The following is a 115,343-nucleotide window of genomic DNA, read 5'->3' on the forward strand; positions in this document are numbered from 1 at the left end:
TCTGACATTGGCCATAGCCGATGCCGGTGATAGCGTTTTGGATTCCGGCGTTTTCTTACAGGCAAAAAGTTTTTCTCAAAATCCTGTGAATCCAGATGTCCCGGAGCCCGCGACCATGGTGTTGCTTGGTTCCGGTCTGGTTAGTCTGGCCGGGTTTGGACGGAAGAAGCTTTTCAAGAAAGGCTAAAAAAGAGATAATCAAAAACCATAAAAAGCCACCTCGGGGGAATCCCCAAGGTGGCTTTTATATTCTATGATGCTTTTCTTAGATTTCTTTAGTTTCAGAGTCAAGCGTTTCATTATACCAACTATCTCCGTAATGTCTCATCGGTTAACTTAATTCCATCTATCTCCATAAGCTTCTCAGATACCGGCATTAGTCCAAATCCTTGGGCTTCGCATTTCCTCCCTTTGGCAGATGGAGGGTAGGAGGGATTTTAAATAATGTTTTTTGCGCAAAATTGCTATCTTAAAGATCACATCGAGTCATGGTTATCAGGGGTGATTCATTCGCCTCTGGGCAGGGAGAACGCGGGGCATCAGGATAGAAAAAATATACGCAAGTGCAAAAAAAGAATTGAAAAGGTAGTTTACAAAAATTGGAACTATTTTTCACAAAAGTGGAAATACTTTTCCACTCAAGAGAAAATTTTGTGTATCTGGCATAAAGATTGCTTATTGTTGAGTCACAATTCATTTTGATTAGATATGGTCTCATAAATTTTAGATAGAAGAAGATGAAAAAGATAATATTATTAATCGGTTTTGCAGTAATGTTGGTATTTGTAAGTGTCGCCCATGCGGCTCCTGTCGTAGATATTATCCAGGCTCCTACTGGATATTTTGTGCCTACAGATGCGCAAAAGTATGATTATCCGTATTATCGCTGGTATGGCGAAGATTGGGGTTGGACACACAACGCCATTAGCGGGTCCATTACATCTGCGACTTTGAACATTAGTGCATTTGATGTGGATTATTCATCGGGTGAGCTGGATGAGATTTTCGCTTGGGACAGTGGTGCGTGGAGTTCACTCGGGTTTTTGACTGGTGTAGATGATGATTGGTCTTATGCGACATTTACATTGGGGTCGAGTTTCTTCGATGATATTGGTGCTGGTCTTCAAGTTTTTATGAAAATAGATACCGCTGATGAGGGATGGGCTGTTACGCTTGCCAAATCAGTTCTTTCAGTCGATGGAGGTACGTTACCCAATCCCGATCCCAATCCTGTCCCCGAACCCTGTACCATGATTCTCTTCGGTACTGGTATAGCGGGAGCTGCGGGCTTACTGAGAAAGAGGAGTAAGAAAAGTTAACCGGTACATTTGCACAATTATGTTAATTAAAAAAGGGCACGACCAAGACGGAGTGCCCTTTTTTGTGTATGCTAAAAGGTAATCAGGTCAGGCTCCGTCCCCGTTTTATGATCCCCGGCCCCAGTTTTTCCCGAATCCGGTCAATTGCATAATCGACTCGTTCCAGTTTCTCCATCTCTTTTTCCAGGCCGGGGAGGAGAGAATATTGCTGCCCTCCGCCAAAATTGGAGACGGCCAGCCCAATCAACCGCACGGGCGTCTTCAAATTATACCGTTCGAGAAGCATTACGGCGGTGTCATAGAGGATTTTAGTCGCACACGTGGCCTCTTTAAGGCTGTGGCTTCTGGTCACCAGGGTAAAGTCGCTGTGTTTCAGCTTTAAGGTTATGGTACTTCCTTTTAGACCATGCCTGCGCAGCCGTTCCCCCACCTCTTCTGCCTGGGACAGGAGCTGCTTCTTAAGGATATTAATATCGGTTGTGTCCTCGGGGAGGGTATCTTCGCTGCCCATGGATTTGGCCGGCCAGGGCCGACCTATGGCCGGGATGCAAGGGATAACCGGTGAATCGTCGATTCCCTGGGCCAATTCCACCAGGCGCAGGCCATATTTGCCGAATTTTCTTTCCAATACCCCGGGCGGGAAGCTCAGAATATCAGAAACAATGCGGATTCCCAGCCCTCGGAGCGCCTCTTCAGATTTAGGGCCGATGCCGGGCAGTTTGCCGACCGACAGGTCTTTCAAAAAACTCTGCACCTCTTCCGGTACGATCGTCAGCCCGTCAGGCTTTTGCAGGTCAGAGGCTATCTTGGCCAGAAACTTATTGGGGGCAATACCAGTAGAGCAGGTCAGGCATGCCTCGGCGTATATTCTCTCTTTAATTTTACGAGCGGCCTGCGTAGCGTCCCCATGCAGCCTTTCCGTGCCGGTGAGATCGACAAAGGCCTCGTCTATGGATACCTGCTCGACCAGCGGCGATACGGCCTCCAGTACAGCCATCACTTTTTGTGATATCTCCTGGTATCTTTCCATCCTGACCGGTAAGAAGATACCCTGCGGGCACCGCCTTTTGGCCTCGAAGATAGGCATGGCCGACCGCACACCGTATTTCCGGGCCTCGTAAGAGGCGGTAGAGACGACGCCTCGTTTTGCGCCGCCCACGATAACCGGTTTGCCCTTAAGCGCGGGATTATCGGCCTGCTCCACTGCGGCAAAAAAGGCATCCATATCCATGTGCAGGATAGTGCGGGGCATTTTTTATTTATTTGCTCCTAACGCGGATACGTCATAGGCGGAGAACCAAATTTGCCACGAAGACACAAAGGCACGCATGTCTTCCGCGCATCTGCAAAAGGAAGCTGTTTGAAAAAGTATTTTAGAATCCCTCCCAACCTCCCTTTTCCAAAGGGAGGAGAAACACTTCCCCCTTTGAAAAGGGGGATCAAGGGGGATTTTGAGGCACCGTTTTCTGGACGACCAGCTATTTTCAAACAGCCAAGGTGTTACTAATTTTTGATCTCTCCGTGCCTTGGCGCCTTTGTGGCTAAATTTTCCTTCTCATTCTGATAGGCCTTCTTTGCCTGCGGGTGCGGCGCTTTTTCTGCTCTTCCTGCGGTCGAGCACCTCGGCCAGAATCGGTAAAAGCACCAGCCCCCCGGGCAGGAGCAAGATGGATAAGGCGGGTATCCTTTTGGCGAGACGGGTAAAGTGTTTCTTCATGGCGGCCAGATCTTCCCCTGTCCACTTGGCGTGCGTACCTTTCATAAGGATACCCATAAGATCCTGAGCCTGGAGGACTTCATTCAGTATCTCATTCCGGTACCTTAAAAAAGTGGCCTTAGTTTCCGCCTTGAGATCTTTTAGATGCATAATAAGACTATGTCTTCTTTTTGCCCCCGGGACGTTCGCTTTTTTCGCGGCGCCGTAAGATAAGCCGGAGCGGACACCGGTCAAAGGCGAACTTCTCGCGTAGTTGATTGATAAGGTAGCGTTCATAAGAAAAATGGATGGACTCCGGGTAATTGCTGAAGACCACAAAGGTAGGCGGCTTTATCCCGGTCTGGGTCATATAGTATAACTTGACGCGGCGCCCGTTTCGGAGAGGCGGTTCGTGATGAGCGAGGATTTCCTTGAGGGCCTGGTTAACCTTACCGGTGGAGATGCGGGCCGTGTATTGTTCATATACCTTGTCCACAGACTTTAATATACTGTTAACCCGATAACCGCTCACGGCAGAGATTTTCAACACCGGGGCATAGGCCATAAAAGGCACGGCCACGGTAATATCCTCCATGAGCTTTTTCTTGCGCTTCTCATCATCCTTCACCAAATCCCACTTATTAATTGCTATAATACAGCCCTTGTGGTTATCCGAGACATAGCCGAGGATGTGGGTATCCTGCTCGGTAATCCCTTCTGCGGCGTCAACAAGTACAATGGCCACGTCGCACTCCGCCAGGCTCTTTAATGCCTTTAGGATGCTGTACTTTTCCAGACGATGGCTGATGCGCCCCTTCTTCCTTATTCCGGCGGTATCGATCAGGCGGTATTTTGTCCCGCTCCTTTCCAGGATAGTGTCCACGGAATCACGTGTGGTGCCGGCTATCTCGGTCACCAGCATTCTCTCTTCGCCCAGTAACCTGTTAACTAGCGAAGATTTGCCGACGTTCGGCCGTCCCAGTATGGCCATCCGTATAACTTCCGGCCCGGCCTCCGCAGCGTCCTCCGCGGGAATGTGAGCAACAAGCTCATCCAAAAAATCCCTGATGCCATAACCATGCTCAGCCGAAACCCCATAAATATGATTCACTCCGAGCTGGTAAAAATCTAAGAGGAGGTCTTCCTTTTCCAGGCTATCTATCTTATTTGCCACGTAGAATACCGGTTTTTCTATCTTCCGCAGGCGATCGATGGCTTCATAATCGGTAGCCGTAAGCTCCTCTCGTCCGTCCATGAGAAAGATGACAGCGTCCGCCTCTTCCATGGCCAGAGTGGTCTGCTCCTGCATCCTTGAGACCAGTTTGTCGCCGCCGGCCGGTTCGAATCCGCCCGTGTCAACCAGGACAAACCGTTTTCCTTCCCAGGTAACGTCGCCATAGTTTCGATCCCGCGTCACGCCGGGTGTGGAGTCAACGATAGCCCTCCGGCTGTGCGTCAGGCGGTTAAAAAAGGTTGATTTACCGGTGTTTGGCCGTCCTACAATAGCTACTAGAAAAGGCATGAATACCTCATCAGATATGACTCACTACCCGGCGTAGTTTCTGGAAAGAAACAAATATCTCCCGGTCCAGGATATTTTTCAAGTTCTTTACAGCCACCGGGATATACGGCTCGAAAAAAGGCTTTTCCTTTACCCGGGTCAGAAAACCAAAGGCCCCCAGCACCTGTAGGGCTCGTTGCAGGGCTATATACCAGAAATGATGCCGGAAGTCTTCTTCATTAATCCGGCGCTGCCTCCGCAGCCTGCGAAGATAGGTCTCGAACAATGCCTCTTTCATATCATCCGGCGGGTCAACGTAGGGATCGAAGAGAAGAGAGGCCAGGTCATAGGCCGGGGGGCCGAGGCGTCCGCCCTGGAAGTCTATTAACCGCAGCCTCCCCTTACAGACCATGAGATTCCTTGACTGGAAATCACGATGCAGAAAGAGGGTAGGGGATTGTTCACCGGCCAGGTCAGCCAGCCTTTCAAAATCCGGGGCCAGTTCATCCCGTGTGATCTCCAGCCCCAGGTAGCCTTGTAAGAAGGCCTGCAGGAAATAGCCGGACTCCCGTTCCAACATAAGCCTCCGGTCATAAACAGGCGTATCAAAACAATACCGGGTATCAAACCCCTCGGCCCCTCTTATCTGCATGTTCACCAGGATATCCACGGCCTCCAGATACCACCTTTCCGTCGCCCCGGTATTATTTTCTTCCCTGACGGCTCGCTCAAGATGCCTATCCCCCAGGTCTTCCATGATGATGGCCCCGGTGGCCCGGTCATAACCGTAGATAACCGGTGTGGGGATACCCTTTGCGGCCAGATGCCGGCCTATGTAATGATATGCCTCACTTTCCTTAAGGTGCAGGGGGTCTTTACTCTCAGGCAGGACAACTATGAGCGATCCTTTAGACCCGGAGATACGATAAAAAGGGCGGCTCGAACCGTCGCCGGTGAGCATTATAAGGTCCGGCGTTACCCCTCCATCCGTAATCAGAGAAAAATAAGGTTTTATAATATCCTGTAACACCGCTTAATCCCGTGGAAAGACGCCGTGTACCACGGCATTGACAATCCGGCTGTCGGCCTTTACTTTGGCCCCCTCCCAGACTACGGACTGTTTCAGGTGTGTATGAGGCTCCACAGAGACCCGGTCGCCCAGGGAGACCCAATCTGTAAACTCTACGCCTTCGCCTATGGAGACATCCTCCCCCAGACAAAAGGGGGAGTCACATGGCAGAAGGTCATCTATCCCTTTCACCCGGCCTTTTAATAAATCGCCATGGAGCGATAGATAGGCCTCTGTCGTTCCGATGTCCGTCCAATAGTGGCCGCTAACCCTGAAGGCGCCCAGCTTTGCGCCTTTTGAGATAAGGGCGCGATAGGCATCCAGTATATCATAATAGACGCCTTTGGGGATAAGAGAAAGGACATCCGGATTTATCACATGGATACCGGTAAAGGCCATCCGGCCATCCGGATGAGAGCTAAAGCCCTTTATATAATCCCGGTCGTCAACCAGGACATTGTTGTATTTCGGATAGTGGTGGAGCGCCATGGTCGCCGTATTGCCTGAAGCGATATGGAAACTATAGGCCGCCTTTAAGTCTATGGTGGTAAATATATCCCCATTGATTACCAGGAAGGGCGCGTCATCCAGGAAACGCCCGGCATTTCTAAGGCCGCCGCCCGTACCCAGGATTACCTCCTCGTGAAGGACGTGGGCAGTAATTCCTGAGAGATTATGTTTTTCAAGGAATGCCGCAATCTGATCGCCCAGGTGATGGGTATTGACCTCTATCTCAGTCACCCCGGCACGCCGGAGCTGCTCAATTATTACTGCCAGAAGGGGTTTATTGAGGACCGGGAAAAGGGGCTTGGGCTTAAGGAGAGTGAGCGGCCTTAAGCGTGTACCAAACCCGGCTGCCAGAATCATGGCCTTCATATTATCTCTTAAGCTATCGGCTTTCAGCTATCAGCAGTCAGCCTTTAACGCTCGACGTTCGAGTTATTTTATTAGAAAAACCAGGATGGCGGGGATAAAGCGGGGGTTGGAATCCATTAACCGGAAGTTAAGCCTTTAATTTGTCAATACTCTCCTTTACCTCACGGGCTTCCTTCACTCCAGGGAGATCGTCCACGGCCTTTTCCAGGGGATTCTGGTCCCTCACCGCAGTTGTATCTTGTTTTGTCTTATTATCTGTTTGTTCAGAAAGAAGCCCTTTGCTGTCTTCTTCGATATCATTCAGGCCTTTTTTAAAGGAACGAATCCCTTTCCCCAGATCCCGGCCAATTTCCGGGAGCTTTTTGGCGCCGAAGATAAAAAAGGCCACTACTAAGATAATGACCAGTTCCTGAGTTCCCAACCCGAACATCTCTATCCTCCTGGCTTGCCCCCGGAATCACCTAATCATCGGAAGGGGGGTTATTTTTCCCCTCTATTTTAGACCGGTCGGACGGGGTCTCTTCCTCTCCCCGGATGCTCTTGCGAAAGTTTCGTATGCCCTTACCGATGCCAGCCCCTATCTGCGGCAATTTACCCGCGCCAAAGATAACCAGAATAATGACCAGAATAATCAAAAGCTCCGGCATTCCTAATCCGAACATGAAAGAAAATCCTCCGAGAGGCCTGAATAATAGAGTACTGGATCATTATTAACACCCTTTTATTGTGGCTGTCAATTAAAAAGGCTCCGGGCTTATGCCCGCTGACTAATTGGTACTACCCGATCGTCCTATACATTAAACCGGAAGTTTATTATGTCGCCGTCCTGGACGATGTAGTCACGGCCCTCCAGCCGAGCCAGTCCCTTTTTTTGGGCCTGGGCATAGGAACCGTGCTCCACAAGATCACCATACGCCAGTACCTCGGCCCGGATAAACCCCTTCTCTATATCGGAATGTATCACGCCCGCCGCCTTCCGGGCAGGCGTGCCTTTCGTAATTGTCCAGGCACGCACCTCGTCCTTTCCTACGGTAAAGAAAGAAATAAGTCCCAAAAGGGCATAGGAATAACGTATAATTCTTTGCAATGCCGGTTCGGCATCCACCTCCAGACCGCCGCGGAAAACTTCAGACTCCTCCGGGCTTAACTGCGCAAGCTCCATTTCGATCTGGCCGCAGACCTCGGCGACCATGGTGTTGGGCGGCGCCCCGGAAATCTCCACCTTTGGATATTTCTCTCCATTATTGATAACCCACAAGATTGGTTTTGCCGAAAGGAGGGAAAATCCTCTGAGGAGGGGTGAAGACACTGCCTCACTGAGGGAGCGCAGAGGTTTTTCCTCTTCCAGTGCAGTAAGACACATGGAAAGTAGATTATGCTCTTCTTCGTCTATCTTCCGTCCCCTTTTTTTGTCTTCTTCTATCCTGGCAAGCCTCTTTTCTACCACGATAAGGTCAGCCAGTATAAGTTCAGATTCTACCTTCCCTATATCAGACCGGGCCGCAGGCGCGATACCGCCTGTCTCAAAGTTACGGGCTACAAGCACGATGGCATCTGCCGGCCGCACAAGAGTCCATAGTTTTTCGTCAAGAGGTTTGTCCTTTTCGCCGGAGCTGTCAAGGCCGCCTACATCCGCATACTCAACGTGGGCATAGATAGTCTTTTGAGGCTCATACATAGTGGAAAGCAGGTCCACACGGCCATCCGGCACCTTTACCACACCGATATTGGCTTCCCTGGATCGTCCTCCCGCAGATATCGCCGCGTGTCCCCTGGTCAGGGCATTAAAGAGTGTGGTTTTACCGGAACCGGGCAGGCCAATTATAGCCAGTTTCATTTAGCGCCCTTTCTTGATTCGTTTTTGCAAATATAACGCCTTCTATAGTGAATGTCATTAGTCAATAGTCATTAGTCACTGGTAAAAGCTGTCAGCATTCAGCTATCGGCATGAAGCCGGTCCACCGTTCACTGTTGACCGTTTACCGAAAAAAATGTCGGAAAACGGCTAACGGTTAACGGATAACAATCATGCTGATGGCTGAATGCTGACAGCCTGATAAATAACATCTGCTTATGAATAATGCAATGACGTGACGGGAAAAGGTATACGAGACATGGAATCTACGAAGAAGAGACACAATGATGTCATTATATATAGTGTTAAAAGGTTAGCTGTTATGGGGGTGGGAGGAGCTTGAAAATAGCATAAAAGGTGGACCCACGACCCGGTTCACTATCTACAAAAATTTCACCGTCGTGGAGCTGGATGATTTCCCTGACTACTGCGAGTCCGATGCCCATACCCGGGGCCTTAGTTGAATGCGAAGATTTGGCCCGGTAATATCGCTCAAAGACCTTTCCCTGTTCTTCAGACGGGATGCCAATACCCGTATCTTTAACTGAAATACACACCTTTTCCAGACCATAGGCCCTGGCCTCAATTTTAACGCTGCCTCCAGGCTGGTTGTATTTCACGGCATTGGAAAAAAGGTTATTAAACACCCTGCTCAACTGATGTGCGTCGCCCTGTATAATCATGGGGCCGTGTTCTATCTCTGTTTCCATAATTATATTTTTGAGTTCGGCGAGGGGTTCCAGCCAGGCCAAGCTTTTCCTTAAAACATCGCTGATATCTACCTCTCCTTTGTTTATAACCGGCTTTCCAGTCTTGGCCCGGGAATAATTCTCAAGGCATTCTACCAGCTCAGCCTCACGACTAATGGCCATGGAACAACTCCGCAGGAATTTGTCCTGCTTGGCCGTAAGCGGACCTGCTTTCTCACTCAACATCATATCGACAAAGCCTTTGACCGCCGTCAAGGGTGTCTTCAAATCATGAACGATGCCGGCCAGGTATTGACTCCTCATTTGATCGAGAGTTTGAATTTCTGCATAGGCCTTTTCAACCCCGGTCTCTCTTTTCTGTTGCTCTGTAATGCCCCTGGCAACTGTCAGGAAGAATTTCTTTGAATGGCAGTATATGGCACGGCAACTTACCTCTACAGGTTTTGCTTTGCCATTTTTACAGACATAAGCTGTTTTAAAGGTAACCGGCTGGTCATTTATATCCTTCGTAAAAAGGCGGGCAGGTATTTTTGCTACTCCTGAAGCAGCGATATCACGATACCGCATACCTAATATCTCATCCTGTGAGTAGCCAAGCTCTATGCACACAGAAGGGCTGACTTCGACGATATTACCTTTGCGATCTAACACGACGACCTGCTCGGGGATATGTGCGAATAAGACCTCGTATGTATCAGCCCCCAGAGCAGATGCAGGTCTGAAGTTATTAAAATCGATTTCTGGATTGATCTCTGGTGGATAAAGATCATCTATGAACTCTTTATTATTAATCCAGGATTTTTTTCTTATTTCGGCAAGCGATCCGTTTAGCATGTCCTTTGGTCTTTCTCACTTTCTTTTAACGAGGTTTTATGTAATTATCCATCGACCTTATTAATTGAATTCATAAGAATATTTGGGCAATGTGCATTTTTTCTCTTATTATGGCCCTTGATACGGTGAATAAAGAGATTCAAAAGATAACGTGTTAATCATGCAAAGCGGGCAATCTCGGATAGCGGCGGTCGAATACTGGAGGAAGGCCTTTCATCTTTGCGGCCTGTGCATCCCCTTGGCCTACATGTATCTGCCGGAAAATATTTTTTTGCGTCTCTTTTTTCCGATGGCAGCCGCCTTCATAATCATTGACTTGGCCAAGCTCAAAATAAAATGGCTGGGAAGGATATACCTGCGGGTCGCCAAAAATCTATTACGCGACAGGGAATATAGCGGGCCTGCGGCCAGTCTTTACTATCTCATTGGTTCCGGCCTGACTATCATCCTCTTTCCAAAACAGATCGCTATTGCGGCGCTGGCAGTACAAACCATATCCGATACCGTGGCTGCTTTAGCCGGTCAGCGCTTAGGGAGACACAAAATAGGGAATAAGACTGTAGAGGGAAGTGTGGCCTTCTTCGTTTCGGCCTGGATAATTCTGGCCGTATATTTCGGCCGTGAGCCCTTAAAACATTTTATACCCGCCCTGGCTGGAACTCTGGCCGAGCTTTTCCCTATCCCTATCGATGACAATCTGACTGTCCCGCTGGTCATAGGCCTGTCCTACGTGATCTTTTAGAGTCTCCCTATATCTTAAGAACCTCCAGTCTCTTCGCTTCACGGCTTGCACAGCGACCCCTTCAAGGCTCGCAGGTGGAGAATGTTTGCCCCTTCCAGCCACTAAAGGGCTGGCTTTCCCCTTCCTGCTCTCTCTCGATGGGTACCCCGCTACTCCAGCAAGTTTCGCTCAGAAACATAGGGGTTCCGTAACAATTTAGCGTTTTGAAAATGCATGACAAAAAGTGCAAAGAACATATCAAATCTGGAAATCAGGAAATCAGGAATGCGTTTTTCTTCATGAGTTCCTGAGTTCCAGATTAAAACGTCTTTCTGAATGTAGGACGATTTCAAACACCTAAAGTGTTACGGGGTTCCTAAAAAGCAGGGGAACTTCAGACGTAATCTTAGGTTGACGGCACCTATATCGGCTGGTATGTTACTTTTTAAGCTATGACTGATCTCAAAACCGTAACTATCATCGGCGGCGGGCTGGCCGGAAGCGAAGCCGCCTACCAGATTGCTAAAAGAGGCATCCGGGTCAGTCTTCATGAGATGAAACCGGTCAGGTTCTCGCCCGCCCACCAATCTCAAAATCTGGCTGAACTGGTTTGCAGCAACTCACTCCGGTCCGATGCCCTGGATTCTGCCGTGGGCCTGCTCAAGGAAGAGATGCGCCGCATGGGTTCTCTCGTTATGGAGGCGGCGGATAATACCAAAGTCCCGGCTGGAAAAGCGCTGGCTGTTGACCGGGAGCGCTTTTCTTCTTACATAACACAAAAAATAGCTGTCCATCCCTTGATAACCATAGTGCGCGAAGAGGTCACGGAAATTCCGGAAGAGGGCATAACCATTATTGCTACCGGCCCCTTGACCTCGGAGGGGCTATCTAAAAGATTGGGAGAACTGATCGGCGAAAATTACCTGTATTTCTACGATGCCATAGCCCCCATTATCTTCAAGGACTCCATCGACTTCAATGTGGCCTTCAAGGCCTCACGTTATGCAGAGGGCGAGGGAGATTATCTGAACTGCCCTATGGATGAGAAACAATACGAGGATTTTATCCGGGCATTAAAGGAGGCCGAGAAAGTGCCTCTGAAACCGTTTGAAAAGCCCGTCTATTTTGAGGGGTGCCTGCCCATCGAGGTCATGGCCGAACGGGGGGATGAGACTCTTCGGTTCGGTCCCATGAAGCCGGTAGGATTAAGAGACCCGCGTGCAGGAAAAGAGGCCTACGCCGTGGTGCAGTTAAGACAGGAAAATGTGGCCGGGACGCTTTACAACATGGTTGGGTTCCAGACCAAACTCAAATGGCCGGAACAGGAACGCATCTTCCGTATGATACCCGGCCTGGAAAAGGCAGAGTTTGCCCGTCTGGGCAGCATCCACCGCAACACCTTTGTCAAGGCGCCTGTGGTTATTACCAAGACTCTCCAATTACAAAAAAATAAAAATATTTTTCTGGCCGGTCAGATATCCGGGGTGGAAGGCTATGTGGAATCTACTGCCATGGGATTGATAACCGGGATAAACGCTGCCCTTCTGGCCGGTGGTAAGGAAATGATTGCGCCGCCGGATGCTACAGCCCACGGGGCGCTGATAAACCACATAACGGAAAGCAAACCCGAATCATTCCAGCCTATGAATGTCAACTTCGGCCTCTTCCTCCCACTCTCCGGGAAAATCCCCAAGAAAAAGCGTGGAGAGGGTTACGCAGAAAGGGCGCTGGCGGCACTAGAGATATGGATAAAAGAAAAAGATGTGCTTGTCCACGATGTATAGACATGCCTCTATTGCCAAACCGTTGAAGCCGAACCTTGACGGCTTCGTAAAAAGTCCATTTGCTGCGTTGTCCGCCTCCGGCGGATCACTGCGGCGTAGCTATGGAAATAGTTCACCGTTCACTGTTTACCGTTCACCGTAAGTGCATGGTTTGTTGACGGACAACGGATAACGGTCAACGGATAATAGGATTTGCGCGCCTTACAACCGGAGTTTTTTACTGTGCCGTCCATGCTTTGATTTTTTACGAGCTCATCAACTTTATCCTTTAACCCTTCAGTGACTTGATAAATTCATCAATCGGGATTGCCGCTAAGGTCATGCCTTGCATGGTGCCCCGGGCCCCAAGCTCCACGGAAACCCTGGTGACCGTGGTATTATCCGGCGCCTCCAGGATATTGACAAAGTCATAGGGGCCGAGCACGGCATACTGGGCCAATATTTTTACGCCCATGGCCTCCACTTCCTTGTTCACCTCTTTGATTCGTTCCGGATGTTTTTTGAGGGTCTCTCTGCCTTCACCGGTTAAACTGCTAAGCATCACATAAATACCCATGGCAAGCCTCCGTCGGAAATAGGTTTTTATCTTAATTTTATGATTGCAAATCTGCGTGGTCCTTGTCAACAGAAATTCTATTTTCAGCATCCCACAGCGACCGTTGCAGTATAGATCGCTATCAGTCGCCTGATAAAGGTTAGCATGACCTGTGCGAAAAATAACTTTTATTTTTCTTGACAAACTGAATGCAAATTCATAGTCTTTAATTAAAGGATACGCAACTAAATCTATTTTTTAACAAACGAGGATTTCCATGGATGGAAGCCCGCAGCCCTCTAAAAAATCAAATCTCACATATATACTCCCTGTTGAGCTTGGGTCGGCGACTGAGAGAAGGGTCGGCCCGTTCCTTCCGGATAAACTGTTTTTCTCCGAAACTGCGTGAGGCTTAAAAACATAAAAAGGGCTTAGGCCCGAGGAGGTAAAAATGTCAAACGGAACGAGTGCAGCAGTAACCGAGGCCGCCCGCCTCAATGAAATTGGATTTCCGGAGTTTACGGCTAAACTGATTACAGATACCTTCGATGCCCTGGTAAGCGCCAATATACGTCAAACAGAGGCATATATTGAACTGGTTACCCAGGTATCAAAAACCATCACCCAATTCATCAACGACACCAAAGATGATATAAGCGGGGAGATGATCCTGCAGTTTCTGGCCAAAGTCCTTCCGGCCGCCGAGGAGGAATCCGGGACAAAGGTGAAAGAGGGGGGCACACTTACCGAACAGGAAGCCACCACTATCACCAGTGCTGTGGCTGTAGCAGGAGATGAGGCCAATAATCCTGCCATTAGCCAGGGCGACATCGATAAGAGCAAGTATCAGTCAATCCTGGACGCCGTAGCCCGTCGTATTTCTGCCGACAAATACACCATGCTCAAAGAAATGGTCAAGATGGGCATCCTCCGGCTGGTAGTCGAGAACGGGGTAATCGAAACCCGGCTCACCTTTACCACGTACGGCTCGACCTTCTATCAAAAGCAAACGAGTAAATACCACCGCGATGCCTTCAGCTTCCGCGCCAAGGCCAAGACCGGATCTCTTGTCAGTCTGTGGGCCAAGGCCTCGGCATCTACGTCGTACAACAGCGTCAATATAAGCACGTCTAAAGAGACCAACCGCGATATATCCGGCAGCCGGGTACAGATTTACGGCCGGGTGGAGATTAATTTCAAAACCGATTATCAGCCTCTGACGGCGTAAGGGTATCCCGATGCCAAGCCCCATCACTAAACCGGCGGAGGTGGGTTTTGCCGAGTTTACCGGCCAGCTCATCTCTGAAACCTTCCAGGCTGTGGTTCGTTCCCTGGTTCAACAGGAGAAAGAGGTCAGGGACATGGAGCAAATCGCAGCCCTGGAACCGGCGGATTTCGCCAGGCTCTATATTACCGAAGATATGCTGAGAGCCGAGATTGTTCGCTTGTTTCCATCTAAGGAGGGCAAAGAGACCGAAAGCTCTATATATCCAGGCTCCCCTTATACCCTACAGGATGAGAAACAGGCCGAGGACCCGCCTGTATTCATACTTACCGGCTACCGTATAACCGGGAAAGACTTGGAAAAGGATCGCGAAACCGGAAATCTTAAAATAAGTAAAGTTGGTTATGCGCATATTAAAGAGATTATCCAATCCATGCTGGCCGCCGGCTATAGGGACACCCTTCTCCTCATGTTTCAAAAGGGCATACCCAGGGTTATGATTGATCATGGAAAAATCAATACCAAACTTTCATTTTATCTGACTAACGTTATGGAAAAGGGAGAGGAGACCAAATCCAAACTGCCTGCGGCCTTTATATCTAAGCTATCCCTGCCCAGACTGACGGTCAAGCCGGTGAGTAATCGTACCCCGGAATTTCTAACTCTCAAGATCGATGTTATTGGAGAGGTCGAGATAACATTTAAAACCATAAGCGCTTAATCTGATCGCTTACAGCTCCTTATAAGATTATGCCATACAAAGATACGAAAATAACTGCAAAGACCAGAGACATTTTTCTGACGGAGACGATATTATCTATCCACCATGACGTCCAGAGCGCCATCGATTACATAAGCGAGGTGTCCGGCCGCGAGTCCACAGAATTGGGAAAGAGCCCGGCGGTTATGGGAATTGAAAAAGTAAGGATCAGGCTCCCCATCATTTTCGAGACAGAGCAGAAAGAGCATAAGGTAGATGAAAAACCGGCTGTCTTTGACATCAAGACCATTGTAGGTAATCTGGCGCGGCGGAAGGGTTTTCTCATAGACAAGGGGGCGCCGGGTAAACGCGGCCTATATACCAAGGTAAAGTTAATACACCCAAAAGCGGCGGAGACAGCAGGAGCCGGAGAAGAAGGACCACCGAAGCAGCAGCTCGTAGGTGAGATAGAGATTATTTTTGCCCCCTTGGGCCGGGAAGAGTCCGAATAGGTGTTTCACGGCTCGATCTGACCTCTGACGAATCTTACGGAGGGGATTATGCATCTAATAACATCCTTCCGGCACCTGGAAATCAGAAAAATATCTTGTGTTGCTGTTTTGTTTCTCGCCTTGGTATTTTTTCTCCCATCCACAGTGCTGGCCGGTAAGTTACAAGGGACAGTCATCGGCCGGAAGGGAGACCTTAAAAAATACGTGAGAATCAGCTTAGTTGGCCGCGAATCCAGGACCACATTTACCAACGGCAGGGGAATTTTTGCCTTAGACGCACCCAATGGAAGATATGGAATGACTATATTTGAGAAAGGCAACGAACAGACATTTGCAGTTGAAATACCCGGCAGGTGGAAATTTCAGGTTGATTGGTAGGCGAAGGCAAGGCTATGTCACAGGAACAAAATAATAAGACAAACGACAAAAGAAAAGATGCCTGGGACAAGGCAGATATCGTTATAAAGGGAATCGGCATAGCCGTCATTTCCGGGGCCATTACCCTCTACGGCATCTGGGCAAACAATAGCCGGGAAAGAGAGGCCGAGATCAACCGGAAATCCCAGCTTTTTGTACAGACTATGAGCAACCGGGAGGCCTCGGAGTCCAACCTGAGGGCCAAGATGTTTGAACAGCTCATGAATCATTATTTTGAAAAAAAAGACGAAGAGGCCCAACTCCTATTTTTAAAACTTATTGCCCTCAATTTTCAGGAATACCTGAACGTCAAGCCCCTCTTTGAACACCTGGCCAGAAAACTGACCTCAAGCCTGCACAGGATGGAACTCCGGAGAGTAGCCAAGGATACGATCGGCCGCCAGATTGCGGAACTGGAAGGAAGCGGGGGCGAGGTATGGGAGGAGCCGGGTTGGCTTGAGAAAGGTAAGGTTACTCCCGCCGGACCGCTGCAATTGGAATTATTAGGGGTAAGCGAAGACCGTATTCGCATAAAAACATTGCCGGAAGATGAAGACGGATTCGAGGTGACATACTTCGATATGCCTTATGTGGACAATAGTACTATAAATGCCATGAGATATTCTGTAGTGCTCGCAGGAATAGACTTAAAAGGGGAAAGGGCTAAGATAAAGATAGTCATTTTCCCGGAGAATTACCTGAGTCCGAGAGACAGGCCGCGCATGGACTGCCTGATTACCGATCTTCTTAAAAACCAGGAGGCGCCTGCCCCTGTAAAGAAGTAATGGAGACTGTTAAGCAGTTCAAGCAGTTCAAGCAGCTCAAACAGATCAAACAGTTTAAACAGCTTAAACGGTTTAAGCTGCTGTATTAAATTCCGTCAAAAGGTGGCTATATGTTTCTCAAAAGAGGGAGCCAGGGCCGCCTGGTAAAAAACCTACAGGAAAGACTTAATGAACTGGGTTATGAAGCCGGGGAGGTTGACGGCTTTTTCGGGCCGAATACGGAAAAGGCGGTTTTAAGATTCCAGCAGGATAAGAAGATAGATGCCGATGGTATCGTAGGCAATCAGACCTGGCAGGCCCTGTTTGCAGAGGCCATACCCGAAACAGCCACTTCTCTGGATACACCGCCTTCTGAGGCATTATGCTTCGATATCTTCGGAGACTTCAGATTGGCCGGCTGGTCTGAACATAACCTGGTGCGCTGCGACCTGTCGGAATGGAAAGATGCCTTCCGCCACGTCTATTACAAGACCGCGACAGAGACCATAAGGATATTTGAACATACAGACTGGTTCGGGTTCCGGACCCACCGCCTTATAGTTCCGCAATTGCGGCTGGCCTTTAAAAACCTGGCCGGGCGCGGCTTATCAAATGATCTCAAGACCTTTGACGGGTGTTTTAACCCCAGACTGAAACGGGGCGGGTCCACCTGGTCCGTCCACTCCTGGGCCATAGCCATAGATGTAAATGCCGCCTGGAATGCCTTTGGGCAAAGAGACTTCGAAATGTCGAAAGAGTTCGCCGCCTGCTTTGAGGACGTTGGCTTCATTTGGGGCGGAAGATGGTCAAAACCGGACGCCATGCACTTCCAGTACTGTATGGACAGGTAGGGTGATTACGGCAGGTATAAAGAACGGCCAGGCGCAGGTGTAAAATGACGGGGGAAAGCGGAGCGCAGATTTTGAAAGGCCCAAGAATGAATACTCTCCAGGAGGTGAAAACATGACAGAATTTGTCGTTAATCCACACCGGTGTGATCCTTATAAGCAATTCAAATTCCGTATCAAGTGGGATGGGAAATATATTGCCGGAGTCTCAAAGGTAAGCGCCCTTAAGCGGATAACCGAGGTCGTGACCCACCGCGAGGGTGGGAGTCCTAATACCGTCCATAAATCGCCGGCACAAACCGTATACGAGCCCATTATTCTCGGCAGAGGCCGGACACACGACCCGGAATTCGAGAAGTGGGCCAATAAAGTCTGGAACCCCGGGGCAGGATCAGGGGCGGAAGTCTCTCTAAAGGACTTCCGGAAGGATATAATTATAGAGCTTTACAATGAGGCCGGGCAGCTTGCTATGGCCTTCACGGTATATCGTTGCTGGCCTTCTGAATACGTGGCCTTGAGTGAGCTCAATGCCAACGACAGCTCCGTGGCGTTTGAGTCCATAACGCTTCAGCACGAAGGCTGGGAGCGTGATTACGAAGTTACCGAGCCTATGGAACCGTCATTCACCGAACCATGAAGGGGGTAAAAAAATGAATGAAAAAGGTAAAAAAAAGAATGAGTTGACGCTGACCGTCAAGGTGCGTCTGGAACAGGCTAAAGGCAAGGAGCTTCCGGAGGTCGTGGTTTACGCCTTTGACCAGACCGGCCAGTTTCTTACCGCTGCCAAACTACCAAAGGGCGAGCAGGCCGAGGTCAGGCTGGATCTACCCATAGGGTTGCGAGGTACAACCGTACGAGCCATTCTCGGTCCACCCCTGGCTGCGGAAGACGAAGATGTGCCATCCTGGATGGCCATACTGATGCGCAGGGGCAAGGAACAAAAGGAAGTACCATCGTCAGCCGTCCTCGTACAGAGGGGGGCATACGAGAAGCGCGCCCGTATGCATACGGAGCACGAGGTGCTCAGTGTAGCGGTTTTTCCCCATGACTGGACAAAGTGGCTTCGATGTTTATGTACGGTGCAGGGTAGAGTAGTCAAACGCATGGCCCTGCCGGACGGCACAACCAAAGACCTGGGTGTCTGTCACGCCTGCGTCAAGATCTATGAGGTGGACAAGTTTCCTAAATTGATTGCGCGTCTGCCGGAGCGTGACCTTTTCCGGCTGAGGGATGATCTGTGGCGCCGCTTCAGGCAGTGGCCTCCCGAAGAATTGCCGTTTGAATACAAACCCAGGGTTTGGCCGTCTCCGCCGCCCCCGCCACCCGAACGTACCCAAATGTCCGGCATCTCCTCTCTCGAAGCTGTCTCAGCCGTGGCCATTAACCCCCAACCTGAACCTCCGATTGAGGCCCTTGGAAAGGGAACAGTAATTACCCCCATAAATAGTCAGATACAGACGGAGCTTGAACCAATCCTCCTCGCCGTATCCGCCACTGAACTGCGGTCGGCCCTGGTTGCCAAGGCAGACATACTGGTCCGTTTCGCCTGTCTCTGGGAATGGCTTTACTCCTATTTCCACACGGACCTGATCAAGTGTGCCTGCACGGATGAACAGGGTCGCTTTCAGACGACCGTCTCGTATCCCTGTGGCGGTGATAAGCCCGATCTCTACTTCAAGGTGATGCAGTGTATCGATGGCGCTTTGCACACCTTATACGACCCGGGGGTGGCATGTCACACCTACTGGAACTACGAATGCGGGAGTGAGGTAACCCTTGAGGTCACCGATCCGGCGGCCAGGGTCTGCGTGCCGACGGATCCTGTAGAAGTGCCGGCCGGCGTCTCTCTCTGGGTGATGCCTTATGCCGTGGGCGGCATCAGTCTGGATCGGATCAAGCCTAACTGGCAAAAGAACCTAACATGGCATGTGGCTGATCCGGATCCCACTAAGCGTGGTCTCACCGATTACGGAAGCATCGTAGATGCCCCGTTCGGCGGCTGGCTCGGTTTCCGTCATGGTTACGCCAGCAGCATTCCCACCCCTGCCCTGTATTACTACCGCTGGCGCTACAAAAAAGAAGGCGAAGCCGAGTGGCACGATTTCAGCGAACCTGTGGTGCGTCACTACGTCAAGGAAATGCCGGGAAAGCTGCCTACCTTCCCGGTCTGCACCCTGGGGCCAAAGGGGGTGGACGGCAAGAACCTGTACCGTTTCAAACCGCATGATCCATCCGAGTGTGGCGATTTTATCCCAGGTGGCACCAATTACTGGCCCACCGATGACTGGTTCGGCGACATCTACACCGGCTTTCTGAATTCACCCGGCCTGCCCGGGGGCGTGGACACCTCGGCCGGTAAGTACAAGATAAAGCTGGAGGTCTATGACCAGGCAGGCAACCGTGTCACTTCCGGGCCGGGGACCTTTCAGTTTATTGTGCCTACGGGCGTGGCAGATGATGGCGTGACCATCGAGACCCGGCTGGCTGATGCCGCCGAAATCGAGAGCGATGGTTTTGTCTTTTATCTGCACATAGACAACCGGAAGTGCACGGCTATCATTGACGCGCCGACTATTGGCGGCGTTTCGGCAGGTGACGTGTGCGGATTCCTCCGCTACACGCCGGGCGATTCCACCCCGGTGCACATCGCCTTCCACGCCGTGCATACGGCCAATTTTGCCACATTCTCTTTTTCGGTCACACGCGGCGCCACTCCGGTGAGCAACGTCGGTGGCGAGGTGGCGGCCGGCTCTGTAGCGGATAAGACCACGGCTCCGTCGGACCACAGTTACACGGGCGACGGCAACGGCAACTTCCAGCATGATTTTCCAACCGGCCGCCTGCTGGGGCCGTGTGCGGAGGCCGCCTTTGCCGAGGTTCTGAACGTGGATGCCAAGGCCACCAATGGCTGGCGGCGGCTTGACGAATATGATGCGGACGCGGTCCGCGCCTTCGCCCTAGCCCCGGAGACAGGCGATGAGACATAATAACCGGAGGATTTCAAATAAGAAGGAGGTAAAAAGCTATGCATAAGCCGAGGTTTTTAAGAAGTCTGGTGTTCATTGGATTAATGGTACTGGCAATGGCAGGCAGTGTTTTTGCCCAGCACGACGTATACCTGGAAACCCCAAATACTGTCCCTTCATATTGTCAGGAAACAAATATCTGGTGTGGTGCGGCCACTACACAGATGATCCTGGAAGGATATCCGGGCGGAACCGAACATCCATTTACGCAAACGCATATCTGGAACAGGATTCAGGCCCACAGGGATGACCTGGCGGTAAACTGGGCCACAGACCCTGATGGGCTGAGGGATACACTTATGGAGCTTGGCGGGGACCCCGGGGTGAGTTGGAATATCTATGCCAACTCCAATGCCCAGTCGTTGATGTACTCTGTCAGCTATTGGATGACCAGACGACAGTTCCCGACGGCCGTATTGGTCTATGGCTTTCAGCATTGGGTCATGATTGACGGCTTCACAACAGATGTGAATCCTACTACAAATGCTACAATAAATCTCCAGTCGATCGAGATTGTTGATCCTGGAAACTTTCCCTGTCCGACGGCCTCTTCCGGCGGCGTGCGATCCTTAATGACCGGAGCCAACTGGTACGCCAATTACTGGTACACGCCGGGCAATATCGCGGCCAGTAAGTGGAACGGCAACTATGTCGCCGTAATTGAACCGCCCGCCAAAGAGGGTGTAGCCAAGGCGCCCAGGCAGGTGGAAGAAGGACGTATAATCTCTGAGGGCGCCGCCAAAGAGCATGCCATGAGATGGTTTAAGGAACTTCGCCTGGAAAAACGGGCGCCCTATGCCGTACTGCGGCAGACCAAGGGACTTCAGCCGCTCCTGGTGAATCCAAAACGCAAGGGGTATTTCCTGGTCCCCCTGGGCTATAGTGAAGGGGAACTAAGCCAGGGAGCGATCCTTGTAAATGCGTACGATGGGAGTTTTCAGGAGGTGGGTGTCTTTCAAAGACCTCTCAAGTACCTCTCCAGGGATCAGGCCATACGGATTGCCCGCAACTACCTGTGCGCCTGCAAGGATAAGCGGCTAAGAGTTCAGGCCCAGCTCATGTTTCAACCTTCGGAGCAGACCCAAAGCCGGTTTATGCCCTTATGGGAGGTTATGGTGGACAGAGTCACTCTCTATATCACCCAGGAGGGCAAGGTATTTGAGAAGCTGACTCCGCTTCCACTGGGAGATTAAAAAAACTATGATTATGGGGTTGCCGGAAGCGCTTGAAGATATTGTTATGCAGTGCCGCGAGACCGGCAACCCCTGCAATGGCCTGGATATGGTGAATAAAAATGTCCGACAAGCCTAAAAAGCTTTCCGAAATAAGGTTTAAACCGGCGAGCCGGGTCTTCCCCTCTCCTTTAGATTGGCGGGACCAGTTCGTTTATTTTCTCCTGGTGGACCGGTTTAACAGCGGGAAAGGTGATATCCCTCCATTCGTACCTGGCTCAACGTCCACCGGCAGAAATGATGAAGAAGGCGAAAAATGGCAGGGCGGGACACTGAAAGGTATTACTGAGAGACTCGACTATATAAAAGGCCTGGGCTGTACGGCCGTATGGCTCAGCCCTATATTCAAAAACCGCACAGAGCTTAACACCTACCATGGCTACGGCATCCAGAATTTTCTCGATATTGACCCGCGCCTTGGGTCGGTTAAAGACTTACAGACCCTGGTAAAAAAAGCCCACAAGATGGGGATGTATGTAATTCTCGATATAGTCTTGAACCATACCGGCGACAACTGGGCCTATCCGGGAGGCTACCGCTACGAATACTGTGGGGGGCAGAGATTTCCCTTTGGTTTCTGGCGGGAAGTTACCCCTGGTTCAGGGATCGAGTGGCCGGATGATGCGGTCTGGCCGGTAGAATTCCAGAATCCCGAGTGGTACAGGCGAAAGGGCGAGATCCGAAACTGGGACACATTCCCGGAGGCGAGGGACGGCGACTTTTGTACTCTGAAAGAGCTTGATACCTCAAGCCGTGAAGTACTGCGAGCCCTCATCGACATACATAAGCACTGGATTGCCGTCACCGATGTGGATGGCTACCGACTCGATGCGGTAAAGCACCTGGAAGAGTCAAGCACTGCTCTATTTTGCGCGGCCATAAGGGAATATGCCCAGTACATCGGCAAAAAGAATTTCCTATTCTTTGGAGAGATCATCGGAGACGACCGTTTTATCGACCAGTATATCGGCAGAAATGCCCGCATCCCGGGCACTAACGAACGTTTTCCTTCCCTGGACGCCGCCCTTGACTTTCCCTTGTGGGGGATACTGGAAGGGGTAATAAAGGGATTTACAAATCCGGCCGAACTCAGGAAAAGATATGAAGGATTCCGGGAATTATATAGCGACCACGGTCGGGCCGGCGAATATTTTGTGACTTTTATTGATAACCACGACCAGATTGGCCGCTCGCCAAGGGCCAGATTTCTCCATAACGATCCCCTCCAGAGACAGGCTGTTCTGGCCATAGGTTACCTGCTTACAAGCATCGGTATCCCCTGCCTCTATTATGGGACAGAGCAGGGGTTCGACGGCGGAGGTGACCATGATAAGTACATACGTGAATGTATGTTCGGCGGCCGCTGGGGGGCCTTCAATACTACAGGGCATCATTTCTTTAACCCGGATAACCCCATCTATAAAGATATATCCCGTATCGCAGGGATAAGAGGGGAAGAGCCTGCTCTGCGTTATGGAAGACAATACTTCCGGGAGATATCAGGAAACGGCATCGATTTTGGCTATCCTATCGACGGCCGTTCTACCCTGGCCTATTCCCGTATTCTCGACAGCACCGAGATACTCGTGACCATGAATCTGGATATGAAGCCAAGGAGTGACTTTGTAACCGTAGATAGCAGCCTTTCTCCCATTGGTAAAGAAATGGTTAACCTTCTGGACGCGCGGTCAAGAGTAAAGATAAGCGAGGTAAGCGGACGGCATATAGTCCGCACCGACTTGCAGCCTCATGAAATAGCAATATTTAAAATCATTGTTCCATAAGGAGGGAACGGTATGAGTAAATTTGACAAATCAGCTCTGGGGTGGCTACCTGACTATCCTGATTTCAGGGACTATACACAGGAGCAGGAAAAGATCAGCAAAGTGCTGGCGCCCACCGGCGTTCTGAAGGCCAGGGTGAAGCAGCCTACCGCCGTCGATTTAAGGCCGTGGTGTTCAGCCATTGAGGATCAGGGGGCCCTCGGGTCATGCACGGCCCATGCGGGTGTGGGGATTGTAGAATATTACGAGAGGCGCGCCCTTGGAAGGCATATCGATGCCTCCCGGCTATTTCTTTACAAAGCCACCCGCAATCTTCTCCACTGGACCGGGGATACCGGGGCGTTTTTGCGGAGCACTATGGGCGCATTGGTCCTTTTTGGCGTACCGCCTGAAGAGTACTGGCCTTACGCCATCGCCGATTTTGACAAAGAGCCGCCGGCCTTCTGTTATGCCTTTGCCCAAAACTATCAGGCTATTCAATATTACCGCCACGACCCGCCCGGGACGCCGGGAGATGCCCTGCTTGATCGAATAAAAACTTACCTGGCCGTAGGTCATCCCTCTATGTTCGGGTTCACAGTCTATAGCTCCATTGAGCAGGCGGACAAGACAGGTAAAATCCCATTTCCCTGCCGGGGAGAAAGGATAGAAGGCGGCCACGCTATTGTAGCCGTTGGTTACGATGATAAGGTGAAGATTAAAAATACGGGTAAATGCGGGGTCGAAACTGCCGGCGCCCTTCTCATTCGGAACTCGTGGGGCACAGGCTGGGGAGATGCAGGCTATGGCTGGCTGCCGTATGAATACGTACTTAGAGGACTGGCCGAGGACTTTTGGTCTATTCTTAAGAAGGAATGGGTGGATACCGGAGAATTCAAGGCCTGAGAATTGTGGAGATATAACATGGAGTTGGAAGAACTGGGGCGACTGCTCCTGCGCTATGCTGACTTGTGCCTTAGGGCCGGATGTACCGAAGACGCCCGAATCATGGCCCATACCGCCGTTGAAGTGCTGAAGAATACCGGATCGGGACAAGGGATTACGGCCGCATACAGATTTTTCTACCAGATAGATGAGATTGAAAAAAAGGAAAAAGGTAAGGCCGCTACGCCCCGGCGCATCTCCGACCGGGCTGATAGTTTAGGGCTGGCCCCGGCAAATCCAAGGTTACAGGGATTGGAGTATGATTTACTCTCTGCCCTTGATCATATTACACTGGCCAGAGCTTTCCTGGATCTCTACGGGTACTTTAAATCAGGCCCAAATAATTTAGACTTTTCGCACGCCTCGGCGCATCTACGGCCGGACACCCTTATATCCAGGGCTGAAGAGCACCTTAAGGCAGCAGATAAGACCGGCACTAATTATGAAGATATACTCTCCTGTCAAGCCGAGTTATGGCGTTTAAAGGGAAACCTCCGGGAGGCCAAAAAGCATTGGCTGGAGATTATAAGAAGATTTAAAGATGAGGCTCAGGTGGCCTTACTTACCCCTGCCCCGCTCCCGGATAGAGCCCGGGACGGCCTCAGATTATTTTGCGCTGCGGCCGTCAACTTCGGGCAGTCATGTTTTTCTTTTGAGACTGGAGAATTGCAGGACGCCACATTTCTGGGAGACAGAGACTATATTGATGCCGTAGCCCTGGCTACGAGACTGAGCCACAAGTACCCCCAGATATTACCTGACGTGAGGAGCCGTGTTATCTTGCATGGGATAATGGGGAGGCTGTTTGCCTTTCAAAGTAAGTGGCCGGAGGCCTTTTTTGCCTTTCTGAAAATAACCGGTGATATTCCTGTCCCGGGGACGTCATGTATTATGTTATCTGAATAACGTGGGCAAGGGGACCGCTATTTTCTCGCCATTGGCCAAGACGCTTACTGTCATAGCAAAGGAGAATTCGGTACAGAGAGAGGCGTTATGGTGCAGGTGGATTTGCCGGGGGCATTTGCAGCGAGCCAGATTTTCGCCTTTTTGAGCAGGGGATATCTCAAAAGGGAGAAACGCCTTTTCATGCACAGGCTGATGGGGCCTATGGCCGCATATTTCGCCCTCCTGTTTGCTCCCACGGGAATTTTTCTCCTCATCTGCTGGCCGGCCTGGGAATGTATGTACCGGTGGGAATGGGTGGAAAAACCTGCCGGAAATCAATCTGTTACGCTCTTTTATGTAGGCTTTTACATGGCCATGGTAGTGATAGGGTGCGCCAGTTATATGCTTGCCCACTGGCTTTACAGGCAGGGTAAAGACCGGACGGTAAAAAGACTGTGTGTCGCCAGCGTGATTGCAACTCTGCTGCCCTTTTTTCTGTGGCCGTTTACCTGGTATTACATAGGCACTTACGCTCAGTACCACGCCTTTCCAAGGCAGTCTGCAACGTTCGGCACGCCTTTTTTCTTCTTTTCATGGCTTGGCGCCATGGGCTACTTCATTACAGCCTCGGTCTTTTTCGGTCTGTGGTTAAAAAGGAAGTCAAAGATTATGGAGTTGTAGCGTGAGGAACCATGGATGTGTTGTTTAGCCCCGGCAGGATAGGATCGCTTGAATTAAAAAACAGAATGATACGTTCTGCCTCTCATGAGGGACTTGCGGACAGGAGAGGCGCCCCGACAGAGAGACAATTTCAATTTTATAAGCGGGTTATAGAAGGCGGCATCGGGCTAATTATTACCGGTTACGCAGGTATGATGCAGAATGGCAAGAGCGCTCTCTACCACATGACAATGATCGACTCAGACGACCTGATACCTGCGCACAGGACTATGGTCAATAATATACACAACATCGAAGGGAAGATAGTGCTTCAGATCGCCCATTGCGGAAGGCAGACACTATCCTCGGAAACAGGCGAAGCCACACTGGTGTCGCCCTCGTCTGTTCCGAACCGTTTTTATAAAGAGGTGCCCCGGGAACTGTCTGAACCTGAAATCGCTGAGATCATCGAAAATTTTGCCGCGGCCGCCCGAAGGGCGAAGACTGCCGGATATGACGGTGTGCAGATACACGCCGCGCACGGCTATCTCCTGTCCACTTTTCTGTCAAGGCATTCCAATAAAAGGACCGACCGGTGGGGAGGACACATGGAGAACAGGTTTAGAATAGTGGGCGAGACCCTTCGGGCCGTGCGGGATACCGTGAGCCGGGACTACCCGGTCTTTATTAAACTGAACTCATTCGAAAAAGCCCGGGACGGGATAAGACCCGATGAATGTGTTCGTTTTTCAAGAATGGTGGAAGACACGGGTTGTTGCGACGCCATCGAGCTCAGCGCCGGAAGCAACGAGGACAGTTTCTACATGGCGCGGGGTAAATTTCCAACCGAAGGTATCCTCAAATATCTGAGACCGTACTGTAAGATGGGGAGGGTGGCCAAATTTCTCATAAGACACGCGGTCGCCCCGGTGCTTTCCAAAGTCCAGCCGCCCTTCAGGGAAGGCTATAATCTGGAGACCGCGGCCAGGGTAAAGAAGGCGGTCTCGTTACCTGTTATTACGGTAGGGGGTATGAGGTCAAAGGCCTTTATGGAGGCGGCTATCAGGGAGGGCAAGACGGATTTCGTCTCTATGGCGAGGCCGCTTCTGCTTGAGCCGGATCTGGCAAATAAGTTCAAGACAGGGGAGAGCTCAGTTGCCAGATGCGACAACTGCAATATCTGTTTTGTCGCCACAGACACCATGCCCATCCGTTGTCATAGAGACGAATTCAAGGGGCGCTGAGAGGATGAAAAAACTAGCGGAGTTTCTCAACTCACCTTTCGGGCTTCTTATCGCAGGGGCCATAATCAGCGGGCTTCTCGTCCAGTATATAGCCTCTAAGTGGCAGCAGAAGAACTGGCTCTTTCAACAACGGTTCACGGCAGAGAGCGCCAAATTTGATAAGGAGCTGGAACAGAAATACAAAATCCTGGAGGAGATTAATAGGTCTGTTGCAGAGATTCTGACACACTCTCAGGATGTGACAGTAGGGTATATGAAACAGGTACCGGCAAAGCAAAGGGAGGAAGAAATCCTCAACTACAACGAAGCGCAGATGAAATGGGAAAATAATTTCCGGATACATACGATCCGCATCAAGACTTTTTTTACGGACAAGAAGCTCCAGACAATGTGGGACGATATCAAGAAAGAACGGGACCACTTGGATGTTGCGTTTTACATGCTGACGGCACGAGGTCAAGGAACGCCTGAAGAATGTCTGGATATGATCAATAAGATTTCTGATATGACCGTTAACTTATCGCAGCGTATGCTGGCAGAGATTAATCAGATGAAACAACGTGGTTCCAAGTTGTAAGACACACTTCCGGATGACGCAGGACTAATCTTTCCCGTAACCGGGAAACAACAGGCCTACGGCTTGCCGTAGGCAGGAGGAGAGGAGATGATCGGTATCAAGGGACTCGCTGATTTTCAGGATCGTTTTTTCAACAGCGTCAAGGAGAAAAGTGCGGAACTAATAAAAGGGAATCTGGACGAGGAATTAAGGTCAGGTAAAGATTTTCCCGTATCAATCAGAGCTGACTTCTGCCTGCTTATAAACGAAATAAATGCCCTGAAGGGGGCGGAGAGCCTTCTCGCTGGCGTTACCAAAGAGTTACAAAATGATTTTAAGGAGCTTATCAACAGTACGAGTTTCGATAACTTTGTTGACAACTTCAGGGAGCTGGTCACGGTCGAACAGTTTAAAAAGGCACCCGACGTCTTGCGTGGTATCATCCACATGGAAATAGGTCTGGTTTTATCGTTTGTCACCGTCCTAAAGAACTTCGAAAGGCTTCAGATGGAAGATTATGCAGAGAGCCTTAATCAGTATTTCTTTGCACGGGACGGATACAAAACCGTATCCGGGGATCTGATTATGCGGCCTCAGTTCCCTAATGTCCGCAATTTGGAGGACGCAAGGGGAATCGGTGACCAGATCAATGCCGAACGTTATATCCGGGATATAACCAGGATCGTCGGAGAAACTACCGGCGACGCACTGTATGATCTCAGGCCCCGCTACGTCAGGCTTGTTCAGCAGTATCAGTCGGATTCCATTAAGAAGCTCATAGGCTGGTTTAATTCATTTGGAGACCTGGCGGAGGCCTCGTTGCTCCCGGCCGTTGAAGGTATAATCAACGGGGCCTTTAACCTCAGCTTAAATCCCCTGATAGCCGCAGCCATAGGGACGTTTTGCTCGGTTACCGCACGAAAGGCCACGGAGCATTCGTATCTTGCTCTTTTGAGGATAATGCCGTAGGATTTGAAATTTCAAATTTGAGATCAGGACAAAAGAAGGAAGCAGCCATGTTAGCGAAACCCTTTGCAGAATCCCCGCGGCTTGCCGCGGGGTGCCATATTTTATTTATTGACACACAGTCTTGAGTCTGGTAAACGTAACCTAATATGAAAATTTATGACGGCATAATTTTACGCTGGTGGTGGAGTGGGTTGATATAGGGTGAGGTGTACCCACTTCCCGGTTATTAACATACGTGCCGTTCAATAAACCGTGGGTCATCTCAAAATGACCTGCGGTTTTTTTATTGTAACTGCTCAATTAGCCACCAAGGCACCAAGACACAAAAGAAAGAAATCCCTAATGTTGACGCCTTGGCGTCTTAGTGGCTGAATAGTTGTTTTTTAAAAGGTAAAATGTATTCACCAACCTTTGAACAATTTAATAAGCTTGCTCAGCAAGGAAATCTCATTCCGGTCTATCGGGACATCCTTGCGGATATGGAGACCCCTCTTTCCATTTACCGTAAGCTGGAAGAGGGAAAATATTCCTTTCTCCTGGAGAGCATGGAGGGCGGGGAAAAATGGGGGCGTTATAGTTTCATCGGCCTGAACCCCTCGGTCATAATCCGGGCCAAAGGCGACAGATTGGAACGCCTCAATGCCGCCGGTGAGGTCCATACTGAAACCGGGGATCCTATCCTGTTCCTGCGCAAGGTCTTGTCGGCTTACAAACCCGTGGTATTTGACGGCCTGCCCCGTTTTTTTGGCGGCGCCGTGGGTTACCTGGGTTATGACACCGTACGCTTTATAGAGGCTATTCCGGAGATCAATCCGGACGTGCTTGGCTTCCACGATATGGTCTTTGTAATATGTGACCAGATCCTCATCTACGACACCTTCAACCAGTCTCTTAGGGTCATAACGAATGTGCGCATCAAGGAAGGCGATGATCTGCAATCGCTTTATGATCAGGCCATAGCCGGGATAGACGGCATTGTTGACAGACTGCGCAGGGCACCGGTTTCGCAGCCGGAGGATATTCCCCAGGATGATCTTCCGGTATCGGCCAACATGCCGCCTGAGGACTTTAAGTGTATGGTCGGAAAGGCCAAGGAGTATATCCGGGCGGGAGACATCATTCAGGTGGTGTTGGCCCAGCGCTTTCAGACGACGTGGCAAGGAGATCCCTTTTCGGTTTATCGGGCGTTGCGTAAGATAAATCCCTCGCCGTACCTCTTTTACCTCCGTTTTGATGACGAATATCTGATCGGTTCTTCACCGGAGGTCCTGGTACGGCTGGAGAACCGGAAAATAGAAGTCCGGCCCATTGCCGGGACGCGGCCCCGCGGAACAAACGAGGAAGAAGATCGCAGGCTGGAACAAGAACTCCTGAACGATCCCAAGGAACGGGCCGAGCATATAATGCTGGTTGACCTGGGGCGAAATGATGTGGGCCGGGTAGCCGGATACGGCAGCGTAGAAGTAAACGAACTGATGGCTATTGAACGGTATTCACACGTCATGCATATAGTTTCCAATGTGCGCGGCCTGTTAAAAGAAGGCAAGGATGCCTTTGACGTTTTCTCCGCTACGTTTCCGGCCGGCACGGTAAGCGGCGCCCCAAAGGTGCGGGCCATGGAGATCATTGAAGAACTGGAGCCCGACCGCCGCGGGCCGTACGCCGGTGCGGTTGGTTATTTCAGCTTTTCCGGCAACATGGACCTGTGTATCGCCATCCGCACGCTGCTCATTAAAAATGGACGGATAAGTGTCCAGGCCGGGGCGGGGATCGTAGCTGATTCCGATCCGGATAAGGAATATCAGGAGACGGTAAACAAGGCGCGCGGTATGCTGAGGGCTATCGAATGGGCAAAAAAGGGATTGGAATAGGCGATGATATTCATCCTCGATAATTATGATTCCTTTACTTATAATCTCGTCCAGGCCTTTGGCGAGATGGGTGAAGACCTGATCGTGGAGCGCAACGATAAGATCGGCCTCAAGGGGATTGAAAGACTTTCTCCCTCACACCTGGTCATTTCTCCCGGGCCGTGTTCTCCGGAAGAGGCTGGCATTTCCGTGACAGCTATCCGGTATTTTGCCGGCCGGCTGCCCATACTCGGGGTCTGCCTGGGGCATCAGTCCATAGGCGCGGCCTTTGGCGGCCGCATAGCGCGCGCCGAAAGGCTCATGCACGGCAAGACCTCTTTGATCTATCACGACGGGCAAACGATTTTTGAGGGGCTGCCGCTGCCCTTTGAGGCCACGCGCTATCACTCGCTTATTGTAGAGAAAGAGTCCCTGCCCGATTGTCTGGAGATAACCGCCTGGACCGAAGAGGGAGAAATCATGGGCCTTCGGCACAAAGAGCTTATCATAGAGGGGGTACAATTCCACCCCGAATCAATCCTGACCAGAGAGGGACCGGGGCTCCTGAAGAATTTTACAAGACTGTCCGGGGGGAGGAGATGACTGTGATCAAGGAAACGCTGGCTCGGGTAGTTAACCGCCAGGACTTAAGCGAAGAGGAAATGACGGCGGTTATGGAAGAGATTATGAGCGGCGCCTGTACGCCGGCCCAGATAGGGGCCTTTATCACGGCGCTCCGCATGAAGGGTGAATCTGTAGCGGAGATAACCGGAGCAGCCCGCGTAATGCGGGAAAAAGCCACTCAGATTAAGGTTGAGGCAGAGATAGTGGTGGATATCGTCGGCACCGGCGGTGACGCCTCTAATACCTTCAATGTTTCTACAACCGCTGCCTTTGTAATAGCCGCATCGGGAGTGAAAGTGGCGAAACATGGAAATCGTGCGGTCTCATCCCGTTGTGGGAGCGCCGATGTCCTGGAGGCGCTGGGGGCCAACTTAGATATTTCACCTTCACTCGTGGCCGCCTGCATAGGTAAGGTTGGTTTTGGCTTTCTTTTCGCTCCCAAATTACACCTGGCCATGAAACACGCCATCGGTCCCCGAAGGGAGATAGGACTGCGTACCATATTCAACATTCTTGGGCCTCTGACCAATCCGGCCGGGGCCAATGTTCAGGTCCTCGGGGTCTATGATGGCAGTCTGGCGAATACCTTGGCCTCGGTGCTGAAAAATCTGGGGTGCAAGGCGGCTATGGTGGTCTTTGGTGAAGGCGGGTATGACGAGCTGAGTATAGTTGGGCCTACCCGGGTAAGCGAACTCAAAGGAGGCGCTGTCCGCGATTATGTCGTGCAGCCGGATGATTTTGGCCTCAAAAGGGCTACTCCGGCGGAGATTATTGGTGGCGATGCGGCAAAAAACGCACAGATTGTGCGGTCTATTTTTGCCGGTGAAAAAGGGGCCTGCCGGGATATGGTGGTTCTTAATGCGGCTGCCGCCTTGGCTATCAGCGGCAAGGCGAGAGACATGTCCGAAGGTGTAAGGATGGCCGAGGAACTCATAGATAGCGGTGCAGCAGGCAAAAAGCTTGAGGAATACATCACGTTTTCCCGGAAAGCGGCATGAGATGAGAGATAGAAAAGATCATGGCTGATAGCTGACCGCTGAAAGCTGAAGGCTTGATTACTATGATTTTAGATAAAATCGTTGCCCATAAGAGACTTGAGGTGGCCCGGCGTAGGGAGGAAGAACCCATTCCTGTCTTGATGCAGGAGATAGGTCGCTTGGCAGCACCGCGTTCATTGAGCAGCGCTCTTACTGCGGGTGGCGGAATAAATATAATTGCCGAGATAAAGCGGGCTTCACCCTCTGCCGGCATGATAGCCGGTAACATAGACCCGTCGTCTGTTGCTATGGAATATGAGATGGGTGGGGCAGCGGCCATTTCGGTATTGACGGACAGGGAATTTTTTGCCGGTGACATTGCCTTTCTGCCCCAGGTCAGGCGGACGGTCTCGCTTCCCGTGCTTCGTAAAGATTTCCTCATAGACCCCTACCAGGTCTATGAGGCCAGGGCCTACGGGGCGGATGCCATCCTGCTCATTGCCGCCATCCTGGGAAACAGAGAGCTGAAGTCGTTTCTTGATTTGACACATGGGCTGGGGATGGAGGCCCTGGTTGAGGTGCATGATGAGCATGAACTCCATCGGGTACTGGAGACCGGAGCCGGCGTGATCGGGATCAATAACCGGAACCTCAAGGACTTTACAGTATCGCTGGAAGCCACCTTTAACCTTTGCCGCAAGATACCGGCGGGGAAGATAATAGTCAGTGAAAGCGGGATTAAAACCCGTTCCGACATTGTCCGGCTGGAAGAGGCCGGGATACAGGCGGTCTTGATCGGAGAGACCTTGATGCGAGCCCCGGACAGGACAAAAGCGATTATGGAGCTGTTAGGAAAAAGTGATCAGGATAAAGGTGTGTGGTATCACTAATATTGAGGATGCGTTGGCGGCCCAGGCCCTTGGGGCAGACGCCATAGGGCTGGTATTTGCCGAAAGCCCCCGCCGGGTGGAGAAAGAACGGGCCCGGAAGATCGTCCATGCCCTGCCTCCCTTTGTGCATTTGGTCGGGGTTTTCGTGGATGAAGAAAAGAGCGTGGTAGAGGAGATAGCTGATTTTTGCCGGTTGACGGTCTTGCAGTTCCACGGGTCGGAATCTCCTGAGTATTGTGCGGGATTTACCCGTCCTGTAATTAAGGCATTTCGCATAAGTCAGAGAGAAGATATCGAACGTATGGAACCGTACCAGGGTAAGGTAAGCGCATTTCTTTTAGACACCTATCACCCCGCGCTTGCCGGCGGTACCGGGCAGGCCTTTGATTGGACTATGGCTAAAGAGGCCGGAAAGATCGGGCCGGTTATCCTGGCCGGCGGCCTTAACCCGGATAATGTCGAGGCTGCCATCCGGGCTGTTAGGCCCTATGCGGTTGATGTGAGCAGCGGCGTGGAGATGTCGCCGGGCAAGAAGGATCATGATAAGATACAGCTGTTTATAGAACGGGCGCAGCAGGCGTAAATCATATAATCAGCCCGTCTTCTGAATTCTGTCTTCTGTATTCTTTCTAAAGGAGGTAAGCATAATGCTTCCAGACAAAAGAGGGCATTTTGGCATGTTTGGGGGACGTTTTGTCCCGGAAACATTGATGCCGGCCCTTATGGAACTCGGGAAAAAATATCACTACTACCGGAAAGACAGGTCCTTTAAGGAAGAGCTCCGCTTCTACCTTACGGAATACACGGGCAGGCCAACCCCGCTTTACTTCTGCAAGCGTCTTACGGAGAAACTAAAAAGGGCCAGGGTCTATTTAAAGCGGGAAGACTTGACCCACACCGGGGCACACAAGATAAATAATACCTTGGGCCAGGTCTTGCTGGCCAGGAAAATGGGCAAAAAGCGGGTTATTGCCGAGACCGGAGCCGGACAGCACGGCGTGGCCACGGCCACCGCTGCGGCCCTTTTGGGCCTGGAGTGCGATGTCTATATGGGCGCGGTGGACATCAAGAGACAGGCCATGAATGTCTTTCGTATGCAGCTACTCGGTGCCAAGGTCATACCTGTGGAACAGGGCAGCAAGACCCTGAAGGACGCTATTAACGAGGCTATCCGGGACTGGGTAACCAACGTTCAAAATACCCATTATGTGATCGGCTCGGTGGTGGGGCCGCATCCTTATCCCATGATAGTCCGTGACTTCCAATCGGTAATCGGTCAGGAGACGCGGCGGCAAATCCTAAAAAAAGAGGGACGCCTTCCCGATGTTATTATAGCCTGCGTGGGCGGCGGGAGTAATGCTATGGGCATCTTTTATCCCTTCCGAAGTGACCCGGTCCGCTTGATCGGCGTGGAGGCGGGTGGGGAGGGCATCCCCTCCGGGCAGCACTCGGCTACCCTCGGTGCCGGAAGCATCGGCGTTCTGCATGGGGCTATGAGCTACCTGCTTCAGACCGCTGACGGCCAGATCAGAGATACCCATTCCGTAGCTGCGGGTCTTGACTATCCCGGTGTGGGGCCGGAACACGCCCATTATCAGGATAGCAAGCGCGCGGAATACGTCTCGGTAACGGATGCCGAGGCATTGGAAGGTTTTAAGCTCCTTTCCGAGACCGAGGGGATTATCCCTGCCTTGGAGAGTGCGCATGCCATCGCCTACGCCGCCAAGATTGTGCCCAGGTTGTCCCGTAAGGATATAGTAGTAATCAACCTCTCCGGCCGGGGAGATAAAGATGTAGAGACCGTAGCCGGTCTTTTAGCAGGAGGTGCTGCATGAGCCGTATAGCAGAGGTTTTTGCCGGCAAGAAAAAAAACAAGAAAGCTGCTCTCATCCCGTTTCTTACCGCCGGTGATCCATCTCTTGACCATACCGCAGAACTGGTGTTGGAGATGGAACGGCAGGGGGCGGATCTAATTGAATTGGGTGTGCCTTTTTCCGATCCCTTAGCCGACGGGCCGACCATCCAGGCCGCCAGCCAGCGTGCCTTGACCCAGGGTGTACGCCTGGAGGACGTCATCGGCCTGGTTCGGAATCTTCGCAGCAAAACCCGTATCCCGCTCGTCCTGATGACTTATTATAATCCGGTCTTGCAGTATGGGTTGAAACGCACGGCCCGGAAAGCAGCTCAAGCCGGCGTGGATGGCTTTATCATCCCTGATCTTCCTCCCGAAGAAGCAGAAGAGTGGAAAAAAGAGGCAGACAAAGCCGGTCTGGACACCATTTTTCTCCTGGCTCCGACCAGTGACCTCGACCGGATTAAGAAGGTTACCCGCTTGAGCAGCGGTTTTATCTACTATGTCTCGGTTACCGGCATAACCGGCGTCAGGAAAGATCTGCCGGGCGATCTTCTGGCTAAGTTAAAATTGGTCAAGAAACACGCTACCGTTCCTGTGTCTGTGGGATTTGGCATCTCCACACCGGAACAGGTGGCCATGCTGGCCCCGCATGCGGACGGCATCATCGTGGGCAGCGCCATTGTAAATCTTATAGCCAGACATGCTGAAGATCCGCAGCTCGTGCCCATCGTGGGCCGATTTGTGGCCCATCTCAAGACCGGGATATAGTAGCTTAATTATATTTGTCCTCTGAGTTTGGTCCAGGCTATCCCTAAATATTCGTAAACAGCCGTTTCCGACTTATGGAGGTTATCCGCATGGGGAAAGAACGAACCAGGGCCTAACGCCTGGTTACTCTTGACCCGATGTCTGGTAGGGGCAGGAATCGGATTCATCCCTAGCTTTTTAAACAGGGACATGGCCCGCGGCATGTGGGAGGCTGAGGTCACCAGGACAAAAGGGGCGCTGCCGACTATAGACTTCATGATGCAGGCCTCATCGTGCGTATCTTTGGGCCTGCTTTCGACAATTATATCGTTCCTATCAACACCAAGTTCCCTGGCAATACCGGCCATAACCTCGGCATTAGGAACCGGGTCAAACACCCTTCCGCCGGACAAAACAAGCTTACTACCCGGTTGCTTCCGGTAAATTCGAATTCCCTCTGCCAGACGAACCATGGAAGAATCATCTATCTGACTGGTCATGGGAAGTTTTGGGTCAGAGGTATGCCCTCCGCCCAGGACGACAACAAACCTTGGCGGATATTTAGGCCCATCCGCCGCACCTTCAGTAACATAAGTCTTGTATCTGTTTTCGAGGGGATGCAGGAGCCGGTCAGATATAAACCCATAGCTTAAAAGCGTCAGGGTAATTAAGCCGATAGATATAAGCGCCTTGCCCAGCCTTTGTCTTCGCGTGAAGTACAGCAGGAATAATCCTGTAAGGGAAATTTCAAGGCACAAGGGTAGCGGGAGCAAAAGTTGAGAGATTATTTTTTTTAGCAGAAACATAAGCATATCCCTATCGATGATAATCGTATTGTCAAAAGATTAACCACAGAGCACACCGAGAAGAGACGGTTTCAACCGTTTGAGCGGTTTAAGCTGCTTGAACTGTTATAAGCGGTTTAACAAATGATGATGGCCACGTAACTTCAAAACAGTATGGCGGCCTACTGTAAAATTCCAACCTGCGGTGGGCACGCCTCGTCGTGCTCCCTCTCTCTAATCGCACATTTTTTTTCAAAGCCGGCGTATAGAGATTTCAGCCGGGCTTTCTGCCGCTCCACAGTCGGCGGGATGGATGCCAGGTTTTCTCCCGGATAGGGCTGCTTTCGCCCAATATCAAGGCAAAAATCCATACTTTTTTCGAGATGGTCCTTGAATTCCCGCAGGTTTTTGATTTCTTTGGGCGTGTGTTGACTGCGAGCCACCTGTTTTTCGAAGTAATCCACGTACAGCACGATTTCGTTGGCAAACATGTGCGGCCGCTGAGATGAAACCAGGGACGGGCTCCGCCCGTAGATGTGATCCACCATCTCTTGCAAGGTGTAAATTCCGTTGAACCAGGCGAGGTTAGGGCCGGGGCATATACACTGGGGCGCATCTTTGGCCTCGGCGATTCCCAGGGCGATGAGGGCTCCATTTCCCAGATGATCGCAGATACAGGCCCTTTCCATGATCTCCTCACGCAGCCTTTCTTTCTCAGCCTCCGGAAGCCCCATCTGGTTTATCTCTTTCAGCTTATTTTTCTGGAATTGTCTGGAGGCAAGACATATAGGTTTTTTAGTAAATTCGGTGTTGGATATCAGATAACCCTTGGCACAGGGAGAGCCCGGCCTGCCCTCCGCCGCCATCTTGCGCAGCCACAGTTCTGACCCGGTGTTGCGCACATTGTTGAAAGGAATTCCGAGAGGGGAGGCGCCGCTAATGTAGAGATCAGTTTCTCCGGCCTGCCTTAATAACTCACGGGTAGGGGCATCCACACAGGTGGCTTCAGGGACCAGGAGAAACGGGGTGCCCCATCCGGTCAGGTCCATACCGAAGTCTTCCTGCAGCCTGCGCACCTCTCCGTGGTTGCCGATACCACCCTGAACAGTGATGAGTGGGCCGGTTTCCAGACCCGGTTCCGGATAGGTCCAGCCCATATCCCGGTAGTGCCTGAGTATCAGCGGTTTAAATTCTGCGGCCAGTTGCCCGCGTTTTTCCTTGAATTCCTGGAGAATGCCGGGGAGTAAAATTCCGTTGGTGGGAAAGGCATGCCCTCCGCAATTAAGTCCTGATTCAACGCGGAATTCATGCACCTCCAATCCCTTTTTCGCCAGGAACTTCCCCTGGATGAGTGCGGAGCGGAAGTCGCTCACCTTGAGGATTATCTTCTTTTTGACCTCACCCCGTTCATCCCGGTAAAAATCCCGGAACCGGGTCATGTAGGTGTAAAGGCTCTGGTTAATCCCGGCGGAAAATACGATGCCGGACCTGAGGCTGCTATCGGCATAGCCTTTAAGGGCTGTTTTGGCGTCGCTGAATTCATCATCGCGGGGGTGGCCGTTTCTGTCAAAGGTGTTGTCCAGTTTGACCATAATATTGACGTCAATAGAGCCGGCGTGCATTCTACGGGTCAGATCCCTTTCCAGCGCATCTCGTTCCGGCCCGGCGTGCATATCCAACAGCCTGCTGTAATCCTTTTTCAGGGGGCTTTCATCCGGTAACAGCTCAAAATACTTCCTCTTGTCGTTGTCTGCGAAGAAGGGTTGTTGCCGGATGTCCTCCATTCTAAGCCGAACGATTTCCCGAACGACTTCGAGGTAAGCAGTGATCCTTTTTGCCCTGCCATGCTCTTCGTGCCTTGGGATTTCGACGTATGGTAAATTGTATTTTTCGCTGTAGTATTTGCGGATTTGTTCGAGCAAAATATCATCTACCAATGAAATAACGGAAGAGATACCCAGCGGAGCCACACGGATGGGCGTGTCAACAGAGTGCCCGGTACCCATGACCGGGATGTGAAAGGTGTGGTAATAGTCTATCATGTACGCCCCTTTTTGTTCGGTCGAACCGATACAATGCCTTCGAAAAGGCGCAATACGCAATATGTTACAGCAACCTGCGGTAAGATTCCATAAATCTGTTAAAAAGTCAATGGAGTTCAGGAAGATGTCCCGGGCAGGCCTCCGATAATTTATCTTCTTACCAGGCTGATTATAAAGGTGAGTAAAAAGCAGAGCGATGCCGTGAGGATGATAGAGGCGCCGGTGGCCATATCGGTGTAGAAGGAGATTACCAGCCCGGAGATACCGGATACCCAGGCAAAAACCAGAGCGTACCAGAACATCTGGCGGACGTTCCGGCTGACATTTCGGGCGCTGGCCGGGGGGACAATAAGGAGCGCGGTGATAAGCAGCATGCCGATAGTTCTTATACCCACGGTTACCACCACGGCCAGGATTATGGCAAAAATGTAGTTATAGATCTTGACCGGGATGTCTTGTGAGCGCGCCAATGGTTCGTTGATCCCGGTGAGTAGGAGGCGGTTATAGCTAAGGGCTATGAAGATAAGAACGACTGCGAACAGGGCGAAAGTGACGGCTATCTCCATTTCTGCTATGGTGAGGACGTCACCAAAGAGGAAAGGGGAAAGGGTCTGGGAGAGACCTTTGCGAGTGCTGATTATGGCGATACCCAGGGCGATGGTGGCGGCAAAAAAGACGCCGATTATGGTGTCCATAGGGAGATCGGAACGGGTTTTAAACTTGGCGATGCCCAAGGCTACCAGGACCCCGAATACGACCATGGTCAGGAGCGGATTTATGTTTAAAAGCAGGCCGAGGGCGATACCGGCAAAGGCCGAATGAGAGATGGCATCACTGAAAAAGGCCATACGGTAATTTACCACCTGTATGCCGACGATGGCGCAGAGCGGGGTTATGAGCATGATTTCCAGAAAGGCCCTTTTCATAAAGAGAGAAGCGGCCCAGGCGAATGGGAGGGCGGTGTCCAGAAGGCTGTAGATTGTGGCGAAGAGAGATTCCATAGTCATAGGTTATTTATGGTGCAAGGGATGGATACAGGTCGTAGATGCGCCGGGGCGTATATCCTGGCCGTGCCGGTACAGACCGGCGTGGGGGCCATAGACGGCCATGATATTTTCCGGTGTCAATACTTCCGGCGCTCCACCCTGGCACTGGACGGTTCGGTTAAGGCAGATGACGTGTTCGGCATGGCCGGTCACTATGGAAAGATCATGCGAGACAATCACCATGGTTAAGTGGCCTTCCCTCTGCACCCGGGTCATAAATTCACAGAACAGGACTTCTCCGGAGACGTCGACCCCCGTGGCCGGTTCGTCCAGAAGCAGGATTTCCGGATCCCGCGAGATAGCCATGGCCAGCATAACCCGCTGCAGTTCTCCGCCGGATAGCCGTCCGATCTGACGCTCGCGCAAGTGTTCCACACCGATCTCACGGAGGGCTTCCAGGGCCTTGTCTCTTTTTGCCTGTTGGTAGCCCAGCCAGAGGGGGCGCCGTTGGGAAGAAAGGGTGAGAAAATCGAGGACGGTGAGCGGCAACCCGCGATCAAAATCCAGGCGCTGCGGAACGTAACCGATGCGGGGTCTGGCTGTTTCCCGCCGGCCGTCCCGGAGAAAGAATATCTCCCCTTCATGCGGGATGACACCGAGGATGGCCAGTATCAGCGTAGTCTTCCCGGCACCGTTGGGGCCGATCAGGGCCGTAATTTTGCCCTTAGGGATGCCGGCGCTGACATTCTTTAGAAGAGACACACGATTTACAGTTACGCTTACATTTACAAGTTCGATAGCTGTGTTGGCCATCAGTTAATTCTCCTGCCAGGGCTTTTTGTATAATAGCAAGGTTTGCGTGCATGACCTTTTCATAGTAATCAAGCCCGATAGTTCCTTGAGCAGTGGTTACCGGGTCTAAGACATAAAACGGGACCCCGGTTTCATGGCTCAAGACCTGGGCCAGGCGGGGCGGATACTGGGGTTCGGCAAAAATGGCGGCGACCTTCTCTTTTTGTATGGTCTGGATTAATTTGTTCAATTTCCCGGCAGATGGCGGTTGGCCGGGATCTTCTTCGATATAAGCGACTACCGTAAGGCCAAGGTCGCGAGCCAGGTAATCAAAAACGTTATGGAAGGCAACCACCTTTCGTTTTTTAATCCTACAGGCGGCGTCTTTGACCCCGGAGATGAGTTTTTCCAGCCGTGCCGTAAAATTTGCGGCGTTTTTGCGGTAGAGTACAGAATGTTTCAGGTCTATGGCGGAAAGAGACTCGGCAATATTTCTAACTTGAACCGCGGCCAGAGCCGGGCTGGTCCATACGTGGGCATTGATCCGGCCGGGATGATGTTCATGGCCATGGTGGCTGTGGCCTTCTTTCGCTTCCAGAGGTGTAATCCCTCTTGAAGCATCTATGATCTTAATATCAGGGTTTGCTGCCTGAACAGGGCGGCCGGCAAATTCTTCCATGCCGAGACCATTGATGACCAGAACGGAGGATGCAGCGATCTTCTTCAAGTCGCCCGGTGTCAAGGTATAGTCATGCGGACAACCCGTGCCCGGAGGGAGCATGAGTTCGACAGATACCCCCGGAATTCCCCGGACTACATTATTTGTAAAGATATAGATGGGCAGGAAAGATGCGAGGATGCGAAGGTTTTCCCCCCCTTGCGATGAAGAGGCATGGGCCGGCATCGGACATACAAACAGGGCTAACGAGATAATGAAGCAAACAGCGAGCGAAATTAGTTTACGCATAAAATTACTCCCCAGCGCTTTGGTAGTCAGTTGTCCGTAGTCCGTCAAATTCTTAAATCAAGAACTCAGGAACTTATAAAAATACTATTCTGTTCCTGTTTTTCCGCCCCGGCGGATCTGACTGTGGCACGACTTAATTTCCAGATTCATCCATATTAGTTACATCCATTGTAACCGGCAACTGACAGCGGGCTTAGATCCCCTGACAATCCGGGCAAATTCCGAAGCATTCCAGATAGTGGTCTTCCAGGGTAAAACCTGATTCTTTTTGAATGGCATCAGCCATATCCTGCACCACACAATGGCGCACTTTTTCTATCCGGCCGCAGACCTGGCACTTGATATGGTGCACATGCCGGCCGGGTAGTATAGCTTCGTAGCGTTTGAAAGCCTCTCTTAAATCGATTTCCCTAACCAGGCCAACGCCCTTCAGGGCGCGCAGATTGCGATAGACAGTAGCCAGATCGACCTTATGGCCTGCAAGTCGCCGGTGGATCTCATCCGGGCTTAAGGGCTTTTCGCTTTGGGTCAGTATACGCCATATTTCTGCCCGGGCCCGGGTGAGAGATTTTCTGTGCCTGCGCAGATGGTTCGCTATGTCCACAAATAATACAATAACAAAAATGCAAATCATTTGCAAGTTTTGTTACGACAACGAGGAGTCGCATATTAAATATCAGGTGAATAGAGTCGATAAGACAAAAAACGATCCTGGCTTCCTGGTGGGGGAACGTCTGCTTTTTGTTCCAAAAACTCTCAAGGTATTGGTACAAGTTAGTTTGCGGTCGATAAAAAATTAAGGGGGTATGTATCCTTTTTGTTGTATAATTGCATCATTCAATAAATAGTATATAAGGTCATTTTGATTTTAAGGAAGACGAGGAGGTAAGGTGGAGAACGTAAGATATGATGTAAGCCTTATTACAGAACATGATACCTATCTTTTTAAAGAAGGAAATCACTTTCGACTCTATGACAAACTGGGGTCGCATGCGACGACCGTAGGTGATATGCGGGGTATTTACTTTGCCGTCTGGGCGCCGAATGCGCATAAGGTGTCCGTAGTCGGAGATTTCAACGGATGGGTTCCGGAGGCCCATCCCTTAAGGTCAAGGGACGATAGCTCCGGTATATGGGAAGGCTTTATCCCCGGTATCGGCCGGGGTGCGCTCTATAAGTACCATATTGTTTCGAATTACAATAACTATATGGTAGATAAGGGAGATCCCTATGCCTTTCTATGGGAGGCTCCTCCGCGAACTGCCAGCGTGGTGTGGGGCCTGGGATATGAATGGAACGACGGGGAATGGATGAAAAACCGACGCCATCATAACAGGCTTGACGCCCCTTTTTCCATCTACGAGGTTCATCTGGGATCATGGCGCCGGGTGCCGGAAGAGGGCAACCGGTTTCTCACCTACCGGGAGATGGCACATTACCTGGCGGATTATACAAAAGAGATGGGTTTTACCCATGTTGAATTATTGCCGGTAATGGAACATCCCTTCTACGGCTCCTGGGGGTATCAGACCCTGGGATATTTTGCCCCTACCAGCCGGTATGGGACTCCCCAGGATTTTATGTACTTCGTTGACCATCTCCATCAGAATGGAATCGGCGTTATCCTGGATTGGGTGCCTTCGCATTTTCCGAATGACGAGTACGGACTTATCTATTTTGACGGCACGCACCTTTATGAACATGAAGACCCCAGGAAGGGATTTCACCCCGATTGGAACAGCGCCATTTTTAATTATGGCCGTAACGAGGTGAGAAATTTCCTTATCAGCAGCGCCCTCTTCTGGCTTGACAAATATCATATTGACGGGTTGAGGGTGGATGCCGTGGCCTCCATGCTCTACCTGGACTATGCGAGAACTGGTGGAGATTGGATACCGAATGAATACGGGGGGAACGAGAATATAGAAGCGATAAGCCTTATAAGAAGGTTTAACGAGGCGGTTTACGAAAATTATCCAGATGTTCAGACCATGGCGGAAGAGTCCACCGCCTGGCCTATGGTTTCACGGCCGACATACGTGGGGGGCCTCGGATTCGGCATGAAGTGGAACATGGGCTGGATGCACGATACGTTGGATTATTTTTCTATCGACCCTGTTTTCAGGAAGTATCATCATGACCAGCTTACCTTCAGTCTCTGGTATGCCTTTACAGAAAATTTTGTTCTCCCTCTTTCCCACGATGAGGTGGTTCATGGAAAAGGCTCGCTGTCCGGAAAGATGCCCGGGGATGAGTGGCAGAGGTCTGCCAACCTCAGGCTTTTGTTTGGATATATGTACGGTCACCCCGGAAAGAAGCTGCTCTTTATGGGCGATGAATTCGGGCAGTGCAGGGAGTGGGTCCACGAAGAGAGTCTGGAATGGCATGTCCTTGAGTATCCCGCTCATCATGGGGTGCACAGGTGGCTCAGGGACCTGAACCACTTTTACCGGAACGAGCCGGCCATGCATGAGCTGGATTTTGAGGCAGAGGGTTTTGAGTGGATAGACTTCTATGATTGGGAGCAAGGCAGTATAAGCTTTATAAGAAAAGGCAAAACCACGGACGATATGATCCTGGTGGTCTGTAACTTTACGCCGGTTCCCAGAGAGAACTACAGGCTCGGGGTCCCGCGGGGAGGCTTCTGGCGAGAGGTCTTAAACAGCGATGCCCGGATATATTGGGGGAGCAATTGGGGGAATTCCGGGGGCGTTGAAGCAGCCCCGGTTCCGGCGCATGGGAGACCCTATTCTCTGTCCCTGCGGCTGCCTCCACTGGGTGTTCTCTTTTTTAAAAGTGAGGGGCATAGAAGATAACAGTGAACAATGCCGAAAAGGTAATGTCAAAAGTTATATGAAAAACAAGCCACAGAGGACACAGAGCGCACAGAGCAACGTAAAGAAATCAAAAGAAAAAGACAGAGCAGCTAAGAAAAAAGCAGATTTATGGGCACTTCCGTGACCTGTGTACCCTCAAGGGCTGTGATTGAGCCATTGTCTGGGGGACAACAAGAGCATTGGAGAAACTGGGGAGGGGAGGAACCAAATTGTGCTTTAACCTACTGATACCTCTGTGTTCTCTGTGCTCTCTGTGGCAAAAGTTTTGACAGTACGGCCGAAAATTTGAGGAGAAATAAATGAAGAGGCGAGGAAGCGGCATATTGCTCCACATCACATCCCTGCCTTCATCTTACGGTATAGGGGATTTGGGTCCATCGGCGTACCAGTTTGTGGATTTTCTTTCTGAAGCCAGACAGGGCTTCTGGCAGATACTCCCCTTAAAGCCTACCAGTACGGCGCACGGGAATTCTCCCTACAGCAGTTTTTCCGCCTTTGCGGGGAATACGCTCCTTATCAGTCCTGAGCGCCTGGTAGAGGAAGGCCTTCTCTCAAAAAGGGATGTCGAAGACTGCCCTCCGTTCTCTAATGAAATGGTTATCTACGAGGCCGTGACCGGGTACAAGACAGAACTTTTTCGCGCCGCCTATGGCAACTTTAAAAAAAGAAGGCAAAAAGATTGCGACTTTGAAGAGTTCTGTAATGAGAATCGCTACTGGCTGGATGATTATGCCCTGTTTGTGACTCTAAAGGAAAGTTTCAGCGGGGCCATCTGGGGCGAATGGCCGGAGGATATCAGAGATAGAAAAGGGGATATAAGTAAAAGGTTAAAGGGCAGGCTTAAAGACAAAATTGAGATGGAGAAGTTCCTTCAGTATGTATTTTACAAACAGTGGCATTCATTAAGGGCTTACTGTAATAGCAGAGACATCCAGATAATAGGAGACATTCCTATCTATGTGAATTACGACAGCGCAGACGTATGGGCCAATCCCCGGATATTCAAATTGGGCGAAAACAGAAGACCGACCTTTGTGGCCGGGGTTCCCCCCGATTACTTTAGCAGCACAGGCCAGTTGTGGGGTAATCCGGTTTATAATTGGGAAGCCCTGAAGAAAACCGGCTACGCTTGGTGGATAAGGCTTATAGAACACAACCTGAAACTCTTTAATATAATCAGGCTTGACCATTTCAGGGGGCTTGTGGCCTATTGGGAGGTCCCGGCCGGTGAAGAGACGGCTATAAATGGGAAATGGGTAGAAGTCCCGGTCCGGGACTTTTTCGATAAGCTTTTGAAACATTTTCTCTCCCTTCCCATTATTGCTGAAGACCTGGGGATTATAACCCCGGATGTACGGGAAATCGTTGACCTATACGGATTTCCGGGGATGAAGCTGCTCCTCTTTGCCTTTGGTGACGACCTGGCGACGAATCCTTACGTGCCGCACAATCACGTAAAAAACTGTGTGATATATACAGGAACGCATGACAATAATACGGCTAAGGGATGGTTCGGGAAAGAGGCCAGACCTGAAGATAAGCGGAGGCTTTTTCAATACCTGGGGCGGGAGGTCTCAGAGGAGACGGTTCACCAGGAACTCACAAGGATGGCCATGATGTCCGTGGCCGATCTGGCTATCATCCCCATGCAGGACATCCTTGGCCTGGGGGAAGAGGCCCGGATGAACGTCCCGGCCACGGCCGACGGCAATTGGGGCTGGCGGCTCTTACCGGAACAATTAACGCCTTCCCTGGCTGCCAGCCTTTCAGAACTTACCCATATTTATGGAAGGGCGTAACTGTCCCCTGGACTTAGTCTTTAATGGGGTGATTGAGGGAAATCAGGATGGATTGCCACCGCCAAACCCCATGATTCTTTCCGTGAAAGCAACAAGATTATCAAGATCGCTTTTTATGACGGATTTAACAATCTCTATATCCATCCTTTGATACTGATGAATGACGACATTTCGAAAGTGGACCATTTTCTTTAATTTTTCTGTAAGAGCGCTGTCGATGACGGATTTCTTCCGCAGGAGGTCAAAACTCTCGGCGCTGGAAGTTGGGATTCCCATTTTGTGTGCTTTAATAATATGATTTGCCAGGTCGAGCGCCTGTTCGCATGCCCGAAGGATATTTAAGACAGCGGCATCCTGCCGGGAGTAATCCTCATCAAATCCCTCCGGATTTTTCATATACTCCTCTCTTGCGCGTTCTATGCAGCGTTGAATGCTTTGTATTTTATTAATCACAATGTCATTCATACATTAAAAGCCCTCCTGGTCTCAAAGAATGACTGTAAAATATCCCTGCGTTCCTCGCTTAATTTCTGGTAATAAGAAAGGACGAGCATTTCGAATTCATCGGTGGCATATTCATCGGCACAATAAATTCGGCGACCGGCAACGATAACTTCCTTCTGGAGGATAGTGGAAACCTCTCGTAAATTGATCAAATCCACATCCTTATTCAACAAAGATTCCAGTTCAAAACGTAAGTCGCTTATCATTAGAGAGCCTGCCTCTTTTGCCTTTTTCCATGGCAAAAGCAGCGCAATATCGACATCACTGTCCGGCCATTCCTCATCCGTGCCGTATGTGCCGAAAATATAAATGGCCTGTAAATCGGGATAATACTTAAGAGAGGCCTTAATAATGACATCCCTTGCGTTCATACCCTCACCTCGATAATCTTTATAGTGTCGTTGCCGAAGATGTTCAACACTTCCACGGTGATCTTACGCCACCCCCGGCGCGCATTCGTGATATATACTTTTCAACTCCAAGGGGCGGTTTTTCTTGGTGCGGAAGGACCGCCATTCCATACCAATTCAACTTCCCGTTTCTCTTCAAACAGCAAAAAACTGTACTTCTCCGGCAACGGCTTGCCCGCTTCGAGATGCCGGGTGATATCCCTGATTTCATTATCAGTCAGTTTCATCTGCCTATCTGTTCAGTTCCTTCTCTTCTTTTCCCGCCAGCGGTTTTTTCCTCTGTCCCCTTGTACTAACCTCTCTCGACGCTAAGTAAATGCTGCTAGTCCGTCTTCCAAACCATCCTAAGTCAGCGGGATGATCATTAAATCCTTGAACATCATAGGCCACAATTGTTTTTAACTCGATATGAGAGCCTATGTGGTTTCTTATTTCATCAGATGCCTTGATTAGAGATGCTTTCGTAGCCGATACATTTTCTTCTGGTTCACAATATCGCTCAAACGATAGCATGGCAATGTCTGGTTGAATTAAATTTATCTTTTTGATGAACTTATCTACTTCCCCAGGTTTGTTTATAAAAAGAGAAACGCTGAGTTTTACTTCAACTGCATAAAACTTACCGTCAAGAACGCAAAAAATATCCATTTCATTTTTTGTCTCAGCATCATCGGACTTCTCAAATAGATCGACCTCTGGTAGATACCAAAAACTTCCTCTAATAAACCGATCATGCAAGAATCCCAGAGTCCACAGTACGGGTAAGCCAGTCTGTTTAATTAGTGAGCGATAAACAAAATCATTAAGTTGATATGTCCATCCAAGATCAATAGGCGCTAAGTATTCCCTGCTACAAATTTCACAGCTATTCTTAATTTTCATGCCATCGAAGCTGCGAGAGTTCGTATGCCCACAATATTGACATCTCCACTGGTGCACTTGATAGAAGACATTAGTTCTTATTAGGTATTCGAGTGTATCGGTAAGATTGTTCATCATAAAATTTGAAACCTTACCGATATTACTTACATTCAGCTTTTTCATTAATTTTTCTCTAGTTGGCCGATCATTTGGGAGAAACCCGTTTAGTTTTTCACGGTCATATACGAGATATTTTACCGAATCTTCTTTTCCTGCTCTTAATACTGCTCTCCAATACTTATTGGTCAGAATTTCATAGGCGCTGGAGAGACTGCCAACCATTGAGATAACACCTCGTAGATTTTGTCCCTTATCAGATATCGATAGATCTTGGTAAGAATTCTTCACTATCGAAGCTCGTAAATCATCCGGTGGATACTTGAAGAAATCTAGTACTAGGTGTTGGAAAAATATCTCATCATCAGGTAAAGACAAGTTATACAAATACTCTTTATTAATAGATTGGTCACCGATGGGAAAGTCTTCTGTTGTTGGTAGAAGTGCGAGTCGGTGACCGATGGTAACTTTTCCTAAGTTTTTAGTAAAAGCTCTTACGATTTTACGTCTTCGCGGCAACACCCAGTTGTCAACAACGTTAGAATATCTGGACAAGTTATTGTGTCTCTGGATATCAAGTTCAACGACCCATTGACCCTTGGCGATGCCCTTGTAACGAGGAGGTATATAGGTGAAATGCGCGGGCTCTTCAGCTGGTAACGTATTAGTATCTTCATTTAGTTTGAATGTGGATGTGTCGGTTGATCTTCTAAAGTAACCTGCCTTTAATTTCTTTTTCTCCGGTAATGCAGGTACGTTGAAATTTTTTCCAACAAATATCGAGTTGTAGGTGTGCTTACTCAGCTTATCTTGGATTGAGCGCAGCTCTTCTTCGCTATGGCTGTAGCTTCGAATGGAAACCTTAGCGGGACCGTTTTCTTGTCCCAGGAAATTGTTCTGGTTCAGATATTGACCCAACTGACTTATCAAGTTTTCATCATTGAAAAATGTAGCTTCTATGATAAATGCGCCCGGTGTTGTGGCGTAACTAGGAGTGAAATGGCGAGCGTTCCAGAAATGAACTCGATCAAGAAGTGTTTTTCCTATGAAAAGGTTAAAGCTATGCGCCCATTCATATGGTTCAACCCGAGGTATAGCTTCGCTATGTGCCGACGCAAGTCTAGCAATTGGCAATGCCTTTCGGTTGCTAAGCGCAGAAAGTATATCTGCAATCGAACCGCATCTCTCGGTACCTGCGATGATACGGTCGGATAGATCAGGAGGAACTAGGCAAAGCGTTCGAAAGAGATCAGGGATGGCATGAGTGACTATGTGAACCTTAAATGCCGTACCAAAGTTATCACTTAACAGGCGATGTGTGGATTCGTTACCGTATTGGGTGATGACGGTAATTTCACTCTCTGGTTTTTGCCTCATAAAGGACGGATACTGCGCATGGGGGCTTTGGATCGTTGTCATCGATGATATAGGTCTAAAGTAGTGTTGCCAGTCATGAATAAACGCGCGCCAGTGAAGATCGTCTAAATCATGTTTCCTAATCTCATGCCGTAGAAACGCGATCGGAGAGCACACCCTATCGATTTTTTCGACCAGGTCTTTTTCCAGTTCAACGTATGTACAAACGAAATCCGGATCGAAAAATTCCAACCACGATTCATAAGCTGGATCGAGGAACTCCATTGAACCAGAAGGAACGATTAGCGTGTAAGCGCCGGCCCAGCGTGTGTAGGACTCATAGAATAACGCGTCCAATAACATATGATTAACAGATAATTCGTCGTAGGGGACTAGATACGCGATCTTTATGGGCCGGTTGCTGGTCTTGACCTCAATCGTTTTCCCAAGACTTTGGGGGCGGTCTAAATTCATATTCATTTAGCAAAGAAACCTATTTTGTGCAGATAAAGCCGCTAAGCAGCCACGCAGCGTTTTTGCGTCGGTTGAATTAGCCTTGTGTACGCCCGGCATGGGCCTGAACCCTGCTTAATGTGTTGATACCTTAGCAGAAGTCCTGGCCGAAGGCAAGGGCGGAATCGTGATCCGCCTGCGGCGGACAGGGAGACCGTCTGAAGGAAGCTGAATATTGAAGCTCCCCGCTGCAAGCAGCGGGGGATGCGCTCGCTATGCATGTTCACTATTCCGCCTCAGGCGGATGCCAGGTGGGGAGGGGCCAGGGGTGAGAAGCTACCGCTTCCTGAATTAGATGGCTATTGTTTTTTAATCCCAAAAATCTTTCGGGTCTATATTGAAACGACGTAATATTGCCAAGATGGTTTGAAAGTATATTTCAGTGGATGGGCCATGATTTTTTATTGGTATTTGTGGGCCTTGTTTTGACCCTGGCTTGTTAGGCTTAAGGAGAACAAGCTCAGAACCCTTTCCGCGTTTTCTTGCCATGGCCACAACACCATAAGGTTTGAGCTTCTTGAGAAGCTCCCTTACGGTATAGGGACGTTTAGGCATGACACTGCTTGCCTTGCTGGCATGTTTTGGCGATAAGCCAAGGTGGTAAAATTTTGTGCTCTTTTACTTCTTTCTGGAAGCCAGACTCAAGTTTGTATTTGCGCTCTCTTTGCTCCTTGCAAGCGAAGAACTCTGCCCATACCTCTGGGGGGGCCGGATGGAAAAGATTGTCAAGGTTATTGTTGCTGAAGGCGTAATCGACCTGTGCACAAACGACTGATATTACTTCCCGTTGAGCGTCTTCTGCGCTCTTGGCAACAGCTACAACATCTAATTCAAGGCAATGAGCAACGAACATGTCCTCATCTTCTTTGATCAGTATATTGACAGATATGGAAATATCTTTTGATTTCTTGCCCAAACTTGCCATGATTCGTCCTCCTTAACATACGAATCGGTACATAATACTAAAACTAAAATGAATAAACATTCATTTTAAAACATTAGAACATTACCTACCTAATTTTCCTCATTTTGTCAACAATGAGGTCAAGATATCAATAATTATTATTGAATGAAGTCATGGCATGGCGATTGACGCTGAACGAATAAGAATTTTTACGGCGCGGGGCCAACTGTAAAAATCCTGTTAAACTGAACTGCGCAATCTGGGCTATGGCTTGGAATTCTACCGGCTCGGTATATTAGTATTGTTTGATTTTATATCAGAAATCGATTAGTATCCCAAAACTTTTGACAATACGTCCAAACGAATAAGGAGAAATTATGCGAAAAGTAGTCTTATTAGTTATTGTTGCCATTATGTTAGGTGTCCCCGGTGTCGGCTTTTCATATTCGTTCTCGGATGATTTTAATGATGGAAATTTGGAGGGCTGGACAATCAAACAAGGAGATTGGTTTAATCCTGGAGACCATCTCCTAAGTTCATATGATAATTATGGGATTATCTGGAAAGATGACAGCTTCGGGGTTGACCAATTTTTGCAGGTTGATGCGTATTTTGATGATGGTACAACCAGCAAAACCGCACAATTAAGATTAAGAAGCGGCGATGCCGGATGGGGGCCAAATCCATATTTCGATCATGGCTATTTTGCTGGGGTTAGTGATAGCTCGGTTTACATTTATAACGCCGTGGCGCCGTATGATCAAAGATTTCTTGGCAGCGCCACTATAAACCTGCAGGACAATAGTTGGCATACACTCGCATTTTCCGTTGTTGGCCTGGGGAACGATACAAATCTTAAGTTGTGGGTCAACGATGTGCTATATCTTGATGTTTATGACACCACCGGGGCGCAACATGATGACGGAGGCTATGTAGCGCTCGGTTCCAGCAATCATTTAAATCCGCAGATACAATACGACAATGTTTCCGGTTCTGTCGATGTAACTCCCGTCCCCGAACCGGCTACCATGCTGCTGCTAAGTTCCGGCCTAATCAGTATGGCGGGGATTAAGAGGAAGTTTAGAAAAAGGTAACACTTGTCCAAATTATTCTCGATGCAGGGTCAGCGGTGGCCCTGCCTTTTTTATGGACCACCGGAGCGCCACTTCGCCCCCCATCCACCCATGTGTCTGTTGGCATCTTGCTTCCGGGCATCAAAAACTAAAAAAGTTCCAGATAACTGGCTATAACCCCTCCGCCGCAGGCGGATGCCAGGTGGTATGGGGACTGGGGGAGAAAAGCCCCTGGTTACCCGATTAGATTTTATTCTCTAAAATGGTAAATAAAATAAGGTCGGTATCAATTTTGTATTTTCTTCAAAATATTCAAGAAATTCTAATAAAATGAATAACCACATAAAAAAACTGGCATGAACCATTGAGCGAAAGAAAACCTTTGGGTAAATTTCGAATTTGTTTTTTGACCAATAGTTATTGAAGTTTGGGATAATTCGTTTGACTTTTTTGCAGTATTCAGCGTATTCATTTCCAAATAATTCAAGGAGTCTTGCCTCTTCTCCTTTGATAACAAAGTAGTAGTTATAAATAAAAAAAGGCATGATTATAAAAAGAAGTATTAATTTCCCCGAGCTAAGAATGATTCCAACTGCACCGAGAAAAGAGAACACATACAGAGGATTTCGCCATATAGAATATGGCCCGTCCTGACATAATTCTTCATCTTTTCTTCCTCCGATATAAACGGTAGCCCAGATTCGTCCGAGGGTTGCAATAACTATCAATGCATATCCGGATAATTCCAGAATTTCATATGAAAGTGACCCTTCATGACCTGATTTTGAAAATAGAATTATTGAGATGAAAATTAATCCAATTAACCAACTAAATCCAAGTCGGTATCTTTCAGCTGTTGTATGCACGGTGTTCCTTTACTTCTTGTCCTTCAGGTTCTTGTCCTTCAGCAAGGCAGCGAGATTAGCGAACGACTTGTAAGTCGAAGGTGGTTCCGGCTCGCCTCCCGGCGTTGGACCGTCATACCATTCTGCATCCAAATATCGTGAGTGCTCATTGTCATGACAATAGAGACACAGCAGCTCCCAGTTGCTGCCATCAGGCGGATTGTTATCGTGGTTGTGGTCCTTATGATGGACCGTCAACTCACGAAGTCTTTTGCCCGTGAATTCACGCCCGCACCGCGCGCAAATCCACGGAAAAATCTTGAGGGCTCGCTCCCGATAGGTCTTCTGCCGACGCTCTCGGTCGCGGCGAGCTTCAGCAATGATCTGATCCTGCTTGTCGCCCTCTGTTTGTGTCTTCTTCAATGACATATGCACACTCTCCAGTCGCCCGGATTGGAACACGCCTGACTTATATATTAAACAGATTCTACTTTTTTCATCGGCTTCTACCTTTGAGGTTAATCATATTAGAATTTACTGAATAACACAATAAGATAAAATGTATTTAAATATCAGGCGGATAGAGTCGGTAAAATAAAAGATGATGTCTTTTCTTTTTTATTGACATAATGTACAAATTAAGCCATTATTTCGATTAACTTGTACAAATAAGGGGGGACTGTTCATGGGAAAACCACTTAAAAAAATCAAATTAAGTGAAGCGCGTTCGAAGCTGACTCAGTTAAACAAGATATTGAAACCAGGGGAGAGCTTGCAGCTTACCAAAAGAGGGAAGCCATATGCCCGGATCGAATTGATCGAAGGAATGGATCTCTATGAAAAAGCTCTCAAGTCTATCGAAGCCCTGCCTGAGCCGAAAGGAAAGTTACAGCGGGTAGCCCAGGGCTATAAATCCATTCTTTATGGGAAGCGTAAATGAAAAGTCTCAAGGGCCTTACTGCGGTTTTCTGTGACGCCAGTTTTTTTGTTGCGCTATTTTCCAAAAAAGACGCAAAACACAGACGGGCCATAGAACTCTTTAAGGAGATCAAGGACAACCGAATTCTGATTTATACTTCCTGGTTTATAATCTCAGAGTCTATGACTGTCCTGCTCTATCAATATGGCTACACTGAGGCATTAACCTTTAATCAATCGATCGATCTCTACAAAATTGTCTATCCTACGGAAAGCCACTGCCACCAGGCCATCGCCTTGTTCAATCTTTTGGGAAAAGACAGGAAGATTTCGTATGTGGATGCCCTTTCATATATTATCATTTCAGGAGAACTAAAGAACCTGCCGGCCCTCTCTTTTGATAGCGACTTTAAATCAATGGGATTGACCGCGATTTCTTAAGTAACTTATCTCAGTGATGCCCTTCATCTTTTAGGAAATACTGGTGGTATTCTTCCTCCGCCAGGTGTTTTTTAAGTGTTCCAGTTATAAAGTCAACCATCTCTGAGACCTCGGTATCGCTTAAGCGTTTTACTAAAAGATTCATAAGCTCGTCATCGGTAAATTTTTGCAGGTACGCGATGAGGGACTTTTCATCCAGTTCCCGACTTAAGCCAAAGGCTATCTGGCCTTCATCAAATGTATTCACAAATTCATGTCTGTGTCTGCCCATATAAGTAAAGAGCCTCCGTTGTCGTATTATCGTTACCTTACCGGTAGAGGTTTTCTATCTCTTCTTGAAATGTTGCGGCGATGGCCGCCCTTTTCTTTTTTAAGGTAAAGGTCAAAAGGCCGCTCTGTGCAGTCCATTCTTCAGGAATCAGTTTAAACCTGATAATCCTCGCCCATGGCCTGGTGCCTTCTTTTTTGTTATGGAGTCGATCTGTCTCATTTTTGATAAGTTGGACAATCTCAGGATACTCTATCAATTCTTCTTTATCACTGCAACGTATGTTATGTGTGCGGCAATAGTCCTCGATAGCCTGCCTATACGGCACTATGAGCGCGCCCAGATGTTTCCGGTCCTGTCCGACAATGATGACCTGAGATATGAAAGGACTCAGAGACAGGGCGGTTTCTATAGGTTCCGGTTCGATATTCTCACCGCTTAAAAGGACGATGGTATCCTTGGCCCGGCCGGTGATGATTAGATCCCCTTGCGGGGTCAGCATGCCGAGATCGCCGGTATTCAGCCAGCCATTTTTGAGTACCTTATCCGTGGCCTCCTTGTCCTTAAAGTATCCCCGCATCACCTGAGGCCCCTTCACCCAGATAATCCCGGCCTTGCCGGGCGGGACGGGTTCCTCAGTTTCGGTCAGTATTTTTATCTCTGTTTCGGGTATCGGTCTTCCCGCGCTGCCCTTAATGTTGGCTTCCGGCCGCCTTATGGTAAGAACAGGCGAGGTTTCCGTCAGCCCGTAGCCATTGAGAAGGGTTACTCCTATCATTTCGAAAAAATCATCGAGATGGGGTGGCAGGGTTCCTCCCCCGCTCACCGCTACCCTGAGTTTGCCGCCCAGGTTATATCGCACGGTTTTATATATCAGCCGGTCAGCGAGGAGATGGAGTGGAAGGTACATGAATCGCCCGGATTTTATGAAGTTTTTGCTGGCCGTAAGCAATAAGCTGATCAGCTTATAATATTTTTCCTTTTTAAATCTGTCCATTACCCCCTGATAAAATATCTCCCACAGCCTGGGCACACCTGCTATGAAATTTGGCTGTTGCGCAGACAGATCCTTACGAAAGTGGTGAGGGTCGCTGAAAATAAGCGTGGCTCCACTCGAAAGAGCGATATATTCGACTGTTCTTTCGAACATGTGATAAGGCGGGAGGAGGGATAAAAAACGTTCTTCTGGTTGAACGGGTATGCACTTGAGGACGGAACCAACATTTTTAGCTATGTTCCCATGGGTGAGCATAACCCCTTTGGGCCGCCCGGTCGTGCCTGAGGTATAGACAATAGTGGCCAGATCGTTTCCCCTGGCCGTTTTAGCCCGGTCAAAGAATGTCTTGTCGCCGTGGGATAACAGTTCTTTTCCCTTAAGCCTTACCTCTTCCCAGGTGATGAGACCTTTTACTTCGGGGGGCGTTTTATCTCCTGAGTAGATGATATATCCAATGGTTGGGGCTTCCTTTTTCAGGATTGGGATTGCGTCCGGGGACATATCCGTGATGGCGATCTTGACCTCTGCGTGGTTGGCTATATAGGTAAGCTCGTCCAGGGCCAGGTCGTTACCGCGCGGGACATCTATCCCGCCGCTGCCCAGGATGGCAAGGTCGCCGATGAGCCAGTTGCAGCCTTTATTTATGAAAAGGCCTATATTTTCTTCCGGTCTTACACCCAGGGAGATAAGGCCGGTTCCTAACTCGGCAATGGTTTTTCCCATCGCGCTGTAGGACAGGGTTGTCCACCCGGCATTATGCCTTTCCTGCAGCGCAACACTGCCGGGGAATTTGGATATGGCCTGTTCAAGTAAATGGTTAACCGTGTCTCGCATCTTAATAGCTTTCAGCTATCAGCGATCAGTTTTCAGCTTTTTTGACTGCCGACTGCTGGCAACTCTCCACTTATTAATTTTTCGATTTCATCTATTTTTTGAAGGCAGGCCTCTTCCCCCCTGCGTATTAATTCCTTCCCCAGGTGAAAATCTCCCCATTTGTAGCCTTCGACATCGGGATAAATAACGATGTCGGCCTTATTAATGCTTTCCCGTGCGGCATGGGAAAACATTATGGAGAAGGAACGAGTGAGTACGCCTAAGATGGAAGGCTCCCTATTTTCAGGCCAGCGCTCGCCGGTGCGCCTTTCTACTACCGAGGCTAATAGAAAATCGGCGCCTTTATTGACGAGTACATCCACGGGCAACGGATTGAGAAGCGCCCCATCGCTAAGCCACTGTCCGTTCATATTAAATGGATTGAACATACCCGGGCTGGATATACTGGCCCGCACGGCCTTGCTCACCGACCCCCGCTCCATAATAACCTCCTGACCGGTGGCCATGTCAACGGCAATAATACTCACCGGGATCGCCAGGTCAAGAAAATCTGCGCCCTCCAACATCTCTTCGAGTACGGAGAGGATGCGATTTCCCTTTAAGACTCCACCGCCCAGCAGTGTGTAGTCGTATATATTTTTTCTTACCTGACGAGTAGTGGAGAAATAGGACAAGGCCAGTTCTATGGCCGCATTTGCCGAACCGGTCTTGCCGTATAATGCGGCTACAAATGCCCCGATGCTGCATCCGGCTATCATATCTATGGGGATGCCCTTTTCCTCCAGCGCCTTTAGAACGCCCAGATGTGTCCATCCCCGTGCGCCTCCGGCCCCGAGCGCTACTCCGACTCGTCTTTTGCAAATTTCGCGCGCCAGTCTTCGCAGCGCAGTCCTATTTTTTTCTTCCTCCTTATATTGCCATATCTCCGGGACCTCGGCCAGATTCAGACGGGCCTTTATTTCAGTGCGGTGAAGACCTGTATCTCCTCTTGTATGGCTTGTGCCGATCTTGATGCGCGCTGACGTAGAATCAATGATATCCTGAATCGGACGAAGCTTTTTGGGGACGTCGGCCATATCTTCCGCAAGGGTCGGGATAAGAAAGAGAATGCAGTCAGAGAGCCTTAAGGCCCGTTTGCTTACCGTATTGATCTCATGGTGGAGATCGAAAAAGACATAGGCAAAATTAGTTTTAAATACTTCCATGATAGAGGATAGATGAGACCTGGTTTCCGTAACAAATTGGCGATCACTCGTTTGCGGCAATTGGAAGATAGTGACACCGGCGGGGCTTTTGTACCAGGATCGCCTTAGGTTAGCCCTGGTTTCCGGAGAAAAGTCTTCAATTAATCGGTTGTCCGGGCAGTCGATCTGTTCCCCGCCCAGGATATGTAAGACCTGTCCACGGGGTTCGTCCAGGTCTATAGCCAGGACTTTTCCTCCTGCTTCGCGGGCGACGGATACCGCCAGCATAGCGGTAAAAGTGGAGCAACCAAGGCCGGCGTGAGAACCGATGACACTATAAAAGCAAGGGGCGACCAGCGGGGTAATCAGCCCTCCAGCCTTACTGAACCTGGAAGATATAATGCGGCTGATGTGCAGGGCAACCTGTGGATGTTTGTACAATAGCGCCTCAAAATCCGCCTTCTTAAGCCCAAAGAGTTCGACGTCTAGGGCTGCTTTGACTGTGGCCATCCTTGGTTCCCCGGTGAGAATGGCCCGTTCACCAAAGAAATCTCCCCGGTGTAACTGGGCAATAAGGTCCTCCCGCCCCTCCTTTCTTACATAAACATCAACTATGCCGGACTTGATTATGAAAAGTGAATCCCCCGGGTCCCCTTCCCGGCAGATTACCTCACCTTTTCTGGCCCGCAGCCTTTTGAACCGTTTTGCCAGATGGAAGAGTTCCTCTTCCGGGAGAAAAGCCAGAAAATCCACCCCGGGAAGCGCATAAAAGACTTCTATGTTATTAGAGGTCAGTTCTTCCATGTTGCCTGATTTCCTTTCGGGAACAATCGTTGTATCCGTTCAGCGTTATCAGTTCACCGTTGACCGTGAAAAACACGAAAATGTCTTTTTCGGTGAACAGCAATGTAGGGTGGGCTTTGCCCACCAAGAGAATGATGGTGGGTAAAACCCACCCTACGTGGCTTTCAGCCTCGAGCTGATTTTGCGCGTAGCTGACTGCTAACAATATTATCGGCTAAAAGGGGAGTCTTATCAAACCAATGTGACCAGGCGACATAAGCCGGTCGTAGATGCGCCCGGGCGTGTTCAAGGATTTGCCCGGGGATGCCGATCAGGATATAAATTAGGTGGATACGTATGTCAACCCGTCTCGGCGAATTATTAGTTAGAGAAAAGCTGATAACCGTGGAACAACTGAAAGGGGCCTTGAACGAGCAAAGGCTCCACGGGGGAACTCTTGGTTATCATCTTGTTAAAATGGGCGTTATTGCTGAAAATGTCCTGCTCAGTTTTTTGAGCAGACAATTTGGGGTTTCCGTGGTGGATCCTTCCGCTATGGATATCCCCGAGGAGGTTATCAGGCTTGTCCCCCCCCGTATTGTCCAGAAATATCATGTTATCCCGCTAAAGAAAGCCGGCTCGGTTTTGACCGTGGCCATAGCCGATCCCTCCAATATTTCGGCCATAGATGACATAAAGTTTTTTACCGGTACAAACGTAGTGGTTCAGTTGGCCACCGACCTGGCGATCAAAAAGGCCATCGATCGTTTTTATGACATGTCTGCCTCCCTGAGCGATGTGATGGATGGATTCAAAGACGAAGGGATGGACTACGCCGGTGATGAGGAGGAACTCGATGCCTCAGTCCTGGCTACAGCGGCCACGGAGGCGCCGGTTGTCAAGCTGGTTAATTTTATTCTGGCCGACGCCATTAAAAAGCAGGCCAGCGATATCCATGTAGAACCGTATGAAAAGGTCTTTCGGGTCAGGTTCAGAATCGATGGCGTCTTATATGAGATAATGAACCCCCCTTCCCGGCTGAAGAATGCGATAATCTCGCGAATTAAGATTATGTCCAAACTGGATATTGCGGAGAGGAGGCTGCCTCAGGACGGGCGCATAAAGCTGATCGTAGGGAAGGGCAAAGAGATGGATTTCCGGGTATCGGTGCTGCCCACCCTATTCGGTGAAAAGGTAGTTTTACGGCTCCTCGACAAGTCTAATCTCCAACTGGATATGACCAGGCTGGGTTTTGAGGAAAAGGCCCTGACTGATTTTATGGAGGCTATCCACAAGCCCTATGGGATGGTACTGGTTACCGGACCGACCGGGAGCGGGAAGACCACCACCCTTTATTCGGCGCTGGCCGAGTTAAATAAGGTGACCGAGAATATTTCGACTGCGGAAGATCCTGTGGAATTCAACCTCATGGGCATAAACCAGGTTCAGATTCATGATGAAATAGGTTTGAGCTTCGCGGCTGCTTTACGGTCATTCTTGAGGCAGGACCCGGACATAATTATGGTCGGCGAGATCAGAGACTTTGAGACGGCAGAGATCGGAGTCAAGGCAGCCCTGACCGGGCATCTGGTCCTTTCCACACTTCATACCAATGACGCCCCTTCTACGATTAATCGGCTGCTCAATATGGGCGTAGAGCCATTTCTGGTGTCATCTTCCGTCAATCTTATCCTGGCTCAGCGTTTAGTACGAAAGATCTGTCCGAATTGTAAGGAGGAAGTCTCTATTCCTGTAGAGGTCTTACGGAATATGGGGTTACAAGAGGAGTCTGACGAAGAGATTATCTGTTACAAGGGCAAGGGCTGCCTTAATTGCAATCAGAGCGGTTATCGGGGACGGATTGCCCTCTATGAGGTTATGCCTATGTATGAAGAATTGAAAGAAATGGTTCTGGTCGGGGCCTCGGCCATGGAGATCAAGAAAGAGACTATACGTTTGGGCACGAAAACGCTCCGTCAGAGCGGGTTAACCAAGATACTCGAAGGAGTTACCACGATAGAAGAGGTGGTCCGGACAACGGTAGCAGATTGATAGGTACGGGGTTTCAGAGGACTTAAGGAGGGATAAAGATGGCTGTTTATATCTGGGAAGCAAAGACAGGCAAGGGGGAAAAGAGGGGCGGTGAGCTGGAAGCGCCGGATGAGACCACGGTGCGGGTTCAGTTGAGGAGGTTGCAGCTAACACCTACAAAGATAAAGAAAAAACCAAAGGACCTCCTGGAGAATGTCAAATTTTTAAAGCCCAAGGTGACACAGAAAGATTTAGTCGTTTTTACACGACAACTTTCTACCATGATAGATGCGGGCCTGCCTCTTATTCAGGGCCTGGATATCCTGGCCAAGCAGCAGGTCAATAAGACTTTCAGGGATGTGCTTACGGATATAAAGACGAATGTAGAGACCGGCTCGACATTTGCCGATTCTCTGGCAAGGCATGACAAGATTTTTGACAGCCTCTTTTCCAAGATGGTAGCCGCAGGGGAGTTGGGCGGCATACTGGATGTTATCCTCAATCGTTTGGCTATGTACATGGAAAAGGTTATGAAATTGAAGAAAAAGGTCAAAGGCGCGCTGACTTATCCCCTGGTGGTCCTTTGTATTGCTCTTTTAGTCGTGGCCATCATCCTCATCTTTGTTATCCCGGTGTTCCAGAAAATGTTTGCCGATTTTGGCCAGGCATTACCGGCTCCTACTCAACTTGTTATTAATCTGAGCGATTTCTTTAAGAAAAATATCATTTTTATGATTGCCGGGCTGATTGCGTTTGTATTTGCCTTCCGGAGATTTTACTCTACGGCCAAGGGCAGGAAATGGGTGGACAGCCTTGTTCTCAAGCTCCCGGTGTTCGGACCGCTGGTCCGCAAGGTAGCCGTAGCTAAATTTACCCGGACACTGGGAACCCTGATAAGCAGCGGCGTCCCGATACTGGATTCCTTAAATATAGTAGCCGGCACGGCTGGAAATAAGGTCATTGAAGAGGCTATCTTAAAGGTCAGGGTAAACATAAGCGAGGGCCGTCCGATAGCCGAACCGCTCATGGAGACCGGGGTGTTCCCTAACATGGTGGTTCAAATGATCACCGTGGGTGAGACGACGGGCGCCCTGGATGCCATGCTGGGGAAGATTGCCGATTTTTATGATGACGAGGTAGATGCGGCCGTAGATGCCTTAACGTCCATGATCGAACCCTTTATGATGGTCTTTCTCGGGGGGACTATCGGCGGCTTGGTCATTGCCATGTATTTGCCTATCTTTAAGATGGCGGCGGCGGTAGGTAATTAATTGAGTGACTCACATCTCGGCAGGGCGCTATGGTTGATATCTTTGAGGGTGGTGGTAGCCACCCTCCTTCTGGTCATTACTGTCCTCATCCAGTATCAGTCACGCCCGGCCGGTGTATTTGGCACCCTGTCCCCTTTATACGTATTTATATCCTCTGTATATCTTCTGACCGTTGTCTATAGTATTCTGCTCAGGGTGGTCAGAGATCCCGGCCGGGTCATTTTTGTGCAGATGATCCTGGATCCCCTCCTGGTTACGGCCTTAATTTATGTGACCGGCGGGATAAGCAGTCCCTTCACCTTTCTGTACCTGATGGTAATCATGGTGGCCAGCCGGTTGCTTTACAGGCGGGGGGGGGTAATAGCAGCCTCTTTGAGCAGCATACTCTACGCGGCCCTTCTCGATTTTCAATATCTTGGTTACATAGCACCCCTCAACTTTGACCCTATAGACTTATCCGGTATTTCAGCCGGCCACGTAGGTTACCAGGCTAGTATTCACATAACAGCCTTTTATTTTATGGCTTTTTTAAGCAGCTATTGGTCTGAACAGGCCAGGAAAGATGCTATTGAGCTGGACAGAAGACAGAGGAATATATGGGAATTAGAGGCATTCAACCGGAACATCGTACAATCGATCAATACCGGCCTTTTCACCTTAGATACGCATGGCCGCATAACTTCGTTTAACCGCGCAGCGGAGGACATTACCGCCTTTTCCCACAATGAGGTTACAGGTCAACCCTTAGCCACGGTTTTTCCACATCTTGACCTGCCTTCCGAAGGGGATAATGTCTCTGGAAACAATAACCTTTCCAGTTTTCAGTATAAAAATAGAGAGGGCAGAGAGCTGTGGCTTTCCTTTTTAATATCGCCGCTGAAGAATGCGGAGCACGAAAATATAGGACAGCTCATCTTGTTTCAGGACATGACGGAAATTAAGGCCATGGAGGCGGAGATTCAGCGTCAGCAGGTCCTGGCTTCCATCGGGAAACTGACCGCGGCTATGGCCCACGAGATAAGAAATCCCCTGGCCTCCTTAAGCGGCTCTGCCCAGATGCTGGGCCGTGATGGATCCGGAACCCCGGGGAAATTCATGAATATTATATTACGGGATGCAGAAAGACTGGACAGATTATTATCTGATTTTTTGCTCTATGCCAGACCTGAAGACAGCGAGGCCAGGGCGATTGAGGTTGGACAAGTAGTGGGGGAGGTAGTCGCTGATCTTCGTGAACGGGCCGGCCGGATTGGTATGCGGGTAGTGATTGATTTAAAATCTCCTGTCTATATAAAGATAGCCCCTGAGCACCTTTCTAAAATTATAGAAAACCTGCTTATTAAAATACTGGAGGCCGGACCGGAAGGCGGAGAGGTCAGGATAGACGGACGATTGGTTCAGCAGGTAGGTGAGGACGTCGCGGTTGGAGGCGGGAGCTTCCTTTGCCTGTTGGTGAAGTCTGGCGGAACAGGAGCGTTTCCTCATCATATAGATAGTGCGTTCAGTCCGTTTCCTATGATAGACGGTGGTGCGGATGAGCTTGGTTTGGCCGTGGTCTATCGCCTGGTTGAGTATTCCGGGGGTAAGATTTATTTCAAGAGCCCGCCGCCTGAGAAGGATCAGGGGACAACATGTTATATCTACCTGCCGGTTAACCCTGCCCGGCTTTAAGCCTTTTCACCGCAGAGCACGCAGAGCCCGCGGAGAAAAACTTTAAACTGTTCAATATGTTATCTCGGCGTTCTCAGCGACCTCTGCGGTAAATTTTGACTTCTTACGAGTTCATCAAAGTTCAAGTGAATGACAAATGGTGAGACGCCAGTCCTTTGCCCTGCCGCAGGCAAGATGACCAGGGACGAACGCCTGTCCTGCATGCAAAGAATAGCTACAAAATATGTTTGACATTCAGATGTTTTGGGGTAAAACCTTTGACTTTGATTTGTAGCCGGTTTTGCCGAACGGGATGCCCGGATAAAATCATAGCGGAGGCTGGCCATGGAAGAGCTCTATAAAGATCTACGGGAAGAAGTAGAGCCATTATTGGCTGAACGGCGGTTTGAGGCCATTAAACAGATACTTTCAGCCAGTAATGCCCAGGATATTGCCGAGCTTATCACCCACCAGCCACCGAAAGAACAGGTGCTTCTCTTCAGGTTGTTGGCCAAGGAGCTGGCAGTTGATGTCTTTGAACATCTCAGCTCTCCGGACCAGCAACACCTTTTGCAAAATTTTCAAGACAGTAAGGTCAAGGATATTCTTGAAGAGATGTCGCCGGACGACCTGGCCAGGCTTTTAGACGAAGTGCCGGCCGTAGTGGCCAAACGGTTGGTGCAGTTACTGCCGCCGCAGGAGCGTAAAGATACCAGTACATTACTCGGATATCCGGAGAACACCGCCGGGCGTATTATGACGCCTGAATACGTCGCCCTAAAGAGGGAGATGACCGTGGCTGAGGCACTGGACAAAATCAGACGCGTGGGTCTGGAAAAGGAAACCGTCTATTACTGTTATGTGGTTGACGAGAAAAGACGGCTGGTGGGTATTGTTTCTCTCAAACTCCTGGTTATCAAGCCGCCTACAGCCATCATCGGCGATATTATGGACTCCGACGCCATATCGGTAAGGACGGAGGACGACCAGGAAAAAGTGGCGCGTGACCTGCAAAAGTACGACCTCCTGGCTGTGCCGGTAGTGGATAAAGAAGATAGGCTGGTGGGGATAATAACGGTCGATGACGTCATGGACGTTATGGAAGAAGAGGTTACCGAAGATATCTACCGTATGGGTGGTGTGGAAGTCCCGGATACGGGATATTTTAAGGCCCGGGTTCTTTCTGTTGTAGGCCGGCGGGTAGGCTGGCTTCTGATACTACTCATAACCAACACACTTACCGGCAATATTATCATGGGTCAATCGGATACTCTAAAGTCTGTCGTTGCGCTGGCGGCTTTTATACCGCTTTTAATAGGGAGCGGAGGCAATATAGGAGCGCAGTCTTCCACGGTCATGGTCAGGGGTCTGGCGCTAAGGGAGGTATCGGCAAGGAATTATTGGGGCCTGCTGTCGCGGGAAGTGGGCATCGGCTGTTTACTGGGTGTTATGTTAGGAACAATAGTCACAATCTGGGCCCACTGGTTGCAAGGTAATTGGCTTGTCTCTCTCACCGTTGGGTTAAGTCTCGTGGTCATCTCGACCCTGGCCAGTCTTGCGGGTGGCATGCTGCCTTTTGTCTTCTCGCGTTTAAAGCTTGACCCGGCCATCATGTCCGCCCCCTTTATTACCACAATGGTCGATGTGTTGGGGGTATTCACCTATTTTCAGGTGGCTCGTTTTATCCTGTTTAAATAAATAAGGGCGGGGAAGGCCGCCCTTATTTATTTAGATTTACACGATTATCAATCTATTTCTTTACCTTATTCTCCTTGTTGAAGAGGTTGAGGATGTTATCCGTGACGTCGATTTCGTCCGCAGCGTAAACAACACCACTCCTTACGGGGTCTAATATCAGCGTGTACCCCTGCTCTTTACCAAATTTTTCCAGAATCGTTTGCAGGCTCTTTATTAAAGGCTCGGTTGCCTTGCGTTCAGCTTGCTGCATCTCATATTGGGCATCCTCGTAAAGCTGTTTAAATTCCCGGTATTGTTTCTGGTATTCTCTCTCTTTTTCGTCTCTGGCTTCAGCGCTGATGACGGCGGTTTTTTTCTCTAAGTCCTGCTTGAATTTTTCCAGCTCATCCTGTTTTTTATTTATTTTTTCTTGCAGGGCCTTAAATCTTAAGGATAAGTCATCTTTAGTCTTTTTACCTACTTCAGACTCTCCCAAGACTTTTTGTATATTCACAATAGCTATTTTAGTTTTTTCTTCCGCCCACGATTGCCCGGCGACCATGAGAACAATCATTATTCCTATTAGTATTAGTAATCCCTTTTTCATTTATTGTTCTTATCCTTTCTTATGTTTAATGTTTTCGTAAAATACCTAAAATATCACGCAAAGCCGCCAAGGACGCAAAAAGAATAAAATTTGGAACTCAGGAACTCATGAAGAAAAATACTGTTCTATTCCTGATTTCTTGATTTCCAGATTCTCATTTTCCCTTCGCGGTCTTTGCGCCTTTGCGTGAGAAATTGACTTTATTATTATACGGCTATTTCCCTATCGTGGCAAAATCGGCACGTCTGTTTTTAGTCCAGCATTCTTCATCATGTTCAGGGCAAAGCGGCCTTTCTTCCCCGTAGCTCAGGGTTTCTATGCGCTCAGGAGCAATGCCCATGTTTGTTAAATATTCTTGCGCGCTGTTTGCCCTCCGCTCGCCAAGGGCCAGATTATATTCGTTTGAGCCTCTTTCGTCGCAATTACCCTCGATGCGTATCCTGGCCGCAGGATTTTTCTTCAGCCAGTTGGCGTTCTGGTCCAGGCTTGGGGTCTGGTCACCACGGATATTATACTTATCAAAATCAAAGTAAACCGGTAATAGCCCCGCCGAGGTTCGGCTCTCTGCCATCGCGAGGACTTCTTCTCTTGGCGCTCCGGTAGTAGGCATGGCTTCTTCAGCCATGGGCTTGGGCGCAACTGTCTCTGCCGTTTTCGCCGTCACAGCCCCCGGCGCCTTAGCTGTTTCTTCTTCAGAGACACAGATTCTCTTGGCACAGGCAGAAACCAGAAAGGCCATTGTTATTGCTAATAAAAACGATAGTCCATAAAACAAACTCCTTTTTGTCATTTGCCCTCCCCCTTTTTACCTATGTTATTAAATTATAATTTAATAAATCGGAATTATTTTGATCGTACATAAACGATAAAAAATAATTATCATTTTTTAAAGGGCAAGGCAAGAACTCTTTATAAAAATAATTGGCTCATATAAGCAACAGATAGTCAACTTGTGCCGAAATTTTCAAGGGCAGGGCCATCTTGACCGATAATAAAAATAAGAGACTACGGAATACCCTGTGCATATCATTTAACAGGTGAGTATGACATGATGGATGCAGCTAAAGTACAACGGCTGATTAAGACGGTCGAAGGCGAATCCCCCTGTGTCGATTGCGTATTTTTCCAATGGGATAGTGTAAAACAGCGTTGCGCCAATTGGAGAAAGCGGGTCTGCTATACACATGTGCTGCAGGTCTATTATTTCCTGTCATCCGACAATGAAACCGGAGTGTATCATTAAAGGCGGCCTCGTAAAAAGTCAGGCATCCGGTAAGCAATTGAAGCTCCCCGCAGCAAGCTACGGGGAATCTCCGTATGCAAGGTGAGATGCATCGTATTCGCTCGCTATGCATGTTCAGAAATGCGCCCATAGATAGCTTACCAGGCCGGCCATAACAAAGTTATTTTCAATCAGGAATTCCAGTTTTACTCCCCGTCGCAGGTAGTTCTTTTCGAAAAGGACAATGCATCCGGCCATGGATAACACCGGTAAGGTCAGCCAGAGGCCGACCGTGGTAACATATCCGAGGAAGGAAGAAGCCGCGAGGAGAATAACCATAAATGCTATAAGTCCCTTCAGCAGGGTAAGAGTTGACCTCTCTCCGATTAAAATAGGCAGTGTCTCCCGTCCGAACATACGGTCCGCCTGGACATCAAATACTTCCAGGAGCGCCGAACGCACGAAGACAAAGGCAAGGACAAAGAGGAAGGCCGCGATAAGGCCCGGCGTGAACCCCTGGCCTGAGTTCCAGGCAGGCAAAAAAGCCGCAACTGCCGCCCAGGCCAGGGCTATAAATAATGTCCTGGATCCCGGTATGTCTTTCAATCGACGGAGGGGAATAACAGGGCTTAAAAAATCGGGAATAATTTTGACTCCGTACAATGTCCCCAGGATGCAAATAAAAAACAGGAAGAGAAACGGAAATAAACCCAGTGAGTAAGATAGAGAAAGGGCAAAGGCAGCGGCCAGGAGAGATAATAAAAGGATAACCCTTTCGTGTTTAGCGAAGAATATAGCCCGTCCGGGTTCGGAAAAGGCGTCTGCTTCTTTGTCTGTAAAATGATTCAGATTATGGACGGCATAGATATAGGCGGCCGCAATGAAGAAATATGGCAAGGCCCCTTTTATCCCCTGTAGTTTGAGAGAGGCATAGGCGAGGAATCCTGCCCCGAGGCTGATATAAAGGTTGCTTTCCAGAAGAAAGCGAAAAAATGTATATGCCGTAGCCTTAAGGGTGCTTTCCTGTTTACCCCTTACCCCTTCCAGTTTGCTTACAACCCGGTTGATTATCCAGTTGGGGGTCGATGCCCCGGCCGTAACGGCCACCCGGCTGAAACCGGACATCTCTTTTAAATCCAAATCGTTTTCTGTCTCGATATGGTAGGCTTTTAACCCGGCCTCTTCTGCAATTTGAGCCAGTCTTTTTGTATTTGCGCTTTCCTTACCACCTACTACAACAACGGCTTCAACTTCTTTGCAGAGTTCAAGAACCTCGGCCTGCCGTTCGTGGGTTGAATGGCAGATAGAATTAAATATCCGGCCCCCTGGATATTTTGAGGTGATTTCCGAGGCGATCTCGTTAAAAAGGTTTTCATCCTGCGTAGTTTGAGCCACGATAATGTATTTGTCCAGCTTGGGGAGTCCGGCAATATCGGTCTTGCTGCTTATTAAGAGGCCCAGGCCTCCGGCAAAACCAAGGAGTCCCAATACCTCCGGATGCCCTTTGTCGCCAACGATGATTACCTGATAGCCCCTGCGGGCAAAGCGGCGGATAATGGTTTGAACCTTTATAACCCGCAGGCAGGTGCCATCTATTACCTGTACGCCGGTCTGCAAGATAGCTTCTTTTTGCTGGGGAGGGATGCCGTGGGCCCGGATAACTACCGTGCCGCCTTTGATCTCACCGACGCTCCTGGCCACGGAGACGCCTTTATCAGCCAGCAAATCCAGGACCTGCTGGTTGTGAATAAGAGGGCCAAAAGTGGATATTGGTCCGCCTACGGCAGATTTTTCCTTGACCGCAGCCAGCAAGGTATCCATGGCCCTTCTTACGCCCATGCAAAAGCCGGCCTTTTTGGCCAGAATAACCTTCATCTATGTGAGCCCCCAGAGAGGATAATATGGGTTAAGCATTGAAACCGTTCACTGTTATCAGTTCACCGTTGTCCGTAAGAACCTGAAAAGCGTTTTTTGGGTGAACAGTCGATGGTGATTGCATTTCCCGTTAGCTTGGCCGCCGGTGTCCGTGAGAAGCGCGAAAAAGGTCTTTTTCGGTGAACGGCAAACGGTCAACGGTCAACGGTGAATGCTTAATATTTTGATATGGCAATATACTGTAAAAACGAGAGACATTCAACACAGCCTTCGCTTTTTGTAGAAAGTGGACCTTTCCCCAAAAATCTCAGCAGATTATGTCAACGTGTTAATTTTTATCCAATTTTTGCGTTTTGGAAATGAAAGCCGTCATTCCTTTGCTTCACGGCTTGCGCAGTGACCCTTTCGGGACTCGCAGGTGGGGAAGGCTTGCCCCTTCCAGCCTCTAAAGGGCTGGCTTTCCCCTTTCTGCTCGCCCTCGAAGGGTGCCCCACTGCTCCAGCAAGTTACGCTCAGGAATAACGGCCTCCATAAAAATGTGGGGAAAGTCCACCCAGTCAAAAACGTTGACAGTCTGCGGTCGGTGAGATAAACATAAAAACACAAGGGAAAATCATGGCTACAGCTAAATTGCCTGCACACGCGTACCTGGGGTTGATAATCCTGGCTGTCTCCTCTATGTTGCTTATTTACAGGACTGAGCCGGTTTATTCGCTTTTTTACATCTTTGCCTGGTGGCCGTACATCCTGCTGATCGATGGCCTGGTTTATCGATATAAGGGGAATTCCCTTCTCGTAAATCGTACCGGCGAGTTTTTTTTGCTTGTTCCCTGGTCAGTCTTTATCTGGCTCATCTTCGAGGCCTTTAACATTTATATCAAAAACTGGTATTATGTCAGGATAATAGATATCCGCTGGCTGCGCTGGCTGGGTTACTTTGTAGCCTATGGCACGGTGTTGCCCGGCCTTTTTGAAACTACAGAGTTTCTGGAGGCAGCGGGTCTCTACAAGAAGAGGCACATTCGGCCCATTTCTCCGGCCAAAAGCTGGTATGGCCCGTTTATACTTTTAGGCCTGGCCTTTTTCATCCTGCCGGTTATCTGGCCGCAATACTTTTTCCCGTTGGTCTGGGGCTGTTTCGTTTTTCTTCTGGAGCCGATAAATCATCACTTCGGCGGCCGGTCGTTAATGCGTGACTGGCAGCAAGGCTCTCTCCGCAAATTCTCTCTCCTGCTTACGGCCGGATTCATCTGCGGCGTATTCTGGGAGCTGTGGAATTTCTGGGCCGGGAGCAAATGGGTATATACCGTACCCTTTGTGGGACAGTTTAAAGTGCTTGAGATGCCCGTTGCCGGCTATTTCGGTTTCCCGCCTTTTGCAGTAGAATGTTATGTTATGTATAATTTCATCTCCTTATTACGGGAGAATAAAGGGTGGGAAGAGGGGAGCATGGGAATACAGGAGAAGACAGCGCCTTATTTCGTGCCGGCAGCCGTGGCTATCATAGTCTCCTATGCCTACATTATGTTCCAGACCATCGATCAAAAGACTGTTCACTCCTTTGCCCCCATCTTTTACTAATACCGATGCCTGAGTCAGTTTTCATAACCAGTCTCGGCTGTCCCAAAAACCTGGTGGACAGCGAGGTCATGCTGGGCGCGCTGATAGCCGCCGGCTATGAGATTACCTCCAGGGAGGAAGAGGCCGGGGTCATAATTGTAAATACGTGCGCCTTCATCCGGCCGGCCGTGGAAGAATCCATCGAAACTATTCTGGCCCTTGCCGAGAACAAGAAGAGGGGCAACTTAAAGCGCCTGATCGTAACCGGCTGCTTTCCTCAGCGCTATGGCAAGGAACTGATAAAACTCCTTCCCGAAGTTGACGCCTTTATCGGTACGGATGGTTTCCAGAATATAGGAGAGGCGTTGCGCAGTCTCAAAGATGGCCCGGCTCAGCCGTTCTCCTTACCACGCAGCCCCCGGTTCATTATGGATGAATATACCCCGCGGAGACGCACCACGCCTTTTTATACTGCTTATTTGAAGATTGCCGAAGGATGCGGCCATCACTGCAGTTTCTGCCTGATCCCGCGGCTCAGGGGAAAATTAAGGAGCCGCCCGGTTGATTCGATTTTTACAGAGGCCGCGCGACTGGCCGGAGAAGGGGTGCGCGAGCTTATACTGGTTGCCCAGGACACAAGCGCCTATGGCAGTGACCTTAAGGACGGCACAGGCCTGACCGATCTGCTGAAGAAGCTGCTTACTATTCCAGGCCTGGACTGGATTCGGTTGCTTTACCTCTATCCTACTGCGATTGATGATGAACTCCTGGAATTAATGGCCTCAGAGCCGCGGATATGCCCATATCTCGATATCCCCATCCAGCATATAAGCTCGCGCATCCTCAGACTTATGCGCCGGCCTTACGATCAGGATTATATCTATGCCTTGATAGAAAAGATCCGCCGCAAATTACCCGGGGCTGCGCTTCGCACATCACTTATAGCGGGATTTCCCGGTGAGACCTCGGAAGAATTCCAGGAATTGCTGCGATTTGTAAAAGAGGCGCGATTTGAGCATGTAGGGGTCTTTCCCTATGCGGCGGAAGATGGCACGGTAGCCGGCAAGCTACCCGGCCAGTTGCCGGAAAAGGTAAAAAGGGAGCGGCAGAAAAAAATACTCAAGGCGCAACAGACCATATCTCTGGCCATAAACCGCTCCCGGGTCGGGGAGATAATCCCGGTGCTGGTTGAAGGCCTGAGCGATGAAACAGAACTCCTCTTAAAGGGCCGGGCTGTTTTTCAGGCCCCGGATATAGACGGACAGGTTTATATCGCAAGCGGTCAGACGGAAATCGGCCGGATCGCTTCAGTCCGGATCACCGGGGCCCATCCTTATGATCTGGTCGGAGAGATTGTGGCGACTTATAATGTCAATAGTCAATAGTCACTTGTCACTGATAGAAGCTATCAGCACTCAGCTATCAGCATGAAGCCGGTTCACCGTTCAGTGTTGACCGTTTACCGAAAAAAATGTCGGACAACGATTAACGGTTAACGGATAACGAACATGCTGACCGCTGAAAGCGTGAAGATGGAAACGATAGTTTCCGGATGAGCACTAACCAATGACCGGTGACGTTGCCTATAAATGGGAAAGGAGGAGGGCTGAAAGCCCGAAGCTGACGGCTGATAGCTAATTATGGAATACGACGACGATTTGAAAAAGGTCATTGCCTTTCACGGTCACATCTGTCCGGGAGTGGCCTATGGTTACAGGGTGGCTAAAGAGGCGATTAGGCATCTTGGCGGGAAGGCAAAAGATGAAGAACTCGTGGCTATTGTGGAAAATGATTCCTGTGCCGTAGATGCCATTCAGGTACTGACCGGTTGCACCTTTGGCAAGGGGAATCTAATCTTTCATGACTACGGGAAACAGGTTTATACATTTTACAGCCGGGCTGCCGGTGAAGGTATTCGTTTTTCTATAGACTTTGATTATACGGAGACACCGGAAGAGAAAGCCGCGTGGGAAAAATTCCAGGTCGGCGACAGGACAGAGGAGGTTAGCGCGCAAATTAGAAGCCGCAAGGCCAAAAAAGTACAGGCGATCCTGAGTGCTGCTTCCGAAGAGATGATGAAGATAAAACGTGTGACTATCATTCCTCCGCCTGAGGCCAAGTTATATCCCGGCGTGCGCTGCGCCGTCTGTGGCGAAAAGGTCATGGAGCCTCGCGCCCGGGTAAAAGGCGGGAAGATCGTCTGTATCCCTTGCAGCGAGGATTGAGCCGGTGTTTTGAAGGAGCGCACCGGGTACCGGCAAGATGCACATGACAAACTGGAAAATACAGATTGACCCCCGGCAGGTTCACTACTTGAAATTTATCCTGGAGGGCCACGATCATCTGGCGACTATGAGCACCGTTGACCGTCGGCAAGGGATAGTCGAACTCTACATCCCCTCCGGCAATGAAGACCTGGTGCGGGAACTCCTGGTAGCCATAAAGACAGAAATCGGCCTTAAGATAGAATACAGAAGTCAGGAGTCAGAAGTCGGGAGTTGGGAGTCGAAGTAAGCGTTACGAGTGGCGGGTTACGGGTCAGGGGGTTCGAAACTCAGAACGTCGGGAGTCCAGTCGCTTCGAACGCCGAACGTCTCGAACATTTCGAACATCTAACGTTTTAAATCTCTCAACAAGCGCTGAAGTGACCTTTGATACTCGTTCTCAATACCCCATTGGCTGAAATCACCAATATGTCTATTCTCCCGAATCTTACGCGCCCACGGCATATCACTGTTCAAAACTTCTTCATCAATTTGAACTGGAAATACAACAGTATCGCCGCGATCGCGCTCCTCTGCAAAAGCTCTTTCTACCTCGTCACGAACCCACTCACTAGTTACGGATTTCTTGGACAGAATTAAGAGGAGTTTCTCCCGCTGGCGAATTGCCGCGTAAATTGAGTCCAATATTCTGTCGCCTATCTTCATATCATGGGGGGCATACCAACACCTTACGCCTCTTTTCTGTAAGTCAAGGTAAAGCTTCTCTGCAAACGATTCGTCTCTTGATGAGTATGAAATGAAGCAGGAGTAATAATCACCTTCACTCCCTAGATTTATAGCTAAGGCTTCCTGATCATTAGCGTAGACTGCCTGAATTGCCGATTCGTTCAGCCCACATCCGCGCATGAACTCGCGTGGCATATGGCCTGATTTGGTAAGAGTCTCCCTATCGATGAAACTCGGCCCGTGGTGTTTTGTCGCCGACAGACCTTTGGCACCTCTCAAGTCTGTATTAAGCAGCCTTGTGTGCGAAAACACGGTTGAGTCAAACTCAGCGCCTTGACAATTGGCATCTTCAAAGTTCGCGTCAGAAAGGTTGGCATGTGGAAAGCGTGCGGTAGAAAGGTCTGCTTTGTGAAAATCAGCTCTCGTTAGCTGAGCACCGGATAAATCAGCCCCAATTAGGTCTGTCCAACGAAGGTCTGCCCACTCTAAATTTGCATCCATTAGCATCGCGCCGTTTAGATTCGCACGAACAAAATCGGCTCTGCGAAGGTTAGCACCTCTAAGGTCAAGTCTGATATTCGGGTACCTTTCACGCCAAAAGGCAATTGCCTTCGCCCCCTGTAATACTATATTCACGTGCTCTTCGTTAGCCATTGCCACTGACTCCTCCCGCATTTAATTTGTATCGAACGATCATTTCCAATTTGTGTGTTGCAATTTCCCAGAATACTTATTTGGGGTTATCGGGTTTCATAGGGGCTGGCGTTGGTTCTAGTGTGGCGGCAGGGGTGTCGTCGGGGCTGGGAGTGTTACGTAGATTAGCATAACATGGCACGGTATCAATATATCTTTTTTTCAAAAACACCATGTCATTACTGTTAGCACCATACTCATCCATGTTCCTGCTACCGACATTTTTTAATTCTCCATTTAGAAAGGCATAAAGTCTCACTTTTCCTTTTTCGGGAGAATTATAATATTCCCACACTTCGGACCCGGCATCGTCAATCTTTACTACATTATTCGGTTTCCCCTTTGTTTTAATAATTGATTCTTTGGCGTTTTTAAGCGCTTTATCTGCCGGATTTGTTGTTACTTGAATTTCTTCAGCGATGTATTTGGCTTGTCGTCTAGCCTTTGCATCCTCGGCTCTTGACTCCATGTAGGAATCTACTATCGAGACTCCTAAATTAGCGATTGAGCCGGGTGTGCATCCATTAAGCGCTATCATAACAATAACAAAGAAAAAACTTATAAAACTGATTATGGTTTTCATTTCGCATACCTCCTAAACTTCCCAGAATACTTATTTGGGATTATCGGGTTTCATACTCTTCAGGGGAACGATATGGTAAAGCAATCTATCCCATTCCAAGGGATATCTCTGGTCTGAGATCTCCAGGCTCGGCTCCTTGCTTTATTCAAGGACTCTGAATCGTGCATCGACTCCCCCATAAGGACCTATAACCATAAGCCACTTCTCGCTTGTTTCTGTATTGAGAAGGATAAATTCACGCACCCATCTACTGCCATCGTTTCCAAGTAGATAGATCGTGACTTTTCCATCGCCTTCGTTGTGATAACCAATTGCCGTTGCGATGATACCTCTGTCTGACCTGATAGACTCAGCGGCTAACACCTTAGCCTTTTCGTAAGGAAACTTTGTCTGCTGCGTATTCAACACACCTTTTGCTTGAGATCGTTCCTGACACCCACTCTGCAAGCCGAGGAAAACCAAGAGACATAGTATCGAAAATAGTTGTGCCGATCGTTTGTTCATTTCACGTCTCCTTTTCTATCAGTTCTCGGAATCTATTTGGGTTATTGTGTTTCGATGTCTCTTCTGACCTCCTTTGCCCTCGAACTCTCTATTTGACATGTCTGCATGATTCTCCACAAACCTCTTCATCCGCCTTGAATTATGCCGGTTGCCGTAATAATTAGATTCCGTGTTTTGCCCCTATATGATTATACCATGCAGAGCTTCTTTAATGGCTTGGGGTATACAGAATACCTCGACTTTTTCAGGATAATCCGCCCAACCTACAGCGAAGCTATTCTTCTGATTGATGAGAATTGAGTAAATGCAGTATCTTCTTTCGTTTGTTCCTAATCATCTCAAGGTATCGGGGCCAGATCTTTTCCATCGCCCTTTCTCTTGTACATCCCACCTTTGAACTTGATAACTTCTCCATCGTCCAGACATATGTCATAGTATCCTTCTGTCTTGGTTCTTAGGACTACAAATCCGAAACACGGTGTCTTATCATCGGTAAATCCTGGCATGAATTCCAGAATAGTCGTCCATTTGCCAGCTACATTTCCAAATATCTTCATTTCGCAAGGACCGTGGCCGGACTCGTAGCAGCAAAAAGCATATTCATCAATGCTATCGTCATTGAGGTCCAAAGCATATCCATAATCATACACACTTCCAGTCTTGACGTCGCAGTTGAGTTTTTTCATCAGGTTTTTGACAGGCGTAGGTAGGTCCTTATATTTTGTAGACATACAGGCCTCGTGCACCTTTTTATTTTTTTCTCCACATTCTTTGCACAAAGCATGTCCATTTAATACTATTCCAATCATATACAAAACGAGCATCCCCAAAAACACGCTTTTCCTCTTCATAAAATGTCTCCTTTCATTATTAGCTCGATACTCCAACCACCATATATGCATATTCCGCTGAAACGGACTAGTGGTTGGAGCGAAGAGACGTCGGTAATTATTTATGGTGAATCTATGCCGTGAGCCGATATAATGCACCTTATTTACTATTAACCCAACGACCTTTCCACTTTCTGAATCTGCCTTTTGGCTGATTTACTGGCTGAAAGCCAGGCGGAGATGAAGCCGCAGAACCAGACCGGGGCATAGAGTAAGAAGCCGATTCCCATGGCGAATACGAGAAGAAAACAAATTCCATCTAAGGCAAAAAAGATAAGGGCCTTAATCCAACTCCCACAGTAAAGATCGCCCATTCCGGGGATTAGACCAGAAAGAATTACAGCAACCAAAACGCTTTTACCTTTCATTTGCTGCCTTATTTTTTCTTCTTCAAAGACCTTTCGTTTTTCTTCCTCGGAAAGAGCCATGGCGACCTCCTTCATTTATGTGAATGGTAAGATACAAGTGGATTAACGTAACCCCCCCTCTGTGTTACCGGGCAGCGGCTTTCTGAAAGCAAGGGAAAAGCTTAATCATTTCATCTCGCAACCGGCCTGTCTTTATATAGCCCTCCAGATTTTGGTTATAGAAAGACTTGGAATCTTGATAAAGGCCATCTTTAAGGGCAAAGGCATAGACCCAGCCGTATTCCCCGTCATATATAAGGACTTCCATGGTCTCATTCATTTGCAGAGTGAAATCCGGCTTGCCAATTGCTTGAATAATTTTTCCCTTGGGGTCGCTATCCACCCTAAATACTGCCTTCCTGAAATCCTTTTCCGCATAACAGGGAAAGGTTCTAATCATTACGAACCTTAGCTTGCTCTTGGCCTCACGCTCTTTCCAATTATCAGTAAGGAACTCGCATTTATCCTGGTATAAGCCATTTTTAAAAGCAAAGGCGTAAGTTACCACGCTTGTCTGGTAAGCCAACACCTCCATATTTTCATCTATCCCAACGACATAATTCGGCTTGCCAATGGCCTCTATGACGGCCTCTTTAGAATCAATATTGGGTTTAAAATGCACTTCCCAAGGGTCCTTTTTACCAAACAGCGTGGCGCCGGCAGGCGCAGCTATTTTTGCCGCCTCTATGCCGTACATAGCAGCGGAGTAGGGATTGCATCCGATAGGGCCGAATATCATGGCCATAGCTACTACGGCTCCCCAGAATATGCCCCATATTTCTGTGCACTGTTTCATATCCATCCCCAAAGACGCTTGTTTACGAGGGTAGCCTGTTTAAGGGAAGAGCGCTTTTAGAAATAATATTTCAGCCCCACTCCGGCGCTAAAGGCGTCTAAATCTATTTCATCTGTTCCAGTTGTTCTCTGAAAATCAGCTTGGTTCCAAATGTATTTCAGGTCAAGGTTAGCGGCCCAGTTTTGCAGAAAAAATACCTCAAGTCCGGCTGCCACATGGTAGCCAAAGCTGTTATCCACTCCAGTGACGGTTGAAGAGGAGTTGGTCTTGTCAAAGTCATTAAAGTAATAACCAAGGCCAGCCCCTATGTACGGACTTATGGTTTCCCCGGCTGGCAGGTGCAGGCGGGCGGTTAAAAGAATGGGAACCTGGGTAAATTCACCCACCTTGCCACCCAAGGTATGTATGGTCATATCTGCCTTGGTATATTCGCCGCTCAGCTCCAAAGAAAATATCTCATTTAGAAAATAGGTAAGATTGATTCCGTAAAGACCGGATGAATCAATTTCGGGGTCGTATGCTACCAATATACCAGTGTCAACATTATAGTAGGATGCCCTTATCCCTATGCCAAACTTTCTTGTTTCCTCAGCTAAACTTGCCTGACTGAACGCGAACAATAAAATCATTACGCAAGATAGAATAATGGCCTTTTTCTTCATTTCTTTGCTTCCTCCTTTAAGGATATTTGTCTCATTTCAGCTTCAATCCTTTTACGGTAAAAGCTGACCGGCTCTAACTCTACGGCTTCTTTAAAATAGGCCGTAGCTTGCTGACTATCTCCGCTTTTATGATGGGCAAGGGCCAGATAATAGAGATTTATAGATGCGCCCCTTTTAGAACCCTCTGCCTTGTGTTTCTCTGTGGCTTCTTTAAGTAGAGATTGAGCCTCGGGGTAGTTGCCTTTTTGTAAAACCAAACAGCCGTAGGTGCCTACATAATAAGATCGCCTGCCGTCCAGCTCCATGGCTTTTTGAATATATTTGATCCCCTCATCCGTATTTTCACCCAACATAAAATAGCTCCAGGCAATGGCGTTCAATAATTGAGAATTTTTTTCATTGCCTTTAAGGCAAGAGAGGTAAGCTTCATTGGACTTACGAAAATATTCTGGGGCGTCTTTTTTTATGGCCATCTCATTATAGAGCCCGCCCAAGAAACTGCGGTACTCATTGTGGTCAGGCCAGATCTCTATGGCTTTCTTAATACTTTCTTCAGCCATGGCTAATTGGCCTGCCTTGGCGTATTGTTGAGCCTTCCTGTAGCAGTCTTCTGCTTCAGCTTTTTTCTCTTTACTTATACTGCCAGCGATACCGGCTGCGGCAGCAAGCCCTTCTACTGCATACCCTCCGTAATACATTCCATAGTAAAGAGCTTGAGCACCGCAGCCGCACAAACAACCGCAAACCAAAATAAGCCCGATAACCTGTTTCATAGCCTACCCTCCTGCCTTGAACTGCTGCCTATAAAGGCAAAATTCACCTTCTTAATAGACCTATAAGGGCGTATTCTGGCATCGTAAATAACGAATGTCAAGTCCTTTTCTGATTGTATGTTACCGCCTAACCTGTCACGAACAAAGGAAAGGCTGACATGGACAAAATTGAGAAGTTGGTAGGGCGGCGGATTGCCTATTTGCGGAAAGTATCCGGCATAACCCAAGAGGGTCTGGCCGAGAAAGCCAATATCAGCCGGGACTTTTTAAGCCGGGTAGAAAGAGGGATAAGCAGTATCTCTCTTTCCAATATAGAGGCCATAGCCGGGGCACTGAATGTGCCGGTAAAGGAGTTATTCGACTTTGAGAGGAAAACTGAGGCTGAACAAATGATTGAGAATATTGCGGTTCTGTTGCGGGGCATAGAGAGAGATTCGCTGAAGAGATGGCATGATGCACTACGGATACTTTTAATGAGGAAATGATTACTCTTCGTATGCCCTCCAATCTCACGGATTTTATTTAACAACTTAATCTCTATTGTATTTGTCATTCCAGTAACGAAACCCCTTATTTCTTAGCTTCACGGCTTGCGCAGCGATCCGCCGGAGCGGACTCCAGCCAAATTGAAGCTCCCCGCAGTCCGCCTTGGGCGGACGGGGAATCTCCGTATGCAAGGTAAAATGCATCGTATTCGCTCGCTAACCCGCTGTAAGCAGCGGGGAATGCGCTCGCTATGCATGTTCGCTCAGGAACAACGGGTTCCATAAAAACAGGGGAAAGTCCTATTACCATTTTTATATTGAATTGGGAAAGATTGTTATTATAATATCCGCAGAGATTATAATAAGCGTATCAGTTTAGCCTTTTGAAAAACTGGCTAAACTTCAATGCAAAATGCAAGATTCAAAGTGCAAAATTCAAAACGTTGATGGTTTTTGTCCGGAATTTTACATTTTCCATGTTGCATTTTCCATTTTGCAATGAGATTTAGCGCATTTTTAAGAGCGCTAAATTGTTACTAAAGAGCACGGTATTCCCAGCAACTTATGAGCAAGAAAGCCTATATCGCCACCTTCGGCTGCCAGATGAATGAATACGATTCGGAGCAGATGGCCGGTATTCTGTCCAATATGGACTATGAGGCGACCGAAGACCCGGCCGGCGCCGATCTTGTTCTGGTAAATACCTGCTGCATAAGGCAGAAGGCCGAAGAAAAGGCCTATAGTTTCCTGGGCCGCCTGCGGAAAATTAAGAAGAAAAACCCTGACCTGATGGTCATTGTGGCCGGCTGCCTGGCCCAGCAGGAGGGCGGCAGGCTCTTTAAAAAGAGTCCGGGCATTAATCTGGTTATCGGGCCGCAGGGTATTCACCGCCTTCCAGAACTTATAAGAGAGGCAGAGAAGAACGTAAGAAGGATTACTTACACAGAACTTGGCGTATCTTATGAGTTTCCCGGTTATGCGCGCAGCCTGAACGGGAAAAGGGCGGTAACGGCCTATGTCAGTATCATGACCGGGTGTAATAACTTTTGCTCTTATTGTATAGTGCCTTACGTGCGCGGACGCGAGATTAGTCGTCGCAGCGGGGAGATATTAAAGGAAATCAGGGGGCTGGTCGAACAGGGGGTAAAGGAGATAACCCTTCTTGGTCAAAACGTGAACTCTTACGGACTTCATGGCGATGGCGGGCGCGGTTTCGCCGACTTAGTTAGAAAAATAGGCGAGGTTGAGGGCCTGGAGAGGCTGCGATTTACCACCTCCCATCCCAAGGACATATCCGATGACCTGATAGGGTGTTTTGGCAGCATTAAGTCCCTTTGCGAGCATATTCACTTGCCAATGCAATCCGGTTCGGATAGGATATTAAAAAGGATGAACCGTAAATATACGCGGGATGATTACCTGGAAAAGGTGGCCAAACTAAGGAGGGTCTGCCCGGATATCAGCATAACTACCGATCTTATCGCAGGCTTTCCGGGCGAAACTGAGGCTGATTTTGAAGATACGCTGGACATAATGCGTCAGGTCCGGTTTGACGGCGCCTTTGCCTTTAAATATTCAGATCGGCCGCCGGCTAAGGCCGCAACTTTTGATAATAAGTTGCCGGAGCCGGTAAAACAGGAGAGACTTTCCAGATTGCTGGCCCTGCAAAAAGAAATAACGTATAATCGTAATAAGTCTATGGTGGGTAAGCACGCAGAGGTTTTAGTCGAGGGATATAGCAAGAGTTCGCCCCGGGAATGGATGGGGCGGGCGCGCACTAATGAAGTGGTTAATTTTAGCGGAGATGGGGACTTGCCTGGAAAGGTGGTTATAGTTGCTGTTGAGAAGGCCTGCTTACACTCATTAAAGGGCGGTCTGGCAGTAGAATAAAGCCCGGGGGGAGAGGGTTATGTTCAAAGAAATGAAGGTTTCCGGCATCGCCATCGATCCTGTTACCAATACACCGATTATGATCCTGCGAGAGGTGGACGGTGAGCAGGCTATGCCGATATGGATTGGTCTTCTGGAAGCCACGGCTATAGCCACTGAGCTGGAGAAGATCCAGTTTTCCCGGCCGATGACCCACGACCTCCTTAGAAACATTTTGAAGGAAGTCGGCGCAGGAGTGGTCAAAATTGAAATCATAGATCTGCGCGAAAATACCTTCTACGCTATTATCACGATAATAACAAAGGATAGAGAGTTCCAGCTTGACGCCCGCCCCAGTGATGCCATTGCCCTGGCCTTGCGGACTGATTCGCCGATTTATGTCCATGAAACGGTGATAGATAAGTCGAAACGCATGGAGATGAGCCACAGGGCGGAGGTTGATACTGAAGAGGGAAAGAAGTGGGCTGATATATTGGAACGCCTTTCGCCTGATGACTTTGGCAAATACAAGATGTGAGTGTTTATGATAGATTTTCATACCCACAGCCTTTTTAGTGACGGGGAACTCCTTCCCTCTGAACTGGTGCGGAGGGTGGAATGCCTTGGTTATGAATTTGTGGCTATCAGCGATCATGCCGACAGCTCAAACATCGACCTTATTATCCCCCGTATTACAAAAGTGGCCGCAGATATCAACCGGTATAGCAAGACCAGGCTTATTCCAGGGATAGAATTGACACATATTGCGCCATCCTTAATCCGGCCTCTGGCCAAAGAGGCCAGGAAATTGGGGGCAAGAGTGGTTGTCGTCCATGGTGAGACCCTTGTTGAGCCGGTAGCTCCCGGGACCAACCGGGCGGCATTGGAGTCTCCCATTGATATCCTGGCCCATCCCGGGCTGATCAGCGAAGAAGATGTAATGCTGGCCGCCAAGAAAGGAGTTTTTCTTGAGATTACCAGCCGCCGGGGGCACTGTCTGACCAATGGCCATGTGGCGCGCCTGGCCCTTCAGCATAACGCCCCTCTCTGCGTAAATTCTGACGGACACGGGCCGGGTGACTTCATGTCAGAAACTATGGCTAAACAGGTGGCCCTCGGCGCCGGCATCCCCCCTAAGCAGGTAGAGGTAATACGCCGCAATATGGTTAAACTGGCCAAAGGCTGCTTTTCTGCATAGTTCTTCCTGGCGCACTATAAAAACTTTAAAAAATATTTGCTTTTTGCCGGACATATATCCTATAAGAGAGAGGATAACGGGTATTACCCGGGAGGGACAGAAGATGGCGCCAAATAAGAAAGTACTGGTAGTGGAAGACGATCAGGAAGTATTATCCATGTTATTGGACTATCTTACCTTTTTGGGATATGAAACTACCGGGGCGGGGGACGGTCTGGAGGGCCTGAAGCACTTGCGAACCGGACTTTATGATATGGTGATTACCGATCTTAGTATGCCTTACATCAGTGGGATAGGAATAATCAGCGTTATTAAAAAGGATTATCCCAATATCCCCGTCATTGCCATAACCGGGTTTGGCCGGTATGCGGAAGAGCTGGCTCAGGAAAAGAGGGCCGATTTTGTTTTGAGCAAACCCTTCGAGATATCCGACTTAAAAAATGCCATCTCCCGTTTGCTTCCCGCCTGACGATACCCAGCCTTGCGCCTTCAGTCTTTCCCGGATCGTACCTGAAGGGCGCTCCTGCAATTAGCGTTTAGCGTTTAATGGATAGTAGGAGAATATAGAATTCAGGAGCCAGAAGTCAGAATAAAAGGAACGCCCAACATTCTGTTTTCTATCTTCTGCATTCTGCCTCCTACCTCCTAAATGGTAATATATTTCTCTTCTGCCAAGGAAAAGTTTTTCCTCACACAGGGAAAAACATTTTCCCATTTCTTTTAGCGACCAGGTAATCTGCCTATAATCGGCCCCAATAACCTGTTTTTCCCTGTAGGTTTTTCTTGGCATGTCAGTTGCAACAGGAGGATGTCATTTCGGAGGTACTTTTTAAAAAGCTATGGATAGAATCGCCTGCCTTTACATCACCGACGAAGACCTTGCCGGATATGTCAAGGCTGTTATCCACCATTATGGATACCGGCAGCGTTTAACGTATTGGCCTGGCCGGGGAAAGAGCAAGGGGCCTGGGGGTGAGTCTCCCCACGTAATTATCGTAAGCCTGAATGGCGGGGATAAATCATCCCTTTTTGGTATATTAGGAGACCAAGGGGCCTGCCCCTATCCTGTAGTTCTTATTTATGAAAGAGAACAGGAGTTGGACGCGCTTAATCTTTCTAAAAAATCAGGCGTAGTCTTTCTTAAGAGGCCGTTTACCCCGCAGCAACTGGTTAAGGCATTGCAAAGAGTTTGCCCATCCGAGCAAGAAGTTAACGGTACCAGCCATTATTTCTTCGGTGAGGACAGAAAACTAATTGAGATCAGGGAGAAAATACAGCGGATCAGCCGGACCAATATCACTGTGCTTATTCAGGGTGAAAGCGGTACCGGTAAGGAGATCGCAGCCCGTTTGGTACATGAGCAGTCTCCACGTGATAAAGAACAGTTTATCAAGGTAAACGGCGCGGCTATCCCGGGAACGCTTCTGGAAAGCGAGTTTTTTGGTTATGAAAAAGGGGCTTTTACCGGCGCTTACTGTGCAAAACCCGGGAAGTTTGATCTGGCCCATAGAGGGACGTTATTTTTAGATGAAGTAGGGGATATTCCGCTGCCCTTGCAATCCAAGCTATTGCAGGTCTTACAGAACGGCGAATTTTCCCGGCTGGGCGGCAAGGAAGATGTCCGTACCGATGTCCGGGTGATCGCTGCAACAAATGCCGATTTGTCGAGGCTTGTTGAACAGGGCAGGTTTAGATCAGATTTATATTTCAGGCTTAACGTAGCCCATATAACCATACCTCCTTTCAGGGATAGAAAGGGAGACCTGCCCTTACTGAAAGAGTATTTTTTGGAAAAATACTGTGCGGCATATAACAAACCATATATGCATTTTTCAAGAAGGATTATGGACCTTTTCTCGGAATATAGTTGGCCGGGCAACGTGAGAGAACTGGAAAATATTGTCAAAAATATTGTGGTCCTGGAAAATGAGTCAGTGGCTTATGCGGAGATCAAGGGGCGACTGATAGGCTTAAGGAATAAGAATGCCGGCCGGGAAGGACGACTTCCGGCCATGGTTGACAGATCTCTGGTATATAACCTTTTGTGTCAGGGGGGGCTTTCCCTGAAGAAGATAGGTCAGGAATGTATAAGAACGATTGAAACAGAGGCCATAAGGGCCTGCCTGGAGAAGACAAGGTGGAATAGACGGGCCTGCGCTTCTCAGCTTAAGATAAGCTATAAATCCCTTTTGAATAAAATGCAAGAATATGGCATACATAAACGCTCGTAGATTGTTTTTTAGATAACAGGATAGGCCCGGGTAGCTTTCAGCCCGAAACCGCCGTTTCCACTTCACGCTTTCAGCGATTCCGCTCAGGCGGATCAGCAAAAAACCAAAACAAACAACACATTAAGCTGAACGCTGATAGCTGAGTGCTGACCGCCCGTCTGGAGACTAGGGAGATTTGAGTTAGGTTATGATTAAGATATTTAACCAGTACTATCCCATCAGGAACGTCCTCTTTGTGGTTGGTGAGGGCGGCCTTATTTTTCTGTCCGTCATTCTGGCCGCTATGGTCCGCTTTGGAGGACTGGATGCCGGATGGCTGGGAGATAATCTGATCTGGAGCAAGATTTTTCTCATTACCCTGGTCTGCCAGGTCAGCCTCTATTACTTCGATCTTTATGATCTAAAAGTTACCGATACCTTTCTGGAACTGGGTATCCGCCTCCTCCATGCCCTTGGGGTGGCTTCTATCGGTCTCGCCGTAATCTATTATATATTCCCGCAGCTCATCATGGGGCGGGGCATTTTTTTTATTACCCTGGCCTTCCTGGTTCTTTTGGTCACTTCCTGGCGCTTTATATACAATTTAATATTGCGCAAGAATATGTTTGCGCAAAGGCTGTTACTGGTGGGAAACGGCAGGTTGGCCGCAGACATCTTAGCGGAGCTGGGAGAGAAACCGGATTCAGGTTATAAGATAGTGGGTTTGGTCCCGACGGCCAGGGGGGAGAGGACATCGCAAACAGAAATTCCTATTTTTGAGGATATCCGGGACTTAAAGAGGCTTGTCGAACAGGAAAAAGTTGACAAGATTGTGGTCTCTATGGACGAGAGAAGAGGCGCGCTTCCGGTTGCCGAGCTCCTGGATTGCCGGATGAACGGTACCCCGGTTATAGAAGGTGAGACCTTCTATGAGATATTGACGGGTAAGATCCTGGTAGAAAAGATTAATCCAAGCTGGCTCATATTTTCCGAGGGGTTTGAGAAGACGCCCCTGCATCGGGTGACGAAAAGGCTTGTGGGATTTGCCCTGGCATCGACCGGCCTGTTAATAACTGCGCCGGTTATATTGATTACCGCCATAGCCATTAAGCTTGATTCCAGAGGCCTGGTGTTTTTTAAGCAGGAGCGGATAGGTGAGAATGGCCGGATATTCAAGGTCTATAAGTTCAGGTCGATGAGAACAGATGCGGAGCTAAACAGCGGCCCGGTCTGGGCGCAAGAGGATGACCCGCGCATTACCCGGGTAGGCAGGATTATACGTAACCTGAGAATCGATGAAATACCCCAGATGTGGAATGTCCTTAAAGGAGATATGAGCTTTGTAGGGCCCCGTCCGGAGAGACCCCATTTTGTAAATGAATTAAGAAAAAGCGTGCCCTACTATGATCAAAGACACACAGTGAAGCCGGGGATAACCGGTTGGGCGCAGGTTCTCTATCCTTATGGGGCATCTGAGGATGATGCGTTACAAAAGTTGAAGTACGATCTTTATTATATCAAACACATGTCTGTGGTAATGGACTTGTTAATTGTGGTAAAGACTATTAAAATTGTGCTGTTCGGCCGGGGATCACGTTAGGTCCGGGGGAAGATGGAGAGGATAATTCCATGTGCGGAATAATAGGTTATGTGGGCCATAGAAGGGTGATACCGGTTCTCCTGGATGGCCTCAAGATGCTGGAGTACCGCGGCTATGATTCGGCGGGGATAGCTTATCTTAAGGATGGCAAGATAAAGGTCAGCCGGGCCGAGGGGAAACTGGAGAACCTGGACCTTAAACTAAACGGAAAGCGGGATGAGGCCAGTTTCACCGGTCTTGGCCATACGCGTTGGGCTACCCACGGTGTCCCCAATGAAAGGAACGCCCATCCGCATACGGACTGCAAGAACGAGCTGGTGGTAGTTCATAACGGCATCATTGAAAACTATTTCAGCCTGCGGGAGAACCTAAAGGCGGAAGGCCATGAATTCCGTTCAGACACAGATACCGAAGTCCTGGCCCATCTTATCGAGAAATATTTTGCAGGCGACCTGAGTGAGGCGGTGGCCCGGGCGGTGCGGGAGGTAGAGGGTTCTTATGCCCTGGCCGCGATGTGCGCTCAGGACGGAGTCCTGGTGGCGGCGCGTCACCAGAGCCCACTGGTATTGGGATTGGGCGAAGGGGAGTATTTCCTGGCCTCGGACATACCTGCCTTTTTGCGTTATACCAAGGATGTTATGTTCCTGGACGACGGTGAGATGGTTATCGTGCGCCGGGATGGGATACATGTAAAAAAGGCGGCTACCGGGGAAGAGGTAAAAAAGAAGGCGGAGAGGATAACCTGGGATGCGGCCATGGCCGAAAAATCCGGCTTCAAACACTTTATGCTCAAGGAGATCTACGAGCAGCCGCAGGCCATCTTAGATACCGTAAGGGGCAGGGTATCGGTAGAAGAGGGCGAGGCCTATCTTCCGGAGATAGACCTGCCGGAAAAAGAACTGAAGGATATCAGGCGCGTAATGCTGGTGGCCTGCGGGACCTCCTGGCATGCGGCCCTGCTGGCTAAATATTATCTGGAAAAATGGGTTGGCCTGCCCACCGAGGTGGATTTGGCCTCGGAGTTCAGGTATCGTTCCTTGCTTATAGATGGAGACACACTGACCATCCCCATCTCCCAATCCGGCGAGACCGCGGACACCCTGGCCGGACTCCGTATAGCCAAAGAAAAGGGCTCCAAAATTATATCCATCTGCAATGTAGTGGGGAGCACGGTCAGCCGGGAATCGCACGGGACGATATATACCCACGCCGGTCCGGAGATAGGCGTGGCCTCGACCAAGGCGTTTACCAGCCAGTTGACCGCCCTCTACCTCCTGACCATCTATCTGGGCCGGGTACGGGGGATTATCTCAAAGGAAAAGGCCCGGCTTATGATTAAGGACATCATAGACCTCCCCCCGCTGCTCGAAGATAATATCAAAAATATACATGCGGCGGTAAAGGAACTGGCCCTGGAATTCTACAAGAAGAGGGATTTCCTTTATCTGGGCCGCAATTATATGTTTCCCATTGCCCTGGAAGGCGCTTTAAAGCTCAAAGAAATATCCTACATCCACGCCGAGGGTTATGCGGCCGGCGAGATGAAGCACGGGCCTATCGCCTTGATCGATGAGGCCATGCCGGTAGTGGCCCTGGCCCCCTCTTCGCCGGTCTATGACAAGGTTTTAAGCAATATGCTGGAGGTCATGGCCAGGCGGGGGATAGTCATTGCCCTGGCCGATGAAGGGGATAAAAAGGTCACTGATATTGCCACACACACGCTGCTTCTCCCAAAGGTTTCCGAGGAGATGGCGCCCATCCTCTATACCGTACCCCTCCAACTCCTGGCTTATGAGATAGCCGTACTGAGAGGCTGTGATGTTGACCAGCCGCGCAACCTGGCCAAGAGTGTTACGGTGGAATAAGCCGAACCCCGGCGCTAACATTCAAGGCCAAAAATGCGATAGCATTTGCCGATTAATCCGTTTCCTTTTAGCCTGCTGTTGGGCGAAGCGGTGGCGTTATAATAATTTCACGAATTCCTCCACATTTAAACCAGCTTGCCGGATAATTGCCCGTAAGGTTCCTCTATCTAATTCTTTGTGGTCAGGGACAACCACCTGTGCAAATGGTTCATTTCTCCTTAAAATCATGTGGCTTCCTTCTTGCCGTTTGAAATAAAAACCTGCTTTTTCTAATGCCTTAACGCACTCCCGTCCAGAAACTTGTGACAGCTTGCTCATACAGCTACCAGCAATGTTTCAAACCGTTCTTTTGGCACAGAAAGTCCGTCTTCTTCTAATGCCTTGATATAGCCCTGAATTGCCTCTTTGATGTTGGCTATAGCCTCCTCCTTTGTCTTTCCTTGACTGATACAACCCGGAAGACTTGGACATTCAGCTACCCAGTAACCGTCTTCGCCTCGATAAATGATCACTTCTCTCATCTTCTTACCTCCATAACATAGCGCCACTGTTTCGTATATCGTTCAAGGCCAAAAGAAATGCGCTAGCATCTGGATGTTAATCTTTTGGCCTGTGCTATCTGCCGTTACGGGCAACAAGAAACTTATAAATTTATGGACGTTACACATCTCTTCTTTGTTGGCAGACAGGGATTTCCCTTTTATCCGCTTTTATCCGCTGTTGTCTTTGGATGCCGTAATGCTTGATGTTTTGCTATAAGCGCCCTAACTGTAGAGACTAACTGAACAGGGATTTCTATTATTGTTTGGGTCTTATCCTCATATGCGGCTTCATCCTCAGCCACGGCTTCTTCTTCGGTTTGTTTCTCGTAATGGGCAAGAATTCTCTTCACCTTCTTTTCATCCCATCCTTTCGGAAATCTACTTTTTTTCATTTCTTCTTTCGCCTCCTGCGCTTATAAGCTGTTAATGGTTTGCCGGTCAACTCAAAGGCTGTTATGACAAAAATACTTTCTGGCTCCGGGTCTGGAACATAAATTACCCTGAGATAACGTCCTGCACGGCTCTGACCCATAGCTATCCGTGAACCTTCTTTGCCATGGCGGTCTTCCCCTGGCTTTAATAAGACATCTTACACTTCGCCCTCAGATATATTGTGGTTATAGATATGGGGTAGACCTGTTTCTGGATCAATATAGTAACGAATATTCATAACTACAGAGCCTCTTGCAAAAGCCTCCATTCTGTCATTCCCGCAGCGATTCTGAGCGGGAATCTGGTTCTAACTGCTTGAAAAACCATATCCCCGATAGAGGCATTCGGGGATGACAAACAGTTTTGCAAGCGCCTCTACATCATAAACAAATTTTTGTTTTCAAGACAATGGTAGATAACGTTTCGAGTGATTGAGAAGGGCCGATCCTTTAGGTGTTGACCTCAAGCACTCTGCTATCTGCCGTTACAGGCAACAAGAAACTTATAAATTTATGGACGTCCCGCCCCTCCGTTTAGGCCATTTGGATGGTTATAACCGCCGCAAAGCCTGTTGTTGAAGTGGGGTGCATCCCTTTTAATTATGCAAAGTGAGCAACCGGAACTGGGCGCTTTTCCGCAAAACTCTTTTTGTGAAGCTTTATGCGCTCAATTTCGTGAAGCGTTTCCGCATCAAGGTAGCTCTCTCCGCAGTGAGGACAAGTTACCACAGGAACATTTTCTATGACCAAGATATCCTTGCCCTTACCGTAGGTCCTTGCAACCCGCCGGACACGCGCTCCCTCTTTTCCACAAATGTCACATATCATCTTTTTTGCCTCACTCATAGACGTATTATGGCACATACACCGTAATAATAACCAACTTGCCTGTTGGACTTAATTTAGCAATAATTTCAACCTTACCACCAGAAATAGTCTTTCCATTTATACGGTATTTCCACTCAGCAGTTTCTCTATCTTTTTGACGTTCCAGTATCTTTCCTGTAAGTATACCACTTTCAACGTCATAGATGGTCAAACAATCGTCGTCCATCTCCTCTTCTGCATGTAGCGTCATCACATATGCACGGTGGCGTATCTTTTCCCGCATCTCTTTCAATATTCGATTGAACATGGATGTTCCTAGTTATAGCCTTCTTTTGTTTTTATTTCCCGCACCCTATTTTGTATAACGTTTCGAGTGCTTGAGAGGGGCCAAGCCTTTGGGTGTTGACCTCAAGCACTCTGTTATCTGCCGTTGCGGGCAATAAGAAACTTATAAATTTAAGGGCGTCCCGCCTCTCCCGGTGCTTTTCCGAGCGACACCGACCACCCTGGATGAATTCACAACGCAGGAATTTTCCGATACCACTAAACCCGACTTTGCTAATTCCATCGAAAGTGCTTCCCATGTGAACTGCGCTTCGGGTGGGTGCTGCGTCAGAAGACGCATAATGGGTTTCATTGTAAGAGAAGAAAGAAGCTCCATAAAGAAAAACCGTCCCCCAGGTTTGAGAACTCGTGCTATTTCACTGATAGCTACGGAATTATCGGGAATATGATGAAGCGCTCCAAAATCGAAAACCGCATCAAAATGATTATCAGGAGATGATATTTTCGTTGCATCACCCGTGTATATATTTGCCTTATCTTGATACATACTTGATAAACGCTGTTTTGCTAAACAGACTTGGTCAGTGTCAAAATCGAAAGCTTCCACGCACGATGGACCAAATATATCAAAGATAATCTCCACACCTACGCCTCTACCACAACCAATTTCCAATACTCTGCCGCCTCTTACGTCGCCTCCTAGTTGCAACATAAGACGCGCTTCTTTCCGCTGGTTCATTGGACGAATGGGGCTGTTCATAATCAATTTCTCAAACCAATTGAGTTTCACATATGGTTCCTCCTTTTCTTTTGAACTGCAATGGCGCACAACGTTTGGCGGGTATCTGAAGTCTGAGCCGAAGGCGATTTGCGTGAGGGTGTAGCCCGAACCAGATACACGCTGTTATATGACGTTGCGATCATACTTCTTCAAACAAAATAATTAATGCTTTTTCTCCTTTGGCAACCTTACCCCTATGTCTGCATGCTTCCCCTTTGGGAATAAATAGCCCATCACCTGCTTTAAAATTTATCGGTGTTCCATTAAAATCTATCGAAATACCACCTTCTAGAACATAGCCTACGTGTCCTTTGGTGCACCAATCCTTCTCGATAAATTCCTCTGAAAATTCTACCAACCGTATTCTTTGATTACCTCTAATAAATGCCTTATATCGAACACCTGGTGCCAGGCTTTCCCAATTCATGTTTTGGAAATCAATCAAATAGTCCTTCATATTTCATCTCTCTGTTACAACGCAATGTCATATAACGGGCTGGCGGTTTGGCGGCAAAGCCGCTGTTCCAACCAAACGTGTTTGGGCTTCGGCAAGGCGAGAGAGTCGCTCGCGACGTCGCCTATCTCACGGTTTAGCGGCTTTGTCAAAATGCCCCTCCGGGGCACATCGCCAAACCGCTAGCCCGATAGGCAGGACCGGCAGGGCTTTTCACCAACCTTCCTAAAGCCTAATTCTTCGATTATTACTCCCTTCCCTAGCGGGAAGTATCCCGAAGCCTGCCGAGCGAGCGATGTCCTGCCTATCGTTTCGAGTGCTTGAGAAGGGCCGAGCCCTTGGGTGTTGACCTTAAGCGCTCTGTTATCTGCCTGCGGGCATAAGAAACTTATAAATTTATGGACGGCCCGCCCCTCCGTTCAGATTCAAATTGCCTTGCCTGAGCCTTGTGACGCGTTCAACGATGTTCTCTAGCACAGGAATTCGCCCCCCGTTTGCATAAACCTGCTTGACGAACATGGCAGCGCCTTCGATGTTCTTAAAGACAGAAGAGGGTTGATTGTATCCTAGCCCTTCTGCAATTTGTGTTCGGAGTTGATTGAAATTGTCCTGCCCCGTTGCACCTTCAAGTTCCGCCTCGAGTTTGTCATTGAATACAGCCCAAGTATCAAAGACGTCCGTTTGAGGGAAATCAGTCGGGGGAACACCGGCGAGCCTTTGTAACAAGTGATTGGTCCGAATTGCGGCATCACGTTTTTGCCCGTTGAGGCTTGAATCTGCGTCAAATATGAAAAAGGTTGGAATCTCAAGACCTCGGAAAACCACAACTGGCCGATCAATGTTGTTCTTCCCGCTAACTGGAACGATGGAGATTCCGAGGGCATCCCAGTTGAGCTTCTGAATCTCTTGCATTGTCCACAAAGCACCGACCTCAGAGTTGCCCTCGACAATGACAACTAAGTCTGAGAAGAAGCCCTCGTTCACGATCGTGGTCATTACCGGGGAGGCATGAGCTGCGAAAGAGATGTCCGTGAAATCATCGGGATTCTTTTGGCTGATCTCTGCTAGGCGTCTCGCTGCATCTTCGCGCGTATAGAAAGTTATCTTCGTTTGGAGCGTATTGGTACCCTCAACGGGCACTTTTCTGGCCAGTCTGATTTGGTCAAATCTCTGGAGGTCAACGAAGTATGGCGAATGCGTTCCATAGATGATCTGCGTTCTTGGATCGCTCTCCTGCTCAGGCTTCTTTGACAATTGGAGCATAACGCTGGAGAGGTATCTGCATCGTGAGGGATGGAGATATAGTTCTGGTTCCTCAATTGCCAGTATCAAGTCGGGTATTTTGCTGGGACCTGATGGAGCAAAAGAACTGGTCGACTCTGATTCCGTTTGTTCAGGAACTGTTTGTTCGGTTAGCGAGAGTTGATGCAGAAGGGCGAAGATGAGCGCCCGTTGAAGTCCGTGGCCACTGTAGTTGATCGGGCATTTGAAATTGTCCTCGACAAGGGAGGCAATTGCTGGAGGTAGAGATAGCTTTGGAGGGTCTACCTCACCAAAGGTAAGATCAAGTTCTGCACCTGGCGCGTATCTCTTCAGAACCTGGGTGATCAAAGAACCCAGAGATCGCAGTTCGGTGAGATTGTTTGCACTGTACACCTCTTTGACTCGTCTCTCAAACTCAGCATTGAGCTCACGGACGTCCGGTCTAGCATTGACGCTCCTCATTACCAAAACGTCTATAAGTTGGAGGATCACGCCCCGACGTTCTGCCTCTGAGGACGCATCCCTAACTGCGGGCACCAGAACGAATTTCGTGTACTTGTCGAGTTTGCCACCACCGATATTCCTTGGTCCGAAAAATTGAGTTTCCCTCGGAAATACCTGCAAGAATTCAGGATGGGCGGATTCGAAGGTAGCCATAGCATCTTCAACTGCTTGGGCAGAATTCGCTTTCTGATTCAAGTCTGCATACTTGTTGCTTGATACGAGATCATTGAATTCTTTCCGCTTTGGGGTAGCAGCGAGTTTCCTGATCTCTGCGAATTCTGGAAGCTGTCGTGAAGCAGAATAGTATCGCGCCCCCCCGCTATTGATTACCTTGGTAACAATGAGCCTGCCGGCAGTGATGTATGAAGAGAACTCTTCACGCTCATCCTGTTTGAAGTCACCATAGGTGACGCGAATCGTTATGTCGGATGCCGTGTCTTTGTCGAAGTAGTCATACTCCGTAATCTGTGCCGCGGTGTTGTAGAACACATCAAGGGCGTATAGCACGCTTGACTTGCCAGCGCCATTTCTTCCAAGGATGGCAAGAAGATTAGAGCTGCTGATATCGACTGATCTCAGGGATCGGAAATTGGTGGCCTCAATTCTCTGTATAATCATTGTGATAGATCTCCTTTGACCGTGCACGTTGTAAATGCCGTATAACGTTCAAGGCCAAAAGAAGTGCGATAGCATCTGGATGTTAATCTTTGGGCCTGTGCTATCTGTCGTTACGGGCAACAAGAAACTTATAAATTTAGGGATGTCCCTCCCATCCGTCCCGCCGGACGCGCCCCCTCTTTTCCACAAATCTCACATATCATCTTTTTTTGCCACCATATATTGTAAATATTCCATATTTATAGAAGCAATCAACATCCTTGAAACCAATAGATGTCAAAGCGTTTAGCTGTTCATTTAAAGTATCTGGCTTGTTGTCCGTGTTGTCTTTATATCTTTGGATAATATCATCATAAGTGCCTTCTATTCCCAGAATAGTTTTTCTTTCCGCAATCCATTCTTTCCATAGCGAAAGATACCAATGCTCAAGAGGTTCTGCGGGAGCAAGAATAACATCAATGTTTAGAAAATACCCGTCAACATTCAGATGAGAATAGATGGTTCTGAATAAAGCTATTTTCTCTTGCATGGACAAATGATGTATTGCCAGTGATGAGACTATAAAATTAAAGCTTTGGAGTGTAATTTTTTTATCCAGAATCTCCTGAAGGCTCGCTTTTAAAATATGAATATTTTTAAAACCTTTCAAACGTTCTGCCGCTTTATTCAGCATATCCTCTGAACCATCAATAAGGGTTGCTACTATTGAATCATCAATTCTCAAAAGTTCATGGATAACAATCCCATCTCCACATCCAAGGTCAAGGACATTACTCCCTGACTTGCTGGCGACAAAATGTTTATAAAAAGACTTTAAAATCTCAAATAGTCTTCTCCGCTCTACAATATAAACATCCGCGCTATCCCTGTATTCTTGCGTGAACTCTGCTTTTGCCCATTGAGATTTGCTGAATTCTGTCATAATTTCTCTCTTTTTCCCATACGAGATATTTCAGATAACCTTTTGAGTGCCTGAGAAGGGCTGAGCCTTTGGGTGTTGACCTCAAGCGCTCTGTTATCCGTCGTCTCTCCTCTATTCCGACGCAGGATGTTCAGCAACGTTTAAAACTTCATTCTGTATAGCCGAATATATGGCGCCATACCAATCTATATAATCACCGATCTTATCTTCTATGATTTTCAACTCCGATTCCGAAAGTTCTCTCCCAAGCTCTTCATCTGCTACATTCTGGACATCTTCAATATTTATGGAATAAATATCTTTCGAGGTATCGAGCACACATCCCCCCTTCTACGCAGTATCACTGCATGATTCCGATTTCTCGTTCAAATATCTTGTAACTCAAATTTCTCCTATTTCTGTCTTTTCATTGGGCACGGCATTTTCAGATAACGGGCTGGCGGTTTGGACGTCAGTCTTTTCCGCTCGTAGATGCGCCATGGCGTGCGTTGTTATCTGAAGGCCGCAATCATGCTTTATCATAAGCAGCAAGGAAATCATCTCTTGAAATTCCTGCTTGAGTACAAATAGTACGAAGAGTGGAGGCCTTTATCTTCGGATGGTTAGGCATAGTCAAAGGGGTTTTGGACCCGTCGGGATTTATCCTTTCCATCGAAATATGTTCTTTTTCTCGAACGATTTGGAACCCTAAAATCTCAAGCGATTTTATTACCCTCTGTTTTGGAGCATCAACCGGAAATTTCGGCATTAGATTTACACCCCAGCTTCTGCAACAAATGCCTCAAGGATCGGCGGTTCAATATCGAGCACGTCTTCCCCAAAAGTTTCGATATGGAAACGGATTGCTGATTTGACATCAGCGAGGGCTTCTTCATATGTATCCCCTTGCCCGACCACAACCCCCTTTAGTCCCAGTGGGTAAGCCACGTAGCCGTCGGGATGTTTTTCTACGATAATCTTATATTGTCTCATGTCATCGGCCTCCTTTTCTAACTAATAATACCATATTCCTTTAAACGGCGGCTTTCGTTCAAGGCCAAAAGAAGTGCGATAGCATCTGGATATTAATCTTTTGGCCTGTGTTATCCTCTGTTGTGGACAACAAGAAACTTATAAATTTATGGACGTCCCGCATTTCCTCTCCCACCCATTCAAAGCTATCCGGAGATATTCAAGATCACTCTTTTCAAACTCCTCTTCGTGTTCCATAACTATCTCTCCCGCCCATCGTATAGTAAAAAATGTCAGTTTAATGTCTTTCTTTTTTGTGGGCGATGACAAAATACTTTATAAGTTTATAGGCGTTCCTGCTCTCCGTTCCTTGCCTTTCACACGTAGTGCTTAAAAGGCAGTACCCCGGATTCAACATCTCGTCCTGCTGTAAGTACATCTCCTATGCGATCTGCAAAACGAAGGGTAACTGGTAGGCCTTCTCCGAAAAGACAGGTGTTGTAATTTAGCTTTGTCAAGGCCAAGATGTCTCTGCACACGGTCTGTATTTGGGGTGAACCTCTGGTTATCTCTATTTCCAAAGGATTGGGTGTTTCTAATCCAAGCTGGGTTTGAATTCGTGGTATGTAGCCCTTAGTCCACAAGTACGCCTTTGCGTCTCCGAGAATCAAGGCGGTACCCCTTGGCACAGAATACTCGAAGTCCCGGTAGAGTTTCATAACTCTATTCTCTCTAATGCGTACTCCTACCAGTCGCGTCTTGCCTTCAGCTGCATCAACAAAGCCGTTCCATTCTTCGTCATCGAAATTGGTTTTAGCATGGATGAAGACCTCTTTTGGGAAGATTCCCGCGGGATCTCTCTCCTTGAATGAATCAATCGACTGTCGGAGAAGGTCATGCGCATCCACTCTACGAATATGAAACTCCTTTGTGGCGGGATTATACCATGGCCCAACATTTCCCCGAAAGACAACACCGTCTCCAGAATCAAGGAACATTTGTGCTGCACAACAGGCGTTCCTATCGGAGTCTTCTGTATGTGTCTTCTTATAAACCAGGCCGAGATAGCAAACTCCATTCCTCACATCCCCCAAACGCCAAGGGAGCCCACCGGCTTTATAATAAAGGGTTGTAGAGATGTTCCATGCCTTCGCCGTATCGAATTTTCTTTCTGCTGCGATTCGCCTCTTATCTTCCCAGATTTCGTCGTATGCAACTGTGCTGGCGCGCACTACCTGTGTAACGACCTTCTCGCCTAGTAGTTTTGCCTTTAGTTGATTATGGAAATTGATCTCGAAATCATATGCTTCGCGCAGCTCATTTAGGTAGTCAAAAAGAAAAACTTGGCCCGCCTGTCTTTCACTTTTGCTCAAGCCAAGCTTAATATTGTTACGGGATGCTGGGACTCGTGATTTCGGTCTACCATACGTATAGATTTCATCCGGGATCACGACAAACCACACATTAACGGGCATTTCCTCCTGCTTCTGGTATCTAATTAATCGGTCTGTATAGAGGTTGGAAAGGTTATGCACTCTTTGATGTCCGTCGGTATACCGAAGGAACTCAGCGATTTTGTCTTGGGGAACATCAAGTTCTGGTAGGTTCGCAAAGTTGACGGATACGCCGTATGCGGCTTCCAGACCAGGGAAGAACGGGCGCGCGACTTCACCGTCGCCATATATAGGCTTGTGCAAGCGTCGCAGATAGCTCTTGAGAAACGCACGGCAAGAGTGTGGCCCTATTATACCTACATTTAGTTGGCCACGAATCTTCTCCCTTGTGTAGGGCCCGAAGAGCATTATCCCATCGCGTGGGTCGGTTAGCTTCTGACCAAAACCAAAGGTGAGACGCGGCTCGGCGATGTGCAGCAAATAGAACCCCTTCGGTTGGATAGAGGGCTTCACGCTAGTCTGAATTGTCGTCCTCCTCATAACATACGCTCAAGATGTCGAATCGATCTTTACTCTTCGGCTCAAAATAGCCGAAATCTGACCAGTACATAACTGGGAGGGGCTGCATTTGAAGAAGGAATGAATTGTTCAGCCCGATATTGATGTCACCATCGCTGTCCCGCAGGCTGTGCAAGAAACTCAGTTGCATATCGCGCCATTCGGCGTTAAATAATCGTTTTCCTTTTGCTCTGCGATGAGTATGCATTTTGTCCTTATCGTCCCATGCTTTGAAACCATCGGTAGTGAAAATTATGTGTGATTTGAGGCTGAAACTGAGCAACGGTGTGAAGATGGGCTTGCAAGAAACGGCGTAATGCCAATAGCCGAGGTCTAGATACTTTCCATAGACGCTTTTGCGTTTCTTTTGGTTTAGCTTTCGGAAGGGATACTCAAATTTGGCGAAACCCTTGACCAGGCTTGCGGGTGTCTGGTAGTAAGCTTGGCTCTTGTCTGCTAGCCCGTACCAATACATCTTCCGTTGCTTCATCAAGAGGTGAAATACTCTGGCCAGCAATGATTTTAGGTGGTTTGCATAATCCCTTGGTGTAGGAAATGATTCGTTGTCCCCAATGACGTCGGCAACTACAGCTGCCGTATCACACACGAATCGACCCCTGAGCCTCGCGGTATAGGTCTGGTTGTCAATTTCGTAAGCGAGGGGTATCTCATCTGAAAAAGTAGAGAGAACATTAGAGACTTTTGCTATGGGGAAGGGTGTAGGGCAGTTATAAACAGCGCGAGCTTCTTCCTCCGTCTCAAACTGGTAAAGGTAGAACCTTTCCGGAACAGCAGGAATCGGCCAGAGATTTGTGTAGTACAGTTCTGATTTATAGATAATCCCAGACTTGGTGGTGTACTGGTTCTCATACCAAGCTGCAAATTTCGATGAATCTGACTCGCCGGAGCGGTGAACCTTGTCCTTATCGAGTTTCTCTGTAAGCTGATCGAGTCCCTCTGCCCAGTTACCATAAAAAGGGATGTGATTAATACGGTTAGCACCAATGAAGAGATTGTACGCTGAACCGTCAATATTCATGAGGATTATGAAATCCTCCAACCCATTTTGCTCGCTGACACTTTCGGCTAAGCTCAGCTCTTTCTCAATACCGTCCCGCAGGCGGCCAGGCTCACCGTTTATGCAGATATGCCCAGAGTAAACGAGTAGTATCTTGACAGCTTTATGTCTGATAGTATGGTCGATTTTCTGCCAGAACTTTTCTCCCCCAAGCAGAGCTTTCTTATCAACCCATGTAGCATAACCAAGGGCCTTGAGTCTCGACGCAAGCCAAATAGCGAAACTATTATCCTCTGGAGTTACATGACTTATGAATATTGTATCTCTATTTGTCATGGTTGTCTCGCCGCTGTTTTTTGGTCATTGAAAAAGGGTGGGCATCTATCTGTTTCTACTACCAAAAGCCCAGCCAGAATTTTGCCTAACGTTTCCGCTGCAAAAGAAGCCCGAAGGGTTTGGACGTCAGTCTTTTGCAACGTGTTATGCGTCGCCGCTAATGTCATCATAAATTCAAGGTTTTTAATTTTGGAAAAATTGACCTATCGGTCACCCACTTAAAGATAAGAGATTCTATGCCCAATTGTTTCAACTTAGACTCCAGCGTTTTATCGACCTGTTCAGGAATTACAAGGATTAATCGTGGACGAACGGTTAAACTAATGCTGTTTAATAGCAATTGACCTACAGCAGAATACATGCTTGTTGTTGATGTATCTGTCTTAACTTCGAAAATCGCGGTTATTTTGCGATTTGAATCGATAATATATATATCGCGATTCTTATCATTTCTTACGGTCAGACCGAGTTCTTCGAGAACAGATGACAAATTGTTTACGATCAAACCATGATCACATTCTGCTTCTATAATTCTTGAAGTTTTGTATTGCCTTTTCTTCCCTGAGAACTCTTCTTTAAATTCATCCGAATCAGCTGGGCTAATTGGTTGCGATGACGGAATTGATGAGAGAGATTTTATCCTATTGACCTCAAATACAAACTGTCTCACTTGATTAACAAAGCGTGGTGACTTCAATGCACTGATAAGTGCTACCTCAGTGTCAAATCCATTATCTTCAACAATTTCCCATCGACCTCTATATTGGTCTTCAAATAACGATTTTCCTATCCCCTTTTTGCCGCCACCTATCTTGCCACGGTGAGCTACAAAGATGTCTCCAGTGGAATCCGTGAGAAAAGCTCCACCAATTCTTCTATTGATTCCATTGACAGGAAAATTTATTTCACATGTTATCGGAATCATATCGCCTTCTTCAGGCTCACCAACTCCAAACAGATTGATATGCCTGCCTGATCTTTTGAAAGAGCATACCCAAATTCCCAACTTGGCTAGCCATGATACCTTGCTTTTGAAATTGCCCCCAGGGTATCCAATCTTGACATTAATTTTTTTATCAACGATATTAAAAAAATGTGTCAAAAAGATTTTCTGAGCATTATCTATATCATGTTTTTTGTTTAAAACTTTTAACATTTACCCCTCTCTGGTTTAGCGGTGACGCATAACTCGTTCATAAACGAAATACTTCGCTTTTTGTCCTGTTTTGTAATAATAGACAAAGAATTTCGTTTACCCCAACTCTGGCTGAAGGCTCAAGGCTTACTGCTTTGAGTACGACCCTCATATCTTCGCTATATCTATCGGAATTGTCAAACTATTTCTCAATGCACGGAGGGCGTTTGTTATCAATGGTCTGGACATTTCAGCAAATTCGGCATAATTATTACAATGGTATTTAGATACATGAATTCGATAAAGCCACAGATTACGCAGATTACACAGATTTTTATGAGTTATTGTGTTAAATTCCCCGAAGCCTCACGATAACGTCAAAGTGGCGCTCATTTTAATGATATAATGAGGTAACTTCCGCAATCCAAAAATCCCTCCTAACCTCCCTTTTCCAAAGGGAGGAACTGTTGCTCCCCCTTTGGAAAAGGGGGATACAGGGGGATTTTGAGGTGAGAATACATGCTGCCACATGAGTACCAAAAGAGATTTTATCGGGCCTGGGTCAGTGCTCCGGGGCTGGTCTCGTTCCAGGTGCAGGTCAAGGAGACCGATCTGCACATCCAGGCGGAGAGCCCTTTAATCAGCGAGACCGAAGAACTGGTCCTGTCTTATCGTCACCAGATAGAATCCTATATCGCCAAGCATCCGGATTTCCTTACCTCTCTGGTTCCTGTTCCCCAGGATGTACTGGCCCCGCCTATCGTGCGGGAGATGATAGAGGCCGGGCAGCAGGCCGGTGTCGGCCCTATGGCGGCGGTGGCGGGGGCGATTGCCGAAAAAGCAGGCCGGGATTTGTTGAAAGAACAGAAGACCGGGGAGATTATCGTGGAAAACGGCGGGGATATCTTTGTCGCTACCCGGAGTGATGCCCGGATAGGCATTTTTGCCGGGAGTTCTCCTTTGAGCGGCAAGGTGGGCATAGCCATCTCTGCCGGTCAGATGCCTACAGGCGTCTGCACTTCTTCCGGTACGGTCGGCCATTCCCTAAGTTTCGGCAAGACCGATGCCGTTACCGTGGTGGCCGGATGCACGGCCCTGGCCGATGCGGTAGCTACGGCGGTGGGGAACGTGGTTAAGGGAAAAAGAGATATAGACTCCGGGCTGTCTCTGGCTAAAGATATAGGAGAAATATCCGGCGTGGTAATAATTGTGGGAGACAAGATCGGGGCCTGGGGGGATATAGAGTTGATATCCCTGGAGTGATAGGGCGTGGCTTGTTTTTTAGCGGAAAATACGGTAATAGATTTAGCCACAGAGGACACAGAGAAAGACTAAAAATTTCAAAAATGTATCAGCTTAGCTGTTGAACATGCATAGCGAGCGCATTCCTCGGTGCTTGCAGCGGGGAGCTTCAAAAAGTATTTTAAAATCCCTCCCAACCTCCCTTTTCCAAAGGGAGGAGAAACACTTCCCCCTTTGAAAAAGGGGGATTAAGGGGGATTTTTGAGGCGCCATTTTCTGGGCGACAAGCTCTTTTCAAACAGCTAACGTGTTAAAAATATTTTTCTCTGTGTCCTCTGTGGCAAATTTTGATGCCCTATGATTAACAAAATCACCCCCATGATCCAGCAGTACCTGGAGATAAAACAGAATTACCAGGATGCCATCCTTTTCTATCGTATGGGCGATTTTTATGAGATGTTTTTTGATGATGCCCTGAAGGCGTCGAAGCTCCTGGACATCGCCCTCACCAGCCGCAACAAAAACGCAGAGGAAAAGGTCCCCATGTGCGGCGTCCCTTATCATGCCGCCTCAGGCTATATCAACCGGCTTATCTCCCAGGGCCTTAAGGTGGCCGTCTGTGAGCAGAAGGACGGGGAAGAGACCAAGGGCCTGGTCAAACGGGAAGTGGTTCGTATGGTTACCCCCGGCCTGGTCATTGACGGAGACATGCTTGAGGATAAGGTTAATAACTTTATCGCCTCTGTCTATCCCGGAGGAAAGAAAACCGGCCTGGCTTCACTCGATATTTCCACCGGTGATTTTCGCCTGATGGAATCTGATGACGTTAATTCTATCGAGGATGAGATAGCGCGTCTGAATCCCGCGGAGATAGTTGTGGCCGACGGGATGGAAGGAGAGGGAGAATATTCGTTTCTGGAGGGCTTCCGGAGGGGAAAGGCCTTCACTGCTCGTGATGACGCCTCCTTCGCGCCGGAGGCCGCCCGCGAGTGTCTGCTCAGACATTTCAAGGTCGTCTCGCTGGAGGGATTCGGCTGCGAGAACATGCAGGCCGGGATTCAGGCCGCCGGAGCGCTTCTTCAGTATGTACAGGAGACACAGAAGGCAGGTCTGGACCATATCCAGAGGCCCACGCCCCATTTTACCGGCGACTACCTGATTATCGATGACACCACGCGACGGAACCTGGAACTCACCCAAAAGGCGCATGGACCGGGGGCAGGCGGAAGGCGGGGCTCTCTCCTCGACACCCTGGACATTACCATGACCTCCATGGGCGGTCGCATGCTGCGCCGCTGGATGGATTATCCGCTAAGAAACCTTCGCGGGTTACAGGCGCGCCTGGAGGCGGTTTCCGTGCTTAAGGACCATCATTCGGCCAGGCGTGAAATCCGGGCTATCCTTGATGAGTTCTACGACCTGGAACGGCTAAACGGCCGCATCGTCCTGGGGAATGCCACGCCGCGTGACCTTCTGGCCCTGAAGAGTTCCCTCCTGCGACTGCCTGATCTCATAGCCCTGATACCCTCCGGGACCAGCGACCTTCTCAAGGAGATGGCCGGAGGCCTTGACCCTCTCAGCGATATGGCCCGGATCGTTGAGGACGCCATAAGGGAGGACGCGCCCCTTGGCCTGCGGGAAGGGGGCATAATAAAGGAAGGTTATGCAGCGGCCCTGGATGAACTTATTTCCATACAGCGGGATGGGAAGGACTGGATTGCCAGACTGGAGGCGACGGAACGGGTCAGGACGGGCATATCCAATCTCCGCGTGGGATTTAACCGCGTCTTCGGCTACTACATTGAAGTGACAAAAAGCAACCTTTCCTCTGTCCCCGGCGATTATATCCGCAAGCAGACCCTGGTCAACGCAGAACGCTTTATAACCCCTGAGCTCAAGGATTATGAAGAAAAGGTGCTCACGGCCGGAGAGAAAAGGACTGACCTGGAATACCGCATCTTTCAGGAGATTCGCCTGCGGGTGGCCGCAGAGACCACGCGCATACAGAAGACCGCCCGTCTCACGGCCCAACTCGACGTCCTGGCCTCTTTTGCCGAAAGCGCAGACCGTCATGGATATGTATGCCCCAAGGTTAATGACAGCGATGCCATCTTGATCCGCGACGGCCGGCATCCGGTCGTCGAACGCACCTTGAAGGGACAGCGATTTGTACCGAACTCGGTACTCATGGACAATGACCAGAACCAGATGCTGATTATTACCGGCCCCAATATGGCGGGTAAATCCACTATCCTGCGGCAGGCAGCCCTGATTGTCCTTATGGCCCATATGGGGAGCTTTGTCCCGGCTGAGGAGGCCTCGATCGGCCTGGTGGATCGTATTTTCAGCCGGGTGGGGGCCATGGATGATCTGGCCCGCGGGCAGAGCACGTTTATGGTCGAGATGATGGAAACGGCCAATATATTAAACAATGCCACAGGAAAAAGCCTGGTCATAATGGATGAGATAGGCCGCGGCACCAGTACGTTCGACGGGTTGAGCATTGCCTGGGCGGTGGCGGAGTATCTGCTGGATAAGGGAGAAAAAGGGGCCCGGACTCTGTTCGCCACGCATTATCACGAACTGGCGGAACTGGCCCATAGCTATAAGAATGTCAAAAATTACAATGTCTCAGTAAAGGAGTGGAACGAGGAGATAATATTTTTGCATCGGCTGGTTCCGGGGAGTATGAACTACAGTTACGGGATCCAGGTGGCCCGGCTGGCCGGCCTGCCGGAAGATGTGGTCAGACGGGCCAAGGAGATATTAAAGAAGATCGAGGGTAATGAGTTCGGGACTGCGGTGAAGAGGATGCCGGATAAGGGCCCGGTCCAGTTGGGTCTGTTCAGCGCTGACGTGAGCAGGATTCTTCGTATGTTGAAGGACATCGATATCGCGTCCCTTACGCCGCTGGATGCCCTGAATCTCCTTAATGAGCTCCAGAGACAGATAAAGTAACTTAAAAAAATTGTAACACGTTAGGTGTTTGAAACCGTCCTACATTCAGAAAAGGCTATTAATCTGGAACTCAGAAAATCAGGAAAAGATAGACCCTCTTTATTTGGGTTTGTACTTCCCTGAGTTCCTGATTTCCAGATTTGATATGTTTCTTTGCACTTTTTATCATCCATTTTCAAAACGCTAAATTATTACAAAAATTTGATTAGAGGCCGATCTTAATAAGTAATGGGTAGGGACATAAAAAAGTATCACTTAAGTTATATCGTCTGCTGGTCTTTGCTCTTGTGTCTCTTTATACCGGCCGGAGGGATTAGCCCGGCATCTTCCTGGGCCCTTTCGTCTCAGGATGCATACGTAAGGGCGGAACGGGATTACACGGGCTTTAAGTCCTCGCCCCGCACCAAATATCGCCAGTTCTGGCTGGAACATATCGATAAATTCAAAAAAATATATTCGAATGAACCCGAGGGCCCGGTGGCGCCTGAATGCCTCTATATGATGGCCGGTATATACCGGGAGCTTTACCGTTATTCCGGAAGACAGGGAGACCTCTCTGCGTCTATCGATATGTATGAGAGGCTGTGTAAACGCTTCCCGAAAAGCCCCCGGGCTAAAGAGGCCGGGGCTTCGTTGGCTAAGATCGGCAGGCCTGAGGATAATGCTCCGGCTGGAGAGGCGGCGGCCGGCGCCAAGGCCGAAGAACGGCCGAAGCTTGAGAGAACACCGGTGAGCAAAGGGCTGCACGAGGTAAAAGACATTCGAGCCTGGTCCACCTCCGATTACACGCGTGTGGTCATCGACGCGGAAGACCAGGCGCCGTTCAAGGAACATCTGCTGAAAAAAGACCCTGATATCAAAAAGCCAAAGCGGCTTTATATTGATATCTTCCAGAGCCGCCTGGGTCCCAACCTGCGGGATCCGATCCCGGTCATGGACGGCCTGCTCCGCTATGTGCGCGCCGGCCAGTATAAGAAGGATACCGTAAGGGTAGTCCTGGATATCGAATCGCTTAAAAAATATAAGGTCTTTTACCTGCTGAATCCCTTCCGCATCGTTATCGACATCATCGGCGGGCGGGCGGAGAAGGGAAAAGAGAAAGACCTCGGACAGTTGACGCTTACCCAGCAGTTGGGTCTGGGTGTGCGGAGGATAGTCCTGGACCCCGGACACGGGGGTAAAGACTGCGGGGCTATAGGAATCAACGGGCTGAAGGAAAAGGATATCGTCCTTAAAGTCACCAGGAAGGTCAAACAGAAGATCGAGGAACGGCTGCAATGCAGTGTTATCTTAACCCGGGACAAGGACGCATTTTTGCCGCTGGAAGAACGCACTGCCATCGCCAATACCAAAAAAGGCGATCTCTTTGTCTCTGTTCATGCCAATTCCGCGCCTAACGCGGAGGCCCGGGGTATTGAGACCTACTTTTTGAATCTGGCCTCGGATGAGGATGCCATGCGTGTCGCTGCCCGTGAAAATGCCACTTCTACAAAGAATATAAGCGACCTTCAGAAGATATTAAATGACCTTATGCTGAACTGTAAGATCAATGAATCATGCCGGTTGGCAGAGTACGTGCAGGACTGCCTGGTAAGCGGCCTTACCAAGCGATATGAGCAGGTTAATAATCTGGGGGTAAAACAGGCCCCCTTCTTTGTCCTTATCGGCGCGCAGATGCCCTCTGTTCTGGTGGAAATATCATTTCTCAGCCACCCCCAGGAGGCGGATCGCCTGAAGGATGAAGGATACCTTAATGACATAGCCGAACACCTGGCCGACGGGATTCAAAAGTATGTCCGGGATACGGAGACGGCCTATCTGTCTGTTCCGCCCGGTCGCACACACACAGGCCTCAGGTCTGAGGCCCCTTCAACAAAAAGGCGCTGATAAACGGGTCCAGATCACCATTTAGCACCGCGTCAACATTGCCTATCTCCAGATTTGTCCGGTGATCCTTAATCAGGCGGTAGGGTTGCAGGATATACGATCTTATCTGGTTGCCCCAGGCGATTTCCTTCTTTTCGTCATGTATATCCTGTTTTTTCTTGTCCTGTATGGCCTTTTCCCGCTCATAAAGGCGCGCCCTCAGGATCTTCATGGCCGTGGCCTTATTCTTATGCTGGGAGCGCTCATTCTGGCACTGCACCACGATACCCGTCGGGATATGGGTGATACGGACGGCCGAACTGGTCTTGTTGACATGCTGGCCGCCGGCGCCGCTGGCCCGGTATGTGTCTATCCGCAAATCAGCCTCGTTTATATCGACGGTGATGGTCTCATCCAGTTCCGGCAATACGGAAACAGAGGCAAAGGAGGTATGTCTTCTCCCGCTGGCATCAAAGGGCGATATGCGCACCAGCCGGTGCACGCCTATTTCGGCCTTCAGGTAGCCGTAGGCATAGGGTCCGGCCACGGTAAACGTAATATTTTTCACCCCGGCCTCGTCGCCCGGCAGGATATCGATAACAGTAAGCCGGTAACCCTTGCTTTGGGTCCACATAGTGTACATCCGGAGGAGCATCTGGGTCCAGTCTTGCGCCTCAGTGCCTCCCGCCCCGGCATTAATGGACATTATGGCATTACTGCGGTCATGTTCGCCGCACAGCATCCGGTTAAACTCGGCCTGTTCTATAGCCCTTTCCAGGGATAAAAGTTTTTTTTCGGACTCCCGGGCGGTTTCTCTATCATCCTCTTCTATAGCCAGTTCCAGGAGAACCTCAGTCTCTTCCAGGTCTTCCGCGCTGGCACGCCACTCGCCGATCTCTGCCTGGATGGCGGCCCTTTCCTTGAGGATGGCGGCAGCCGTGGCCGAGTCCTCCCAGAAATTATTTTTGGCCATGATCTTATCCAGTTCCCGGAGCCGCTCTGTCTTATTGTCTAGATCAAAGATGACCTCGTAACTGGTCCAGTTTGGCCTTTAAGTCCGCGATCCTGCTTTTAAGTTCCATTGACATGATTAAACCTCCATCCTGTGTAGAAAATTACCATTATACCGAAAATAAAGCAAATGACAGGGAAAAATTCCCCCCATTGATTGTAAACCGTCTTTTCAGAGACAAGGACTATTTCCTCCCTCAAAAAGGCCGGTGTAAAGAGCGAAGTGGTCTGGGTGATTTCGCCGGTGGGCCGGACAAATAGGCTGATGCCGGTGTTGGCAGCCCTGGCCAGGCTGATGCGGTTCTCCACGGCCCGAAAGACGGCCATGGACATATGCTGGTATGGGGCGCTGGAACGTCCAAACCAGGCGTCGTTGGTGATGTTTACCAGCAGGTTGGCCCCGTTGCGGACCTGCTGCCTGGCCAGTTCCGGGAAGATGCTCTCAAAGCAGATCAGGATACCTATGCGCATCCGGGCTGCGGCAAGGGGTTTTAGAGAGCGGCCGGGGGTAAAATCGCCTACGGAGGCCACCAGTTTTCCGATAAAGGGTAAAAGCGGCCGGGCCGGCACGTATTCACCAAAGGGCACCAGGCGGACCTTATCGTATCGATGTATGGCGCCTTCATTGGCCGACAGGAGATAGGCGCTATTGAGGTACAGGGGTTTTCCATCCTCTGCTTTGGCGTAGGCCGGCGCGCCGAAAAGGAGGTTTGTTTTTAAATCGCCGGTAAGCCGCAGGATAGTATCGCTCAGTGGGCCGCCGTCCTGGAAATAGAATGGGGCCGCGGTCTCCGGCCATATGAGAATATCCGTGTCGAACCCCCTGGCAGCCTCCCGGCTCAGGCCGTCGTATATATTTATGGTTTCTCTCTGCCAGAGGGGGCTCCACTTAAGGTCCTGTTTTATACTCCCCTGGACAACAGCGGCCCGAATCCTGGGAGCGGTCTTTATCTTTTCCTCGATGTCCTGTAATCGATAAAAGCCATAACCCCAGTAAACCAGGCTGACGGCCAGAAGGACCGGTATGTATAATTTAAACGCCCTGGCCCGATTTTGTCCGGCCTGCCGGCTATAAATAAGGCTGGCCAGCACGGCGTTTACCAGTACGATATAAAACGAGAGCCCATAATTTCCCAGGATGTCGCAGATCTGTATAACGTGCAGGTTGGTATATTGGGTGTAGCTGATGTTTTCCCATGGAAAGCCGGTAAGGAGTTTGGCCCGCAGATACTCTAAAGAGACCCACAGGACAGGCGCAGTAAAGATTATGCCCAGCCCGGCTTTTTTAGTAACAGCAATAAGGCAGGCAAAGGCTGCGGTGTAAAGGGAGAGGTAGATAACCAGGAGAAGGAGGATGGCCACACTGACAGTGACGGGAAGATTGCCATAATTATACATTACTCCGGCTACCCAGTAGAGGAGTCCGGAATAATGCACCAGGCCAAAGATGAGGCCGGAGAGAAAGGCGCGTCTCGGGCTGCCGCCGTCTATGGCGATAAGAAAAGGGATAAGGGCAATCCAGGCCAGGGCCGCCGCGCCGATTTTGGGAAAGCTCAAGGTAAGGAGGAGGCCGGAAAGGACGGGTAAAAAGAACTGTCTTGGAGAAAAAGAGGTATTTGAGATGGATCTTGCCATGCAGTTATCCCGTGATTACGCGTTATATCCGTTCACCGTTATCAGTTCACTGTTATCCGTGAGAAGCGCGAAAAAGGTTTTTTTCGGTGAACGGCGAACGGTCAACGGTGAACGGTTTCATTACGGGGAGTCGGCCATTTCTTCTTGTTTGCTGAGAAGGGTTCTGGTTATTTTGACCTTATCGATCTTGCGTTCGTTTGCGGATTCAATCTCCATCCTTAAGGGGCCGAAAGAGATTTCTTCACCCGCGGCCGGTACGCGGCCGACAAGGTTTATTATGAAACCTCCCACCGATTGATATTTGCCCTCTGGAATCTCCACATCGAAGCGCTGTTCGATCTTCTCTATGTCTATCTTGGCATCTACTGATATGGTATTTTTATCCACTTCCTCAAATATCTTCTCAGATATGTCGTATTCATCCTGGATTTCACCCACGATCTCTTCCAGAATATCTTCTATAGTAAGGAGACCGGCGGTGGCGCCATATTCGTCTATAACAATAGCCATGTGGGATTTTTTGGCCTTAAATTCCTTTAATAACTCTTCAACCCGCCTGGTTTCCGGGATGAAGTAGGCCGGACGCAATATATCTTTCAGGTCGTTTTTTCCCCCGGTTTTTCCCCAGAATTTCAAGATGTCCTTGGCATGGACGATTCCCATAATATGGTCAAAATCTCCTTCATAAACAGGGATACGCGTGTGTCCCTCTTCGATTATTGTCCGGACGAGGGCATCCAGGGGGGTGTTAATCGGCAGACAGAGCATATCGGTACGCGGGATCATTATGTCGAGGGCTGTCGTGTTTTTGAGCTTTAGAATCCGCCCGATCATCTTTCTTTCTTCTTCGCTGAACAGGCCCTGCTTTTTGCCGGCATCTACCAGGTGGCGGATATCCTTCAGGATATCTTCGATATCCCCGGGCTCTTCTCCTTTTTTGAAAAGGGTGAGCAGTTTGTCTAAAAAACCCTTATCCTCTTGATCCAAACCTATAAGTTCCTTTTTATTATAACTAGTCAGCCACTAAGACACAAAAACGCTAAGATTATATAATAATTCTGTGGTAGCGGTAAGATTTATGTCCATTCTTCGTGTCTTAGTGACTTCGTGGCTGAATGGTTTTTGCTTTCAGTGCCCGATATAGTTTAACAATTTATAGATAAGCTTGGCGGCCAGGAAGTCCGGGGCCACATTGCCCGGCTGAGGTGAAAGCTCAACGACGTCAAAGGCCAGAACATGCTTTTCCCGGGCAATATGCCGCAGAAGGAAGAGTAGATCGTACCAGCCCAGACCTCCCGGTTCAGGGGTGCCTACGGCCGGCATGATGGACGGGTCCAGGACATCGAGGTCTATAGTTATATAGACCTCGGGCAATAACCGGGTCAATAATTCCTGTAAGACCGCCTCTCGATCGGCCAGCACCGCGGGGGCATAAAATGGTTTAAGCCCGCTTCCCTTTATAAATACGGCCTCTTCACGGCTGAGAGAGCGTATCCCCACCTGTTCAATGGGATTATAGTCCATGGCCCGGCGCATAATACAGGCATGGCTAAAGGGGGTGTTTTGATAGGAATTTCTCAAATCGGCATGGGCGTCGAATTGTAATATGGAAAAAGATGGCTTATAGTCAAAAGCGGCTTTTATGGCTCCCAGGCTGACCGAGTGTTCGCCGCCAAGGACTACGACCGTTTTTCCCTGTTGCAGGAGTGGCAGGCAGGCTTCGTGGACAGCCTCTATCATGGCTTCGGGCGAGGAGGCGATAGGTTCCATCTCGCCTAATGTGGCAATGCCGGCTTCGCTTACGTCCTGATCAGTTTCTTCGTCGTAAAGCTCTAAAAAACGCGAGGCATTAATAATGGCCAGGGGCCCTTCGCGGGTGCCGCTCCGAAACGACGTGGTGCCGTCATAAGGAACCGGCACAATTACTGTTTTTGAGGATTCTAAGCGCGTTTTAGCGTCTTCTAATCCGCCGAAGTTAAAGCCGGTCATCTCCTTAAATGCTTATCTGCATCCTCTCATCACGCATAAAGTTTTCTACCTTGCGGATGATTTTCGGGAACTCCAGACCCCGTTCCAGATTCCTTATTTCTATCTTTTCAAGGCTAAACAATCTCTTGACATCTTCTATGGCCTTTTGTCCATTAAATTCCTTGCAGGAGAAGATATCCAGACTGAGATACCGTTTTTCCGGGAAGGTATGAATACTTATATGGCTTTCTGCAATGAGGACAAACCCCGAGATTCCCCAGTCCTCCGGCCTTACGCCGGAGTAACGGAATACATAGGGCGGCATTATCTTGGTCATCTCGATTTCTGCCGGATAGTTACTCAAAAAATCGTAGATATAGTTTATGTCCGTCAACTTATCCTGGTCAGAACCATATCCGTCCACCATCAGATGTTGTCCAAAGCCAAATTCTATATTTTCCAATTTGCATTACCTCCCCTAAAAAGTAATGTGTCCCTGCAAGGACCAACCTAAAAGATGGGCGGTGAAACCACCCACAATATTTTTGCTATGCCCTTCCCGATATTTTCCACACGATGTACCTTGCTGGCCTTAAAGTAAAAACAATCACCCTTATGTACCGTATGTTTGGCCTTATCCAGGTGGAGCATTACGGTTCCTGATAATACGAAGCCGAATTCTTCTCCTTCGTGCGAAATTTCCTCCCAGGTTTTTTCCCGGGGCGAAAGAGTAACCAGCACCGGGTCCATCAGACGATTTTGGGCCCCCGGCACAAGGAGTTCCACCCTTAAAGTGTCGGTGGAATCAGATGTGATAACCCTGCTGGATTTGGGATAAAACTCCTTTTCCGGCGACGCCTCTTTAAAAAAATCAGCCAGCTCCTCTCCCAGTACGTCCAGAATGTCCTTCAACGTGGTGATCGACGGAGAGGTAAGGTCACGTTCTAATTGTGATATATATCCTTTAGTCAGGTAAGCGCGATTGGCCAGTTCCTCCAGAGTAAGATTGTTGGCCAAGCGTAGCCGCCTTAACTTTTCGCCTATTTTTAGACTCATACCCCCGGCATATTTGGTTTAATAAAAGTAAACTTAAAGTTTAATGCCATTTAATATTTCGGGGCTTTATAATATTCATTTGAGTCTTTGTCAAGAAAAAATATTTTACAGTTTTTTCGGGTTCAGGCGGGGCGGCTACCCCGATATATAACTATTTGTTTTTATTATCTATATAAGGCATTAAGAGAGAAAGAAATTGACGGTTGCCGGGGGAATGGGTTATAAGTGCCAAACACCCGTCATTATGAACGGGTTTCTTGTATTTTGAAACAGGCGTAGTTATAATTCCGGCTACATCGTATGCGGTAGCAGTGGTAATTGTTATTCGAATAATACAAAGATAGCCGTTCTTAAAAGCTCATGATTTTCCGCCTGGGGCGGATAGAAATTCCGGGACATCAAGTCATTAATAATAGTTAGGTGGGACTTTAGCTTTTGGAAGATAAAGTACTTATCGCCAATCGCGGCGAGATAGCCATTCGTATAATGAACGCCTGCAAAAATCTGGGGCTGGATTACGTAGTAGTCTATACGCGGGAAGACGAAAATTCCCTGCATGTGAAGTTGAATCGTGACAGCCGGAGCAATCGTTGTAATGCCTGGAGGGTGTCCAGTTATTGTGATCCGAACGATATTCTGGCCGTGGCAGATCATACCGGATGCACGGCCATCCATCCGGGCTATGGTTTTTTTGCCGAAGACTACCGGTTTGCCCGCCGGGTTCAAACCAGAGAGCGTAGCCTGACCTTTATCGGGCCAAGCTGGGAGGTTATCAAGGGCTTAGGCAGTAAGATTAATACTAAGGCCATAGCCAATGTCTTGAAGATACCGACTATTCCGGGATCGGACGCCCCTATTTATAACGAGATCGAGGCTGAGGGGCTGGCCGAGGAACTCTTCTATATTCAGGAAGAAAAAGGGATAAAGAATCCGTCCATCCTGGTCAAGGCCTCGGCCGGCGGCGGCGGTATGGGTATTGAGCAGGTGACCCATATCGACCAGTTCCGGCAGGTCTATCGGCGGATAAAGAATTATGCCAAGAGGCAGTTTGGTGACGAAGGGGTGCTGATCGAACAGTGTATTAATGATTACAACCACCTGGAAGTGCAACTGGTTTGCAGCAGACATCGGGAGATGGTACATTTCGGCACCAGAAATTGCACCATCCAAAGCCTGGGGAGGCAGAAGCGTATCGAGGTGTCTCCGGGGTTCGATCTGGAGCATCCTTCCGGTTATCAGTTTAATCCACAACGCATTCTTGACGAAATAATTGATTATTCGCTTAAGCTGGCAGCCCATGTCAAATATGATAACGTGGGCACATGGGAGTGGATTGTGACCAGGGAAGGGCATCCCTATTTACTGGAGGTTAATACCCGGATACAGGTGGAAAACGATGTCTCGGCCAAGACGTCGCGTATTCGCGGCCATGATAGCCCGCCTAATCTCATCGAGGAACAGATCCGTCTGGCCCTCGGTGAACGGCTGGGATATAGACAAAAGGATATATCTTTTACCGGGGTGGCTATTGAGTTTCGCGTCGTGGCCGAGGATACGAAAAGGGGGTTTACTCCCTGGATCGGGACGATTACCGGCCTTGAAATCCCTGCCTATCCCTGGTTAAGTATTTATTCGCATGTGCCGCACCAGGAGGCCTATGATATCCCCAGTGAATATGACCCTAATCTGGCTTTGGCCATTATGTGGGGCGAAAACCTGGCGGAGGCCAAAGAGAGAGGTCGAACTTTCCTGTCGGAGGTCAGAATCGAAGGCCGGAACAGCCGTGAAGAACCGATAATAACCAACCTTGATTATCTCAAAGAAAATATTGATAACCTACTTATCTTTAAAGACTAATGACGCCGGAAATTAATAAACGACTTTCCCAGATTGAACTCAGGGTGCAATATCTCCTGGACATTAAAGAGGGTGCCGAGTGGGGCAATCTGGGCGATTTAATGGAGAAGGTCCGGCGCCTGAAGGAAGAAATCTATGACCGGACCGAAGAGTCCATAGGGGCCGACCTGTCCGACCTGGAAGAGACTATTTCGTTTCTGGAGGATAGGGCGGAAAAATCTCTTACCCCGGATGAGATAGTGCGTATCGTCCGCAACCCCCAGCGCATTACACTGCAAAATATCCTGGAAAATGTCTATGACAGTTACACTGAACTGGGAGGGATGGAGGACTGCAACATCGATCCTTCCATGGTTGTCGCCAAGGCCACTATCTCCAGGCGGGTTAAGGGCCACGTTTATGTCCACCAGGTGATGGTCATCGGCCATGAAAAAGGCCATGGCGAAGAATTTCGCAATGGCGGCTGCACCCGGCCGTGGGGCAATGAAAAGGCCATGCGTTACATGGAAGTGGCGGAGACCGAAGGGATACCCATACATTTTTATGTATTTACTCCGGGCGCTTTTCCCATTGAAGATTATCCCGGCGCCGCCCAGCAGATCGCACGCAACCTTTACGCCCTGGCCAAACTGCGTGTGCCTATAGTATCGCTCATCTCAGAGGGCGGGTCCGGAGGAGCGGAAGCCGTAGGTATGAGCGATATACGTCTTATGCTTTCACACGGCTATTATTCGGTTATTTCACCGGAAGGGGCGGCAGCCATCGAGGGAAAGATCAAAGAAGGGGAAAAGGTTCCCAAGGATTTGCTTACCTTCTGCGCCGAACAACTCTCCATTACGGCCCGGGATAATCTACAGTTGAAAACGATTGATCGTATTGTGCAGGAGCCGGTTTTAGGGGCCAGGCGTGATGACTTTTCTTTTTTGAGACAGCTTCGCTATGAGATGATCCGGGCCACGGATGAGGTCGTTCTTAAGACGAAGAGTTTTCGCACCTTCCGGGCCTACGCCATCAAACAGGAAAAGGCGGCAGAACGCAACTACGAATTTGATATCTACATACGGTGGGAGTTGACGGGGGGGGAAGAGGAGCGTCTTTTACGTTTGCGTTCCTTAAAATACCGTAAGATGGGGCAGGGCTTTTACAATGAGAGTGTAACCTGGCCGGATAAAGTCTTTAAGAAGACGGAAGATGCGGTGCTTAAGGGTTACTATGGCCTCCGTTACGGTCTTATCCGGCATCACCATAAGCAGGTCAAAAAGGTGATCGAAGAGGTCTCCGGAGAGGGTTCTGTCTTTATCAGAAAAATTTCTTCGCCTCTTATATCGGCCTACGATTTTGTCGCCAACTCCGCCGCCAAGAAACAGCTCAGGATTATGGCCGCGTCTCCAACCGCCCCCGGCGCCGAAGAGGTCACGGAAGATTGGGGAGATACCTATGTCAGCCCGTTGGCCAATGAAGACCGGACTGTGTCCTGCCCTAATGCGCGGGAATATGGGTGTCTGGATCTCTGGGTGCCGGATCTTTACGGTGAGTTCTGCGGTGTTTGCCAGAACTGCGGGCACCATTTCCCTCTTGAATACCAATGGTATCTGCAGAACTTATTTGACCGGGGATCTATTCATGAGTTTAACGGACACATAGGTTCGATAAATGCCATAGGTTACCAGGGTTTTGAAAACAAGATACGCCGTGATGTCATCAAGACCGGACGCACCAGCGCCATGATTACCTCCCATGCCCGGGTAGAAGGAATAAGCCTTATAGTGGCCATGCTCTTTAATGACTTTCGCAACGGCACGGTGGGAGCGGCAGAGGGTGACAAGTTTGTCCGGGCCTGTGAAAAGGCGCGCATAATGAGGCGGCCGTTTTTGGCCTACGTTCACGCTACGGGAGGCATCCGTATCCAGGAAGGCACTGTGGGCGTGGTACAGATGCCCAAGTGCACCATGGCGGTACGTGAATATATCGACTCCGGCGGTCTTTACGTCGTGGTCTATGATAATAATTCCTATGCAGGTCCGGTGGCCAGTTTTCTCGGCTGCTCGCCCTATCAGTTTGCCATCCGTTCTTCCAAGATTGGTTTTGCCGGGCCGAGGGTTATCCGGGAGACTACGGGCGAGGATATTCCGCCTGATTATCATAGCGCTCAAAAGGCCCTGGCCCGTGGCCATATTCAGGGGATATGGGACAGGCGTGAGTTCAGATATAATCTCTATAAATGCCTTTTGACCATGGGCGGCAGCAATCTCTATTACCGTTAGAGAGGAAATGTTTTGTCAGAGTTAGATTTAGACCGGCTACTTATCCATTATCGAGAAAACCCTTATGAAGATTTTGTTGTTGAGACCCCTAATACCGGCTGGGTACGTTTCATGGCAGACGATGGAATGAAGGTAGAGGGCCCCAAAGGAACGTGGCAGCATATCCCGGGCACGCTTCTTTATGTCCTGGAGCGCGAACGAAACCGCATTCCTGTACATGCCCATATCAATGGAACTATAAGCGATTTACAGGTTGATTTGAACGGGAAGTTTGTTGAGGCC

Annotated in this window: 114 protein-coding genes (2 of these 114 only partly in view); 54 read left to right on the forward strand and 60 right to left on the reverse strand. The window is 49.0% G+C overall.

Annotation, left to right across the window (positions count from 1 at the left end):
• Positions 1–187, forward strand: partial view of a choice-of-anchor L domain-containing protein gene (locus PHT49_05060; protein ID MDD5451244.1) — the 3' end only. 689 nt of this gene lie to the left of the window's left edge; the window shows 187 of its 876 coding nt (coding positions 690–876); the start codon falls outside the window, past its left edge; it ends in the stop codon at positions 185–187.
• A 550-nt stretch (positions 188–737) separates the two neighbouring features.
• Complete coding sequence (locus tag PHT49_05065) at positions 738–1,319, forward strand: PEP-CTERM sorting domain-containing protein (protein MDD5451245.1); 582 nt, start codon at positions 738–740, stop codon at positions 1,317–1,319.
• A gap of 82 nt (positions 1,320–1,401) precedes the next feature.
• Here the strand turns inward: PHT49_05065 and PHT49_05070 are convergent, their stop codons facing one another.
• From PHT49_05070 to PHT49_05110, 9 genes are all read right to left on the reverse strand, one after another.
• Positions 1,402–2,571 carry a DNA polymerase IV gene (locus tag PHT49_05070; GenBank protein ID MDD5451246.1) on the reverse strand — a complete coding sequence of 390 codons (1,170 nt, stop codon included), beginning with the start codon at positions 2,569–2,571 and terminating at the stop codon, positions 1,402–1,404.
• A 303-nt stretch (positions 2,572–2,874) separates the two neighbouring features.
• A complete protein-coding gene (locus PHT49_05075; protein ID MDD5451247.1) occupies positions 2,875–3,186 on the reverse strand; it encodes a hypothetical protein in 312 nt (103 codons plus the stop codon).
• A 7-nt stretch (positions 3,187–3,193) separates the two neighbouring features.
• Positions 3,194–4,537 carry a ribosome biogenesis GTPase Der gene (gene der / locus PHT49_05080; protein MDD5451248.1) on the reverse strand — a complete coding sequence of 448 codons (1,344 nt, stop codon included), beginning with the start codon at positions 4,535–4,537 and terminating at the stop codon, positions 3,194–3,196.
• 10 nt (positions 4,538–4,547) lie between these two features.
• Positions 4,548–5,546, reverse strand: a complete 999-nt coding sequence (locus tag PHT49_05085; GenBank protein MDD5451249.1) for a phosphotransferase — start codon at positions 5,544–5,546, stop codon at positions 4,548–4,550.
• 3 nt (positions 5,547–5,549) lie between these two features.
• Positions 5,550–6,461 carry a sugar phosphate nucleotidyltransferase gene (locus PHT49_05090; protein ID MDD5451250.1) on the reverse strand — a complete coding sequence of 304 codons (912 nt, stop codon included), beginning with the start codon at positions 6,459–6,461 and terminating at the stop codon, positions 5,550–5,552.
• Positions 6,462–6,588: 127 nt separating this feature from the next.
• Positions 6,589–6,891 (reverse strand): twin-arginine translocase TatA/TatE family subunit, encoded by a 303-nt coding sequence (locus tag PHT49_05095; GenBank protein ID MDD5451251.1) that lies wholly within the window; start codon positions 6,889–6,891, stop codon positions 6,589–6,591.
• Positions 6,892–6,922: 31 nt separating this feature from the next.
• Complete coding sequence (gene tatA, locus PHT49_05100; GenBank protein MDD5451252.1) at positions 6,923–7,123, reverse strand: twin-arginine translocase TatA/TatE family subunit; 201 nt, start codon at positions 7,121–7,123, stop codon at positions 6,923–6,925.
• Between the two features lie 128 nt (positions 7,124–7,251).
• Positions 7,252–8,298 carry a DUF933 domain-containing protein gene (locus PHT49_05105; protein MDD5451253.1) on the reverse strand — a complete coding sequence of 349 codons (1,047 nt, stop codon included), beginning with the start codon at positions 8,296–8,298 and terminating at the stop codon, positions 7,252–7,254.
• Between the two features lie 338 nt (positions 8,299–8,636).
• The gene (locus PHT49_05110; GenBank protein MDD5451254.1) at positions 8,637–9,860 is read right to left on the reverse strand and encodes a PAS domain-containing sensor histidine kinase; all 1,224 of its coding nucleotides are present in this window, start codon (positions 9,858–9,860) and stop codon (positions 8,637–8,639) included.
• 160 nt (positions 9,861–10,020) lie between these two features.
• Here PHT49_05110 and PHT49_05115 point away from each other — a divergent pair, with 160 nt between their 5' ends.
• Together PHT49_05115 and trmFO are read left to right on the forward strand one after the other, a co-directional pair.
• Positions 10,021–10,602, forward strand: coding sequence for an SEC59/DGK1/VTE5 family protein (locus PHT49_05115; protein ID MDD5451255.1), 582 nt, complete (start codon positions 10,021–10,023; stop codon positions 10,600–10,602).
• 431 nt (positions 10,603–11,033) lie between these two features.
• Positions 11,034–12,365 carry a methylenetetrahydrofolate--tRNA-(uracil(54)-C(5))-methyltransferase (FADH(2)-oxidizing) TrmFO gene (gene trmFO / locus PHT49_05120; GenBank protein ID MDD5451256.1) on the forward strand — a complete coding sequence of 444 codons (1,332 nt, stop codon included), beginning with the start codon at positions 11,034–11,036 and terminating at the stop codon, positions 12,363–12,365.
• Between the two features lie 268 nt (positions 12,366–12,633).
• Here the strand turns inward: trmFO and PHT49_05125 are convergent, their stop codons facing one another.
• The gene (locus PHT49_05125) at positions 12,634–12,921 is read right to left on the reverse strand and encodes a GYD domain-containing protein (GenBank protein MDD5451257.1); all 288 of its coding nucleotides are present in this window, start codon (positions 12,919–12,921) and stop codon (positions 12,634–12,636) included.
• A 430-nt stretch (positions 12,922–13,351) separates the two neighbouring features.
• On the opposite strand from PHT49_05125, the gene PHT49_05130 reads away from it, so the two are divergent.
• The 23 genes from PHT49_05130 (at position 13,352) to trpA (ending at position 35,610) form a co-directional block, all read left to right on the forward strand.
• A complete protein-coding gene (locus PHT49_05130) occupies positions 13,352–14,128 on the forward strand; it encodes a hypothetical protein (GenBank protein ID MDD5451258.1) in 777 nt (258 codons plus the stop codon).
• 10 nt (positions 14,129–14,138) lie between these two features.
• Positions 14,139–14,846, forward strand: coding sequence for a hypothetical protein (locus PHT49_05135; protein MDD5451259.1), 708 nt, complete (start codon positions 14,139–14,141; stop codon positions 14,844–14,846).
• Positions 14,847–14,875: 29 nt separating this feature from the next.
• Complete coding sequence (locus PHT49_05140) at positions 14,876–15,337, forward strand: hypothetical protein (protein ID MDD5451260.1); 462 nt, start codon at positions 14,876–14,878, stop codon at positions 15,335–15,337.
• A 48-nt stretch (positions 15,338–15,385) separates the two neighbouring features.
• Positions 15,386–15,715, forward strand: coding sequence for a hypothetical protein (locus PHT49_05145; protein ID MDD5451261.1), 330 nt, complete (start codon positions 15,386–15,388; stop codon positions 15,713–15,715).
• A 14-nt stretch (positions 15,716–15,729) separates the two neighbouring features.
• Positions 15,730–16,539, forward strand: a complete 810-nt coding sequence (locus PHT49_05150; GenBank protein MDD5451262.1) for a hypothetical protein — start codon at positions 15,730–15,732, stop codon at positions 16,537–16,539.
• A 110-nt stretch (positions 16,540–16,649) separates the two neighbouring features.
• A complete protein-coding gene (locus PHT49_05155) occupies positions 16,650–17,369 on the forward strand; it encodes a peptidoglycan-binding protein (protein ID MDD5451263.1) in 720 nt (239 codons plus the stop codon).
• Positions 17,370–17,481: 112 nt separating this feature from the next.
• Positions 17,482–18,003, forward strand: a complete 522-nt coding sequence (locus PHT49_05160; GenBank protein MDD5451264.1) for a phage tail protein — start codon at positions 17,482–17,484, stop codon at positions 18,001–18,003.
• A gap of 13 nt (positions 18,004–18,016) precedes the next feature.
• Positions 18,017–20,353: a hypothetical protein gene (locus PHT49_05165; protein MDD5451265.1), complete on the forward strand. Its 2,337-nt coding sequence runs from the start codon at positions 18,017–18,019 to the stop codon at positions 20,351–20,353.
• Positions 20,354–20,391: 38 nt separating this feature from the next.
• On the forward strand, positions 20,392–21,585 hold the full coding sequence (locus tag PHT49_05170) for a hypothetical protein (GenBank protein ID MDD5451266.1): 1,194 nt from the start codon (positions 20,392–20,394) through the stop codon (positions 21,583–21,585).
• 101 nt (positions 21,586–21,686) lie between these two features.
• A complete protein-coding gene (locus tag PHT49_05175; protein ID MDD5451267.1) occupies positions 21,687–23,408 on the forward strand; it encodes an alpha-amylase family glycosyl hydrolase in 1,722 nt (573 codons plus the stop codon).
• 12 nt (positions 23,409–23,420) lie between these two features.
• On the forward strand, positions 23,421–24,293 hold the full coding sequence (locus PHT49_05180) for a C1 family peptidase (protein MDD5451268.1): 873 nt from the start codon (positions 23,421–23,423) through the stop codon (positions 24,291–24,293).
• A gap of 18 nt (positions 24,294–24,311) precedes the next feature.
• Entirely contained in the window at positions 24,312–25,238 is a 927-nt protein-coding gene (locus PHT49_05185; protein ID MDD5451269.1) for a hypothetical protein, read from the forward strand.
• Between the two features lie 87 nt (positions 25,239–25,325).
• Positions 25,326–25,898, forward strand: a complete 573-nt coding sequence (locus tag PHT49_05190) for a hypothetical protein (protein MDD5451270.1) — start codon at positions 25,326–25,328, stop codon at positions 25,896–25,898.
• An 11-nt stretch (positions 25,899–25,909) separates the two neighbouring features.
• Complete coding sequence (locus tag PHT49_05195) at positions 25,910–27,121, forward strand: NADH:flavin oxidoreductase (protein MDD5451271.1); 1,212 nt, start codon at positions 25,910–25,912, stop codon at positions 27,119–27,121.
• Positions 27,122–27,125: 4 nt separating this feature from the next.
• Positions 27,126–27,698: a hypothetical protein gene (locus PHT49_05200; protein ID MDD5451272.1), complete on the forward strand. Its 573-nt coding sequence runs from the start codon at positions 27,126–27,128 to the stop codon at positions 27,696–27,698.
• An 87-nt stretch (positions 27,699–27,785) separates the two neighbouring features.
• Complete coding sequence (locus PHT49_05205; GenBank protein MDD5451273.1) at positions 27,786–28,646, forward strand: hypothetical protein; 861 nt, start codon at positions 27,786–27,788, stop codon at positions 28,644–28,646.
• A gap of 395 nt (positions 28,647–29,041) precedes the next feature.
• Positions 29,042–30,517, forward strand: coding sequence for an anthranilate synthase component I (gene trpE / locus PHT49_05210; protein MDD5451274.1), 1,476 nt, complete (start codon positions 29,042–29,044; stop codon positions 30,515–30,517).
• A gap of 3 nt (positions 30,518–30,520) precedes the next feature.
• Positions 30,521–31,099, forward strand: coding sequence for an aminodeoxychorismate/anthranilate synthase component II (locus PHT49_05215; GenBank protein ID MDD5451275.1), 579 nt, complete (start codon positions 30,521–30,523; stop codon positions 31,097–31,099).
• Positions 31,100–31,101: 2 nt separating this feature from the next.
• The gene (gene trpD, locus PHT49_05220) at positions 31,102–32,118 is read left to right on the forward strand and encodes an anthranilate phosphoribosyltransferase (protein MDD5451276.1); all 1,017 of its coding nucleotides are present in this window, start codon (positions 31,102–31,104) and stop codon (positions 32,116–32,118) included.
• A gap of 62 nt (positions 32,119–32,180) precedes the next feature.
• Positions 32,181–32,987, forward strand: a complete 807-nt coding sequence (gene trpC / locus PHT49_05225; protein ID MDD5451277.1) for an indole-3-glycerol phosphate synthase TrpC — start codon at positions 32,181–32,183, stop codon at positions 32,985–32,987.
• Positions 32,956–33,570 (forward strand): phosphoribosylanthranilate isomerase, encoded by a 615-nt coding sequence (locus PHT49_05230; GenBank protein MDD5451278.1) that lies wholly within the window; start codon positions 32,956–32,958, stop codon positions 33,568–33,570. The genes trpC and PHT49_05230 overlap by 32 nt, the downstream gene beginning before the upstream one ends.
• Before the next feature lie 64 nt (positions 33,571–33,634).
• Positions 33,635–34,822 carry a tryptophan synthase subunit beta gene (gene trpB, locus PHT49_05235; GenBank protein MDD5451279.1) on the forward strand — a complete coding sequence of 396 codons (1,188 nt, stop codon included), beginning with the start codon at positions 33,635–33,637 and terminating at the stop codon, positions 34,820–34,822.
• Positions 34,819–35,610 carry a tryptophan synthase subunit alpha gene (trpA, locus tag PHT49_05240; protein MDD5451280.1) on the forward strand — a complete coding sequence of 264 codons (792 nt, stop codon included), beginning with the start codon at positions 34,819–34,821 and terminating at the stop codon, positions 35,608–35,610. Before trpB ends, trpA begins: the two co-directional genes overlap by 4 nt.
• An 8-nt stretch (positions 35,611–35,618) precedes the next feature.
• On the opposite strand, the gene elyC is transcribed toward trpA, so the two are convergent.
• From elyC to PHT49_05270, 6 genes are all read right to left on the reverse strand, one after another.
• On the reverse strand, positions 35,619–36,395 hold the full coding sequence (elyC, locus tag PHT49_05245) for an envelope biogenesis factor ElyC (protein ID MDD5451281.1): 777 nt from the start codon (positions 36,393–36,395) through the stop codon (positions 35,619–35,621).
• Between the two features lie 161 nt (positions 36,396–36,556).
• Positions 36,557–38,416, reverse strand: coding sequence for a hypothetical protein (locus PHT49_05250; GenBank protein MDD5451282.1), 1,860 nt, complete (start codon positions 38,414–38,416; stop codon positions 36,557–36,559).
• 149 nt (positions 38,417–38,565) lie between these two features.
• On the reverse strand, positions 38,566–39,417 hold the full coding sequence (locus PHT49_05255) for a metal ABC transporter permease (GenBank protein MDD5451283.1): 852 nt from the start codon (positions 39,415–39,417) through the stop codon (positions 38,566–38,568).
• Positions 39,418–39,426: 9 nt separating this feature from the next.
• Positions 39,427–40,215 (reverse strand): metal ABC transporter ATP-binding protein, encoded by a 789-nt coding sequence (locus tag PHT49_05260; GenBank protein MDD5451284.1) that lies wholly within the window; start codon positions 40,213–40,215, stop codon positions 39,427–39,429.
• Positions 40,127–41,161, reverse strand: coding sequence for a metal ABC transporter substrate-binding protein (locus PHT49_05265; GenBank protein MDD5451285.1), 1,035 nt, complete (start codon positions 41,159–41,161; stop codon positions 40,127–40,129). Before PHT49_05265 ends, PHT49_05260 begins: the two co-directional genes overlap by 89 nt.
• Positions 41,162–41,354: 193 nt before the next feature.
• Positions 41,355–41,795: a Fur family transcriptional regulator gene (locus PHT49_05270; protein MDD5451286.1), complete on the reverse strand. Its 441-nt coding sequence runs from the start codon at positions 41,793–41,795 to the stop codon at positions 41,355–41,357.
• Positions 41,796–42,051: 256 nt separating this feature from the next.
• Between PHT49_05270 and glgB the strand changes: the two genes are divergently transcribed.
• Complete coding sequence (gene glgB, locus PHT49_05275) at positions 42,052–43,977, forward strand: 1,4-alpha-glucan branching protein GlgB (protein MDD5451287.1); 1,926 nt, start codon at positions 42,052–42,054, stop codon at positions 43,975–43,977.
• A 320-nt stretch (positions 43,978–44,297) separates the two neighbouring features.
• A complete protein-coding gene (gene malQ / locus PHT49_05280; GenBank protein MDD5451288.1) occupies positions 44,298–45,797 on the forward strand; it encodes a 4-alpha-glucanotransferase in 1,500 nt (499 codons plus the stop codon).
• Between the two features lie 42 nt (positions 45,798–45,839).
• On the opposite strand, the gene PHT49_05285 is transcribed toward malQ, so the two are convergent.
• The 6 genes from PHT49_05285 to PHT49_05310 all read right to left on the reverse strand — a co-directional run bounded on the left by PHT49_05285 (position 45,840) and on the right by PHT49_05310 (position 50,483).
• Entirely contained in the window at positions 45,840–46,262 is a 423-nt protein-coding gene (locus PHT49_05285) for a DUF86 domain-containing protein (protein MDD5451289.1), read from the reverse strand.
• Positions 46,259–46,672, reverse strand: a complete 414-nt coding sequence (locus PHT49_05290; protein ID MDD5451290.1) for a nucleotidyltransferase domain-containing protein — start codon at positions 46,670–46,672, stop codon at positions 46,259–46,261. Before PHT49_05290 ends, PHT49_05285 begins: the two co-directional genes overlap by 4 nt.
• A 101-nt stretch (positions 46,673–46,773) precedes the next feature.
• Complete coding sequence (locus tag PHT49_05295; GenBank protein ID MDD5451291.1) at positions 46,774–46,938, reverse strand: hypothetical protein; 165 nt, start codon at positions 46,936–46,938, stop codon at positions 46,774–46,776.
• A gap of 4 nt (positions 46,939–46,942) precedes the next feature.
• On the reverse strand, positions 46,943–49,519 hold the full coding sequence (locus PHT49_05300) for a hypothetical protein (protein ID MDD5451292.1): 2,577 nt from the start codon (positions 49,517–49,519) through the stop codon (positions 46,943–46,945).
• A gap of 348 nt (positions 49,520–49,867) precedes the next feature.
• Entirely contained in the window at positions 49,868–50,113 is a 246-nt protein-coding gene (locus PHT49_05305) for a hypothetical protein (GenBank protein MDD5451293.1), read from the reverse strand.
• On the reverse strand, positions 50,106–50,483 hold the full coding sequence (locus PHT49_05310) for a hypothetical protein (GenBank protein MDD5451294.1): 378 nt from the start codon (positions 50,481–50,483) through the stop codon (positions 50,106–50,108). Before PHT49_05310 ends, PHT49_05305 begins: the two co-directional genes overlap by 8 nt.
• Positions 50,484–50,839: 356 nt before the next feature.
• On the opposite strand from PHT49_05310, the gene PHT49_05315 reads away from it, so the two are divergent.
• Positions 50,840–51,556, forward strand: coding sequence for a PEP-CTERM sorting domain-containing protein (locus PHT49_05315; GenBank protein ID MDD5451295.1), 717 nt, complete (start codon positions 50,840–50,842; stop codon positions 51,554–51,556).
• Positions 51,557–51,792: 236 nt separating this feature from the next.
• On the opposite strand, the gene PHT49_05320 is transcribed toward PHT49_05315, so the two are convergent.
• Both PHT49_05320 and PHT49_05325 read right to left on the reverse strand, forming a co-directional pair.
• Entirely contained in the window at positions 51,793–52,401 is a 609-nt protein-coding gene (locus PHT49_05320) for an isoprenylcysteine carboxylmethyltransferase family protein (protein ID MDD5451296.1), read from the reverse strand.
• Between the two features lie 9 nt (positions 52,402–52,410).
• On the reverse strand, positions 52,411–52,809 hold the full coding sequence (locus tag PHT49_05325; GenBank protein MDD5451297.1) for a YajD family HNH nuclease: 399 nt from the start codon (positions 52,807–52,809) through the stop codon (positions 52,411–52,413).
• Between the two features lie 256 nt (positions 52,810–53,065).
• On the opposite strand from PHT49_05325, the gene PHT49_05330 reads away from it, so the two are divergent.
• Complete coding sequence (locus PHT49_05330; protein MDD5451298.1) at positions 53,066–53,320, forward strand: hypothetical protein; 255 nt, start codon at positions 53,066–53,068, stop codon at positions 53,318–53,320.
• Positions 53,317–53,739, forward strand: a complete 423-nt coding sequence (locus PHT49_05335) for a PIN domain-containing protein (GenBank protein ID MDD5451299.1) — start codon at positions 53,317–53,319, stop codon at positions 53,737–53,739. Before PHT49_05330 ends, PHT49_05335 begins: the two co-directional genes overlap by 4 nt.
• A 10-nt stretch (positions 53,740–53,749) precedes the next feature.
• Here PHT49_05335 and PHT49_05340 read toward each other — a convergent pair whose 3' ends face one another.
• From PHT49_05340 to PHT49_05350, 3 genes are read right to left on the reverse strand one after another with little or no spacing between them, the layout of a single operon-like run.
• Positions 53,750–54,010: a hypothetical protein gene (locus tag PHT49_05340; protein ID MDD5451300.1), complete on the reverse strand. Its 261-nt coding sequence runs from the start codon at positions 54,008–54,010 to the stop codon at positions 53,750–53,752.
• 37 nt (positions 54,011–54,047) lie between these two features.
• The gene (locus PHT49_05345) at positions 54,048–55,838 is read right to left on the reverse strand and encodes an AMP-binding protein (GenBank protein MDD5451301.1); all 1,791 of its coding nucleotides are present in this window, start codon (positions 55,836–55,838) and stop codon (positions 54,048–54,050) included.
• Positions 55,839–55,870: 32 nt separating this feature from the next.
• Positions 55,871–57,826 carry a cyclic nucleotide-binding domain-containing protein gene (locus tag PHT49_05350; protein ID MDD5451302.1) on the reverse strand — a complete coding sequence of 652 codons (1,956 nt, stop codon included), beginning with the start codon at positions 57,824–57,826 and terminating at the stop codon, positions 55,871–55,873.
• A gap of 336 nt (positions 57,827–58,162) precedes the next feature.
• On the opposite strand from PHT49_05350, the gene pilB reads away from it, so the two are divergent.
• The 4 genes from pilB to mgtE all read left to right on the forward strand — a co-directional run bounded on the left by pilB (position 58,163) and on the right by mgtE (position 64,455).
• Complete coding sequence (gene pilB, locus PHT49_05355) at positions 58,163–59,857, forward strand: type IV-A pilus assembly ATPase PilB (protein MDD5451303.1); 1,695 nt, start codon at positions 58,163–58,165, stop codon at positions 59,855–59,857.
• Positions 59,858–59,895: 38 nt separating this feature from the next.
• The gene (locus tag PHT49_05360) at positions 59,896–61,107 is read left to right on the forward strand and encodes a type II secretion system F family protein (protein ID MDD5451304.1); all 1,212 of its coding nucleotides are present in this window, start codon (positions 59,896–59,898) and stop codon (positions 61,105–61,107) included.
• Complete coding sequence (locus tag PHT49_05365) at positions 61,108–62,778, forward strand: PAS domain S-box protein (protein MDD5451305.1); 1,671 nt, start codon at positions 61,108–61,110, stop codon at positions 62,776–62,778.
• A 324-nt stretch (positions 62,779–63,102) separates the two neighbouring features.
• The gene (gene mgtE / locus PHT49_05370) at positions 63,103–64,455 is read left to right on the forward strand and encodes a magnesium transporter (GenBank protein ID MDD5451306.1); all 1,353 of its coding nucleotides are present in this window, start codon (positions 63,103–63,105) and stop codon (positions 64,453–64,455) included.
• A 52-nt stretch (positions 64,456–64,507) separates the two neighbouring features.
• Here mgtE and PHT49_05375 read toward each other — a convergent pair whose 3' ends face one another.
• The 3 genes from PHT49_05375 to ispH form a co-directional block, all read right to left on the reverse strand.
• A complete protein-coding gene (locus tag PHT49_05375; protein MDD5451307.1) occupies positions 64,508–65,041 on the reverse strand; it encodes an OmpH family outer membrane protein in 534 nt (177 codons plus the stop codon).
• Positions 65,042–65,255: 214 nt separating this feature from the next.
• On the reverse strand, positions 65,256–65,831 hold the full coding sequence (gene pal / locus PHT49_05380; protein MDD5451308.1) for a peptidoglycan-associated lipoprotein Pal: 576 nt from the start codon (positions 65,829–65,831) through the stop codon (positions 65,256–65,258).
• A gap of 567 nt (positions 65,832–66,398) precedes the next feature.
• Positions 66,399–68,138, reverse strand: a complete 1,740-nt coding sequence (gene ispH / locus PHT49_05385; GenBank protein MDD5451309.1) for a 4-hydroxy-3-methylbut-2-enyl diphosphate reductase — start codon at positions 68,136–68,138, stop codon at positions 66,399–66,401.
• A 615-nt stretch (positions 68,139–68,753) separates the two neighbouring features.
• Here ispH and PHT49_05390 point away from each other — a divergent pair.
• The 4 genes from PHT49_05390 (at position 68,754) to PHT49_05405 (ending at position 72,212) form a co-directional block, all read left to right on the forward strand.
• A complete protein-coding gene (locus PHT49_05390) occupies positions 68,754–69,719 on the forward strand; it encodes a hypothetical protein (protein ID MDD5451310.1) in 966 nt (321 codons plus the stop codon).
• 5 nt (positions 69,720–69,724) lie between these two features.
• Positions 69,725–71,083, forward strand: a complete 1,359-nt coding sequence (gene rimO / locus PHT49_05395; protein MDD5451311.1) for a 30S ribosomal protein S12 methylthiotransferase RimO — start codon at positions 69,725–69,727, stop codon at positions 71,081–71,083.
• Positions 71,084–71,338: 255 nt separating this feature from the next.
• The gene (locus PHT49_05400) at positions 71,339–71,923 is read left to right on the forward strand and encodes an FmdE family protein (protein MDD5451312.1); all 585 of its coding nucleotides are present in this window, start codon (positions 71,339–71,341) and stop codon (positions 71,921–71,923) included.
• Between the two features lie 43 nt (positions 71,924–71,966).
• A complete protein-coding gene (locus PHT49_05405) occupies positions 71,967–72,212 on the forward strand; it encodes a DUF4911 domain-containing protein (GenBank protein MDD5451313.1) in 246 nt (81 codons plus the stop codon).
• Between the two features lie 98 nt (positions 72,213–72,310).
• Here PHT49_05405 and PHT49_05410 read toward each other — a convergent pair whose 3' ends face one another.
• From PHT49_05410 to PHT49_05445, 8 genes are all read right to left on the reverse strand, one after another.
• Positions 72,311–73,303 (reverse strand): toll/interleukin-1 receptor domain-containing protein, encoded by a 993-nt coding sequence (locus PHT49_05410; GenBank protein ID MDD5451314.1) that lies wholly within the window; start codon positions 73,301–73,303, stop codon positions 72,311–72,313.
• Positions 73,304–73,379: 76 nt separating this feature from the next.
• Positions 73,380–73,925: a hypothetical protein gene (locus tag PHT49_05415; GenBank protein ID MDD5451315.1), complete on the reverse strand. Its 546-nt coding sequence runs from the start codon at positions 73,923–73,925 to the stop codon at positions 73,380–73,382.
• 141 nt (positions 73,926–74,066) lie between these two features.
• The gene (locus PHT49_05420; GenBank protein ID MDD5451316.1) at positions 74,067–74,429 is read right to left on the reverse strand and encodes a hypothetical protein; all 363 of its coding nucleotides are present in this window, start codon (positions 74,427–74,429) and stop codon (positions 74,067–74,069) included.
• 338 nt (positions 74,430–74,767) lie between these two features.
• On the reverse strand, positions 74,768–75,280 hold the full coding sequence (locus PHT49_05425; GenBank protein ID MDD5451317.1) for a hypothetical protein: 513 nt from the start codon (positions 75,278–75,280) through the stop codon (positions 74,768–74,770).
• Between the two features lie 149 nt (positions 75,281–75,429).
• Positions 75,430–75,747, reverse strand: a complete 318-nt coding sequence (locus tag PHT49_05430) for a hypothetical protein (protein ID MDD5451318.1) — start codon at positions 75,745–75,747, stop codon at positions 75,430–75,432.
• Between the two features lie 64 nt (positions 75,748–75,811).
• Complete coding sequence (locus tag PHT49_05435) at positions 75,812–76,522, reverse strand: hypothetical protein (protein ID MDD5451319.1); 711 nt, start codon at positions 76,520–76,522, stop codon at positions 75,812–75,814.
• Positions 76,523–76,578: 56 nt separating this feature from the next.
• The gene (locus PHT49_05440; GenBank protein ID MDD5451320.1) at positions 76,579–77,184 is read right to left on the reverse strand and encodes an outer membrane beta-barrel protein; all 606 of its coding nucleotides are present in this window, start codon (positions 77,182–77,184) and stop codon (positions 76,579–76,581) included.
• Positions 77,181–77,957 carry a tetratricopeptide repeat protein gene (locus PHT49_05445; protein ID MDD5451321.1) on the reverse strand — a complete coding sequence of 259 codons (777 nt, stop codon included), beginning with the start codon at positions 77,955–77,957 and terminating at the stop codon, positions 77,181–77,183. Before PHT49_05445 ends, PHT49_05440 begins: the two co-directional genes overlap by 4 nt.
• Before the next feature lie 158 nt (positions 77,958–78,115).
• Between PHT49_05445 and PHT49_05450 the strand changes: the two genes are divergently transcribed.
• The 5 genes from PHT49_05450 (at position 78,116) to PHT49_05470 (ending at position 81,978) form a co-directional block, all read left to right on the forward strand.
• The gene (locus tag PHT49_05450; GenBank protein ID MDD5451322.1) at positions 78,116–78,442 is read left to right on the forward strand and encodes a helix-turn-helix transcriptional regulator; all 327 of its coding nucleotides are present in this window, start codon (positions 78,116–78,118) and stop codon (positions 78,440–78,442) included.
• Positions 78,443–79,006: 564 nt separating this feature from the next.
• Positions 79,007–80,332: a tRNA (N6-isopentenyl adenosine(37)-C2)-methylthiotransferase MiaB gene (miaB, locus tag PHT49_05455; GenBank protein ID MDD5451323.1), complete on the forward strand. Its 1,326-nt coding sequence runs from the start codon at positions 79,007–79,009 to the stop codon at positions 80,330–80,332.
• 19 nt (positions 80,333–80,351) lie between these two features.
• Entirely contained in the window at positions 80,352–80,849 is a 498-nt protein-coding gene (locus PHT49_05460) for a bifunctional nuclease family protein (protein ID MDD5451324.1), read from the forward strand.
• A gap of 6 nt (positions 80,850–80,855) precedes the next feature.
• Positions 80,856–81,509, forward strand: coding sequence for a histidinol phosphate phosphatase domain-containing protein (locus tag PHT49_05465; GenBank protein ID MDD5451325.1), 654 nt, complete (start codon positions 80,856–80,858; stop codon positions 81,507–81,509).
• Positions 81,510–81,612: 103 nt separating this feature from the next.
• On the forward strand, positions 81,613–81,978 hold the full coding sequence (locus PHT49_05470; GenBank protein ID MDD5451326.1) for a response regulator: 366 nt from the start codon (positions 81,613–81,615) through the stop codon (positions 81,976–81,978).
• Positions 81,979–82,038: 60 nt separating this feature from the next.
• Here the strand turns inward: PHT49_05470 and PHT49_05475 are convergent, their stop codons facing one another.
• Positions 82,039–82,299, reverse strand: a complete 261-nt coding sequence (locus PHT49_05475) for a hypothetical protein (GenBank protein ID MDD5451327.1) — start codon at positions 82,297–82,299, stop codon at positions 82,039–82,041.
• A gap of 49 nt (positions 82,300–82,348) precedes the next feature.
• On the opposite strand from PHT49_05475, the gene PHT49_05480 reads away from it, so the two are divergent.
• The 3 genes from PHT49_05480 to glmS all read left to right on the forward strand — a co-directional run bounded on the left by PHT49_05480 (position 82,349) and on the right by glmS (position 87,184).
• On the forward strand, positions 82,349–83,740 hold the full coding sequence (locus tag PHT49_05480; GenBank protein MDD5451328.1) for a sigma-54 dependent transcriptional regulator: 1,392 nt from the start codon (positions 82,349–82,351) through the stop codon (positions 83,738–83,740).
• 187 nt (positions 83,741–83,927) lie between these two features.
• On the forward strand, positions 83,928–85,319 hold the full coding sequence (locus tag PHT49_05485; protein ID MDD5451329.1) for a TIGR03013 family PEP-CTERM/XrtA system glycosyltransferase: 1,392 nt from the start codon (positions 83,928–83,930) through the stop codon (positions 85,317–85,319).
• Between the two features lie 29 nt (positions 85,320–85,348).
• Positions 85,349–87,184: a glutamine--fructose-6-phosphate transaminase (isomerizing) gene (gene glmS / locus PHT49_05490; GenBank protein ID MDD5451330.1), complete on the forward strand. Its 1,836-nt coding sequence runs from the start codon at positions 85,349–85,351 to the stop codon at positions 87,182–87,184.
• A 96-nt stretch (positions 87,185–87,280) separates the two neighbouring features.
• Here the strand turns inward: glmS and PHT49_05495 are convergent, their stop codons facing one another.
• The 15 genes from PHT49_05495 to PHT49_05565 form a co-directional block, all read right to left on the reverse strand.
• The gene (locus tag PHT49_05495; GenBank protein ID MDD5451331.1) at positions 87,281–87,502 is read right to left on the reverse strand and encodes a type II toxin-antitoxin system HicA family toxin; all 222 of its coding nucleotides are present in this window, start codon (positions 87,500–87,502) and stop codon (positions 87,281–87,283) included.
• Positions 87,499–87,705, reverse strand: a complete 207-nt coding sequence (locus PHT49_05500) for a type II toxin-antitoxin system HicB family antitoxin (protein MDD5451332.1) — start codon at positions 87,703–87,705, stop codon at positions 87,499–87,501. The genes PHT49_05495 and PHT49_05500 overlap by 4 nt, the downstream gene beginning before the upstream one ends.
• A gap of 179 nt (positions 87,706–87,884) precedes the next feature.
• On the reverse strand, positions 87,885–88,118 hold the full coding sequence (locus PHT49_05505) for a hypothetical protein (GenBank protein MDD5451333.1): 234 nt from the start codon (positions 88,116–88,118) through the stop codon (positions 87,885–87,887).
• Positions 88,119–88,757: 639 nt separating this feature from the next.
• Positions 88,758–89,003 (reverse strand): type II toxin-antitoxin system MqsA family antitoxin, encoded by a 246-nt coding sequence (locus PHT49_05510; GenBank protein MDD5451334.1) that lies wholly within the window; start codon positions 89,001–89,003, stop codon positions 88,758–88,760.
• 7 nt (positions 89,004–89,010) lie between these two features.
• Positions 89,011–89,292 (reverse strand): DUF4258 domain-containing protein, encoded by a 282-nt coding sequence (locus PHT49_05515; GenBank protein ID MDD5451335.1) that lies wholly within the window; start codon positions 89,290–89,292, stop codon positions 89,011–89,013.
• A 141-nt stretch (positions 89,293–89,433) separates the two neighbouring features.
• Entirely contained in the window at positions 89,434–90,060 is a 627-nt protein-coding gene (locus PHT49_05520) for a class I SAM-dependent methyltransferase (GenBank protein MDD5451336.1), read from the reverse strand.
• Between the two features lie 130 nt (positions 90,061–90,190).
• Positions 90,191–90,508, reverse strand: coding sequence for a cupin domain-containing protein (locus tag PHT49_05525; GenBank protein ID MDD5451337.1), 318 nt, complete (start codon positions 90,506–90,508; stop codon positions 90,191–90,193).
• Between the two features lie 393 nt (positions 90,509–90,901).
• Positions 90,902–92,890 carry an AAA family ATPase gene (locus tag PHT49_05530; protein ID MDD5451338.1) on the reverse strand — a complete coding sequence of 663 codons (1,989 nt, stop codon included), beginning with the start codon at positions 92,888–92,890 and terminating at the stop codon, positions 90,902–90,904.
• A 199-nt stretch (positions 92,891–93,089) separates the two neighbouring features.
• On the reverse strand, positions 93,090–93,812 hold the full coding sequence (locus PHT49_05535) for a class I SAM-dependent methyltransferase (GenBank protein MDD5451339.1): 723 nt from the start codon (positions 93,810–93,812) through the stop codon (positions 93,090–93,092).
• A 111-nt stretch (positions 93,813–93,923) separates the two neighbouring features.
• A complete protein-coding gene (locus PHT49_05540) occupies positions 93,924–94,130 on the reverse strand; it encodes a hypothetical protein (GenBank protein MDD5451340.1) in 207 nt (68 codons plus the stop codon).
• Positions 94,131–94,320: 190 nt separating this feature from the next.
• Positions 94,321–94,560, reverse strand: coding sequence for a type II toxin-antitoxin system HicA family toxin (locus tag PHT49_05545; GenBank protein MDD5451341.1), 240 nt, complete (start codon positions 94,558–94,560; stop codon positions 94,321–94,323).
• A gap of 5 nt (positions 94,561–94,565) precedes the next feature.
• Positions 94,566–94,784, reverse strand: coding sequence for a type II toxin-antitoxin system HicB family antitoxin (locus PHT49_05550; GenBank protein MDD5451342.1), 219 nt, complete (start codon positions 94,782–94,784; stop codon positions 94,566–94,568).
• Positions 94,785–95,140: 356 nt separating this feature from the next.
• Positions 95,141–96,637, reverse strand: a complete 1,497-nt coding sequence (locus PHT49_05555) for a hypothetical protein (protein ID MDD5451343.1) — start codon at positions 96,635–96,637, stop codon at positions 95,141–95,143.
• A gap of 34 nt (positions 96,638–96,671) precedes the next feature.
• Positions 96,672–98,069 (reverse strand): toll/interleukin-1 receptor domain-containing protein, encoded by a 1,398-nt coding sequence (locus PHT49_05560; protein MDD5451344.1) that lies wholly within the window; start codon positions 98,067–98,069, stop codon positions 96,672–96,674.
• A gap of 166 nt (positions 98,070–98,235) precedes the next feature.
• Positions 98,236–99,225 (reverse strand): hypothetical protein, encoded by a 990-nt coding sequence (locus tag PHT49_05565; protein MDD5451345.1) that lies wholly within the window; start codon positions 99,223–99,225, stop codon positions 98,236–98,238.
• A 498-nt stretch (positions 99,226–99,723) separates the two neighbouring features.
• Here PHT49_05565 and PHT49_05570 point away from each other — a divergent pair, with 498 nt between their 5' ends.
• From PHT49_05570 to PHT49_05580, 3 genes are all read left to right on the forward strand, one after another.
• Positions 99,724–100,467, forward strand: coding sequence for a UPF0280 family protein (locus PHT49_05570; protein ID MDD5451346.1), 744 nt, complete (start codon positions 99,724–99,726; stop codon positions 100,465–100,467).
• Between the two features lie 336 nt (positions 100,468–100,803).
• A complete protein-coding gene (mutS, locus tag PHT49_05575; GenBank protein ID MDD5451347.1) occupies positions 100,804–103,404 on the forward strand; it encodes a DNA mismatch repair protein MutS in 2,601 nt (866 codons plus the stop codon).
• A 228-nt stretch (positions 103,405–103,632) separates the two neighbouring features.
• Positions 103,633–105,291 carry an N-acetylmuramoyl-L-alanine amidase gene (locus tag PHT49_05580; GenBank protein ID MDD5451348.1) on the forward strand — a complete coding sequence of 553 codons (1,659 nt, stop codon included), beginning with the start codon at positions 103,633–103,635 and terminating at the stop codon, positions 105,289–105,291.
• On the opposite strand, the gene prfB is transcribed toward PHT49_05580, so the two are convergent.
• From prfB to PHT49_05610, 6 genes are all read right to left on the reverse strand, one after another.
• A protein-coding gene (gene prfB, locus PHT49_05585; protein MDD5451349.1) for a peptide chain release factor 2 occupies positions 105,257–106,358 on the reverse strand; the annotation gives its coding sequence in 2 pieces (ribosomal slippage) (positions 105,257–106,288 and positions 106,290–106,358; 1,101 coding nt in all). The genes PHT49_05580 and prfB overlap by 35 nt on opposite strands.
• The gene (gene lnt, locus PHT49_05590; protein MDD5451350.1) at positions 106,342–107,916 is read right to left on the reverse strand and encodes an apolipoprotein N-acyltransferase; all 1,575 of its coding nucleotides are present in this window, start codon (positions 107,914–107,916) and stop codon (positions 106,342–106,344) included. Before lnt ends, prfB begins: the two co-directional genes overlap by 17 nt.
• A 120-nt stretch (positions 107,917–108,036) precedes the next feature.
• Positions 108,037–108,903, reverse strand: coding sequence for a hemolysin family protein (locus tag PHT49_05595; GenBank protein ID MDD5451351.1), 867 nt, complete (start codon positions 108,901–108,903; stop codon positions 108,037–108,039).
• A gap of 141 nt (positions 108,904–109,044) precedes the next feature.
• A complete protein-coding gene (speB, locus tag PHT49_05600; protein ID MDD5451352.1) occupies positions 109,045–109,905 on the reverse strand; it encodes an agmatinase in 861 nt (286 codons plus the stop codon).
• A gap of 4 nt (positions 109,906–109,909) precedes the next feature.
• Positions 109,910–110,347 carry an adenosylmethionine decarboxylase gene (gene speD / locus PHT49_05605; protein MDD5451353.1) on the reverse strand — a complete coding sequence of 146 codons (438 nt, stop codon included), beginning with the start codon at positions 110,345–110,347 and terminating at the stop codon, positions 109,910–109,912.
• A 47-nt stretch (positions 110,348–110,394) separates the two neighbouring features.
• Entirely contained in the window at positions 110,395–110,940 is a 546-nt protein-coding gene (locus PHT49_05610) for a cupin domain-containing protein (protein MDD5451354.1), read from the reverse strand.
• A gap of 435 nt (positions 110,941–111,375) precedes the next feature.
• Between PHT49_05610 and PHT49_05615 the strand changes: the two genes are divergently transcribed.
• The 3 genes in view from PHT49_05615 to PHT49_05625 are tightly spaced (at most 12 nt apart) and all read left to right on the forward strand, a layout consistent with a single transcriptional unit that may run on beyond the window.
• Positions 111,376–112,797 (forward strand): biotin carboxylase N-terminal domain-containing protein, encoded by a 1,422-nt coding sequence (locus tag PHT49_05615; GenBank protein ID MDD5451355.1) that lies wholly within the window; start codon positions 111,376–111,378, stop codon positions 112,795–112,797.
• Positions 112,797–115,061, forward strand: coding sequence for a carboxyl transferase domain-containing protein (locus PHT49_05620; protein ID MDD5451356.1), 2,265 nt, complete (start codon positions 112,797–112,799; stop codon positions 115,059–115,061). The genes PHT49_05615 and PHT49_05620 overlap by 1 nt, the downstream gene beginning before the upstream one ends.
• Before the next feature lie 12 nt (positions 115,062–115,073).
• Positions 115,074–115,343: the 5' portion of a biotin attachment protein gene (locus tag PHT49_05625; protein ID MDD5451357.1), read on the forward strand. 375 nt of this gene lie beyond the right edge of the window; the window shows 270 of its 645 coding nt (coding positions 1–270); its start codon is at positions 115,074–115,076; its stop codon lies off the right edge, out of view.

The sequence above is a fragment of the Desulfovibrionales bacterium genome (assembly GCA_028715605.1).
Taxonomy (GTDB): Bacteria; Desulfobacterota; QYQD01; order QYQD01; family QYQD01; genus QYQD01.

What these genes read in the sequence shown, in the direction of transcription:
- PHT49_05065 (MDD5451245.1), top strand. Translation starts at nt 738, where the DNA reads ATGAAAAAGATAATATTATTAATCGGTTTTGCAGTAATGTTGGTATTT.
- PHT49_05070 (MDD5451246.1), bottom strand. Translation starts at nt 2,571, where the DNA reads ATGCCCCGCACTATCCTGCACATGGATATGGATGCCTTTTTTGCCGCA.
- PHT49_05075 (MDD5451247.1), bottom strand. Translation starts at nt 3,186, where the DNA reads ATGCATCTAAAAGATCTCAAGGCGGAAACTAAGGCCACTTTTTTAAGG.
- der (MDD5451248.1), bottom strand. Translation starts at nt 4,537, where the DNA reads ATGCCTTTTCTAGTAGCTATTGTAGGACGGCCAAACACCGGTAAATCA.
- PHT49_05090 (MDD5451250.1), bottom strand. Translation starts at nt 6,461, where the DNA reads ATGAAGGCCATGATTCTGGCAGCCGGGTTTGGTACACGCTTAAGGCCG.
- PHT49_05095 (MDD5451251.1), bottom strand. Translation starts at nt 6,891, where the DNA reads ATGTTCGGGTTGGGAACTCAGGAACTGGTCATTATCTTAGTAGTGGCC.
- tatA (MDD5451252.1), bottom strand. Translation starts at nt 7,123, where the DNA reads ATGTTCGGATTAGGAATGCCGGAGCTTTTGATTATTCTGGTCATTATT.
- PHT49_05105 (MDD5451253.1), bottom strand. Translation starts at nt 8,298, where the DNA reads ATGAAACTGGCTATAATTGGCCTGCCCGGTTCCGGTAAAACCACACTC.
- PHT49_05110 (MDD5451254.1), bottom strand. Translation starts at nt 9,860, where the DNA reads ATGCTAAACGGATCGCTTGCCGAAATAAGAAAAAAATCCTGGATTAAT.
- PHT49_05115 (MDD5451255.1), top strand. Translation starts at nt 10,021, where the DNA reads ATGCAAAGCGGGCAATCTCGGATAGCGGCGGTCGAATACTGGAGGAAG.
- trmFO (MDD5451256.1), top strand. Translation starts at nt 11,034, where the DNA reads ATGACTGATCTCAAAACCGTAACTATCATCGGCGGCGGGCTGGCCGGA.
- PHT49_05125 (MDD5451257.1), bottom strand. Translation starts at nt 12,921, where the DNA reads ATGGGTATTTATGTGATGCTTAGCAGTTTAACCGGTGAAGGCAGAGAG.
- PHT49_05130 (MDD5451258.1), top strand. Translation starts at nt 13,352, where the DNA reads ATGTCAAACGGAACGAGTGCAGCAGTAACCGAGGCCGCCCGCCTCAAT.
- PHT49_05135 (MDD5451259.1), top strand. Translation starts at nt 14,139, where the DNA reads ATGCCAAGCCCCATCACTAAACCGGCGGAGGTGGGTTTTGCCGAGTTT.
- PHT49_05140 (MDD5451260.1), top strand. Translation starts at nt 14,876, where the DNA reads ATGCCATACAAAGATACGAAAATAACTGCAAAGACCAGAGACATTTTT.
- PHT49_05145 (MDD5451261.1), top strand. Translation starts at nt 15,386, where the DNA reads ATGCATCTAATAACATCCTTCCGGCACCTGGAAATCAGAAAAATATCT.
- PHT49_05150 (MDD5451262.1), top strand. Translation starts at nt 15,730, where the DNA reads ATGTCACAGGAACAAAATAATAAGACAAACGACAAAAGAAAAGATGCC.
- PHT49_05155 (MDD5451263.1), top strand. Translation starts at nt 16,650, where the DNA reads ATGTTTCTCAAAAGAGGGAGCCAGGGCCGCCTGGTAAAAAACCTACAG.
- PHT49_05160 (MDD5451264.1), top strand. Translation starts at nt 17,482, where the DNA reads ATGACAGAATTTGTCGTTAATCCACACCGGTGTGATCCTTATAAGCAA.
- PHT49_05165 (MDD5451265.1), top strand. Translation starts at nt 18,017, where the DNA reads ATGAATGAAAAAGGTAAAAAAAAGAATGAGTTGACGCTGACCGTCAAG.
- PHT49_05170 (MDD5451266.1), top strand. Translation starts at nt 20,392, where the DNA reads ATGCATAAGCCGAGGTTTTTAAGAAGTCTGGTGTTCATTGGATTAATG.
- PHT49_05175 (MDD5451267.1), top strand. Translation starts at nt 21,687, where the DNA reads ATGTCCGACAAGCCTAAAAAGCTTTCCGAAATAAGGTTTAAACCGGCG.
- PHT49_05180 (MDD5451268.1), top strand. Translation starts at nt 23,421, where the DNA reads ATGAGTAAATTTGACAAATCAGCTCTGGGGTGGCTACCTGACTATCCT.
- PHT49_05185 (MDD5451269.1), top strand. Translation starts at nt 24,312, where the DNA reads ATGGAGTTGGAAGAACTGGGGCGACTGCTCCTGCGCTATGCTGACTTG.
- PHT49_05190 (MDD5451270.1), top strand. Translation starts at nt 25,326, where the DNA reads ATGGTGCAGGTGGATTTGCCGGGGGCATTTGCAGCGAGCCAGATTTTC.
- PHT49_05195 (MDD5451271.1), top strand. Translation starts at nt 25,910, where the DNA reads ATGGATGTGTTGTTTAGCCCCGGCAGGATAGGATCGCTTGAATTAAAA.
- PHT49_05200 (MDD5451272.1), top strand. Translation starts at nt 27,126, where the DNA reads ATGAAAAAACTAGCGGAGTTTCTCAACTCACCTTTCGGGCTTCTTATC.
- PHT49_05205 (MDD5451273.1), top strand. Translation starts at nt 27,786, where the DNA reads ATGATCGGTATCAAGGGACTCGCTGATTTTCAGGATCGTTTTTTCAAC.
- trpE (MDD5451274.1), top strand. Translation starts at nt 29,042, where the DNA reads ATGTATTCACCAACCTTTGAACAATTTAATAAGCTTGCTCAGCAAGGA.
- PHT49_05215 (MDD5451275.1), top strand. Translation starts at nt 30,521, where the DNA reads ATGATATTCATCCTCGATAATTATGATTCCTTTACTTATAATCTCGTC.
- trpC (MDD5451277.1), top strand. Translation starts at nt 32,181, where the DNA reads ATGATTTTAGATAAAATCGTTGCCCATAAGAGACTTGAGGTGGCCCGG.
- trpB (MDD5451279.1), top strand. Translation starts at nt 33,635, where the DNA reads ATGCTTCCAGACAAAAGAGGGCATTTTGGCATGTTTGGGGGACGTTTT.
- trpA (MDD5451280.1), top strand. Translation starts at nt 34,819, where the DNA reads ATGAGCCGTATAGCAGAGGTTTTTGCCGGCAAGAAAAAAAACAAGAAA.
- elyC (MDD5451281.1), bottom strand. Translation starts at nt 36,395, where the DNA reads ATGTTTCTGCTAAAAAAAATAATCTCTCAACTTTTGCTCCCGCTACCC.
- PHT49_05250 (MDD5451282.1), bottom strand. Translation starts at nt 38,416, where the DNA reads ATGATAGACTATTACCACACCTTTCACATCCCGGTCATGGGTACCGGG.
- PHT49_05255 (MDD5451283.1), bottom strand. Translation starts at nt 39,417, where the DNA reads ATGGAATCTCTCTTCGCCACAATCTACAGCCTTCTGGACACCGCCCTC.
- PHT49_05260 (MDD5451284.1), bottom strand. Translation starts at nt 40,215, where the DNA reads ATGGCCAACACAGCTATCGAACTTGTAAATGTAAGCGTAACTGTAAAT.
- PHT49_05265 (MDD5451285.1), bottom strand. Translation starts at nt 41,161, where the DNA reads ATGCGTAAACTAATTTCGCTCGCTGTTTGCTTCATTATCTCGTTAGCC.
- PHT49_05270 (MDD5451286.1), bottom strand. Translation starts at nt 41,795, where the DNA reads ATGATTTGCATTTTTGTTATTGTATTATTTGTGGACATAGCGAACCAT.
- malQ (MDD5451288.1), top strand. Translation starts at nt 44,298, where the DNA reads ATGAAGAGGCGAGGAAGCGGCATATTGCTCCACATCACATCCCTGCCT.
- PHT49_05285 (MDD5451289.1), bottom strand. Translation starts at nt 46,262, where the DNA reads ATGAATGACATTGTGATTAATAAAATACAAAGCATTCAACGCTGCATA.
- PHT49_05290 (MDD5451290.1), bottom strand. Translation starts at nt 46,672, where the DNA reads ATGAACGCAAGGGATGTCATTATTAAGGCCTCTCTTAAGTATTATCCC.
- PHT49_05295 (MDD5451291.1), bottom strand. Translation starts at nt 46,938, where the DNA reads ATGAAACTGACTGATAATGAAATCAGGGATATCACCCGGCATCTCGAA.
- PHT49_05300 (MDD5451292.1), bottom strand. Translation starts at nt 49,519, where the DNA reads ATGAATTTAGACCGCCCCCAAAGTCTTGGGAAAACGATTGAGGTCAAG.
- PHT49_05305 (MDD5451293.1), bottom strand. Translation starts at nt 50,113, where the DNA reads ATGCCTAAACGTCCCTATACCGTAAGGGAGCTTCTCAAGAAGCTCAAA.
- PHT49_05310 (MDD5451294.1), bottom strand. Translation starts at nt 50,483, where the DNA reads ATGGCAAGTTTGGGCAAGAAATCAAAAGATATTTCCATATCTGTCAAT.
- PHT49_05315 (MDD5451295.1), top strand. Translation starts at nt 50,840, where the DNA reads ATGCGAAAAGTAGTCTTATTAGTTATTGTTGCCATTATGTTAGGTGTC.
- PHT49_05325 (MDD5451297.1), bottom strand. Translation starts at nt 52,809, where the DNA reads ATGTCATTGAAGAAGACACAAACAGAGGGCGACAAGCAGGATCAGATC.
- PHT49_05330 (MDD5451298.1), top strand. Translation starts at nt 53,066, where the DNA reads ATGGGAAAACCACTTAAAAAAATCAAATTAAGTGAAGCGCGTTCGAAG.
- PHT49_05335 (MDD5451299.1), top strand. Translation starts at nt 53,317, where the DNA reads ATGAAAAGTCTCAAGGGCCTTACTGCGGTTTTCTGTGACGCCAGTTTT.
- PHT49_05340 (MDD5451300.1), bottom strand. Translation starts at nt 54,010, where the DNA reads ATGGGCAGACACAGACATGAATTTGTGAATACATTTGATGAAGGCCAG.
- PHT49_05345 (MDD5451301.1), bottom strand. Translation starts at nt 55,838, where the DNA reads ATGCGAGACACGGTTAACCATTTACTTGAACAGGCCATATCCAAATTC.
- PHT49_05350 (MDD5451302.1), bottom strand. Translation starts at nt 57,826, where the DNA reads ATGGAAGAACTGACCTCTAATAACATAGAAGTCTTTTATGCGCTTCCC.
- pilB (MDD5451303.1), top strand. Translation starts at nt 58,163, where the DNA reads ATGTCAACCCGTCTCGGCGAATTATTAGTTAGAGAAAAGCTGATAACC.
- PHT49_05360 (MDD5451304.1), top strand. Translation starts at nt 59,896, where the DNA reads ATGGCTGTTTATATCTGGGAAGCAAAGACAGGCAAGGGGGAAAAGAGG.
- mgtE (MDD5451306.1), top strand. Translation starts at nt 63,103, where the DNA reads ATGGAAGAGCTCTATAAAGATCTACGGGAAGAAGTAGAGCCATTATTG.
- PHT49_05375 (MDD5451307.1), bottom strand. Translation starts at nt 65,041, where the DNA reads ATGAAAAAGGGATTACTAATACTAATAGGAATAATGATTGTTCTCATG.
- pal (MDD5451308.1), bottom strand. Translation starts at nt 65,831, where the DNA reads ATGACAAAAAGGAGTTTGTTTTATGGACTATCGTTTTTATTAGCAATA.
- ispH (MDD5451309.1), bottom strand. Translation starts at nt 68,138, where the DNA reads ATGAAGGTTATTCTGGCCAAAAAGGCCGGCTTTTGCATGGGCGTAAGA.
- PHT49_05390 (MDD5451310.1), top strand. Translation starts at nt 68,754, where the DNA reads ATGGCTACAGCTAAATTGCCTGCACACGCGTACCTGGGGTTGATAATC.
- rimO (MDD5451311.1), top strand. Translation starts at nt 69,725, where the DNA reads ATGCCTGAGTCAGTTTTCATAACCAGTCTCGGCTGTCCCAAAAACCTG.
- PHT49_05400 (MDD5451312.1), top strand. Translation starts at nt 71,339, where the DNA reads ATGGAATACGACGACGATTTGAAAAAGGTCATTGCCTTTCACGGTCAC.
- PHT49_05405 (MDD5451313.1), top strand. Translation starts at nt 71,967, where the DNA reads ATGACAAACTGGAAAATACAGATTGACCCCCGGCAGGTTCACTACTTG.
- PHT49_05410 (MDD5451314.1), bottom strand. Translation starts at nt 73,303, where the DNA reads ATGGCTAACGAAGAGCACGTGAATATAGTATTACAGGGGGCGAAGGCA.
- PHT49_05415 (MDD5451315.1), bottom strand. Translation starts at nt 73,925, where the DNA reads ATGAAAACCATAATCAGTTTTATAAGTTTTTTCTTTGTTATTGTTATG.
- PHT49_05420 (MDD5451316.1), bottom strand. Translation starts at nt 74,429, where the DNA reads ATGAACAAACGATCGGCACAACTATTTTCGATACTATGTCTCTTGGTT.
- PHT49_05425 (MDD5451317.1), bottom strand. Translation starts at nt 75,280, where the DNA reads ATGAAGAGGAAAAGCGTGTTTTTGGGGATGCTCGTTTTGTATATGATT.
- PHT49_05430 (MDD5451318.1), bottom strand. Translation starts at nt 75,747, where the DNA reads ATGGCTCTTTCCGAGGAAGAAAAACGAAAGGTCTTTGAAGAAGAAAAA.
- PHT49_05435 (MDD5451319.1), bottom strand. Translation starts at nt 76,522, where the DNA reads ATGAAACAGTGCACAGAAATATGGGGCATATTCTGGGGAGCCGTAGTA.
- PHT49_05440 (MDD5451320.1), bottom strand. Translation starts at nt 77,184, where the DNA reads ATGAAGAAAAAGGCCATTATTCTATCTTGCGTAATGATTTTATTGTTC.
- PHT49_05445 (MDD5451321.1), bottom strand. Translation starts at nt 77,957, where the DNA reads ATGAAACAGGTTATCGGGCTTATTTTGGTTTGCGGTTGTTTGTGCGGC.
- PHT49_05450 (MDD5451322.1), top strand. Translation starts at nt 78,116, where the DNA reads ATGGACAAAATTGAGAAGTTGGTAGGGCGGCGGATTGCCTATTTGCGG.
- miaB (MDD5451323.1), top strand. Translation starts at nt 79,007, where the DNA reads ATGAGCAAGAAAGCCTATATCGCCACCTTCGGCTGCCAGATGAATGAA.
- PHT49_05460 (MDD5451324.1), top strand. Translation starts at nt 80,352, where the DNA reads ATGTTCAAAGAAATGAAGGTTTCCGGCATCGCCATCGATCCTGTTACC.
- PHT49_05465 (MDD5451325.1), top strand. Translation starts at nt 80,856, where the DNA reads ATGATAGATTTTCATACCCACAGCCTTTTTAGTGACGGGGAACTCCTT.
- PHT49_05470 (MDD5451326.1), top strand. Translation starts at nt 81,613, where the DNA reads ATGGCGCCAAATAAGAAAGTACTGGTAGTGGAAGACGATCAGGAAGTA.
- PHT49_05475 (MDD5451327.1), bottom strand. Translation starts at nt 82,299, where the DNA reads ATGCCAAGAAAAACCTACAGGGAAAAACAGGTTATTGGGGCCGATTAT.
- PHT49_05480 (MDD5451328.1), top strand. Translation starts at nt 82,349, where the DNA reads ATGGATAGAATCGCCTGCCTTTACATCACCGACGAAGACCTTGCCGGA.
- PHT49_05485 (MDD5451329.1), top strand. Translation starts at nt 83,928, where the DNA reads ATGATTAAGATATTTAACCAGTACTATCCCATCAGGAACGTCCTCTTT.
- glmS (MDD5451330.1), top strand. Translation starts at nt 85,349, where the DNA reads ATGTGCGGAATAATAGGTTATGTGGGCCATAGAAGGGTGATACCGGTT.
- PHT49_05495 (MDD5451331.1), bottom strand. Translation starts at nt 87,502, where the DNA reads ATGAGCAAGCTGTCACAAGTTTCTGGACGGGAGTGCGTTAAGGCATTA.
- PHT49_05500 (MDD5451332.1), bottom strand. Translation starts at nt 87,705, where the DNA reads ATGAGAGAAGTGATCATTTATCGAGGCGAAGACGGTTACTGGGTAGCT.
- PHT49_05505 (MDD5451333.1), bottom strand. Translation starts at nt 88,118, where the DNA reads ATGAAAAAAAGTAGATTTCCGAAAGGATGGGATGAAAAGAAGGTGAAG.
- PHT49_05510 (MDD5451334.1), bottom strand. Translation starts at nt 89,003, where the DNA reads ATGAGTGAGGCAAAAAAGATGATATGTGACATTTGTGGAAAAGAGGGA.
- PHT49_05515 (MDD5451335.1), bottom strand. Translation starts at nt 89,292, where the DNA reads ATGTTCAATCGAATATTGAAAGAGATGCGGGAAAAGATACGCCACCGT.
- PHT49_05525 (MDD5451337.1), bottom strand. Translation starts at nt 90,508, where the DNA reads ATGAAGGACTATTTGATTGATTTCCAAAACATGAATTGGGAAAGCCTG.
- PHT49_05530 (MDD5451338.1), bottom strand. Translation starts at nt 92,890, where the DNA reads ATGATTATACAGAGAATTGAGGCCACCAATTTCCGATCCCTGAGATCA.
- PHT49_05535 (MDD5451339.1), bottom strand. Translation starts at nt 93,812, where the DNA reads ATGACAGAATTCAGCAAATCTCAATGGGCAAAAGCAGAGTTCACGCAA.
- PHT49_05545 (MDD5451341.1), bottom strand. Translation starts at nt 94,560, where the DNA reads ATGCCGAAATTTCCGGTTGATGCTCCAAAACAGAGGGTAATAAAATCG.
- PHT49_05550 (MDD5451342.1), bottom strand. Translation starts at nt 94,784, where the DNA reads ATGAGACAATATAAGATTATCGTAGAAAAACATCCCGACGGCTACGTG.
- PHT49_05560 (MDD5451344.1), bottom strand. Translation starts at nt 98,069, where the DNA reads ATGACAAATAGAGATACAATATTCATAAGTCATGTAACTCCAGAGGAT.
- PHT49_05565 (MDD5451345.1), bottom strand. Translation starts at nt 99,225, where the DNA reads ATGTTAAAAGTTTTAAACAAAAAACATGATATAGATAATGCTCAGAAA.
- PHT49_05570 (MDD5451346.1), top strand. Translation starts at nt 99,724, where the DNA reads ATGCTGCCACATGAGTACCAAAAGAGATTTTATCGGGCCTGGGTCAGT.
- mutS (MDD5451347.1), top strand. Translation starts at nt 100,804, where the DNA reads ATGATTAACAAAATCACCCCCATGATCCAGCAGTACCTGGAGATAAAA.
- PHT49_05580 (MDD5451348.1), top strand. Translation starts at nt 103,633, where the DNA reads ATGGGTAGGGACATAAAAAAGTATCACTTAAGTTATATCGTCTGCTGG.
- lnt (MDD5451350.1), bottom strand. Translation starts at nt 107,916, where the DNA reads ATGGCAAGATCCATCTCAAATACCTCTTTTTCTCCAAGACAGTTCTTT.
- speB (MDD5451352.1), bottom strand. Translation starts at nt 109,905, where the DNA reads ATGACCGGCTTTAACTTCGGCGGATTAGAAGACGCTAAAACGCGCTTA.
- PHT49_05610 (MDD5451354.1), bottom strand. Translation starts at nt 110,940, where the DNA reads ATGAGTCTAAAAATAGGCGAAAAGTTAAGGCGGCTACGCTTGGCCAAC.
- PHT49_05620 (MDD5451356.1), top strand. Translation starts at nt 112,797, where the DNA reads ATGACGCCGGAAATTAATAAACGACTTTCCCAGATTGAACTCAGGGTG.